The sequence below is a fragment of the Pseudomonas sp. PL-6 genome (assembly GCF_054110165.1).
Window position 1 is genome coordinate 4130175 of the sequence record NZ_CM134189.1, and the last position, 81829, is coordinate 4212003.

The 81829-nt window shown below is 66.8% G+C and carries 67 protein-coding genes, 2 tRNA genes and 3 rRNA genes (2 of these 72 only partly in view); 32 read left to right on the forward strand and 40 right to left on the reverse strand.

Going from position 1 to position 81829, the window contains the following annotated elements:
• From ACW9UL_RS17875 to rlmF, 8 genes are all read left to right on the forward strand, one after another.
• A protein-coding gene (locus ACW9UL_RS17875; protein ID WP_457787832.1) for a DNA polymerase III subunit chi crosses the window boundary here: on the forward strand, positions 1–169 show its final stretch. It extends 248 nt beyond the left edge of the window; 169 of the gene's 417 nt are visible here — the last part of the coding sequence; the start codon falls outside the window, past its left edge; its stop codon occupies positions 167–169.
• Positions 170–182: 13 nt separating this feature from the next.
• Positions 183–599 (forward strand): DNA polymerase III subunit chi, encoded by a 417-nt coding sequence (locus ACW9UL_RS17880; RefSeq protein WP_457787833.1) that lies wholly within the window; start codon positions 183–185, stop codon positions 597–599.
• Positions 600–726: 127 nt separating this feature from the next.
• Entirely contained in the window at positions 727–3558 is a 2832-nt protein-coding gene (locus tag ACW9UL_RS17885; RefSeq protein ID WP_457787834.1) for a valine--tRNA ligase, read from the forward strand.
• Positions 3559–3661: 103 nt separating this feature from the next.
• Entirely contained in the window at positions 3662–5092 is a 1431-nt protein-coding gene (nhaC, locus tag ACW9UL_RS17890; protein WP_457787835.1) for a Na+/H+ antiporter NhaC, read from the forward strand.
• A 194-nt stretch (positions 5093–5286) separates the two neighbouring features.
• Positions 5287–6663: a sodium:proton antiporter NhaD gene (nhaD, locus tag ACW9UL_RS17895; protein WP_021443322.1), complete on the forward strand. Its 1377-nt coding sequence runs from the start codon at positions 5287–5289 to the stop codon at positions 6661–6663.
• Positions 6664–6678: 15 nt separating this feature from the next.
• Positions 6679–6975 (forward strand): winged helix-turn-helix domain-containing protein, encoded by a 297-nt coding sequence (locus ACW9UL_RS17900; protein ID WP_021443321.1) that lies wholly within the window; start codon positions 6679–6681, stop codon positions 6973–6975.
• A 170-nt stretch (positions 6976–7145) separates the two neighbouring features.
• Positions 7146–8975, forward strand: a complete 1830-nt coding sequence (locus ACW9UL_RS17905; RefSeq protein WP_457787836.1) for an SLC13 family permease — start codon at positions 7146–7148, stop codon at positions 8973–8975.
• Between the two features lie 172 nt (positions 8976–9147).
• Entirely contained in the window at positions 9148–10149 is a 1002-nt protein-coding gene (gene rlmF / locus ACW9UL_RS17910) for a 23S rRNA (adenine(1618)-N(6))-methyltransferase RlmF (protein WP_457787837.1), read from the forward strand.
• A 67-nt stretch (positions 10150–10216) separates the two neighbouring features.
• Here the strand turns inward: rlmF and ACW9UL_RS17915 are convergent, their stop codons facing one another.
• From ACW9UL_RS17915 to ACW9UL_RS17945, 7 genes are all read right to left on the reverse strand, one after another.
• Positions 10217–11461 (reverse strand): SLC13 family permease, encoded by a 1245-nt coding sequence (locus ACW9UL_RS17915; RefSeq protein WP_457787838.1) that lies wholly within the window; start codon positions 11459–11461, stop codon positions 10217–10219.
• A gap of 87 nt (positions 11462–11548) precedes the next feature.
• The gene (locus ACW9UL_RS17920) at positions 11549–12262 is read right to left on the reverse strand and encodes a type 1 glutamine amidotransferase domain-containing protein (protein ID WP_457787839.1); all 714 of its coding nucleotides are present in this window, start codon (positions 12260–12262) and stop codon (positions 11549–11551) included.
• A gap of 300 nt (positions 12263–12562) precedes the next feature.
• A complete protein-coding gene (locus tag ACW9UL_RS17925) occupies positions 12563–13105 on the reverse strand; it encodes an isochorismatase family protein (RefSeq protein WP_457787840.1) in 543 nt (180 codons plus the stop codon).
• 2 nt (positions 13106–13107) lie between these two features.
• A complete protein-coding gene (locus ACW9UL_RS17930) occupies positions 13108–16542 on the reverse strand; it encodes an AAA family ATPase (RefSeq protein ID WP_457787841.1) in 3435 nt (1144 codons plus the stop codon).
• Between the two features lie 167 nt (positions 16543–16709).
• The gene (locus ACW9UL_RS17935) at positions 16710–17069 is read right to left on the reverse strand and encodes a hypothetical protein (RefSeq protein WP_457787842.1); all 360 of its coding nucleotides are present in this window, start codon (positions 17067–17069) and stop codon (positions 16710–16712) included.
• A 162-nt stretch (positions 17070–17231) separates the two neighbouring features.
• Complete coding sequence (gene sbcD / locus ACW9UL_RS17940; protein ID WP_457790991.1) at positions 17232–18446, reverse strand: exonuclease subunit SbcD; 1215 nt, start codon at positions 18444–18446, stop codon at positions 17232–17234.
• A gap of 2 nt (positions 18447–18448) precedes the next feature.
• Positions 18449–18868 carry an Lrp/AsnC family transcriptional regulator gene (locus ACW9UL_RS17945; protein ID WP_457787843.1) on the reverse strand — a complete coding sequence of 140 codons (420 nt, stop codon included), beginning with the start codon at positions 18866–18868 and terminating at the stop codon, positions 18449–18451.
• 265 nt (positions 18869–19133) lie between these two features.
• On the opposite strand from ACW9UL_RS17945, the gene yjeH reads away from it, so the two are divergent.
• Both yjeH and ACW9UL_RS17955 read left to right on the forward strand, forming a co-directional pair.
• Positions 19134–20387, forward strand: coding sequence for an L-methionine/branched-chain amino acid transporter (yjeH, locus tag ACW9UL_RS17950; RefSeq protein ID WP_457787844.1), 1254 nt, complete (start codon positions 19134–19136; stop codon positions 20385–20387).
• A 204-nt stretch (positions 20388–20591) separates the two neighbouring features.
• Entirely contained in the window at positions 20592–21965 is a 1374-nt protein-coding gene (locus tag ACW9UL_RS17955; RefSeq protein WP_457787845.1) for a TAXI family TRAP transporter solute-binding subunit, read from the forward strand.
• An 85-nt stretch (positions 21966–22050) separates the two neighbouring features.
• Here ACW9UL_RS17955 and ACW9UL_RS17960 read toward each other — a convergent pair whose 3' ends face one another.
• Positions 22051–23661: a M28 family metallopeptidase gene (locus ACW9UL_RS17960; RefSeq protein WP_457787846.1), complete on the reverse strand. Its 1611-nt coding sequence runs from the start codon at positions 23659–23661 to the stop codon at positions 22051–22053.
• A gap of 350 nt (positions 23662–24011) precedes the next feature.
• Between ACW9UL_RS17960 and yejK the strand changes: the two genes are divergently transcribed.
• The 4 genes from yejK to ACW9UL_RS17980 are packed head-to-tail and all read left to right on the forward strand — an operon-like array spanning position 24012 to position 27132.
• Positions 24012–25019: a nucleoid-associated protein YejK gene (yejK, locus tag ACW9UL_RS17965; RefSeq protein WP_021445742.1), complete on the forward strand. Its 1008-nt coding sequence runs from the start codon at positions 24012–24014 to the stop codon at positions 25017–25019.
• A gap of 50 nt (positions 25020–25069) precedes the next feature.
• A complete protein-coding gene (locus tag ACW9UL_RS17970) occupies positions 25070–25957 on the forward strand; it encodes a DUF4344 domain-containing metallopeptidase (RefSeq protein ID WP_021445743.1) in 888 nt (295 codons plus the stop codon).
• Positions 25958–25969: 12 nt separating this feature from the next.
• Positions 25970–26815 carry a polyphosphate kinase 2 family protein gene (locus ACW9UL_RS17975; RefSeq protein WP_457787847.1) on the forward strand — a complete coding sequence of 282 codons (846 nt, stop codon included), beginning with the start codon at positions 25970–25972 and terminating at the stop codon, positions 26813–26815.
• Entirely contained in the window at positions 26812–27132 is a 321-nt protein-coding gene (locus tag ACW9UL_RS17980) for a glutaredoxin family protein (RefSeq protein ID WP_397498577.1), read from the forward strand. The genes ACW9UL_RS17975 and ACW9UL_RS17980 overlap by 4 nt, the downstream gene beginning before the upstream one ends.
• Positions 27133–27172: 40 nt before the next feature.
• Here ACW9UL_RS17980 and ACW9UL_RS17985 read toward each other — a convergent pair whose 3' ends face one another.
• The 8 genes from ACW9UL_RS17985 to ACW9UL_RS18020 all read right to left on the reverse strand — a co-directional run bounded on the left by ACW9UL_RS17985 (position 27173) and on the right by ACW9UL_RS18020 (position 34105).
• Entirely contained in the window at positions 27173–28108 is a 936-nt protein-coding gene (locus ACW9UL_RS17985) for a glutathione S-transferase family protein (protein ID WP_457787848.1), read from the reverse strand.
• A gap of 64 nt (positions 28109–28172) precedes the next feature.
• Positions 28173–28454: a GIY-YIG nuclease family protein gene (locus tag ACW9UL_RS17990; protein ID WP_031303765.1), complete on the reverse strand. Its 282-nt coding sequence runs from the start codon at positions 28452–28454 to the stop codon at positions 28173–28175.
• Positions 28451–29170 carry a phosphatidylcholine synthase gene (gene pcsA / locus ACW9UL_RS17995; protein WP_397498579.1) on the reverse strand — a complete coding sequence of 240 codons (720 nt, stop codon included), beginning with the start codon at positions 29168–29170 and terminating at the stop codon, positions 28451–28453. Before pcsA ends, ACW9UL_RS17990 begins: the two co-directional genes overlap by 4 nt.
• Before the next feature lie 102 nt (positions 29171–29272).
• Positions 29273–29758 carry a nuclear transport factor 2 family protein gene (locus tag ACW9UL_RS18000; RefSeq protein WP_457787849.1) on the reverse strand — a complete coding sequence of 162 codons (486 nt, stop codon included), beginning with the start codon at positions 29756–29758 and terminating at the stop codon, positions 29273–29275.
• A 154-nt stretch (positions 29759–29912) separates the two neighbouring features.
• Entirely contained in the window at positions 29913–30677 is a 765-nt protein-coding gene (locus ACW9UL_RS18005; protein ID WP_021445750.1) for an amino acid ABC transporter ATP-binding protein, read from the reverse strand.
• Between the two features lie 9 nt (positions 30678–30686).
• The gene (locus ACW9UL_RS18010) at positions 30687–31784 is read right to left on the reverse strand and encodes an amino acid ABC transporter permease (RefSeq protein WP_457787850.1); all 1098 of its coding nucleotides are present in this window, start codon (positions 31782–31784) and stop codon (positions 30687–30689) included.
• 9 nt (positions 31785–31793) lie between these two features.
• Complete coding sequence (locus tag ACW9UL_RS18015) at positions 31794–32978, reverse strand: amino acid ABC transporter permease (protein ID WP_031303767.1); 1185 nt, start codon at positions 32976–32978, stop codon at positions 31794–31796.
• 98 nt (positions 32979–33076) lie between these two features.
• Positions 33077–34105: an amino acid ABC transporter substrate-binding protein gene (locus ACW9UL_RS18020; protein ID WP_021445753.1), complete on the reverse strand. Its 1029-nt coding sequence runs from the start codon at positions 34103–34105 to the stop codon at positions 33077–33079.
• A gap of 476 nt (positions 34106–34581) precedes the next feature.
• On the opposite strand from ACW9UL_RS18020, the gene ACW9UL_RS18025 reads away from it, so the two are divergent.
• The 8 genes from ACW9UL_RS18025 to ACW9UL_RS18060 all read left to right on the forward strand — a co-directional run bounded on the left by ACW9UL_RS18025 (position 34582) and on the right by ACW9UL_RS18060 (position 44273).
• On the forward strand, positions 34582–35241 hold the full coding sequence (locus ACW9UL_RS18025; protein ID WP_021445754.1) for an alpha/beta hydrolase: 660 nt from the start codon (positions 34582–34584) through the stop codon (positions 35239–35241).
• 121 nt (positions 35242–35362) lie between these two features.
• Positions 35363–37264 (forward strand): acyl-CoA synthetase, encoded by a 1902-nt coding sequence (locus ACW9UL_RS18030; protein WP_457787851.1) that lies wholly within the window; start codon positions 35363–35365, stop codon positions 37262–37264.
• Between the two features lie 189 nt (positions 37265–37453).
• Positions 37454–38392 carry a GGDEF domain-containing protein gene (locus ACW9UL_RS18035; protein WP_397498586.1) on the forward strand — a complete coding sequence of 313 codons (939 nt, stop codon included), beginning with the start codon at positions 37454–37456 and terminating at the stop codon, positions 38390–38392.
• 100 nt (positions 38393–38492) lie between these two features.
• Positions 38493–39653, forward strand: coding sequence for a dipeptidase (locus ACW9UL_RS18040; RefSeq protein WP_457787852.1), 1161 nt, complete (start codon positions 38493–38495; stop codon positions 39651–39653).
• A gap of 110 nt (positions 39654–39763) precedes the next feature.
• On the forward strand, positions 39764–41221 hold the full coding sequence (gene rhlB, locus ACW9UL_RS18045; protein WP_122108866.1) for an ATP-dependent RNA helicase RhlB: 1458 nt from the start codon (positions 39764–39766) through the stop codon (positions 41219–41221).
• Between the two features lie 250 nt (positions 41222–41471).
• Positions 41472–42431, forward strand: a complete 960-nt coding sequence (locus tag ACW9UL_RS18050; RefSeq protein ID WP_457787853.1) for an ornithine cyclodeaminase family protein — start codon at positions 41472–41474, stop codon at positions 42429–42431.
• Positions 42432–42433: 2 nt separating this feature from the next.
• Positions 42434–43561 carry an NAD(P)/FAD-dependent oxidoreductase gene (locus ACW9UL_RS18055; protein ID WP_457787854.1) on the forward strand — a complete coding sequence of 376 codons (1128 nt, stop codon included), beginning with the start codon at positions 42434–42436 and terminating at the stop codon, positions 43559–43561.
• 82 nt (positions 43562–43643) lie between these two features.
• Complete coding sequence (locus tag ACW9UL_RS18060; protein ID WP_021442469.1) at positions 43644–44273, forward strand: helix-turn-helix transcriptional regulator; 630 nt, start codon at positions 43644–43646, stop codon at positions 44271–44273.
• A 38-nt stretch (positions 44274–44311) separates the two neighbouring features.
• On the opposite strand, the gene ycaC is transcribed toward ACW9UL_RS18060, so the two are convergent.
• Positions 44312–44926 (reverse strand): isochorismate family cysteine hydrolase YcaC, encoded by a 615-nt coding sequence (ycaC, locus tag ACW9UL_RS18065; RefSeq protein ID WP_021442468.1) that lies wholly within the window; start codon positions 44924–44926, stop codon positions 44312–44314.
• Positions 44927–45105: 179 nt separating this feature from the next.
• Here ycaC and ACW9UL_RS18070 point away from each other — a divergent pair, with 179 nt between their 5' ends.
• Positions 45106–46029: a LysR family transcriptional regulator gene (locus ACW9UL_RS18070; protein ID WP_457787855.1), complete on the forward strand. Its 924-nt coding sequence runs from the start codon at positions 45106–45108 to the stop codon at positions 46027–46029.
• Between the two features lie 2 nt (positions 46030–46031).
• On the opposite strand, the gene ACW9UL_RS18075 is transcribed toward ACW9UL_RS18070, so the two are convergent.
• From ACW9UL_RS18075 to ACW9UL_RS18085, 3 genes are all read right to left on the reverse strand, one after another.
• The gene (locus ACW9UL_RS18075) at positions 46032–46334 is read right to left on the reverse strand and encodes a hypothetical protein (RefSeq protein WP_457787856.1); all 303 of its coding nucleotides are present in this window, start codon (positions 46332–46334) and stop codon (positions 46032–46034) included.
• Positions 46335–46386: 52 nt separating this feature from the next.
• A complete protein-coding gene (locus tag ACW9UL_RS18080; RefSeq protein ID WP_397498593.1) occupies positions 46387–47391 on the reverse strand; it encodes a TerC family protein in 1005 nt (334 codons plus the stop codon).
• Positions 47392–47664: 273 nt separating this feature from the next.
• The gene (locus ACW9UL_RS18085; RefSeq protein WP_457787857.1) at positions 47665–50028 is read right to left on the reverse strand and encodes a DNA polymerase II; all 2364 of its coding nucleotides are present in this window, start codon (positions 50026–50028) and stop codon (positions 47665–47667) included.
• Positions 50029–50240: 212 nt separating this feature from the next.
• Between ACW9UL_RS18085 and ACW9UL_RS18090 the strand changes: the two genes are divergently transcribed.
• From ACW9UL_RS18090 to ACW9UL_RS18100, 3 genes are read left to right on the forward strand one after another with little or no spacing between them, the layout of a single operon-like run.
• A complete protein-coding gene (locus tag ACW9UL_RS18090; RefSeq protein WP_457787858.1) occupies positions 50241–50675 on the forward strand; it encodes a group II truncated hemoglobin in 435 nt (144 codons plus the stop codon).
• Complete coding sequence (locus ACW9UL_RS18095) at positions 50672–51010, forward strand: FKBP-type peptidyl-prolyl cis-trans isomerase (RefSeq protein WP_122108874.1); 339 nt, start codon at positions 50672–50674, stop codon at positions 51008–51010. Before ACW9UL_RS18090 ends, ACW9UL_RS18095 begins: the two co-directional genes overlap by 4 nt.
• The gene (locus ACW9UL_RS18100) at positions 51003–51929 is read left to right on the forward strand and encodes a class I SAM-dependent methyltransferase (protein WP_457787859.1); all 927 of its coding nucleotides are present in this window, start codon (positions 51003–51005) and stop codon (positions 51927–51929) included. Before ACW9UL_RS18095 ends, ACW9UL_RS18100 begins: the two co-directional genes overlap by 8 nt.
• Positions 51930–51991: 62 nt before the next feature.
• On the opposite strand, the gene aotJ is transcribed toward ACW9UL_RS18100, so the two are convergent.
• Both aotJ and norR read right to left on the reverse strand, forming a co-directional pair.
• Positions 51992–52768 carry an L-arginine-binding protein AotJ gene (aotJ, locus tag ACW9UL_RS18105; RefSeq protein WP_021442460.1) on the reverse strand — a complete coding sequence of 259 codons (777 nt, stop codon included), beginning with the start codon at positions 52766–52768 and terminating at the stop codon, positions 51992–51994.
• A 219-nt stretch (positions 52769–52987) separates the two neighbouring features.
• Entirely contained in the window at positions 52988–54535 is a 1548-nt protein-coding gene (norR, locus tag ACW9UL_RS18110; protein WP_457787860.1) for a nitric oxide reductase transcriptional regulator NorR, read from the reverse strand.
• Positions 54536–54726: 191 nt separating this feature from the next.
• Between norR and hmpA the strand changes: the two genes are divergently transcribed.
• Genes hmpA through ACW9UL_RS18125 form a run of 3 tightly spaced genes read left to right on the forward strand, consistent with a single transcriptional unit; the run spans position 54727 to position 57337 of the window.
• On the forward strand, positions 54727–55908 hold the full coding sequence (gene hmpA, locus ACW9UL_RS18115; protein ID WP_457787861.1) for an NO-inducible flavohemoprotein: 1182 nt from the start codon (positions 54727–54729) through the stop codon (positions 55906–55908).
• Positions 55909–55926: 18 nt separating this feature from the next.
• A complete protein-coding gene (locus ACW9UL_RS18120) occupies positions 55927–56172 on the forward strand; it encodes a transmembrane sensor/regulator PpyR (RefSeq protein ID WP_457787862.1) in 246 nt (81 codons plus the stop codon).
• The gene (locus ACW9UL_RS18125) at positions 56159–57337 is read left to right on the forward strand and encodes an NnrS family protein (protein WP_457787863.1); all 1179 of its coding nucleotides are present in this window, start codon (positions 56159–56161) and stop codon (positions 57335–57337) included. The genes ACW9UL_RS18120 and ACW9UL_RS18125 overlap by 14 nt, the downstream gene beginning before the upstream one ends.
• A 135-nt stretch (positions 57338–57472) precedes the next feature.
• Here the strand turns inward: ACW9UL_RS18125 and rimI are convergent, their stop codons facing one another.
• The 10 genes from rimI to ACW9UL_RS18175 form a co-directional block, all read right to left on the reverse strand.
• A complete protein-coding gene (gene rimI / locus ACW9UL_RS18130; protein ID WP_021445354.1) occupies positions 57473–57925 on the reverse strand; it encodes a ribosomal protein S18-alanine N-acetyltransferase in 453 nt (150 codons plus the stop codon).
• A 27-nt stretch (positions 57926–57952) separates the two neighbouring features.
• On the reverse strand, positions 57953–58747 hold the full coding sequence (locus ACW9UL_RS18135; protein ID WP_457787864.1) for an energy transducer TonB: 795 nt from the start codon (positions 58745–58747) through the stop codon (positions 57953–57955).
• Positions 58744–60291: a 2-isopropylmalate synthase gene (locus tag ACW9UL_RS18140; RefSeq protein ID WP_457787865.1), complete on the reverse strand. Its 1548-nt coding sequence runs from the start codon at positions 60289–60291 to the stop codon at positions 58744–58746. The genes ACW9UL_RS18135 and ACW9UL_RS18140 overlap by 4 nt, the downstream gene beginning before the upstream one ends.
• Positions 60292–60513: 222 nt before the next feature.
• Positions 60514–61758 carry a saccharopine dehydrogenase family protein gene (locus tag ACW9UL_RS18145; protein WP_457787866.1) on the reverse strand — a complete coding sequence of 415 codons (1245 nt, stop codon included), beginning with the start codon at positions 61756–61758 and terminating at the stop codon, positions 60514–60516.
• A 134-nt stretch (positions 61759–61892) separates the two neighbouring features.
• Positions 61893–62990, reverse strand: a complete 1098-nt coding sequence (locus ACW9UL_RS18150) for a carboxynorspermidine decarboxylase (RefSeq protein WP_021443895.1) — start codon at positions 62988–62990, stop codon at positions 61893–61895.
• Between the two features lie 245 nt (positions 62991–63235).
• Positions 63236–65563, reverse strand: a complete 2328-nt coding sequence (locus ACW9UL_RS18155) for a DUF6160 family protein (RefSeq protein ID WP_457787867.1) — start codon at positions 65561–65563, stop codon at positions 63236–63238.
• 11 nt (positions 65564–65574) lie between these two features.
• Entirely contained in the window at positions 65575–66165 is a 591-nt protein-coding gene (locus ACW9UL_RS18160) for a DUF6160 family protein (RefSeq protein WP_457787868.1), read from the reverse strand.
• Positions 66152–67210, reverse strand: a complete 1059-nt coding sequence (locus ACW9UL_RS18165) for a hypothetical protein (protein ID WP_457787869.1) — start codon at positions 67208–67210, stop codon at positions 66152–66154. Before ACW9UL_RS18165 ends, ACW9UL_RS18160 begins: the two co-directional genes overlap by 14 nt.
• Before the next feature lie 2 nt (positions 67211–67212).
• Positions 67213–68226, reverse strand: coding sequence for a DUF6160 family protein (locus tag ACW9UL_RS18170; protein WP_457787870.1), 1014 nt, complete (start codon positions 68224–68226; stop codon positions 67213–67215).
• Between the two features lie 185 nt (positions 68227–68411).
• Positions 68412–69014 (reverse strand): hypothetical protein, encoded by a 603-nt coding sequence (locus ACW9UL_RS18175; RefSeq protein ID WP_021446240.1) that lies wholly within the window; start codon positions 69012–69014, stop codon positions 68412–68414.
• Between the two features lie 225 nt (positions 69015–69239).
• Here ACW9UL_RS18175 and mksB point away from each other — a divergent pair, with 225 nt between their 5' ends.
• The 3 genes from mksB (at position 69240) to mksF (ending at position 74091) form a co-directional block, all read left to right on the forward strand.
• Positions 69240–70481: an Mks condensin complex protein MksB gene (gene mksB / locus ACW9UL_RS18180; RefSeq protein WP_021446239.1), complete on the forward strand. Its 1242-nt coding sequence runs from the start codon at positions 69240–69242 to the stop codon at positions 70479–70481.
• Between the two features lie 89 nt (positions 70482–70570).
• Entirely contained in the window at positions 70571–71263 is a 693-nt protein-coding gene (gene mksE, locus ACW9UL_RS18185) for an Mks condensin complex protein MksE (protein WP_457787871.1), read from the forward strand.
• Entirely contained in the window at positions 71260–74091 is a 2832-nt protein-coding gene (gene mksF, locus ACW9UL_RS18190; protein WP_457787872.1) for an Mks condensin complex protein MksF, read from the forward strand. Before mksE ends, mksF begins: the two co-directional genes overlap by 4 nt.
• Before the next feature lie 114 nt (positions 74092–74205).
• Here mksF and ACW9UL_RS18195 read toward each other — a convergent pair whose 3' ends face one another.
• The 8 genes from ACW9UL_RS18195 to ACW9UL_RS18230 all read right to left on the reverse strand — a co-directional run.
• Positions 74206–76509: a PqiB family protein gene (locus tag ACW9UL_RS18195; RefSeq protein WP_457787873.1), complete on the reverse strand. Its 2304-nt coding sequence runs from the start codon at positions 76507–76509 to the stop codon at positions 74206–74208.
• Complete coding sequence (locus ACW9UL_RS18200; RefSeq protein ID WP_031304153.1) at positions 76502–77119, reverse strand: paraquat-inducible protein A; 618 nt, start codon at positions 77117–77119, stop codon at positions 76502–76504. The genes ACW9UL_RS18195 and ACW9UL_RS18200 overlap by 8 nt, the downstream gene beginning before the upstream one ends.
• Positions 77106–77765, reverse strand: a complete 660-nt coding sequence (locus ACW9UL_RS18205; RefSeq protein WP_457787874.1) for a paraquat-inducible protein A — start codon at positions 77763–77765, stop codon at positions 77106–77108. The genes ACW9UL_RS18200 and ACW9UL_RS18205 overlap by 14 nt, the downstream gene beginning before the upstream one ends.
• A gap of 157 nt (positions 77766–77922) precedes the next feature.
• Positions 77923–78038, reverse strand: a 5S ribosomal RNA gene (gene rrf / locus ACW9UL_RS18210).
• 159 nt (positions 78039–78197) lie between these two features.
• Positions 78198–81089, reverse strand: a 23S ribosomal RNA gene (locus ACW9UL_RS18215).
• A 258-nt stretch (positions 81090–81347) separates the two neighbouring features.
• A tRNA-Ala gene (locus tag ACW9UL_RS18220) sits at positions 81348–81423 on the reverse strand.
• Positions 81424–81445: 22 nt separating this feature from the next.
• Positions 81446–81522, reverse strand: a tRNA-Ile gene (locus ACW9UL_RS18225).
• Positions 81523–81607: 85 nt separating this feature from the next.
• Positions 81608–81829: ribosomal RNA gene (locus ACW9UL_RS18230) — 16S ribosomal RNA — on the reverse strand; it runs 1315 nt beyond the window's last position.
• The 16S, 23S and 5S rRNA genes sit together here with 2 tRNA genes alongside, the layout of an rRNA operon.

The following is an 81829-nucleotide window of genomic DNA, read 5'->3' on the forward strand; positions in this document are numbered from 1 at the left end:
CGAGCAGGGCGTGCTGATCAACCTCGGCAGCAGCCTGTCGCCGCATGTCGAACGCTTCGCGCGGATCATCGAGATCGTCAACCAACAGCCGGATCTACTCGACGCCTGTCGCGAGAATTTCCGTACCTATCGCCAGCGCGGGTATGATCCCAAGCGCGTAGAACTGTAAAGCGCGTCGCCCCATGGACAAGCCCCCGCACAAGCCGACCCAACTGCTCAACGACCTCGAGTCGATCCGCGAACTGCTGGGCGACGAAAGCCTCGAGCCGCCGCTGCTGATCGATTCGCTCGACCCGGACAGCATCCCGGTGCTCTCGGATATCGTCAGCGCGCCGCCCGGCCCGCCGCCACCCTTCAATATCGCCGCGCCGCCCAGCGGCCCGTCGGCCGCTGCCAGCAGCGCCACGCTGCGCGCCAGCCTGGAGCCGCGCCTGCAAGACAGCGCCCGCGACCTGCAGCGCCTGGACGGCGAACTGCGCGCCGCCGCGCAACTGATCCTGCAGGACGTGATCGACGATTTCGTGCCGCAGATCGAGGCCGAACTCAAGCGCCGCCTGGAAGCCCGCCTGCCGCGCCTGCTGCCGCCGCGCAAACCCTGACCTGCCCCTAACGCCTCTGGCGCGGCCCCCGCTACCGCTCGCTGACGCGCTGCCCTTACGCCGCAAGGCCCATCCCCGTTATACTTGCCGGCTTTTCCGATCAGCCGTCACAAGGGTCCCGCCGCGCATGGACAAGACCTACCAGCCGCACGCCATCGAATCCAACTGGTACCAGACCTGGGAGCAGAACAACTACTTCGCCCCACAGGGTAGCGGTGAGCCGTACTGCATCATGATCCCGCCGCCGAACGTCACCGGCAGCCTGCACATGGGCCACGGCTTCAACAACTCGATCATGGACTGCCTGATCCGCTTCCGCCGCATGCAGGGCCGCAACACCCTGTGGCAGCCGGGCACCGACCACGCGGGCATCGCCACCCAGATGGTGGTGGAGCGCCAGCTGGCCGCCGAGGGCATCGGCCGCCACGACCTGGGCCGCGAGAAATTCCTGGAGAAGGTCTGGGAGTGGAAGGAACAGTCCGGCGGCACCATCACCCGGCAGATCCGCCGCCTGGGCAGCTCGGTGGACTGGTCGCGCGAGCGCTTCACCATGGACGAGGGCCTGTCCGAAGCCGTTAAAGAGGCCTTCGTGCGCCTGCACCAGGATGGCCTGATCTACCGCGGCAAGCGTCTGGTCAACTGGGACACCAAGTTCCACACCGCCATTTCCGACCTCGAAGTGGAAAACCACGACGAGAAGGGCCACCTGTGGAACCTGCGCTACCCGCTGGCCGACGGCAAGAAGACCGCCGACGGCAAGGATCATCTGATCGTCGCCACCACCCGCCCGGAAACCATGCTCGGCGACGCCGCCGTGGCCGTGCACCCGGAGGACGAGCGCTACAAGGCGCTGATCGGCAGCTTCGTCGAACTGCCGCTGGTGGGCCGGCGCATCCCGATCATCGCCGACGACTACTGCGACCCCGAGTTCGGTACAGGCTGCGTGAAGATCACTCCGGCGCACGACTTCAACGACTACGAAGTGGGCAAGCGCCACGACCTGCCGCTGATCAATATCTTCGATGCCGACGCCGCCGTACTGGCGCGCGCCCAGGTATTCAATATCGACGGCAGCGTCAACACCGGGGTCGATGGCAGCCTGCCGGCCGAATACGCCGGCCTGGACCGCTTCGAGGCGCGCAAGCGCATCGTCGCCGCCTTCGAAGCCGCAGGCCTCTTGGAGAAGATCGAAGACCACGCCCTGAAAGTGCCAAAGGGCGACCGCTCCGGCACCGTGATCGAGCCCTGGCTGACCGACCAGTGGTACGTCTCCACCAAGCCGCTGGCGGAGAAAGCCATCGCCGTGGTCGAGAGCGGCGAGATCCAGTTCGTGCCCAAGCAGTACGAGAACATGTACTTCAGCTGGATGCGCGACATCCAGGACTGGTGCATCAGCCGGCAGCTGTGGTGGGGCCACCGCATCCCGGCCTGGTACGACGAGGCCGGCAACGTCTACGTCGGCCGCGACGAGGCGGAGGTGCGCGCCAAGCACAACCTCGGCGATGCCGCCCTGCGCCAGGACGAGGACGTGCTGGACACCTGGTTCAGCTCCGGCCTGTGGACCTTCTCCACCCTCGGCTGGCCCGAGCAGACCGATTTCCTCAAGACCTTCCACCCCACGGACGTGCTGGTCACCGGCTTCGATATCATCTTCTTCTGGGTCGCGCGGATGATCATGCTGTCGACCCACCTGACCGGGCAGATCCCGTTCAAGACCGTGTACGTGCACGGCCTGGTGCGCGACGGCCAGGGGCAGAAGATGTCCAAGTCCAAGGGCAACGTGCTCGACCCGCTGGACATAGTCGACGGCATCAGCCTGGACGAGCTGCTGGAAAAACGCACCAGCGGCATGATGCAGCCCAAGCTGGCCGAGAAGATCGCCAAGCAGACCCGCGCCGAGTTCCCCGACGGCATCGCCGCCTACGGCACCGACGCCCTGCGCTTCACCAACCTGGCGCTGGCCTCCACCGGTCGTGACATCAAGTTCGACATGGGCCGCGTCGAGGGCTACCGCAACTTCTGCAACAAGCTGTGGAACGCCGCCAACTTCGTCATCGAGAACACCGATGGCCAGGACACCGGCGTCAATGGCGAGCCTGTGGATCTGTCGCCGGTCGACCGCTGGATCATTTCCGCGCTGCAGCGCTGCGAGCAGGACGTGACCCGCCACCTCGACGCCTTCCGCTTCGACATGGCGGCACAAGCCTTGTATGAGTTCATCTGGGACGAGTACTGCGCCTGGTACCTGGAACTGGTCAAGCCGGTGCTGTGGGACGAGAACGCCCCGATCGAGCGCCAGCGTGGCACCCGCCGCACCCTGGTGCGCGTGCTGGAAGTGATCCTGCGCCTGGCCCATCCGTTCATGCCCTTCATCACCGAAGAAATCTGGCAGCGCATCAAGGCCCTGGCCGGCAAGGACGGCGCCACCCTGATGCTGCAGCCCTGGCCGGTCGCCGCCGAGGAGCGCATCGACGCCGCCGCCGAGGCCGATATCGAGTGGGTCAAGCAGCTGATGCTCGGCGTGCGCCAGATCCGTGGCGAGATGAAGATCTCCATGGCCAAGCGCATCGACATCATCGTGCAAAACGCCGCGGCCTCCGACCTGCGCCGCCTGGCCGACTTCGAGCCGCTGCTGAACAAGCTGGCCAAGCTGGAATCGGTGCGTGTACTGGCCGCCGGTGAAGAGGCGCCGATGTCCGCCACCGCCCTGGTCGGCGAGATGCAGGTGCTGGTGCCGATGGCCGGGCTGATCGACAAGGACGCCGAGCTGGCGCGCCTGGACAAGGAAATCGCCCGCCTGCAGGGCGAGGTGCAGCGCGTCGGCGGCAAACTCGCCAACGAGGGCTTCGTCGCCAAGGCGCCGGCCGAAGTGCTGGACAAGGAACGCGCCAAGCTGGCCGAGGCCGAGCAGGCGCTGAGCAAGCTGGTGGAGCAGCGCGGCAAGATCGCCGCGCTCTGATCCCAGCGCAATCCCCACAGGCCCGCGCCCTAACCGGCGCGGGTTTTGTTTTTTCTGCAGAGGCCCGACTCGGCCTCCGTTTCATCGATTGACCGGTACACCCATGACTGCCCGCTCCCCTTCCCTACTCGACGCGCTGCTGCCGATCGGCGTGCTGGTGCTGCTGCTCGGCCTTTCCGTCTACCTGTTCGGCGACGGCTCCTCCAGCGGGCCGAACCAGATCGCCCTGATGAGCGCCGCCTTCGTCGCCGGCCTGGTCGGCCTGAAGAACGGCCTGCGCTGGACCGAGATCGAGGAAGGCATACTCGCCGGCATCCATATGGCGATGAAGGCCAACCTGATCCTGCTGGCGGTCGGTGCGCTGATCGGCACCTGGATTCTCGCCGGCACCGTGCCGACCATGATCTGGCTCGGCCTCAAGCTAATCAGCGCCGAGTACTTCTACCTCACCAGTTGCCTGATCTGCGCGCTCACCGCGCTGTCGATCGGCAGCTCCTGGACGGTGGCCGGCACCCTCGGCATCGGCCTGATGGGCGTGGCCGCGGGTCTGGGTCTGGATCCGGCGATCACCGCGGGGGCGATCATTTCCGGCGCCTACTTCGGCGACAAGCTGTCGCCGCTGTCGGACACCACCAACCTGGCCCCGGCCGCCGCCGGCGCCGAGCTGTTCGCGCATATCCGCAACATGCTGCGCACCACGCTACCGGCGCTGCTGATCGCCCTGGCGATCTTCTTCGTGCTCGGCCAGCAGGCCGGCGCCAGCCACGACACCGGGCGCATCGCCGAGGTGCTGGCGGCGCTGGAAACGCAGTTCAGTCTGGGCTGGCACCTGCTGCTGCCGGTGGCCTTTCTGCTGCTGCTCGCGGTGCGCCAGTGGGCGGCCTTCCCCGCGGTGTTTCTCGCCGCCCTGCTCGGCGCGCTGTTCGCCGTGCTGTTCCAACCCGAAGTGATGAGCCGCCTGGCCGATCCGGCGGCCGGCGCCCTGGCGCCGCTGAAGACGGTATGGAGCGCGCTGTTCGCCGGCTATCAGTCGGCCAGCGGCAACGCCGAGCTGGACGGCCTGCTGTCCAAGGGCGGTATGGCCAGCATGCTCACCACCGTGTGGCTGATCATCTGCGCCATGTGCTTCGGCGGTGTGCTGGAGCGCCTCGGCCTGCTCCAGCGCCTGCTGCACAGCGCGCTGCGCCTGGTACGCAGCGACAGCGGTCTGGTCGCCAGCACCATCACCACCAGCATCGGCACCAACGTCATCACCGCCGACCAGTACATCGCCCTGGTGCTGCCGGGGCGCATGTACCGCGCCGAGTACGAGAAGCGCGGCCTGCCGCCGACCAGCCTGTCGCGCGCCCTGGAAGACGGCGGCACCCTGACCTCGGTGCTGGTGCCCTGGAACACCTGCGGCGCCTACATGGCCGCCACCCTCGGCGTGGCCACCCTGAGCTACCTGCCCTACTGCTTCTTCAACCTGATCATGCCGCTGCTGGCCATCGCCCTGGCCTATATCGCGCCACCCAAGCCGCAAGCGCTCGGCTAGGCATCCGCGCTAGCCACCGGGGCGAGCGCCGTGCCGTCCCGGGACGCCTCATCAGGTCGCAAAACGCTGCTGCTGTTTGCCCCTTTTCGCCATAAAAGCCTTCCCTTTTTCCAATTGTTTCAGGCATCTTCAGCCGCCTGGCTACAGCCTCCGGCACTTCCCGACCAATAAAAATCAGAACGGAACCCCCGAACATGTATGCGTTGATGGCACTCGTCTTTGTCCTCGGCTACCTGTGCATCGCACTGGAGCACCCGTTAAAGATCGACAAGGCGGCCTCCGCGCTGCTCACCGCCGTGGTCGCCTGGACCATCCTGGTACTGGGCGCCGACAGCATCCTGCCGCTGCTGGGTACCGGTACCGCCGGCGCCAGCACCAACACCCATCACGTGGTCGAGGAACTGCGCCACCACCTGGGCGAGATCTCCGAGATCCTGTTCTTCCTCATGGGCGCCATGACCATAGTCGAGCTGATCGACGCCCACGAAGGCTTCAAGGTGATCACCGACCGCATCCGCACCACCAAGCGCGTGCACCTGCTGTGGCTGGTGGGGCTGATCACCTTCTTCCTCTCCGCCGCGCTGGACAACCTGGCCACCACCATCGTGATGATCTCGCTGCTGCGCAAGCTGATCGCCGACCAGCACGAGCGCTGGTTCTACGCCGGCATCGTGGTGATCGCCGCCAACTCCGGCGGCGCCTGGTCGCCCATCGGCGACGTCACCACCACCATGCTGTGGATCGGCGAGCAGGTCACCGCCACCGGCATCATCGCCAAGCTGTTCCTGCCCAGCCTGGTCTGCCTGCTGGTGCCGCTGATCCTCATGAGCTTCGTGCTCAAGGGCGAGGTCACCCCGCCGCGGCTCAAGGAAAGCGCCGAAAGCCGTCGCGACCCGACCACCCCGTTCGAGCGCAACCTGGTGTTCTGCTTAGGGCTAGGCGCGCTGATCTTCGTCCCGGTGTTCAAGACCATCACCCACCTGCCGCCGTACATGGGCATCCTCTTCGGCCTCGGCCTGCTGTGGGTGACCACCGAAATCATCCACCGCAGCAAGAACAGCGAGGACAAGGACCCGCTGTCGGTGGTCGGCGTACTGCGCCGCATCGACATCACCAGCGTGCTGTTCTTCCTCGGCATCCTGCTGGCGGTGTCGGCGCTGTCCAGCGCCGGGCACCTGATCCAGGTCGCCACCTACCTCAAGGACAGCCTGGGCAACGTCTACAGCATCGCCATCTCCATCGGCATGCTGTCGGCGGTGGTGGACAACGTGCCGATGGTCGCCGGTGCGATGAAGATGTACCCGCTGGTCAGCCCGGAAACCCTGGCCACCGCCGCCGCCAGCGAACTGCCCTGGCTGCGCAACTTCGTGGTCAACGGCAACTTCTGGGAAATGCTCGCCTACTGCGCCGGCACCGGCGGCAGCTGCCTGATCATCGGCTCGGCGGCCGGGGTGGCGGCCATGGGCATGGAAAAGATCAACTTCATCTGGTATCTGAAGAAGATCACCGGCCTGGCCTTTATCGGCTACCTGGCCGGCGCCGCCACCTATATCGCCATCGCCAGCCTGTAACAGGGAGCGCCGCACATGGACGTGAGCAAGACCCGCACCAGCTTCTACCGCCGCCTCTACGTCGCCTGGCTGATCGACAGCGGCCAGGCCACCAGCGTGCCGGCGCTGATGGCCGCCACCGGCATGCCGCGGCGCACCGCCCAGGACACCCTGGCGGCGCTCGCCGAACTGGATATCGACTGCCAGTTCGAGCAGAACGCGGGCGAGCGCAACAACGCCGGACACTACCTGATCCGCGACTGGGGCCCCTTCGACAAGCGCTGGATCGCCGCTAACCTGCAACAGATCAAGACCACCCTCGGTTATCCCTGAAATACTCGCCAGCATTTAGAGCCTGCTCACAGCCTAGCGAGCTAGGTTCCTGCAAGGCGAAAACAGGAGAGGAGGCGCAGTTTACTTGTGGTAAATGAGCACTCCGAGCCTGTTTTCAACGCAGCAGGGCCGACGCGCAGCAGGTTGTGAGCAGGCGTTAGGGAGTTGCGATGAATCCGGATCTTCTGTGGGTGCTGGGCCTGCTGGCCGGCGCCGTCACCCTCTTCGTCATCGGCAAGCCGCGCATGGACGTGGTCGCCCTGCTGGTGCTGGTCGCCCTGCCGCTGAGCGGCGTGCTCGACCTGCAACAGAGCCTGGCCGGCTTCAGCGACGCCAACGTGATCCTGATCGCCGCGCTGTTCGTCATCGGCGACGGCCTGGTGCGCACCGGCATCGCCTACCGCCTCGGCGACTGGCTGGTGGCCAGGGCCGGCAGCAGCGAGACGCGCCTGTTGATCCTGCTGATGCTGACGGTGGCCGGCCTCGGCTCGGTGATGAGCTCCACCGGCGTGGTGGCGATCTTCATTCCGGTGGTGCTCGGCGTCGCCGCACGCCTGCGCATCGCCCCGGCGCGGCTGATGATGCCGCTGGCCTTCGCCGGGCTGATCAGCGGCATGCTCACCCTGGTGGCCACCCCACCCAACCTGGTGGTGCACGCCGAACTGCGCCGCGCCGGCCTGGACGGTTTTTCCTTCTTCGACTTCACCCCCATCGGCCTGGCCGTGCTGCTGCTCGGTATCGGCTACATGCTGCTGGCGCGGCGCTGGCTGGCGCGCAGCGCGGCCGGCAAGGGCGATGAGCCGCCACGCCTGACCCTCGCCGACCTGGCCGAACGCTACCGCCTGAACGGCCGCGAGCGGCGCCTGCAACTGCGCTCCGACTCGCCGCTGGCCAACCAGGTGCTCAACGAGCTGGCACTGCGCCGCGACTACGGCATCAACGTGATCGCCGTCGAGCGTCGCCGACGCCTGCGCACCCTGCTGCTGGTGGCCAGCGGCAACACCCAGCTGGAGCCCGGCGACGTGCTGCTGGTGGACATCGCCAGCCCCGCCATCGGCCTGCTCGGCAGCTACCAGGCACTCGGCCTGGAACCCATGCCGCTGCCGCACTCCTACTTCAGCCTGCACGCCCACCAGCTGGGCCTGGCCGAGGTGGCGCTGCCGCCGGAGTCGCAGCTGCCGGGCAAGACCATCCAGGAACTGGGCTTTCGCTCGCGGCACAAGCTCAACGTGGTCGGCCTGCGCCGCCAGGGCCGGGCCCTAGAAGGCCTGCTGGTGGACGAGAAGCTCAAGGCCTCGGACTGCCTGCTGGTGGCCGGCGAGTGGAAGGACATCCACCGCCTGCAGGCACAGAGCCGCGATTTCCTGGTGCTCAGCCTGCCGGCGGAAGTGGCCGAGGTGGCGCCGGCCGCGCGCAAGGCACCCTACGCCCTGCTCAGCCTGGCGGTGATGGTGGCGCTGATGGTTTCCGGCCTGGTGCCCAACGTGCTGGCCGCACTGATCGCCTGCCTGCTGCTGGGCGCGTTTCGCTGCATCGATCTGGACAGCGCCTACCGCGCCATCCACTGGCCGACGCTGATCCTGATCGTCGGCATGCTGCCCTTCGCCCAGGCCCTGCAGCAGACCGGCGGCATCGAGCTGGCGGTCCAGCTGCTGGTCGGCGGCCTGGGCGGCGCCGGGCCCTACCTGATCCTCACCAGCCTGTTCACCCTGACCGCGCTGATCGGCCTGTTCATCTCCAACACCGCCACCGCGGTGCTGATGGCGCCGGTGGCCATCGCCACCGCGCAGGCGCTGGACGCCTCGCCGCTGCCCTTCGCCATGACCGTGGCGCTGGCCGCCTCGGCGGCGTTCATGACGCCGATCTCCTCGCCGGTCAACACCCTGGTGCTCGGCCCCGGCCAGTACCGCTTCGGCGACTTCGTGCGCATCGGCGTGCCCTTCACCCTGCTGGTGATGGTCGTCAGCGTGCTGCTGGTACCGCTGATCTTTCCGCTCTGAACTTCTGCGGTGCGCACGGCCTGGGCGGCCCCGCGACACCCTGCAGGGGCATGCGGTACACCGTACGCGCCCGTAGAAGCGGCTTCAGCCGCGCAGAGGCGCGAGACGCCGCGGCTGCGCGCCAGGCCTGGCTGTGGGAAAATCCCGCGCCCCGACCCGCCAGATGCCCGCCATGCCCCAGCCGCCGAAACGCCCGCGCAAGCCCGCCCCGCCCGCCGTCAAGACCGCTCCGGCCAAGGGCCAGCTGCACCCGCGCAACCGCCACCAGGGCCATTACGACTTTCCCGCGCTGATCCAGCTCAGCCCCGATCTGGGCCGCTTCGTCATCGCCAACCCCTACGGCAAGCCGAGCATCGACTTCGCCGATCCGGCCGCCGTGAAAGTATTCAACCGCGCCCTGCTCAAGCAGTTCTACGGCATCGAGCACTGGGACATTCCCGACGGCTACCTGTGCCCGCCGATCCCCGGGCGCGCCGACTACCTGCACAACCTCGCCGATCTGCTGGCCAGCGAAAATGCCGGGCAGATCCCGCGTGGCGGCGCCATCCGCGCCCTGGATATCGGCGTCGGCGCCAACTGCATCTACCCGCTGATCGGCCACTGCGAATACGGCTGGCACTTCACCGGCGCCGATATCGCCGCCGAGGCGCTGGCCTCGGCGTGCGCCATAGTCGCCGCCAACCCGCAGCTGAGCGGCGCCGTCGAGCTGCGCCAGCAGGCCAATGCCGAACACATCTTCCAGGGCCTGCTGCAGCCCGGCGAGCGTTTCGACCTGAGCCTGTGCAACCCGCCCTTCCACGCCAGCGCCGACGACGCCAGCCGCGGCAGCACGCGCAAGTGGCGCAACCTCGGCAAGCTCGACCCCAAGCGCAAGCTGCCGGTGCTCAACTTCGGCGGCCAGGCCGCCGAGCTGTGGTGCCCGGGCGGCGAGGCGGCCTTCCTCAAGCGCATGGCCAGCGAGAGCGCGCAGGTGGCCGAACAGCTGCTGTGGTTCAGCAGCCTGGTGTCCAAGGGCGGCAACGTCGAACTGCTGCAAGGCTGGCTGGCCAAGGCTGGCGCCTGTGAGGTGCGGGTGCTGGGCATGGCCCAGGGCCAGAAGCAGAGCCGCCTGGTGGCCTGGACCTTCAAGGATGCCGAGCAGCGCAGCGCCTGGCGGCAAACCCGTTGGCGGTGAGAGCTGCTGGTGCGCCCGGCGCCCCCTACGCGCTATCCCCTAGCGGGCTCCGGGCGCATCAAGCCACCTACCAGGGCAACCAGCCGCCCAGGCCCAGCCACAAGCCGGCCGCGGCCATGCTCAGCAGGGTCACCGGCACGCCGCTGCGGGCATAGTCGACGAAGCCGATGCGCACGCCCTGGCGCTTCGCGCCCTCGGCGACGATCAGGTTGACCACGCTGCCGATCAGCAGCAGGTTGCCGGCCAGGGTCGACATCAGCGCCAGGCCCACCAGCACCGGCTCCGACAGTTCCGGCAGCAGGCCCAGCAGCAGCACCACGAAGGGCACGTTGCCGATCAGGTTGCTGGCCAGCAGCGAAGCCGAGGCCAGCGCCCACACACCCTGCGGCAACAACCCCTGTTCGGCGAGCCAGTGGCCGGCGCCGGCCAGCTCCGGCAACTCCAGCGCCGCGCCGCTGACCAGAAACAGCCCGGCGAACAGCAGCAGCAGGTTCCAGTCCACCTTGTGCACGTAGTCGCGGCTGTCCACCCGCCGCGACACCATCACCAGCGCCGCCACCAGCAACGCCGACAGCTCGCGCGGCAGCGCCGTGGCGAACAGCGCCAGCAGCGCCAGGCTGGCCGCCAGCGGCTTGAGGTAGCTGTGCGCGCCGTAGATGCGCGCCGCCGGGGTTTCCTCCGCCGGCAGCGGCTGCGGCGTGCCCCAGCGCCCCCGCCACTGCAGCCAGAGCACGGCGTAGACGATGGCCATGGCCAGCAGCGCCACCGGTGCGGCCAGGGCCAGGTAGCCCCAGAAATCCAGGCCGCCGGCCTGGCCGATGAGGATGTTCTGCGGGTTGCCGATCAGGCTGGCGGCCGAGCCGGCGTTGCACGACAGCGCCAGGGCCAGGAGAAACGGCCGCGGGTCGAGGCCGCGCAGCTGCAGGCTGTGGCACAGCAGCGGGGTCAGGGCGAAGGCGACGATATCGTTGACCAGCAGCGCCGAGAGCAGCCCGCCGAGCAGCACCACCCCGGCCAGCAGCAGCGCCGGGCGCCGGGCATGGTGGGTCAGGTACTGGTTGAGCCAGGCGTACACCCCGGAGAAGTCGAACTGCGCGGAAATCAGCATCAGCGCCAGCAGCAGCAGCAACGCCCCGGCATCCAGGTGCCGCGCCGCCTCGTCCATGCTCAGCGCGCCGCTGACCAGCAACAGCACCGCGGCACAGCCGGCGATCCAGCTGCGGTCGATGCGCAGCCCGCGCACGCCGCCGGCGGCCATGCCCAGGTAGGTGAAAAAGAACAGGCCGATAACCAGCCAGGAAGTGATCGTCATGCCCGCTCCGCCCAGTGCGCCGCCCTGCCTGTGTGGCAGTAGCGGCGCACTCTAGCGCCAGCGGCGGGACAAGGGAATGGGGGCGCCTCAGGCCCCGACCATGCCCTCGGGCGCCGCCCCCTGCTGCAGCTCGGCCAGCACCAGATCGGCCACCGGCCCGCCGGAGGCCGGGTTCTGCCCGGTGATCAGGCGCTGGTCGGCGATGGCGAACGGCAGCCAGGGCTCCGGCGCCTTCTCGTAGTGGGCGCCACGCCGGACCAGCTCGGTCTCGGTGAGAAAGGGCACGTGCTGATCCAGCTGGGCGAGCTTTTCCTCGGTATTGGAGAAGCCGGTGACGCGCTTGCCAGCCACCAGCAGCGCGCCGTCGGACAGCTTGATATTGAGCAGGCCCACCGCGCCGTGGCAGACCGAGGACACCACCCCGCCGGCCTCGTAGATATCACGCGCCAGCGCCTGCAGCGCGGCGTTGTCGGGGAAGTCCCAGATCACCCCGTGGCCGCCGGCGTAGTAGATCGCGGCGTAGTCCTCGGCCTTGACCTGATCCGGGCGCAGGGTGGTGCCGAGGCGGTTCATAAAGGCCTTGTCCTGATACCACTGCCAGTCCACCGGCTCGGCCATGGCCAGGCTGTGCGGGTCGATGGGCGTATAGCCGCCCAACGGGCTGACGTAGTCCACCGTGTGACCGTCCGCCTGCAGTTTCTTGACGAAATGCACCGCCTCGCCCAGCCACAGGCCGGTGGCCCGGTCGAGGTTGGGATACTTGGCCACGCTGGTCAGCACCACCAGGATCTTCTTGCCCATCGCTTCTGCTCCTGTAGCGAGTGAAGGGCGCCGCCCGCGCGGCGCATACCCCACCACAGTAGAACAGTTGCCGGCCCTTTCCCCGCCAGCGGACGGACGGCCCTGACCCTGGCGTGGATGTCGCTTTTCACATCCGCCAGAACCCTGCATCGGCGAAGCGTGATCCATCCTCCGCACGGCCACGGAAAGCGACAGATCATTCGTATCGCGACACGAGCGGATCCCCGCCTTCGCGGGGATGACGGGAGTTGGATTGGTCATTCCCGCGCAGGCGGGAACCCAGCAAGCCGCGTGATAACGCTAGCGGATAAACTCGCGGCTGACCTGGCGGAACAGCTCGCTGCCGGCCTGCTCCAGCCACTCGAAGGCGACCATCTCGCGCGAGACGATCGACGCCCCGGCGCGCTGCATCCGCGCCAGGCCCAGGGCCTTGTCGCGCGGCGTGCGCGAACCCACCGCCTCGTCCACCACGAACACCTCGCGCCCGGCGGCCAGCAGGCCGAGCACCGTCTGCAGTACGCAGACGTGGGTTTCCGCGCCCATCACCACGAACTGCCGACGCGCGCCGCCGGGCAGGTCGAACAGCCCGGCGCCGGCCGTGGCGGCAAAGTGGATCTTCTCGCGCACCACGCCCGCCGGCAGCAGTTCGCGCAGCGGCGCCAGGGTCGGCCCCAGGCCCTTGGGGTACTGCTCGGTGGCGATCACCGGCACCTGCAGGCGCTGCGCCAGACGCAGCAGCCAGGCGGCCTGCTCGGCCAGCTCGGCGGCGCCGTCGATGGCCGGCAGCAGGCGCTCCTGCAGGTCGATCAGCAACAGGGTGGACTCATTGGCTTGCATCAACATCGCTATGCTCCTTCCTTCACCGCAAAACGCGCGTCGAGCCGGCTGTAGCCGAGGCCGACGCCCTTGTATACGCGCAGCTGCACCGGGATGCGCTCCTTCATCGCCTCGACGTGGCTGATCACGCCGATGGTCTTGCCGCTGGCGTTGAGGTTGTCCAGCGCGTCCAGCGCCACCTCCAGGGTCTCGCCGTCCAGGGTGCCGAAGCCCTCGTCGAGAAACAGCGAATCGATGCTGGTCTTGTGGCTGACCAGATCCGACAGCGCCAGGGCCAGCGCCAGGCTGACCAGGAAACTCTCGCCGCCGGACAGGGTGCGGCAGTCGCGCGCCACGTCGGCCTGCCAGGTGTCGAGCACCTCCAGCTCCAGCTCGCCGCTGCCCTTGCGCGCCAGCTGGTAGCGGCCGTGCAGGCGCGCCAACTGGCGGTTGGCCAGGTGGATCAGGTGATCGAGGGTCAGGCCCTGGGCGAACTTGCGGAACTTGGCGCCGTCGGCCGAACCGATCAGGCCGTTGAGCTGCTGCCACAGGGCGTGCTCGCTCTGCTGCGCTTCAATCTCGGCGAACAGCGCCTGCTGGCTGCTGCGCCGCGCATCGTCGGCCTGCAGTTGCGCGCGCAGTTCGCCCTGGCGCTGGCTCAGCGCGCGCACTTCGTGCTGCAGCGCCTGCAGCTGCGCGTCCAGCTCGGCCAGCGCCAGTTCGGTCTGCGGCGCAGCGCGCAACTGCTGCAGCTGCGCCTCGGCGGCGGCCAGCAGGGTCGCGGCCTCGGTCAGGGCGCGCTGCAGTCGCGCCTGCAAGGCGGCGAGACGTTCGCGTTCGTCCTCGGCCAGCAGCGCGGCGAGAAACGCCGGCAGGTCGGCGAAGGGGCTGGCCGCCAGCGCCTGCTGCCAACGCTGCTCGGCGTCGTTCAGGCGCGCCTGCAGTTGCTGCAGCAGCGCCTGCTGGCTTTGCTCCCGGCCACGCAGGGCATCGCCCTCGCGCTGGGCGCTGGCCAGGCTGGCGGCCGCATCGTGCAGGGCCTGCTCGGCTTGCGCCGCAGGCTCGGGCTCGGCCAATGCCGAAGCGCCGGCGGCCTGCCAGCGCTGCCGCCACTGAGCGGCCTGCGCCTCGGCTTCGGCGAGCAGGCGCTGCGCCTCGCGCTGCAGCTCCTGCAGCTGCTGATCCTGCGCCTGGGCCTGCTGCCAGTCGTGCCAGGCGCCTTGCTGTTCGGCCAGCCAGGCGGCGCCATCGGCCGGCAACTGGTTGGCGAAGCCGTCCAGGCTGGCCAGCAGGGTCTGGCCCTGGCGCTGCAGCTCCCGCTCCAGCTGCTGCAGACGCCCCTGCTGCTCGGCCCGGCGCGCCTGCAGGTTGTCCAGATCGCGCGCCAGCAGCGCCTGGCGTTGCTGCGTATCGGCCAGGGCCCGCTCGGCGACCTCGCGGGCGCCGCGCGCCTGCGCCAGTTCGGCCTGCCGGCTCTCGACCTGGGCCAGCCGGCTCTGCACTTGCGCCAGGCTCTGTTCATGGCTGCGCTGCAGCTCGGCCAGGGCCGCGCCATCGGCCAGCGACAACGCCTGCTCGGCCAGTTGCTGCTGCCACTGCGCATCCAGCTGGGCGGCCTGTTCGCGGGCCTGTTCCAGCAGCTGCTGCAGCTGGGCGATCTGCGTGGCCAGGCGGGTCAGCTCGTCGCGCAGGGTGGCGCCCTGGTTTTCCAGCTGCGCCAGGTCGTTGCGGCCCTGCTCCAGCGCCTGGCGCGTGGCCGAGACGTCGAGCGCCTGGTACTGGCTGACCGCCGGGTGCTCGTGCGAGCCGCACAGCGGGCAGGCCTCGCCGGGCTGCAAGCGGGCGCGATAGGCCTCCAGATCCTGAATGCGCTGTTCCTGCTCCAGCAGCTTTTCCTTGTCGGCCAGCTGCTGCTTGAGCAGCTTGTAGCGCTCGCGCAGGCCGCCGATTTCGTCCTGCTTGCCGGCATGCTGGTGCTGCAGCTGCGCCAGCCGTGGGCTCAGCTCGGCGAGCTGCCCGGCCAGGCGTTCGCGCGTCTGCGCCAGCTGCTCCAGACGATCCAGCGCCCTGCCCTGCACCTGCAGCTGCTGCCAGCGCTCGCGCAGCCCGGCTTCGCCGCCGTCGCCGAGCAAGGCCTGCAGCTCGCCCTGCTGCCGGGCTTCGCTGGCGCGCGCCTGCTCCAGGCGCGCGGCGGCTTGCTCATGCTGCGCCGAGAACTCCTCACCTTGACGCTGCAGGGCGACGAGTTGCTCGGCCTCCTGCGCCAGGCGCGTCTGCAGCGCCTGCTGCTCCCTGAGCAGCTGCCCGCGCTGGTCGAACTGCGCGCGCCAGCCGCCAAGCAACTCACCCAGCCGCGCCTGCTGCGGGGCAGCGTTCAGGCGCGCCTGCAGGCTTTGCCGTTGTTCGAGCAGCGCCTGCAATTCGCCCTGGCGCAGACTCAAGACTTGCTCGGCATAGCGGCTGGCCAGCCAGAGTTGCTGGCGCTCGCGCTCGGCACTGCCGCGCTGCTGCCGTTGCAGCTCGTCCAGCCCCTCGTGCGCCTGCTGCCTGTCCTGCTGCGCCTGCTGCCAGCCCTGGTACAGCGGCTGCAGCCGCGCCGCCGGCTCGCTGGCGGCCAGCCGCTGCAGCTCGCCAGCCGCCTGCGCCTGAGCCTGCTGCGCCTGCTCCAGCCCCAGCTGCGCCTGCTGGCACTGCTGCTCGGCCTGTTGCAGGGCCTCGCGCCAGCGGCGCTGGGCCTGCAGGCTTTGTTGCCGGGCCAGCAGCGGCGCTTCCTCCTGGCTCAGGCGCTGGTGCTCGGCCTGCAATTCGCCGCGCTGCGCCTCGTCGAGCAGTTCCATGCCCTGGGCGCGGCTTTGCAGCAGGTTCAGCGCCTGCTCGGCGGCCTTGGTGCGCTCGTAGACCTGCTGCGAAATCCGCCCGTACACCTCGGTGCCGGTCAGCTCCTCAAGCAACTCGGCACGCTGGTTGGCGCCCGCCTCGAGAAAGGCGGCGAAACCGCCCTGGGCCAGCAGCATGGACTTGGTGAAGCGCTCGAAGTCCAGGCCGGTGAGCTCGGCGGTCAGGCTCTCCTTCTCGCGAATCTTGTCGGTGAGGATCTCGCCGCCGGCGATACGCGCCAGCTCCACCTTGGGCGCCTGCAGCGCGCCGTCGACCTTGTCGCGCGCGCGGCGCTGGCTCCAGAAGGCGCGATAGCCCTGCCCCTTGACCTCGAACTCGACCTCGGCCAGGCAGTCGGCGGTGTGCCGGGTCATCAGCTCGTTGCCGCTGGCCGACAAGGTGCCCATGCGCGGCGTGCGGTGATACAGGGCCAGGCAGATGGCGTCGAGCAGCGTGGTCTTGCCCGCCCCGGTGGGCCCGGTGATGGCGAACAGGCCGCTGTCGGCGAAGGGCGCGGCGGAAAAATCGATCTTCCACTCGCCCTTGAGCGAGTTGAGGTTCTTCAGGCGCAGGCTGAGGATTTTCATGCGGGAATGGCTAGCCGGGAATCAGGCGGGCATTCTGGCATTGTTGGCAGGGTTGTGCAGGCGCGGTGGACTGGACAGATGGCGCTATTGCCCAACGATAACCACAGAGTCAAATACCGCGACACGTTTCACCCTGTGGCTATCGCAACGGTGCGCCGAGATTATCCTTATTGGGCCGACCATATATGGTGATCGCCAAGGCTGGCATGCAGTGCGGCCCTGACATCGCCGGCGGATGCGCTAGCAGCAGCTATGCAGACGGCAACGGTGTTCTTCGAGCCCTTCTTTCGTTGCACCTCGATCTTGTAGGGATAGGTCCTGTTACCAATCGGCACCGCATCGACGTGCAATTTGTCGCTCTCGTACTGCGAGTTCCTCGTCCGATTTCTAAAGATCTTGGAAGTGTCGTCAATCGAGTCGATAAGCCCCTGCGCCTCTTGAAACAAGCGCGGCTCGATACTGATGTCCTCGAGACCACGCCCACCGGTAGGCGCCCCCTCATCGTTGATGTTTGGATTTAAAGCCATGCTTCGCTCCTTGAATAACCTGGTCATGGTGAGTTGGCGGCGAGCAGCATCCCTGAGCCAAACTGCATGGACCAAATTCTGCGGATCGCTGGCGAGCCCCCGAGCCTTGCAGGGTAGTCGTACTTGGACCGTCATGCCCGACGACGCTTGGAGCGGCCGGCTTCAATCCCCCGTCAACTCGTCCAGCACCCGGCGATAAAGCCCCTGCAAGCGCTGCGTCTCTTCCTCGCCCAGTTGCTCCTGCTGCAGGCGTCTGTCGAAAACCTCGGCGGCGGACAGTTCGTCCAGCGTCTCGCGCGCCTCGCTGGCCAGGCTGGCGGCGGCATTGCCGCGTTCGCGGCGGATGCGCAGCACTTCCACCGGCAGCCCTTCGCACAGCGCGGCGATGCGGCTCTGCAGGTCGCTCAGGTAGTCGTCGCCGCGCACCTGCACCTCCAGCCATACCGGCCGTTCGGCGCTGCCCTGGGCGGCCTGTTCGGCGATGGCATCCGCTAGTTCCGCGAGCGAGCCGCGCAGGCTGGCCAGGGGCTGGAAGCAGGGTACGGGCAGCGGCGTGACCGCCTGCAAAGCGCCGGCGCCGAACTCGACCAGCAGCACTTCCTTCTGCTGCCTGGCCTCGTCGAAGGACAGCGCAATCGGCGAGCCGCAGTAGCGGATCTGCTCCAGGCCGGCGACCTTCTGCGGCCGGTGGATATGGCCCAGGGCGATATAGTCGGCCGGCGGGAAGGCGCTGGTGGGAAAGGCCTCCAGGCTGCCGACGTAGATTTCGCGCACCGACTCGCTGGCGCTGGCGCCGACCGTGGTGAGGTGGCCGCTGGCAATGATCGGCAGGGCCAGGCCCAGTTCGGCGCGGCGGGCCTCGGCCAGGGCGAACAGCGTCTGGTAGTGCTCGGCGATGGCCTGCTGCAGCGACTGCTGCTTGTCCTGCGCGCTCTGCCCGGCCTGGCTGGCCAGCACCTCGCGCGGGCGGATAAAGGGAATGGCGCAGAGGATGGCGCCCGGCGCGCCGACGCGGTCGTGCAGCACCAGCACCTGTTCGGCGGGATCGAGGCCGACGCCGGGGACCACCCGCGCGCCGAGCTGGGCCAGCAGGGTTCTGCTCTCGCCGAGCATGGCCGGCGAGTCGTGGTTGCCGCCGAGCACGATCAGCGCGCAGCCGGCGTCGCGCAACTCGACCACCAGGCGGTTGTACTGCTCGCGCGCATAGCTGGGCGGCGCGCCGGTGTCGAACACGTCGCCGGCGATCAGCAGCACGTCCACCGCGTGCGCCCGCACCTGTTCCAGCAGCCAGGCGCAGAATGCCTGGTGCTCGGCCTGGCGGGTCTTGCCCATGAAGTGCTGGCCCAGGTGCCAGTCGGAGCTGTGCAGCAGGCGCAGGCTCACAGCGGCCACTCCTGCACCACCATATGGGTCTTGACCCGCTGCATCTGCGGGAAGGCCTCGAGGGCGTCGCGGATCTCGCTCAGGCGCGTCATGCTGGCCGCCTCGACGTACACCAGCATGTCGGTCTCGCCGCTGATGCCACAGCAGCGGCGAATTTCCGGGTACAGGCGCATGCGCTCGACGTAGTCCTGGCAGCGGCCGTCCTTGTAGAACAGCTCGAAGAAGGCCTTGACCGCGTCCGCCCCCGGCTCGGCGACCTGGGCGTGGTAGCCGCGGATCACCCCGCCGCCTTCCAGCTGGCGGATGCGCTCGCTGACCGCCGAACGCGAGAGACTCACCTCGCGGGCGATCTGGCTGACGGGGGTGCGCGCATCGCGGCGCAGCAGGGCGAGGATCTGGCGGTCGAACTTGTCCACGGGGAGTCTCAGGCAACAAGCGGATTTAGAACCTCTCCACGATCTGCTGCGCGTCGGCCCTGCTGCGTTAAAAACAGGCTCGGACTGCTCATTTACAGCTCGTAAACTCCGCGTCCTCGCCTGTTTTTGCCTTGCATGGCTCTAGCTCGCGAGATCGTGAAAAGGTTCGGGACAGAACCGCCGTTTCGACGGCAAAAGCCGACGCCCTGCACGGGAGCGCCGGCTTACCATGGCGGGATTCTGCGCAAGGACACGAGCATACCCCATGAGTCGACTGAACAAGGAACTGGGCCTGCTGCAGGGCATCGCCCTGCTCAGCACCTCGCTGCTCGGCACCGGCATCTTCGTGGTGCCGGCGCTGGCCGCCACCGCCGCCGGGCAGGCCTCGCTGTGGGCCTGGCTGGTGCTGATCGCCCTGGTGCTGCCGGTGGCCTTCACCTTCGCCCAGCTGGGCAAGCGCTTCCCCCATGCCGGCGGCGCGCCGCACCTGATCGGCCGCGCCTTCGGCCAGCGCCTGGAAGGGGTCAGCGCGCTGCTGTTTCTCGCCGTGCTGCCGGTCGGCCTGCCCGCCGCACTGCATATCGCCAGCGGTTTCTGGCTGGCCCTGTTCGACCTCTCCAGCGCCGGGCTGCTGGCGATCCAGCTGGCCACCCTCGGCGCCATCCTGCTGCTCGGCCAGCGCCCGGCCAAGGCCTCGGGCGTGCTGCAGGGGCTGATCGCGGTGGCGATTGTCGCCAGCGTGGCGCTGATCTGGTGGGTCGGCGACCTGCCGCGCGCCAGCCAGCCGCTGCTGCCGCCGCTGAGCGGCCAGTGGCAGCTGCTGCCGGCGGCGCTGGGGGTGATGTTCTGGTGCTTCGTCGGCATCGAGGCCTTCACCCACCTGGGCGAGGAGTTCAAGCGCCCCGAGCGCGACTTCCCCCTGGCCCTGCTGCTCGGCGTGCTGCTCGCCGGCCTGGTGTACTGGGCCTGTTCGGTGGCGGTGCTGAGCTTCGCCACCCATGGCGACGTGCACAGCGACACCACCGCCCTGCCGCGGCTGTTCGAGCTGCTGCTGGGCGAGCGTGCCCGCGTGCTGGTGGCGCTGGTCGGCTACCTGGCCTGCTTCGCCTCGATGAACGTGTATATCCAGGGTTTCGCCCGGCTGATCTGGAGCCTGGCCGACGAGGGCAAGCTGCCGGCGCCGCTGGCCCGGCGCAACGGCCGGGGCGTGCCGGCTCGCGCGCTGCTGCTGGTGGTCGCCAGTTGCGCCCTGTGCGCGCTGCTGGCCGCCGTGCTCGAGCTGTCGGTGGACGACCTGATCCGCTACGCCAACGGCAACTTCGTGCTGATCTACCTGTTCAGCATGGCCGCCGGCGCGGTGCTGCTGCGCGGGGTGTGGCGCTGGCTGGCCGGGCTGGCCACGCTGCTGTGCGCCGCGGTACTGGCGATGCTCGGCGGCGACGCGCTGTACGCCCTGGTCCTGCTCGGCCTGTTGCTGCTGCTCGATCAATTGCGTGCGACGCGCAGGTCCCTGGCGTAGGGGGCGCCATGGGCACAGGGGGTCGATAGGCGATGTTTGCGTTGCGTACACCGCGACACCCTATGGCGTGACCACAGGGCGCTTGGGGTTCTATCCTTGCAGCGAACCCGCCTGCCCTTATCCGGCGCTGCGCGCCAGCTTCTCCTGCGGGAGAAGGACACCAGGAAGGCGTCGCTTCGCGACTTTCACCCCCAAGGATGCCCCATGCGCCGCGTGCTGAACGACCTGAAGATCATGATCCTGGCCAACCTGTGGATAGTGCCGGTGGTGGCCGCACTGGTCTGGGCGCTGTTCCAGTTCGTCGCCCCGCCGCCGCCGATGAGCGCCAGCATGGCCACCGGCACCCAGGGCGGTGCCTACCAGCAGTTCGCCGAGCGGCTCAAGGAGGAACTGGCCAAGGAAGGCTTCGAGCTGCACCTGGTGCCCACCTCCGGCTCGCGCGACAACCTGCAGCAGTTGCTGGCCGACGCCCCCCAGGTGCAGATCGCCCTGGTGCAGAGCGGCCTGGAACGCCAGCTCGCGCCGGCCGAGCAGCAACGGCTGGAGAGCCTGGGGGCGATCTACCAGGAACCGCTGTGGCTGTTCTATCGGCGCGAGGCCAGCCTCGACCGCATCGCCGACCTGCTGCCGCTGCGCCTCGGCCTCGGCGGCGAAGGCAGCGGCACCCGCGCCGCCAGCGACGCCATTCTCGGCGCCAACGCCATCGCCCCAGAGCAATACCCCGCAACCTGGCACAGCCTCGGCGGCGGCAAGGCGGCCCGCGCGCTGCTGGCCGGCGAGCTGGACGCGGCGTTCTTCGTCGGCCCGGCGGAGAACGCCCTGGTGCAGCAGCTGGCGGCCAGCCCCGACATCGCCCTGGCGCACTTTCGCCGCGCCGCCGCCTACGAGGCGCGCCTGCCCTTCTTCAACCGCGTCACGGTCGGCGAGGGCCTGCTCGACCTGGCCAGCAACGCGCCGGATCGCGACATCGTCACCCTCGCCCCGGTGGCCACCCTGGTGGTCAACGAGGAGTTCAACCCCGGCCTGGTGCCGCTGTTTCTCGCCGCCAGCCGCGAGGTGATGAAGAACGGCACCCTGCTCGACGCCGCCGGCGCCTTCCCCAGCGCCGAGCCGCGCACCTTCGAGCTGCACCAGGATGCCGAGCACTACTACGCCAAGGGCCTGCCGATCCTGCAGCGCTACCTGCCGTTTCGCATCGCCTCGCTGGCCGACCGCTACATCATCCTGCTGATTCCGCTGATCGTGGTGATGATCCCGCTGGTCAAGGCGGTGGGGCCGATCTACCAGTGGCGCATCCGCGCGCGCATCTACCGCTGGTACAAGCACCTGCGCGAGATCGACCGCAAGCTGCACGCCGGCTCCTTGCCGGCCGAGCTGGACAGCGAGATCGAACGCCTGGAACAGCTGGAGGACGAACTGGCGGCGGTCGAGGTGCCGCTGTCCTACTCCAACGAGCTGTACGAGCTGCATATGCACCTGCGCTACGTGATCGAGCGCTTGCGAGCGCTGCAGCAACGCCGGCGAGACGCCCCGCAACATGCCCCCTCGTCCCTGGTGCCGTCTGCGGATCGAGACTAGCGCAGGGCAACGAAAAAGCCCGCGAATCGACCGCGGGCTTTTTCTTGTACGCCGTAGGGTGCGCCGTGCGCACCGGCGAACGACGCTACTTGACCCAGTGCTTGCCCCAATGGGTGATGTCGTAGGCTTGCGCGCTGCGCATCAGCCCGCGCTCGGCCCGGCTGGCCTCGATCTCGTCGTCCACCACCTTGGTCGACAGCGCCAGCCAGCTGGCGACGAAGGCCATGGCATCGCCGTTGACCTCCAGGGCGCGCCGGTCGAGGTTGTTCAGGTCGTCGCAGACGTCGTGGTAGCAGGGATCGAAGGCGATGCCGGCGGTACCACCGTAGCGACTGGCCTGCTCTTCGGACTTGACCACCTCGGCCCCGGTGAACAGCCCGCCGAAGGCGATGCCGTCGAGGAAGAACTGCGCGTAGTCGGAGCGGAAGCTGATCTCGTCGCCTTCGAACGGCAGACCGCGCAGGCGGTAGTACTCGCCGAACAGCCGCTCGATCGCGGCCGAGCCGGGCGGCCCCTGCAGGCCGAAGTCGGAGCCGTCGCCGTCGTAGATGAAGTAGGCGAAGTTCGGCGAGGCGATCATGTCGAAGTTCAGGTAGGCCTTGATCTTCGCCTTCTCCTCGTCGGCCAGCTGGTTGACGTAGTAGGTCGACCCCACCAGCCCCGACTCCTCGGCGCCCCACCAGGCGAAACGCAGCTTGTTCTGCGGCTTGGCCTTGGCCATCTGCACGGCCAGCTCCAGCAGCGCGGCGCTGCCCGAACCGTTGTCGTTGATCCCGGCGCCCTCGAACACCGAGTCCAGGTGCGCGCCGGCCATCACCACGTTGTCCGGATTGCCGCGTTTGCTCTCGGCGATCAGGTTGTGGGTCTCGGTGCGCTCGCGTACCACGTCGGCGACCATGCGCAGCCGCAGCTCGGCGGTCTGCGCCAGGCTCACGCCCAGGTCGTAGGTGGTGAACAGCACCGGAATGCCGCCGGCATAGCCGTCGCCCAGGGTGGCGTTGAGCAGCCCCTTGCGATCCTCGCTGTCGCCCTGGTTGAAGATGACCACCCCAACCGCACCGGCGTCGGCGGCGTGCTCGGCCTTGATCTGGAAGTTGCAGGCCCCGCGCTGCAGCAGGGCGATGGCGCCGGCGGGGAACGCGGCGAAGTCCTCGGCCTCGCAGCCGCTGGTGGACAGGTTGCCCTCGCCCAGGGCGATATCCACCGCCACCACCGGCGCGGCGACGTCGCCGGCCTCGGTCTGCGACAGGTAGGTGAAGTCCACCTCCCATTCGTACTGCGCCGGCGTCGGCGCCAGACTCTGCAGCACGCCAGGGCCTTGCGGGTAGAAGGCGCTGAACGGGAAGGCCTGGCGGCTGACGGCATAGCCGGCGCTCTCCAGGGTGGCCTGCACGTAATCGAGCGAGCCCTGATAACCGGGCAGCCCCGCCGCACGGTTGCCGCCGTTGGCCTGGGCGATATCGTTGAGCATCTGCATGTGGATCAGGCTGTTGGCCGCCTGCATGCAGCGCGGCAGCAGCAGCGGCGTGGCGCTCAGCACCCCGGAGCGGCACTCGGCCGGGCCGAGCCGCGTCGGGCTCCAGAACTGATCGAACAACTCGGTGAGATCCGGCGCCTTGGCCGCCACGGCCTGCCCGGAAAGTGCCGCCAGCAAGGCGGCGCCCAGTACACGGCGATTGTTGATCTTGTTGCGCATGTGTTCCTCCAATCCATATTTGGAGATCGAGAAAGGTGGCGACGCTTGTGGCGCCGCCGCGGTGCGTCCCTTTACTGCGTCGTGTGGACGTCACAGACGCTAGACCGGGAAGCGCCATCGCGCGAATCGGAAATCGCATTTTTTTCCAGAAAATAGAGCACTATCACTGCAGATAGCGGCAAATAGCCAGCAATCTCCCTTCGCACCCTGTGTCCAGCGGCATCCCGGGCATGGAGTCGGCAGCGATGTCGGGTAGACTCTGCGCATGCCGCAACGCTGCCGATGCGCGAGCCCTTCTTGCTCCCCTGCGGCGTTACTCCCATCGCGAACCCGCCAAAGACCGAACCGCCATGCCGATCCGCCACTGCATCGTCCACCTGATCGACAAGAAACCCGATGGCAGCCCTGCCGTGCTGCACGCCCGCGACAGCGAGCTGAGCGCCTCGCCGGCCATGGAGAACCTGCTGGCCGACCTCAACGAGAGCTACAACGCCAAGCAGGGCAAGGCCTGGGGCCTGTTCCACGAGGAGTCCGGCGCCTACCCCTTCAGCGGCTGGCTGAAGAGCTATCTGGATGGCGAGCAGGATTTCACTGCCTTCAGCCGCCAGGCCGTGGAACAGCTGCAGAAGCTGATGGAGGAATCCAACCTGTCCACCGGCGGCCACGTGCTGCTGGCGCACTACCAGCAGGGCATGACCGACTACCTGGCCATCGCCCTGCTGCACCACAGCGAAGGCGTGGCGGTGACCGAGGCGCTGGACGTGACCCCGGCCAAGCACCTGGACCTGGGCCAGTTGCACCTGGCCGCGCGCATCAACATCAGCGAGTGGCAGAACAACAAGCAGTCCAAGCAGTACATCTCCTTTATCAAGGGCAAGAACGGCAAGAAGGTCTCCGACTACTTCCGCGACTTCATCGGCTGCCAGGAAGGCGTCGACGGCCCGGGCGAGACCCGTACCCTGCTCAAGGCCTTCAGCGACTTCGTGGAAAGCGAGGATCTGCCGGAGGAGCAGGCGCGCGAGAAGACCAAGACCCTGGTCGGCTACGCCACCAGCCAGGCCAAGATGGGCGAGCCGATCACCCTCGACGAGCTCTCCGGACTGATCGACGAAGAGCGCCCACGCGCCTTCTACGAGCATATCCGCAACAAGGATTACGGCATGGCCCCGGAATTTCCGGCGGACAAGCGCACCTTGAGCCAGTTCCAGCGCTTCACCGGCCGCGCCGAGGGCCTGTCGATCAGCTTCGAGGCGCACCTGCTGGGCTCGAAGGTCGAGTACGACGAGGGCCGCGACATGCTGATCATCCGCCAGTTGCCAACCCAGCTGAAGGATCAGCTCAAGCGCCGCCAGGACTGACGCGCGCCCCGACTGGGCTAGACTGCAAGAACACGCCGCGAGGTGCGCCTATGCCCTCGTCCCCTGCCTTGCGCCGCCACTGCGCCGCCGCCCTGCTGGGCCTCGTCCTGCTGGCGGCCGACGCCTCCGAGGAGCCGCCGATCGAGGCGCTGCTCAGCGACGAAGAGCGCTTCATCAGTGCCAACGCCGAGTTCACCCTGCTCCACGAGATGGGCCACCTGCTGATCGCCGAGCTGGATCTGCCGGTACTCGGGCGCGAGGAGGACGCCGCCGACCAGCTGGGCTTCCTCAGCCTGTTCCTCAGCGCCGACCGGCAGCGCGACGCCGGCTTCTATGCCCGCCTGCTGGACATCGCCGACTACTGGCGCCTGGAATGGCAACGCCCCAAGCCCGACTACGAGGAGGTGCACGCCTGGGCCAGTCACGGCCTGGACGCGCAGCGCTTCTACAACCTGGCCTGCCTGATCTACGGCAGCGACCCGGATCGCCTGGAGTGGGTACCCAAGGTCACCGGCCTGCCGATGGAGCGGGCGCTCTATTGCGACCAGGAATACCAGCAGGTCAGCCGGGCCCTGGCCTGGGTCAAGCGCCAGCACGGGCGCAGGCCGGGCGAGCCGCACGGCCATCGCATCCGGGTGATCTTCGATGCGCCCGCACAGCGCATCGCCAACGGCGCACGCCTGCTCGCGCTGCTGCAGGACAGCGGCGAGGTGGAGGCCATCGCCGCCCGCGCCAGCGCCGTTTATCGCCTGCCGCGCGACCTGATCCTGCGCGTGGTCAATTGCGGCGCCGCGGATGCCTGGTACAGTCGAGACGCCGGCGAGTTGGTGCTGTGCTACGAACGCCTGGCACATTTCCAGCTGCTCGCCGCCCAGTTGCCGCGCCTGCGCCTGAACGGCGCGGCCATGCTGTGCCCGGCCTGCCGGCCACCCCGCTGAAGGAACCCGCCCATGAGCCAGCGCCTGCCCAACGCCCTGCTCGACGCCTGCCTGTGCGACGTGCGGGCGCCGCTGGCGGGCGATCCGGCGCGCACCTTCGGCCTCGACAAGGCCGAGGCCAAGGCCCGCCTGGAACGGCTCAAGCCCTGGCTGCAGGAGCAGCAGACGCGCCTCTGGGCCAACCGCCGCCAGGCCCTGCTGCTGGTGCTGCAAGGCCCGGACTGCAGCGGCAAGGACGGCGTGATCCGCCGCGTGCTCAGCGCCTGCAACCCGCAGGGCCTGGCCGTGCACAGCTTCCAGGCGCCGAACGCGGCCGAGCGCGGCCAGCACTTCCTGCAACGCTACCGCCAGCGCCTGCCAGCCCCCGGCCTGCTCGGCGTATTCAACCGCAGTCATTACGAGGCGCTGATCTGCGACCCGCTGGACGGCCTGTGCGGCGACGACGAGCTGCCGGCGCGCCTGGCCGCGGCGCTGGAATTCGAGCAGGGCCTGGCGGCGCAGGGCATCGTGGTGCTCAAGTGCTACCTGCAGATCAACCAGGCCGAACAGTACCGCCGCCTGGTCGAGCGCCTGGAGCAGCCGGCGAAACGCTGGAAGCTCAAGCTCAGCGACCTGCAGTCGCACCAGCAGTTCGGCGAACGCCAGCGGCGCTGGAGCGCGCTGCTCGCCGCCAGCCACAGCGGCGCCGCACCCTGGTACCTGATCCCGGCGCACAAGCGCTGGCTGCGCGACCTGCTGGTGGCCAGCCTGCTGGCCCGCGAGCTGGAAAGATTGCAGCTGCAGTGGCCGGATCGCCCGGCGCCCTTTACCCTGGAACAACTGCAAGCCGCCACCACGCACAAGGACGCGCACCAATGAAGAAAATCCTGCTGATCCTCGCCGCCCTGGCCCTGTGGCAGAACTGGGACAGGCTCGAACGCTGGCTCAAGCCGCCGCAGGCCGGCAACGCCAGCGGCGAGGTCGTGCTCTATGCCACCAGCTGGTGCGGCTATTGCGCCAAGACCCGCGAACTGTTCGCCGCGGACGGCATCGCCTACCGCGAGGTGGATATCGAGAAGGACAGCGCCGGCCGCGCGCGCCACCAGGCCCTGGGCGGCCGCGGCGTGCCGCTGATCGATATGCGCGGACGGATCATCCACGGCTACGACCAGCGCGCCATCCGCGCCGCCTACTGAGCGGCCGGCTGAATCGCCCCGCGCTGCCGAAAGCAGGCGCTCAGCGCGCCTCGATGCGAAAGCCCAGCCGCGGGAAGTGCACGTGCAGCACGCCGGCCCGCGCGTCCTCGCGGCGCAGGATCAGCTCCTCGCGCCCGGCGAACAGCAGCTCGCCCGCCACCGGATCGACGCCGTAATCCACCGCGGCGACGCTCACCTGCTGGCCGCGGACAAAGCCGTTGGGCTCGACGAAGTCCTCCTCCGGCAGCGCCGCCGGGATCGCCTCGCGCGCCACGGCGATGGCCTGTTCGGCGCTCATCTCGCTCAGCGAACCGTGGCCGAAACCCAGCACACGGCTGAGCCAGGCAGCGACGTCCGGGTAGTCGTCGACCAGCGGCGCGGTCACCGGAGTGGCGCGCAGGAACCACAGGCAGTGGGCCACAGCGAAGTCGGCCAGCGACGGCTCGCCGAACAGGAAGTCACCCGGCTCGCGCTGCAACTGCTGCTGCAGGCGCCCCATCAGCACCGGCCACTGGTGCTTGGCCTGCTCCAGCGGCAGGCGGCTGGCACTGCCGCCGGAGAACAGCGCGCTGCGGTCGGCGACGAAGGCCTTGACGAACTCCGGCGGCAGCTTGGCGAAGCGCAGGGCGATGGATTCGGGCTGGAACACCAGCGCCACGGCGTGCTGGAACAGCACCGAGTCGGCCCATTGCGCCAGCAGGCTGACGTTGAACTCCTGGCCTTCGGGCAGCAGCGCCGGGGTGGCCTTCTCCGCCTCCAGGCGGCGGGCGATCAGTGCAGTGTCGCAGTAGATATCGGCCCCCACCTGCAGCACCGGGGTCTTGCGGTAGCCGCCGGTCAGCGCGGTCAGATCCGGCTTGGGCATCAGTGGCGGAATCGTCACCGAACGCCAGGACAGTTGCTTGAAGCCCAGCATCAGGCGGGCCTTCTCGGCAAAGAGCGAGGTCGGGTAATGGTGCAGGATCAACTCGTGCATGGCGCACTCCGCGTCGGGGTCGAAAGGCCCAGCTTAACCGCCCGGTCCGACCGCGCCCACCGCCTCAGGCGAATGAGGGGGCATCACCGGCGGCAATCAGCGCTTCCTTGGCGCGCTTGGGCAGGCGCTTGATCGCCCGCTCGCGGCGCAGCGCCTCGCCCTTGCCGGCGCAGGCCTCGACGTAGGCCAGCGCCTGCGCCGGGCTGGTATGGAAGAAGCGCGCGCCCTTGCCCGCCTGGTGCTGGGCGAAACGTCGTTGCGGGTCGTCGCTGATGCCGCAGTACAGCGCGCCGTTGGCGGCGCGTACCAGGTAGACGAACCAGGCTTTGTCGAGCGCTGCGTTCATCCGCGCCGAGGCCACCATTCCCGCGCGCTGCGCCACAGGCAGACGCCGACGAAATAGGCGCTCGCCAGCAGCCAGATGGCCAGCAGCCAGGGCTGGTTGAGCGGGTACTGCAGGATCAGCAGCGCGCTAGCCAGCATCCACAGGCTGGTGACGGCGATGTTCAGCGGCATGAACTGGCGCACCCGAAACGGATGCAGGAACTTCATCTTGGTCAGCGTCAGGCCGGCCAGCAGGACGATGGTGCCGAGCGCCAGCCAGGGGTGGAAGTCGAGGAGGTAGAAGTACAACACCACCACGTTCCACGCCGCCGGGAAGCCGACGAAGTAGTTGTCCTGGCTCTTCATGTTGAGGTTGCAGAAGCAGAACAGCGAGGACACCAGGATCAGGCCCACGGCGAACAGCGCGGTGAAATCGGGCAGCGGGATAAAGCGGTAGAGGAAGATCGCCGGGATGAACACGTAGGTGAGGTAGTCGATCACCAGGTCCAGGGTCGAGCCGTCGAAGTGCGGCAGCACACCCTTGACGTCGTAGCGCCGCGCCAGCGAGCCGTCCAGGCCATCGACCAGCAGCGCCAGGCCGAGCCACAGCAGGCACTGCTTGGGCTGGCTGTCGAGCACGGCGAGCAGGGCCAGCAAGGCGAGTATCACCCCGCTGGCGGTGACGGCATGGACGCCCCAGGCCTTGGCCTGTTTCACGGCTACGAGCAATTCGGTCACGGCAGGATCTCGGCTGAGGGTGGCTGGGTGCGGCAACAGGCGCCTGCATCCCTAATTGAAGGCTATGACCGGCAAGCCTACCACTGCGTTCAGCCGCGCGCCTCAGCCGGCCGCCTCCTGGCGCCCCTGACGAAACTGCGCCAGGCCCTTGGCCGCCTGCCGGCGGATGGCCCCCTGCACCGGTGGCGCCCAGCCCAGCAGCAGGCCCTTGGCGCCGAGCGCCTGGCCGGCCCAGCGCCACAGGTCGAACTGGTCGCGGTGCTCGACTATCAGTCCGCCCTCGAAGCGAAACTGCGCCTGGATGCGGTTGACCACCTGGCGCCCGGTGGCGCTGAAGCGGTAGCTGGCGACCCAGTGGGCGCTGCCCTGGCGGTCGTCGGCCTGCACCGCATCGAAGGTCAGCGAAAAGCCTTCGGCGCGGCTGCACAGCATGCGCCACATATCGCCGGCCGCGGCGCCACGCAGGTCGGTGAACACCGGGTCGGAGAAATGAATGTCCGCGGCATAGCAGGCCGCCATGGCCTCGGCATCCAGGCGCTGGAAGGCCGTATAGAAACGCTGGATCAGTTCGGCATTGGGGTGGTTCATAAGCGCTCCAGGGCTACAGGCCTGTAGGGTGTCGCGGGGCCGTCTAGGCCATGCGCACAGCGAACGGAGGGTTTGGGCCTGCGGTGCGCGCGGCGCCCCTAGACCCCATGAAAAAGGGAGCCCGAAGACTCCCCCTGTTCACAGCGCAACCGCCTCAGTGCAGGATCTGGCTGAGGAACAGCTTGGTGCGCTCGTTCTGCGGGTTGGTGAAGAAGGTGTTGGGCTCGGCCTCTTCGACGATCTCGCCCTTGTCCATGAAGATCACCCGGTTCGCCACGGTGCGGGCGAAGCCCATTTCGTGGGTCACGCAGAGCATGGTCATGCCGTCCTCGGCCAGGCCGATCATGGTGTCGAGCACTTCCTTGACCATCTCCGGGTCGAGCGCCGAGGTCGGCTCGTCGAACAGCATGATCTTCGGCTTCATGCACAGCGCGCGGGCGATCGCCACGCGCTGCTGCTGGCCGCCGGAGAGCTGACCCGGGTACTTGTGTGCCTGTTCGGGGATACGCACGCGCTCGAGAAAGTGCATGGCGACTTCCTCGGCCTGGCGCTTGGGCATCTTGCGTACCCACATCGGCGCCAGGGTGCAGTTCTGCAGCACGGTCAGGTGCGGGAACAGGTTGAAGTGCTGGAACACCATGCCCACTTCGCGGCGGATCGCCTCGATGTGCTTGAGGTCGCTGGTCAGCTCGGTGCCGTCGACCACGATGCGCCCCTGCTGGTGTTCCTCCAGGCGGTTGAGGCAACGGATGGTGGTGGACTTGCCCGAGCCGGACGGGCCGCAGAGGACGATGCGCTCGCCCTGCTGCACGCTGAGGTTGATGTCCTTGAGCACGTGGAACTGGCCGTACCACTTGTGCACCGCCTGCATGAGGATCATCGGCTCGGCGCTGGACGACTTCTTGATGGCTTCACTCATAACTCACTCCTAACGCTTGTGGCCGGTATCCAGCTTTCTCTCCAGATGCTGGGAGTAGCGGGACATGCCGAAACAGAAAATCCAGAAGATCAGCGCGGCGAACACATAGCCCTCGGTGGCCATGCCCAGCCAGGCCGGGTCGGTGGTCGCCTGCTTGATGCTGTTGAGCAGGTCGAACAGGCCGATGATGATCACCAGGCTGGTGTCCTTGAACAGCGCGATAAAGGTGTTGACGATGCCGGGGATCACCAGCTTCAGCGCCTGCGGCAGGATCACCAGGCCCATCATCCGCCAGTAGCCCAGGCCCATGGCCGCGGCCGCCTCGTACTGGCCCTTGGGAATGGCCTGCAGGCCGCCGCGTACCACCTCGGCGATATAGGCGGACTGGAACAGGATCACCCCGATCAGCGCGCGCATCAGCTTGTCGAAGTGCATGCCTTCGGGCAGGAACAGCGGCAGCATCACCGAGGACATGAACAGCACGGTGATCAGCGGCACGCCGCGCCAGAACTCGATGAAAGTCACGCAGATGACGCGGATCGCCGGCATGTCCGAACGCCGTCCCAGCGCCAGCAGGATGCCCAGCGGCAGCGCGCCGGTGATGCCGACCGCGGCGATCACCAGGGTCAGCATCAGGCCGCCCCACTGGCTCGTGGAGACCAGGCTGAGGCCGAACACGCCGCCGTGCAGCAGGCACCAGGCGATGATCGGGTAGATCACCAGGAAGGCCAGGCCGTACAGCGCCTTGCGTGGCATCTGCGGCACGAACAGCGGCGCCGCGCCGATGATCGCCAGCCACAGGGTGGTATCCACCCGCCAACGCAGTTCGCTCGGGTAGAAGCCGTACATGAACTGGCCGAAGCGCTGCTGGATGAACACCCAGCAGGCGCCGCCGCCGGTGCAGTCGGCCCGGGTGGTGCCGCTCCAGGTGGCGTCGATGAAGGCCCACTGCAGCAGCGGCGGCACGATCAGCCAGATCAGATAGAGGGCGAACAGGGTCAACAGGCTGTTGAACCAGTTGGAGAACAGGTTGGCCTTGAGCCAACCCAGTGCGCCGACGCTCAGGCGCGGCGGCGGCAGGTCCGGTTTGAAGGTATGAGTCTGCATGGCTGCTCCTTACCGCTCGATCAGCGCAATGCGCTTGTTGTACCAGTTCATCAGCAGGGAAATGCTGATGCTGATCGCCAGGTACACGCTCATGGTGATGGCGATCACCTCGATCGCCTGGCCGGTCTGGTTGAGCACCGTGCCGGCGAACAGCGAGACCATGTCCGGGTAGCCGATGCCGGCCGCCAGCGAGGAGTTCTTCGCCAGGTTGAGGTACTGGCTGGTCAGCGGCGGGATGATCACGCGCAGGGCCTGCGGGATGATCACCAGGCGCAGGGTGACCGCCGGGCGTAGGCCCAGCGAGCGCGCCGCCTCGGTCTGGCCATGGCTCACCGCCATGATCCCGGAGCGCACGTTCTCGGCGATGAAGGCCGCGGTGTAGATGGTCAGCGCCAGGGTCAGGGCCATCAGCTCGGGAATCATCACCCAGCCGCCGCGGAAGTTGAAACCGGTCAGTTCCGGCACGCTCCACTGCAGCGGGTTGCCGCCGATCAGCACGGCCAGGCCGGGGATCACCACGATCATCGCCAGCGACGCCCAGAAGGCGTGAAACACCTTGCCGGTGGCCTCGCGGCGCGCCTTGGCCCAGCGCCCCATCACCACGATGGCGACGATGGTCGCCAGCAGCACGCCGACGAACAGGCCGAAGCTCTCCGACGGGCTCGGCGCCGGCAGGTACAGGCCGCGGCTGTTGAGGAAGAAGGTCTCGCCGATCTCCAGGCTCTGCCGGGGCCCCGGCAGGGTGAGGAACACCGCGAAGTACCAGAAGAGAATCTGCAGCAGCGGCGGGATGTTGCGGAAGATCTCGATATAGACGGTGGCCAGCTTGCTGATCAGCCAGTTCGGCGACAGCCGCGCCACCCCGAGGATGAAGCCGAGGATGGTGGCCAGGACGATGCCGATCACCGACACCAGCAAGGTGTTGAGCAGGCCGATGACGAACACCCGTCCGTAGGTATCGCTCTCGCTGTAGTCGATCAGGTGTTGGGCAATGCCGAATCCGGCACTGTTACCCAGGAAACTGAAGCCGGAAATGATCCCGCGCTTCTCGAGGTTGGCCTGGGTGTTCTGGAACAGGAACCAGCCGAGCGCCACGACGGCGACCACGGCGATGATCTGGAATAGCCACGCGCGCACCTGGGGGTCGGTCCAGACCGATCCTCGCGGGCGCGGGACATTAGCAGTAGTTTGCATAACAGCCCTCTTGGAAGCCCCATGCCCGCGGGCGCGGGCATGGGGTTCACGTCATCAGGAACAACCGGCGCGCCGAGCTGGCGCACCGGTACAGACGATCAACGCACCGGCGGTGCGTACTGCAGACCACCTTTGTTCCACAGGGCATTGAGGCCACGCTCGATCTTCAGCTCGCTGCCGGCACCGACGTTGCGGTCGAAGCTCTCGCCGTAGTTACCCACTTGCTTGACGATCTGCACCGCCCAGTCCTTCGGCAGCTTCAGATCCTTGCCGAACTCGCCTTCGGCGCCGAGCAGACGGGCGACGTCGGGGTTCTTGGTGGACTTGGCCATTTCTTCGACGTTGGCCGAAGTCACGCCCAGTTCCTCGGCGTTGAGCATGGCGAACAGGCTCCAGCGCACGATGTCGAACCACTCCTCGTCACCCTGGCGTACCACCGGGCCCAGCGGTTCCTTGGAGATGACTTCCGGCAGCACCACGTAGTCGTCCGGGTTGGCCAGCTTGATGCGCTGCGCGTACAGCTGCGACTGGTCGGAGGTCAGCACGTCGCAACGGCCGGCTTCGACCGACTTGGCGCTCTCGTCGGAGGTATCGTAGGTGATGGGGGTGTACTTCATGCCGTTGGCACGGAAGTAGTCGGAGAGGTTCAGCTCGGTGGTGGTACCGGCCTGGATGCACACGGTGGCGCCGTCCAGTTCCTTGGCGCTGGATACGCCCAGCTTCTTGTTAACCAGGAAGCCCTGACCGTCGTAGTAGTTGGTGCCGGTGAAGTTCAGGCCCAGGGCCGCGTCGCGCGAGCTGGTCCAGGTGGTGTTGCGCGAGAGGATGTCGACTTCGCCGGACTGCAGCGCGGTGAAGCGCTCCTTGGCGGTCAGCGGACTGTACTTGACCTTGGTCGCATCGCCGAACACCGCAGCCGCTACGGCGCGGCAGACGTCGACGTCCAGGCCCAGGTAATTGCCTTTCTCGTCGGCGTAGGAGAAGCCCGGCAGACCATCGCTGATCCCGCACTGCACGAAGCCCTTCTTCTGTACCGCATCCAGGGTAGCGCCCGCCTGCGCGAAGCCGCTGACACCGAGTACGGCTGCGGTGGTCAGCACAGCCAGGGTGGATTTCACCATCTTCATTAAAACCTCCAGTTGCTCTTGTTGTGTTGGAGTCTCGGTCCTGCTTCCCCACCCTTATGAGGCACGCGATCCGCTGGCAGCAACGGTATCGACGGGAAGATCGGACCTCAGGCGTGAGTCTAGTCGGCATTACCCTCTGCTGGCCAACTGCCCTCGCCCTGCCCATTGGTCGAACGGGCCAGAGACGGATCGTCATCCGCCGGCGCGAAGGTTCGCGCCGACGAACTGGTAAGGAACCCCACACAGCAGATTCCTGCCTGTTGAGCGTGCGGCGATGGCACAGTGTTACCGTTACCACACGCGTCGTCAGTCCGGGTCAGCTATAGCAAGCCCCGTACCAGCGCCTTGCAAAAAGCAGCATACGGACTGGTCAAGAGCAAAAGTTGCACCCGTGCGACAACTTATTCACAGATTAGCCAAGCCTCGAAAAGGGCGCCGCCCCAATTTGAAGCACACGCACCACACCGGAGCTACCAATGACCGCACCCATGATCCTGCAGCCCCCACAACCTGCCGATGCCAGCGTGATCTGGCTGCACGGCCTGGGCGCCGATCGCTACGACTTCCTCCCGGTAGCCGAAACCCTGCAGGAACAGTTGCCCAGCACCCGCTTCGTCCTGCCGCAGGCGCCGACCCGCCCCGTCACCATCAACGGCGGCTGGAGCATGCCGAGCTGGTACGACATCCTCGCCATGAGCCCGGCGCGCGCCATCGACCAGGCGCAGCTGGAGCAGTCGGCGCAGCAGGTGATCGAGTTGATCGAGGCCGAGCGCGCCAGCGGCATCGAACCGGCGCGCATCGTCCTCGCCGGTTTCTCCCAGGGCGGCGCGGTGGTGCTGCATACCGCCTTTCTGCGTTACCCGCACACCCTGGGCGGGGTATTGGCACTCTCGACCTACGCGCCGACCTTCAGCGACGACATGCCGCTGACGGATACAAAAAGACAACTGCCGGTGCTGTGTTTGCATGGCAGATTCGACGACGTGGTGACGCCCGACATGGGCCGCGCCGCGTTCGACCGTCTGCACGCCTGCGGGGTGCCGGTGCAATGGCGCGACTACCCGATGGCGCACGAGGTGCTGCCGGAGGAGATTCGCGATATCGCCGCCTGGCTGAGCCAACGGCTCGCCGACTGACCGGCAGGGGTGCGCCGCGCGCACCAGCGGTTCTCGGCGTCGCCGCGGTTCGCTGGCACGGCCCCCGGCTTCTCCCTGAACCGGCTGCAGATACCCGCCGCCCCCACTGAGAGATGCATCAATGACGACAGCGCCGCTGATCCGCACCCTGCAGGATATCGAGCAGATCGAGAAAACCCCGCTCAGTGCTCGCGACCTGCCCGCCAGCACCTACGAGCTGATCCGCCGCACGGCCGTCGCCCAGCCGGACGCCCCGGCGCTGTCGTTCATCCTCCAGGGCGAGGGCGAGGAACAGCCGCTGCGCCTGAGCTACGTCGAGCTGCTGGGCAAGATCACCCAGACCGCCAACGCCTTCCACCGCCTCGGCCTGCGCCCGGGCAAGGCGGTGTCCTTCCTGCTGCCCAACCTGCCGCAGACCCACTTCACCATCTGGGGCGGCGAGGCGGCCGGCATCGTCAACGCGATCAACCCGCTGCTCGAGCCCGAGCATATCGCCGAGCTGATCCACGCCTCGGACTCCGAGCTGCTGGTCACCCTGGCGCCCTTCCCCGGCACCGACCTGTGGGCCAAGGTCGAGGCCCTGCGCGGCCAGTTGCCGGCGCTCAAGGCGGTGCTCTGCGTGGATCTCGCCAACCTGCTGCCGGAGCCCCAGCGCAGCGCGCTCAAGGCCCAGCGCGGGGCGCTGCCGGACGGCGTGCTGGACTTCGACGAGACCATCGCCGCCTGCCCGAGCGACCACCTGGAGAGCGGCCGGATCATCCAGGCCGAGGACGTCTCCAGCTACTTCCACACCGGCGGCACCACCGGCACGCCCAAGCTGGCGCCGCACAGCCACGGCAACGAGGTGGCCATGGCCTACAGCATGAACCTGGTGACCCGCTTCGCCCCCGGCGACGTGACCCTCTGCGGCCTGCCGCTGTTTCACGTCAACGGCGTGATCGTCACCGGCCTGACCGCCTTCATCGGCGGCGCCGAGGTGCTGCTGGCCACCGCGCAGGGCTATCGCAACCCCAAGCTGATCGGCAATTTCTGGAAGATCATCGAGCGCCACAAGGTCAGCTTCTTCAGCGGCGTGCCGACCATCTACGCCGGCCTGCTGCAGGTGCCCAGCGCGGGGCATGACCTGAGCTCGCTGAAATACGCCCTGTGCGGCGCCGCGCCGATGCCGGTGGCGCTGATCCGCCAGTTCGAGGCCAAGACCGGACTGTGCCTGATCGAAGGCTACGGCCTGACCGAAGGCACCTGCGGCAGCTGCGCCAATCCGCCGGCCGGCGAACGCCGCCCCGGCTCCATCGGCCTGCGCATGCCCTACTGCGAGGTGCGCATCAAGCTGCTCGACGAGCAGGGACAGTACCTGCGCGAGGCCGCGCCCAACGAGATCGGCAACCTGTGCATCCGCGGCGCCACGGTGTTCAAGGGCTACCTGCAGGCGAGCAAGAACGCCGGCATCTGGGTCGACGGCGACTGGTTCAATACCGGCGACCTCGGCCGCATGGACGAAGACGGCTACATCTGGCTGACCGGGCGCAGCAAGGACCTGATCATCCGCGGCGGCCACAATATCGACCCGCAGCTGATCGAGGAGGCGCTGCACAAGCACCCGGCCGTGGCCCTGGCCGCCGCCGTCGGCAAGCCGGACGAGAAGGCCGGCGAACTGCCGGTGGTCTACGTCCAGCTCAAGCCCGGCGCCCAGGCCGGCGAGGCCGAGCTGCTCGAACATGCCGCCGCGCATATTCCCGAGCGCGCCGCGGTGCCCAGGGACGTCTGGATAGTCGAGGCCATCCCGCTGACCGCGGTGGGCAAGACCTTCAAGCCGGCGCTACGCTTCGATGCCATCGCCCGCGTCTACCAGGCGGCGCTGGCCGAGCTGGAGCCGGCGATCCGTGTCGAGGTGCTCGGCGACGACCAGGCCGGCCAGCTCGCCCATATCCACCTGCCGCGCCGCGACCCGGCGCTGGCCGCGGCCGTGCGCGAACGCCTAGCCGGCTTCGCCGTCGGCCACCGCCTCCACCTACCCGACTGAGGACGCCGCGCAGGGACGCGCGCCAGTCGACAGCCTGGCACCAACGTACAACCGCTGGTCGGCCGAACTTTGGCCGAGCATTGCCAGGGGCCCGACCCGGGAATAATGTCGAGACGCTGTTGCACCACGACAAGGAGCGTTTGCGATGCCATCTGGCCTCGACGCCCCGCCAGGCCCGGCAACATCGCGATGAAACCGGCGCACTGGCAGGCAGACCTGCAGCAAATCCAACGACTGCGACTGTTCCACAAGGTCGCCGCCAGCAGCCTCGACCAGTTGCTGCGGGAATTCCGCGCCTGCGAACTGGAGGCCGGCGAAGTCCTGCTCTCCCCGTTCAACCGCAACCAGCACCTCTACCTGCTGATCGAGGGCCAGCTGCGCGTCTACCTCGGCTCGCTGGACAACCAGCCGGTCGGCACCCTGGAAGTCGGCGACTGCGCCGGTGAGATCAGCTTCATCGACAACGAGCATCCCAGCGCCTACGTGGTCGCCGAGCGGCCCTCCACCGTGCTGCGCCTGCACCGCGAGTCGCTGATCGCGCTGTTCCAGCAATCGCCGCAACTGATGCAGAACCTCCTGGAGCTGCTTTGCGAACGGGTGCGCCGGGGCAACCGGCTGATCCTCGACAGCGAGCAGAACGCCAATATCGACACCCTCACCGGCAGCTTCAACCGGCGCTGGCTGGAGCACGTGTTCGAGCGCGAAAGCACCCGCTGCGCCTTCAACGACGAGCCGCTGTCGCTGCTGATGCTGGATGTCGACCACTTCAAGGCCTACAACGACCAGCACGGCCACCTGGCCGGCGACTACGCCCTGTGCCTGGTCGCCCATACCCTGCGCAACCAGCTGCGGCCGAAGGACAGCCTGGTGCGCTTCGGCGGCGAGGAGTTCGTCATCCTCCTGCCGGAGATCGCCGACCAGGGCGCGCGCGGCATCGGCGAGCGCCTGCGCCAGAGCCTGGAACGCATCGGCTCCTTCTATTCGCCGGTCGGCGTGCTGCCGGGGGTGACCATCTCCATCGGCCTGGCGCAGATGCGCCACCAGGACAGCCTGCAGAGCCTGATCGCCCGCGCCGACGCCGCGCTATACCAGGCCAAGCAGCAGGGGCGCAACTGCCTCTGCGGTTAAGCCCTGCTCACCATGGTGCGCAGGGCGCACCCTACTCCAGGGTGCACCGCTTCCCTGCTAGAGTGGCCGGCATAACAACACGCCTGGATGGCCACCCTTTATGCGCAAACTGCTGATCGCCCTGCTGCTGGTTCCCCTCTCCGCCCTGGCCGTGCTGGGCCTGCCTCAAGTCATCGACGCACAGATGAACAGCGTCGCCTCGCCGCCGCCCTACCCCGCCAGCGCCAGCGCGCAGCAGCTGCACCAGGGCCTGTTCGTCGCCGACCTGCACGACGACGCCCTGCTCTGGGAACGCGACCTGCTCAAACGCTACGACTATGGCCACTCCGACCTGCCGCGCATGCTCGAAGGGCGCCTCGGCCTGCAGGTGTTCTCCACCGTGACCAAGACCCCGCGCGGGCTGAACATGGAAAGCAATGCCGGCGACAGCGACAACATCACCCTGCTGGCCATGGCCCAGCGCTGGCCGCGCGCGACCTGGGACAGCCTGCTGCAGCGCGCGCTGTACCAGGCCGAGAAACTGCGCGAGGCCGCAGACGCCAGCGACGAGCGCCTGGTGCTGATCCGCAACCGCGCCGAGCTGACCCGCTTCGTCGAGGCCTGGCGGCAGGATCCGCAGCGAGTCGCCGCGCTGCTCGCCACCGAGGGCCTGCAGCCCATCGAGGGCAAACTGGAGAACGTCGACGCGCTGTACGACGCCGGTTTCCGCATCGCCGGCCTGACCCACTTCTTCGACAATGAAGTCGGCGGCTCGGCCCATGGCCTGGAGAAAGGCGGCCTGACCCCGTTGGGTCGCCAGGTGATCGAACGCCTGGAAGAGAAAGCCATGCTGGTCGACCTGGCCCACGCCTCGCGGCCGCTGATCGACGACGTGCTGGCCATGGCCACGCGCCCGGTGCTGGTGTCACACACCGGCGTCGAGGGCACCTGCCCCGGCACGCGCAACCTCAGCGACAAGCACCTGCAGGCCATCGCCGCCACCGGCGGGGTGATCGGCATCGGCTACTGGAGCACCGCGGTGTGCGACACCTCGGTCGCCGCCATCGTCCGCGCCATCCGTTATACGGCGGACAAGGTCGGCGTCGCGCACGTGGCCCTGGGCTCGGACTTCAACGGCACCGTGCACACGCCGTTCGACGTCACCGGCCTGGCCCAGCTCACCGAAGGCCTGCAGGGCGCCGGCTTCTCCCCCGAGCAGATCGCCGCGATCATGGGCGGCAACGTGCAGCGCCTGCTGCTGGCCAGCCTGCCGGCGAAATAAGCCGCCCAGCGCGTTCGCCCCTTGACAGGGGCGAGCGAGGCACTTCGCCGCGCCCGCGTCTTGCATTACACTGGCGGCCGTTCATTCCTTAACCAATCGATGAGAAGCCCGTGCTCAAAGCACTCAAGAAAATGTTCGGCAAAGCTGAAGGCGAACTGCCCCAACCGGCCACCGCGCCCGTAGCGCCCGCCCAGGCCCAGGCCGGCGGTCAGGAAAAACCCAGCCGCATGCCCAAGCCTGCGCGCCAGCCCGAGACCGCTGCCGCCAGCGCGGCAACCAGCGCGGAACGCCCCGCCCGTCCGGCCAAGGCCGACAAGCCGCGCCGCGAGCGCCCGGCCAAGCCGGTGGACACCTGGAAGCTGGAAGACTTCGTGGTCGAGCCGGTCGAAGGCAAGACCCGCTTCCACGACTTCAAGCTGGCCCCCGAGCTGATGCACGCCATCCACGACCTCGGCTTCCCCTACTGCACGCCGATCCAGGCCGGCGTGCTGGGCTACACCCTCAAGGGCCAGGACGCCATCGGCCGGGCCCAGACCGGCACCGGCAAGACCGCCGCCTTCCTCATTTCGATCATCACCCAGCTGCTGCAGACGCCGCCGCCGAAAGAGCGCTACATGGGCGAGCCGCGCGCGCTGATCATCGCGCCGACCCGCGAGCTGGTGGTGCAGATCGCCAAGGACGCCGCCGCGCTGACCAAGTACACCGGCCTCAACGTCATGCAGTTCGTCGGTGGCATGGACTTCGACAAGCAGCTCAAGCAGCTCGAATCGCGCTTCTGCGACATCCTGGTGGCCACCCCGGGCCGCCTGCTGGACTTCAACCAGCGCGGCGAGGTGCACCTGGACATGGTCGAGGTGATGGTGCTCGACGAAGCCGACCGCATGCTCGACATGGGCTTCATCCCCCAGGTGCGCCAGATCATCCGCCAGACCCCGATGAAGGGCGAGCGCCAGACCCTGCTGTTCTCCGCCACCTTCACCGACGACGTGATGAACCTGGCCAAGCAGTGGACAGTCAACCCGGCCATCGTCGAGATCGAGCCGGAGAACGTCGCCAGCGACAGCGTCGAGCAGCACGTCTACGCCGTGGCCAGCAGCGACAAGTACAAGCTGCTGTACAACCTCATCACGCAGAACGACTGGACGCGGGTGATGGTCTTCGCCAACCGCAAGGACGAGGTGCGCCGCATCGAGGAACGCCTGACCCGCGACGGCGTCAGCGCCGTGCAGATGTCCGGTGACGTGCCGCAGCACAAGCGCATCCGCGCCCTGGAGGGCTTCCGCGAGGGCAAGATCCGCGTCATGGTCGCCACCGACGTGGCCGGCCGCGGCATCCACGTCGACGCCATCAGCCACGTGATCAACTTCACCCTGCCGGAAGACCCGGACGACTACGTGCACCGCATCGGCCGTACCGGCCGCGCCGGCAGCAGCGGCACCTCGATCAGCTTCGCCGGCGAGGACGACGCCTTCGCCCTGCCGCCGATCGAGGCGCTGATCGGGCGCAAGATCCAGTGCGAGATGCCGCCGGACGAACTGCTCAAGCCGGTGCCGCGCAAGCACCACTGAGCCGCGCCGCCGCTCCAGCAGAAGGCGAAGCCCCAGGGCTTCGCCTTTTTTGTTGGCGATGTCAGCGCGGGTCGTTGCATAGCCTGCAGGAGCGGATTTATCCGCGAAATACGCCCGGGCGCCATCGCGCCTCTGCCGACAGCAGCTTCGTCCATGCGTCATCCTCGGACAGCCGGCGGCCATGCCCCTTGTCGAGAAGATACCAATAAGTCCAGAATGGACAAATAAGTTCATTCCGGATACCGCCGCCATGCCCAGCACCCCGCCCTATCTGATCCATCGGGCCGAAGCCGCCCAACTCCTCGCCCGCGTCGATGTCGTGCAGGCCATGCGCGAGCTGTTCCGCAGCCTGGCGCGCGGCCAGGCGGTGCAGCCAGCGCAGCAGCTGGTGGAGTTTCCCGGCGGCGGCGACTTCATCAACTACCTCGGCGTGCTGGCCGAGCAGCGCGTCTACGGGGTCAAGACCTCGCCCTACATCCCCGGCGAGCGCGGCGCCATCGTCACCGCCTGGACCCTGCTGATGTCGATGGACGACGGCCAGCCGCTGCTGCTGTGCGATGCCGGCGAACTCACCACCGCCCGCACCGCGGCTACCACCGCCGTGGCGGTGGACGCCCTGGCGCCGGCCGCGGCCAACCGCCTGGCGGTGATCGGCAGCGGCCCGGTGGCGCGCGCCCATGTGCGTTACGCGCAGGGCCTGCGCGACTGGCAGAGCATTCGCCTGTACTCGCCGAGCCTGGCCGGCAAACCCGCCACCGCGCAGCAGGAGCTGCTGCAGCTCGACCCGCGCCTGCAGCTGTGCGCCAGCCAGGCCGAGGCCTGCGCCGATGCCGAGGTGATCATGCTGTGCACCTCCTCGGCCGGCCCGGTGCTCGACCCCGCCACGCTCGAGCAGCCCGCGCTGATCACCTCGATCAGCACCAACGCGCCGCGCGCCCACGAGGTGCCGCCGGCCAGCCTGGCGCAGATGGACGTCTACTGCGACTACCGCGCCACCACCCCGGCCAGCGCCGGCGAGATGCGCCTGGCCAGCGAGCAGCACCTGTGGGACCGCGCGCTGATCCGCGGCGACCTGGCCGAGCTGCTCGACGGCTCGGCGCCCCTGCCCGACTACCGCCGTCCGGCATTCTTCCGCTCCATCGGCCTGGGTCTGGAAGACGTCGCCCTGGCCCAGGCGCTCCACCAACTCAAGCAGGCCGCGGAGGGCTGAGCATGCAACACGCCGACTACCTGATCGTCGGCGCCGGTATCGCCGGCGCCTCCACCGGCTACTTCCTCGCCGGCCAGGGCAAGACCATCGTCCTCGAACGCGAGAGCCAGCCCGGCTACCACAGCACCGGCCGTTCGGCGGCGCTGTACACCGTGGCCTACGGCACGCCGCAGGTGCGCGCGCTGACCGCCGCCAGCCGCGCCTTCTACGACGCGCCGCCGCCCGGCTTCGCCGAGCACCCGCTGCTCAGCCCGCGCGGCGAACTTGTGGTGGACTTCAGCGGCGATGCCGCCGAGCTGCAGCGCCAGTTCGACGACGCCCGCGCCCAGGTGCCCGAGGCCCGCCTGCTCGATGCCGACCAGGCCTGCGCGCTGGTGCCGGTGCTGCGCCGCGACAAGGTCCAGGGCGCCCTGTTCGACCCCAGCGCCGCCGACATCGACACCGATGCCCTGCACCAGGGCTACCTGCGCGGCATTCGCCAGCAGGGCGGGGAAATCCACAACGATCGCGAGGTGCAGGCCATCGCCCGCGACGGCGACGCCTGGCTGGTCGACTGCGGCGCCGAGCAGTACCGCGCGCCGGTGCTGGTCAACGCCGCCGGCGCCTGGTGCGACGAGCTCGCCGGGCTGGCCGGGGTCGCCCCCATCGGCCTGGTGCCCAAGCGCCGCGCCGCCTTCACCTTCCACGGCCCGGAGGGCGTCGACTGTCACGCCTGGCCCTGCGTGGTGGATCTGCACGAAGCCTTCTACTTCAAGCCCGACGCCGGCCAGCTGCTCGGCTCGCCGGCCAACGCCGACCCGGTGGCGCCGCACGACGTGCAGCCGGAGGAGCTGGACATCGCCATGGGCATCTACCAGATCGAGGAGCACACCAGCCTGAGCATCCGCCGCCCGGCGCACACCTGGGCCGGGCTGCGCAGCTTCGTCGCCGACGGCGACCTGGTGGCCGGCTACGACGGCCAGGCCGAGGGCTTCTTCTGGGTCGCCGCCCAGGGCGGCTACGGCATCCAGACCAGCGCGGCGATGGGTCAGGCCAGCGCCGCGCTGATCCGCCGCCAGCCGCTGCCCGAGGCGCTGACCCGCTTCGGCCTCGACGAAGCCATGCTCAGCCCGGCGCGGCTGCGCCAGTAGCCCAGATGCAGTCCGGGGGTGCCTTGATGACGCCCCCGGCGCTTTGCGGCACACTCGTCGCGCCGACCCAGGAGCCCACCGCATGACGCCCCGCCCCGCCGCCGATCTCGACAACTACCGCGCCATCGCCGACGCCATCGCCACCCTGTTCTTCCCCCACGCCGAGGTGGTGCTGCACGACCTGCGGACGCAGAAGATCGACCATATCGCCAACAACATCTCCAAGCGCGCGGTGGGCGATGACGCCGCCCTGGAGGACATGCTCGACGACGCCGGCGACGCACGCAGCATCGGCCCCTACGAGAAGCTCAACTGGGACGGGCAGAAGATCCGCTCGGTCAGCAGCGTGCTGCGCGACGCCGGCGGCAAGCCGGTCGCGGTGCTGTGCATCAACCTCAATATCTCGCTGTTCGAGAGCGCCCGTCAGGCACTCGACCTGTTCCTCTCGGCGAACAAGCTGATCCCCCAGCCCGACGCGCTGTTTCGCGACGACTGGCAGGAACGTATCAACACCTTCCTCCACGCCTGGCTGCGCCAGCGCCAGCTAGGCCTCAACCTGCTGACCCGCGAGCACAAGCGCGAACTGGTCGAGGCGCTGCACGCCGAAGGCGCGTTCAAGGGCAAGAGCGCCGCCAACTACGTGGCCAACGTGCTGAACATGGGCCGGGCGACGGTGTACAAGCACCTCAAGGAAATCAAGGGCGAAAGCTGAGAGCCAGCCCGCCGGCAAGCGCCGGCGGGCCCGCCGCGTCACTTCTGGCTGTAGCTCTGGATCAGGTTGGCGTAGGCCGGCAGGTGGCCGCCGAGGATGCCGCCGAAGCCTTCGATGTCGTTGCGCCAGTCGCGGTGCAGTTCGCAACCGACGCTGAACCAGTTGAGCATCTGCGCCCCGGCGTGGGCCATGCGCATCAGCGCGGCGTCGCGCACGCTGGTGTTGAAGGTGCCCGAGGCGTCGGTGACGACGAACACCTCATAGCCGGCCTGCAGCGCCGACAGGGTCGGGAAGGCCACGCAGACGTCGGTGACCACCCCGGCGATGATCAGCTGCTTGCGCCCGGTGGCCTCGATGGCCTTGACGAAATCGGCGTTGTCCCAGGCGTTGATCTGCCCCGGCCGGGCGATATAGGGCGCATCGGGGAACATGGCCTTGAGCTCGGGCACGATCGGCCCGTTGGGGCCATTCTCGAAGCTGGTGGTGAGGATGGTCGGCAGGTTGAAGAACTTGGCGATGTCGGCCAGCGCCAGCACGTTGTTCTTGAACTCGTCCGGCGTGTAGTCGCGCACCAGCGAGAGCAGGCCGGCCTGGTGGTCGACCAGCAACACGACGGCATCGTCCTTGTTCAGGCGGTTATAGGTGAAAGACATGGCGCAGCCTCCTGTAGCGGTGAGGGAGCCCGGTTGCGGGCGTGAACCCAAAGCCTAGCCCGACTCGGTGGCCTCGACCTCCCGCCGCTCGACGAAATGGTTTTTCGCTCAAACCGAACAATCCAACTCCCGGCGAGGCGTTATGCTGAACGGCACACTGGCTCAACGCGTACACCGCCATGAAACTGGATATTGCGGAAATCGAGACCTTTCTGCGCGTCGCCGAACTGGGCAGCGTCAGCCTGGCCGCCCAGCAGCTGGGGGTGGCCAAGTCGGTGGTGAGCAAACGCCTCAGCGACCTGGAACGCCACCTCGGCGCCCGCCTGCTGTTCCGCTCGACGCGCAAGGTCGCCCCGACCGACAGCGGCCAGCGCTTCTACCGCCAGGCCAGGGCCGCGCTCGAAGAACTGCGGGCCGCTGCCGAGGCCGTCGCCAGCGAGGACGGCAGCCTGGCCGGCAGCCTGCGCATCCTCGCACCGATGAGCTTCGGCACGCTGTGGCTGGCGCCGCAACTGACGAGCTTCATGCGCCTGCATCCGCAACTGGAAGTGGCGCTGCAACTGGACGACCGGGTCAGCGACTTCGAGCGCGAGGGCTACGACCTGTGCCTGCGCATCTCGCGCCTGCACGACCGCGCGCTGATCGCCCGCCGCCTGGGCAGCAGCCCGCGGGTGGTGTGCTGCAGCCCGGACTACATCCGCGCCCACGGCGCCCCCGAGCGCCTCGAGCAGCTGCTCGAACACCCCTGCATCGGTTACTGCAACCTGAGCGCCGAACAGCTCTGGTCGTTCGACGACCCCGCCGCGCCACAGCGCCCGCTGACCCTGGCGCCCGGCGGGCGCTTCACCAGCAACAACGGCGAGGCCATGCGCGATGCGGCGCTGGCCGGACTGGGCCTGGCGGTGCTGCCGCGCTTTATCGTCCAGCCCGACCTGCAGGCCGGCCGCCTGCTGCAGGTACTGCCCGACGCGCGGCCCACGGCCGATGAGATCCACGCCCTCTACCCGCGTTCGCACCGCGCCTCGGTCAAGATCCAGGCGCTGTGCGACTTCCTCCAGCAGGCGCTGCACGCGGCTGCCTGGACGACCGACGGCGCGCGCTGAGCTCAGGTTTCCACGCCTGGCTCGAAGCCTTCGCCCGCGGCATCCGGCTCGGCCTCGGGCTGCTCGGCCGGCTCTTCCTGCGCAGGCTTGCCGAGCGCCTGGTTGGCCGACTCCTGCAGCCTGTCGACCTGCTTGTTCAGCTGCTCCACCGCCTCGCCGACGGCGTCGTCGAGCAGGGCCTGGGCCTGCTGCTCGGTTTCCTCGACGAGCTTCTGGGCGGACTGCTCGGCCGCCTCGCATCCGGCCAGAACGACCAGCGCCAGGCCGAGCGCGGAAAGGGAAAGGCTGCGTAACGGGCTATGCATACAACGTCCTCTTGGGCGACGCCTGCGCGTCGGTCGATGGGGGATGGGGCGCTCAGTCCGCGAGCGATTTCGGCGCGCTCGCCGGCGGCTGGCCACGGGTCTTGTACAGCGACAGCAGCACGCCACCGATCAGCAGGCCGAGGGTCACGCTCAGCGACACCGCCGCCGGAATCTTGCCGATGATACCGACCAGGAAGATCTTCGCGCCGATGAACACCAGCACCAGGGCCAGCGCGTACTTGAGGTAGGCGAAGCGGTGGATCAGCGCCGCCAGGGCGAAGTACAGGGCACGCAGGCCGAGGATGGCGAAGATGTTCGAGGTGTAGACGATGAACGGATCCTGGGTGATGGCGAAGATCGCCGGCACGCTGTCGATGGCGAACATCAGGTCGGCGCACTCGATCAGAATCAGCGCCAGGAACAGCGGTGTCACCCACAGCACGCTGCGGCCGTTGCCGTCGTCCTGACGCACGAAGAAGCGCTCGCCATGCAGCTCATCGGTCACGCGCAGGTGCTTGCGCAGGAACTTCACCAGCAGGTTGTTTTCCAGATCGGGCGCATCGTCGAGCTTGGCGAACAGCATCTTCACCCCGGTGAAGAACAGGAAGGCGCCGAACACGTAGAGGATCCAGGCGAACTCGTGGATCAGCGCGGCGCCCAGGCCGATCATGATGGCGCGCAGCACCAGCACGCCCATGATCCCCCAGAACAGCACCTTGTGCTGGTACTGCCGCGGGATCGCCAGGAAGCTGAAGATCATCGCCATGAGGAACACGTTGTCCATCGACAGCGATTTTTCGATCAGAAAGCCGGTGAGGTAATCCATGCTGGCGTCGCCGCCTTTCTGGAAGAACACCCAGACGCCGAACAGCAGACCCGCGGTGATGTAGCCAGCGGACAGCAGCAGGCTCTCGCGCACGCCGATTTCGCGGTTGTCGCGATGCAGCACGCCCAGGTCGAAGGCCAGCAGGGAGATGACGACGGCGATGAAGACCAGCCACAGCCAGGTGGCGGTACCGAGGAACTCGGCGAAGAGAAACGGTTCTAGGGCAGTCATGGAGCCCCTCCTACAGTCAGATTGAACAGACTGTGATTCCGACATCGCGGTGTTAACCGCCAGAGGGGCCCGGCATCACGGCGCAAAGATACTCAGGCGACGAACACCGCTCAACCGCGCAGAGTTTGCAAAGTATTTCCCGTTTTCCGCCGCCCCAAGGGACCGCAGCCGCCTTGATGCGCCCGCTTGCCGGCGATCGGCCCTACGGCGCCAGGATCGCCCGCAAGCGGGCTCCTGTGGGGTTCGCTGTCGCACTGAACCTTGGCGAAGGTTTCAGAACAACCCCAGCTGCCCGTCCACCAGGCGCTCGAAATCGCCGCCGACGAAGGGCAGGATGGCATCGGCCACCGGCTTCAGCTGGCGACTGAGGTAGTGCTCGTAGTCGATGGGCGACAGCAGGCACTCCAGCGGCTGCGGCCCGGCGGTGGTGATCAGGTAGCCGATCCAGCCGCCGCGCTGGTACTGCAGCGGCCGGCCGAGGCGCTGGTTGTGCTCGTCGGCGCTGCGCGCGGCGCGCACGTGCGGCGGCACGTTGCGCTGGTAGTCGTCGAGGCGCCGACGCAGGCGTTTGCGATAGACCAGCAGCTCGTCCAGCTCGCCGGCCAGGGTGCGTTTGACGTAGTCGCGCACGTAGTCCTCATAGGGCTGGCCGGCGAACACCAGGCGGTACAGCTCCTGCTGGAAGCGCTGGGCCAGCGGCGACCAGTCGCTGCGCACCGTCTCCAGGCCCTTGAACACCATGCGTTCGCTGCCATCCGCCGCACGCACCAGGCCGGCGTAGCGCTTCTTGCTGCCCTCCTCGGTGCCGCGAATAGTGGGCATCAGAAAGCGCCGGTAATGGGTCTCGAACTGCAGCTCCAGGGCGCTGCTCAGGCCGTATTCGTTGTGCAGGTGCTCGCGCCACCAGGCATTGACCCTTGATACCAGGGTGCGGCCGATCTGCGCCGCCTCGGCCTCGTCGTGGGCGCGGCCGAGCCAGACGAAGGTCGAATCGGTGTCGCCGTAGATCACCGCATAACCCTCGGCTTCGATCAGCTCGCGGGTGCGCTTCATGATCTGGTGCCCGCGCAGGGTGATGGACGAAGCCAGGCGCGGGTCGAAGAAGCGGCAGCCACTGGAGCCGAGCACCCCGTAGAAGGCGTTCATGATGATCTTCAGCGCCTGCGACAAGGCAGCGTTGCCGTCGCGCTTGGCCGCCTCGCGCCCCTGCCAGACCCGCTCGACTATGGCCGGCAGGCAGTGCCGGGTGCGCGAGAAGCGCGCGCCGCGAAAACCTTCCACCGAATGCGCGTCGTCCGGCTGCTGCAACCCTTCCACCAGGCCCAGCGGGTCGATCAGGAAGCTGCGGATGATCGAGGGATACAGGCTCTTGTAATCCAGCACCAGCACCGAGTCGTACAGACCGGGGCGCGAATCCATGACGAAACCGCCAGGGCTGTTCTCGCCGCGAATGTCGCCGAGGTTCGGCGCGACGAAGCCCAGGCGGTGCATCGGCGGCAGGTACAGGTGAGTGAAGGCCGCCACCGAACCGCCGCTGCGGTCGGCGGCCAGGCCGGTGACGCTGGAGCGCTCGAGGAGGAAGGCGAGCAGGTCGGTGTGGGCGAAGATGCGCGTGACCAGCTCGCAGTCCTTGAGGTTGTAGTGCGCCAGCGCCGGCTTGTCCTCGTCGAACATGCGCTGGATCTCGTCCATCCGCGCGTAGGGGGTGTCGATGGCCTTGCCTTCGCCGAGCAGGGTCTGCGCCACCGACTCCAGACTGAACGAGGGGAAGCTCCAGGTCGCCGAGCGCAGCGCCTCGATGCCGTCGATGATCAGCCGCCCGGCGGCCTCGGCGAAGTAGTGCTGGCTGCTGTTGTGCTGGCGCCAGCCCATCACGTCGCCACCGCGGCCCAGGCGCAGCGGCACCTTGAGCTGCTCGGCGTGCTCGCGCAGTACGCGCAGGTCGAACTGCACCAGGTTCCAGCCGATGATGGCGTCGGGATCAAAGCGCGCCAGCCAGCCATTCAGCCGTTCGAGCAGGGCCTTGCGGCTGTCGCAGTACTCCAGCTCGAAATCCACGCCGCCGGCATCGCCATTGGCCGGCCCGAGCATATACACCTGGCGCTGGCCGCAGCCCTCCAGAGCGATGGAATACAGCTCGCCGCGGGCGCTGGTCTCGATATCCAGCGACACCAGGCGCAGCGTCGGGCGGTAATCGGCGGCGGGCTTGAGCGACGTGCACAGCAGGCTGCCGTCTTCCTGGGCAGTGCCATGAAAGCTGACGGAGGCGGTGATAAAGCGCTCCATCAGGTAGCGCTCCGGTGGGCGGATATCGGCCTCGTAGACGTCCACGCCGACCTGGCGCAGCTTCTTCTCCAGCTGCAGCAACTGGCGGTACTGGCGGCAGTACAGGCCCAGTACCGGGCGGCGCTTGAAGTCGCGCAGGGCCAGCTCGCGCAGCTCGACGCCCTTTTCATCGCGCAGCAGCGGCTCGGCCCAGGCGCGCTGCTCGGCCGGGATAAAGGCCACCGACTCCTGCCGCGGCAGGCGCACCTGGCGCGGGCCGCCATCGGTGGCCAGCCAGAAGGCCACTTCGGTGCCTTCCGGCGTGTCGCGCCAATGGCGGCTGAGCACGAAGCCTTGCTGGGGTTGCGTCATGGGGATTGGGTCACTGGTTCCACGGCAGGTCACGGGCAAACTGTAGGAGCGGCTTTCGGCTCTGGCATCCGGCTTCGCCCTACCTCCTGCATCCATGCAGTCGTAGCCGCGATAGTCGCCGCTAAAGCGCCTCCCACAGGGGCGTGTGCTTCAAACTGGCCGAGCATTCTACGCCAGCGGTTACAATGGCGCCTTTTCCGCGGAGCGCTTCGATGAGCAGCCATCCTCCCTACGGCACGGGCGACGCCTCCTACCAGGCGGCCGGCGGCAGCGACGGCCTGCGCCGCCTGGTCGACGACTTCTACCGGCTGATGGACGAGCGCGCCGAGGCCGTCGCCCTGCGCGCCCTGCACCCGGCCGACCTGAGCGCCTCGCGCGACAAGCTGGCCCGTTTCCTCAGCGGCTGGCTGGGCGGCCCGCGGCTGTTCGCCGAGAAATACGGCAGCATCAGCATCCCCAGCTTCCATGCCCAATGGCCGATCGACGCGGCCCTCGCCGAGAGCTGGCTGGACTGCATGGCCCGCGCCATCGCCCTGCAGCCCTATGAACCGGCCTTCGCCGACTACCTGCTGGCCCAGTTGCGCGTGCCCGCGCAGCGCATCGTCCAGGCCAGCCACAACCGACACCAGAGTGGAAAACCGACATGAGCCTCGAGCTGATCATCGAAGACCTGCAACCGGGCGACGGCAAGGCCGTGGTCAAGGGCGCCCTGATCACCACCCAGTACCGCGGCTGGCTGGAGGACGGCAGCGAGTTCGACTCCTCCTACTCGCGCGGCAAGCCCTTCCAGTGCGTGATCGGCACCGGCCGGGTGATCAAGGGCTGGGACCAGGGCCTGATGGGCATGCAGGTGGGCGGCAAGCGCAAGCTGCTGGTGCCCGCGCACCTGGGCTATGGCGAGCGCACCATGGGTTCGATACCGCCAAACGCCAACCTGATCTTCGAAATCGAGCTGCTGGAAGTGTTGACCCGCGATGACTGACGCCGCCCTCGTCACCCTGCGCGAGCATTTGTTGAATGCGCTGGCGCACCATCCGGGCGCCGAAACCCGCCGTCTGTTCCACGGTCGTGGCCGCTGCTGGCCGGGGCTGGAGCAGATCACCGTCGACTGGCTGTCCGGAATCGTCCTGGTGATGCTGTTTCGCGAGCCTTCGCCGGCGTTAAAGCCGCTGCTTATCGAGCTGCTGCAGACGCCGCAGTGGCAGGCCAGCGGCGCCCGCGGCCTGCTGCTGCAGCACCGCTACGTGCAGGGTAGCGAGAGCGAATGGCTGGCCGGCGAGCCCCAGGCGCAATGGCCGATTCTCGAAGACGGCCTGCGCTACCTGCTCGACCTGGGCAGCAAGCAGAACAGCGGGCTGTTTCTCGACATGCGCCTGGGCCGCCAGTGGGTGCGTGAGCAGGCCGCCGGCAAGCGCGTGCTCAACCTGTTCGCCTACACCTGCAGCTTCTCGGTGGCGGCCATCGCCGGCGACGCCGAGCGGGTGGTCAACCTGGACATGGCGCGCGCGGCGCTGTCGCGCGGGCGCGACAACCATCGCCTGAACGAGCATGACCTCGCCCGGGTGGAGTTTCTCGGCCACGAGCTGTTCAAGTCCTGGGGCAAGGTGCGCAAGAGCGGGCCCTATGACCTGGTGATCATCGACCCGCCGAGCTTCCAGAAAGGCAGCTTCGCCCTCACCCAGGACTACCGCAAGATCCTCCGCCGCCTGCCCGAACTGCTCGGCGAGCGCGGCACCGTGCTGGCCTGCGTCAACGACCCGGATCTCGGCCCGGGCTTTCTCATCGACGGCATGGCCGAGGAGGCGCCGCAGCTGCGTTTTGTGCGGCGCCTGGACAACCCGCCGGAGTTTCCCGACATCTCGGCCGAAAGCGGCCTGAAGGCGCTGGTGTTCCAGCTGTAGCCCGATTGCAATACGGGTTGCGCCGTGCGCACCGGCCAGGATCCCGGCGCGGTGCGCCTCGTTCAGTCGCCGTAGATGTCGAAGCTGAAGTAGCGCTGCTGGATCTGCTGATACTTGCCGTTGGCGCGGATCGCGGCGATGGCGGCGTTGAGCTTGCCGAGCAGCTCGCTGTCGCCCTTGCGCACGGCGATGCCGGCGCCCTCGCCGAAGTAGGCCGGATCGGTGAAGGACGGCCCGACGAAGGCGAAGCCCTTGCCGTTGTCGGTCTTGAGGAAGCCCTCCTCCACCGGAATGGCGTCGGCCAGGGTGCCGTCCAGGCGCCCGGAGATCAGGTCCAGGTAGATTTCGTTCTGCGAGCTGTAGCGCACCACCTGCACGCCCTGGGCGGCCATCACCTCGCTGGCGAAGCGGTCGGTGGTGGTGGCGCGCTGCACGCCGATGCGCTTGCCCTTGAGGTTGGCGAAGTCGGCGTCGACCGTGCTGCCTTCCTTCATCACCAGGCGCGCCGGGCTGTAGTAGTACTTGCCGGTGAAGTCCACCGACTTGCGCCGCTCGTCGGTGATGGTCATGGACGAGAGGATGGCGTCGACCTTCTTCACCTTGAGCGAGGGAATCAGGCCGTCGAACTCCTGCTCGACCCACTGGCACTGCACCTTCATCTCGGCGCACAGGGCGTTGCCGATGTCCACGTCGAAGCCGGCGATCTCGCCGCTGGCCTCCTTGTAGGCGAACGGCGGGTAGGCCGCCTCGATACCCAGGCGCAGTGGCTTGTCGGCGGCGAACGGGCTGGAAGCCATCAGGCTCAGGGCGATGGCGCCCAGCCAGGCGAGTTTCTTCATGGACGTGTCTCCTGCTGCGGAATGAACGAGCCCGCCGCGCGCGACAAGGCGACGGAACCCGGTGGGAAGGCGAAGGGGCAGAAGCAAGGCGCGCCGGCCCACGACGAATCGAGGGGCACGCGGCGCGCGGAGGGAAATGGGGAGGACTGCATGGGTCGCTCTCGCTTATACATTAAAGTCCACTCTGGACTTTAATGTACAAATCGTCAACCCCTGCGCTCAGCGCAACCCGAGGCGTTTCGCCAACCGACTCAGATTGGCCCGATCGATCCCCAGCTCGCGCGCGGCATCGGCCCACTTGCCCTGGTGGCGCGCCAGGCATTGCTCGATCAGCCGGCGCTGGTAGGCATCCAGCGCGCTGCGCAGGTCCTGCCCCGCCGGCAGCGCGCCGGGCGCACTCTCGCCCGGCGCCTCTGCGGCCGCCACGCTCGCGGGCAGGTCCAAGTCCTGCAGCTCCAAGCTGAGAATCCGCGGCCGTTCGTCGTGGCGCGCCAGCGCCTTGAGCGCCGCGCGGCCGATCAGGTGCTCCAGCTCGCGCACGTTGCCCGGCCAGTCGTGCGCCAGCAGCGCCTTCTGCGCCTCACTACTCAGGCGCAGGCTGCGCAGGCCCAGGCGCGCGCGGTTGTCTTCGAGGAAGTAGCCGGCCAGCAGCAGCACGTCGCGGCCACGCTCGCGCAGCGGCGGCACCGGCAGCGGGTAGACGCTGAGGCGGTGATAGAGGTCGGCGCGAAAGCGCCCGGCGCGCACCTCGGCCGCCAGGTCGCGGTTGGTGGCGGCGATCACCCGCACGTCGACGCGGTGCTCGCGGTCCGAGCCGAGCCGCTGCAGCTGGCCGCTCTGCAGCACGCGCAGCAGCTTGGCCTGCACCGCCAGCGGCAGCTCGCCCACCTCGTCGAGAAACAGGCTGCCGCCGTCGGCCAGCTCGAACTTGCCGCTGCGCTCGCTGAGCGCGCCGGAGAAGGCGCCGCGCACGTGGCCGAACAGCTCGCTCTCCACCAGCGCCTCGGGCAACGCCGCGCAGTTGAGGCTGACCAGCGGCCGCTGCGCGCGCGGCGAGGCGCCGTGGATGGCTTCGGCCACCAGCTCCTTGCCGACCCCGGTTTCGCCGGTGATCAGCACGGTCAGCGGGCTGTCGCCGACCAGACGGATCTCGCCCTGCAGCTTGCGCAGCGCGGCGCTCTGGCCGATCAGCTCGCGCGGCTGCTGGCGCGCCTGCTTGTACAGCTCGGTGAGCTGGCGCTCGGTCTCCACCCGCCGGGCCAGGCCGCTGATCCGCTCGCTGGCCTTGACCGTGGCCGCCGCCAGGCTGGCGAAGGCGTCCAGGTTGTCCAGGTCGGCGCGGCCGAAGCTGGCGGGGTCCAGCGCATCCAGGGTCAGCAGGCCCCACAGCTGATCGTCCAGGTACAGCGGGCAGCCCAGGCAGTCGTGCACCTCCAGATGGCCGTGCAGCCCCTCGACCAGGCCGTCGTAGGGGTCGGGCAGGCCGCAATCGGCGGCGAAACGGGTCGGCCCGCGGTGCTCGATCAGCGCTGCCAGGCGCGGATGCTCGCTGACCTTGAAGCGCCGCCCCAGGGTGTCGGCGCTCAGGCCCTCCACCGCCAGCGGCACCAGTTGCTCGCCCTCGAGCTTGAGCAGCGCCACCGCATCGCAGGGGAACAGCTGGCGCAGGGCGGCCAGCAGGCGGCGGTAGCGCTCGCCGTCGTCCAGCTCGCGGGACAGGTCGGCAACCAGCGGGATCAGCGTCTGCAGCAGCGGGTTAGCGGTCATTTCGACAACCTAAAGTCTTTATGACTCGTATTGACCACGAGTCATTTTCACAACAATAAAAATAAGTCATTGAATTTAAAGAATAAATTAAATGGCACGATTCATGAGAGGCATACAGCGCTAACGCTAGCACGCCAGATGCGGCCAGACGAGCCGGGCCGGCGCCTTTTCATGCCTTGCAGGAGTTACCCATGCTGTCCAACGCCCAACGCGATCTGATCAAAGCCACCGTGCCGCTCCTGGAAAGCGGCGGCGAGGCGCTGACCACCCACTTCTACCGGATGATGCTGAGCGAGTTTCCCGAGGTGCGCCCGCTGTTCAACCAGGCGCACCAGGCCAGCGGCGACCAGCCGCGCGCCCTGGCAAACGGCGTGTTGATGTACGCCAAGCATATCGACCGTCTCGAGGCGCTCGGCCCGCTGGTGGCGCAGATCGTCAACAAGCACGTGTCGCTGCAGATCCTCCCCGAGCACTACCCCATAGTCGGCGGCTGCCTGCTGCGCGCGATTGGCGAGGTGCTCGGCGCCGAGATCGCCACCGACGCGGTGATCGAAGCCTGGGCCATCGCCTACCGACAACTGGCCGATATCCTCATCGGCGCCGAGGAGAGCCAGTACGCGCACAATGCCGCCGCCCCCGGCGGCTGGCGTGGCGCTCGCGCCTTCCGCGTGGCGCGCAAGGTGGCCGAGAGCACCGAGATCACCTCCTTCTACCTGGTGCCGGCGGACGGCGGCGCCCTGCTCGACTTCCAGCCCGGCCAGTACATCGGCCTGCGCCTGCTGCTGGACGGCGAGGAGGTGCGGCGCAACTACTCGCTGTCGGCGCCGGCCAACGGCCGCGAGTACCGCATCAGCGTCAAGCGCGAGGCCGGCGGCCGGGTGTCCAACCACCTGCACGACAAGGTCCAGGTCGGAGACCAGCTGGAGCTGTTCCCGCCGGCCGGCGAGTTCGTCCTGCGCGACTCGGCCAAGCCGCTGGCGCTGATCAGCGCCGGCGTCGGCATCACCCCGGCGCTGAGCATGCTCGACGCCGCGCGCCATAGCGGCCGGCCGATCCACTTTATCCACTGCGCCCGCCACGCCGAGGTGCACGCCTTCCGCGACTGGGTCGAGGCCCGCGCCGCCGCGCATCCGCAGATCCGTCACTACGTCTGCTACAGCGAGCCGCGCGCGGGCGATCAGGCCGATGCCGAGGGTTTTCTCAGCCGCGAACTGCTGGCGCAGTGGCTGCCCGCCGAGCGCGATCTGGACGCCTACTTCCTCGGCCCGAAAGCCTTTATGGCCCAGGTCAAGCGCCACCTGCAGGAACTGGGCGTGCCGCCCGAGCAGAGCCACCATGAGTTCTTCGGCCCGGCCGCGGCGCTGGATAGCTGATCAATCAGGAGGTGCATCATGTTCCCGCTCGCCCCGCAGCAGCTGCTGCGTCTGTCCAGCCAACTGCTGCTGGCCGGTCTCGGCCTGCTGCTGCTCGGTCTGCTGGCGGCCTATGGCCTGGAGTCCAGGTTGAACCTGGCCAGCCTGGTGCTGGCGCATAGCCTGACCATCATCGGCCCCGGCCTCCTCAAGCTCGGCTATGTGCTGCGTCTGGCGGCGCAGCACGGCCTGCGGCGAGGGGAACAGCAGCATGCAACTGCTTGATCGCAACCGCGCACTGGCGATTGCTCCGCTGTGGCGCCTGGGCTTTCGCCCGTTCTTTCTCGCCGGCGCGCTGCTGGCCCTGCTCGCCGTCGCCCTCTGGACCGCGGTGTTGCAGGGGCTGCTCAGCGCGCCGCAGGTGCCCGGCGGCCTGCTCGCGTGGCACCGCCACGAGATGCCGTTCGGCTTCGCCCTGGCGATCATCGCCGGCTTCCTGCTCACCGCGGTGCAGAACTGGACCGGCCGCCCGGGCTTGAGTGGGCGGCCACTGATCGCGCTGTTCGCCCTGTGGCTGGCGGCACGGCTGGTCTGGTTCCTACCGCTGGCGCTGGGGGTGCTGATCGCCGCCCAGCTGGCCTTTGTCGCCCTGCTGCTCGCGCAGCTGGCGCGCCAGCTGATCGCCGCCCGCCAGCGCAACAACTACCCCATCCTGCTGGTGCTGAGCCTGCTCGGCCTGTGCCAGGGCCTGACCCTCGCCGGCCTGGCCCTGGGCGACGACGCGCTGCAACGGCGCGGCGCCCTGGCGGCGCTGTGGTTGATCGCAGTGCTGCTGAGCCTGATCGGCGGACGGGTGATTCCCTTCTTCACCCAGCGCGGCCTGGGCCGGGTCGAGGCCTTCGCCGCCCAGCCGTGGCGGGATCGGCTGCTGCTGGCTGGCGGTCTGCTGGTCGCCGCGCTGTTCGCCAGCGGCCACAACCTGCAGGCGCAGCCCTGGCTGGCGCTGCCCTTCGCCCTGCTGGCGGCGCTGCACGGCCTGCGCCTGTGGCGCTGGCACCTGCCGGGCATCTGGCGCGTGCCGTTGCTGTGGTCGCTGCACCTGGCCTACGCCTGGCTGCTGGTCGCCACCCTCGGCATGGCCGCCTGGCACCTGGGTTGGCTGGCGCAGCCCAGCCCGGCCAGCCATGCGCTGGCGGTCGGCGCCCTGGGCGGGCTGGTTCTGGCGATGATGGCGCGGGTCAGCCTCGGCCATACTGGGCGGCCGCTGCAGCCGCCCCAGGCCATGGCCTGGGCCTTTGCCTTGCTCAACCTGGGCGCCTTGATCCGGGTGGCGGCGGGCGGCAGCTGGCTGTGGCTGGCGGCCGTTTGCTGGGGGCTGGCCTTCGCCCTGTTCGTCGTCCACTACGCGCCGATGCTGTGCCGGGCGCGGGTCGATGGCCATCCGGGGTGACCAGCGGACCAACAACCATTGGCGCACCGATCCATACGCCGATGTAGGGCAAATCAGCGCGTAGGGTGGATGTCGCTTTTCACATCCACCACAGCGGTGGATCGGTAAAGCGTGATCCACCCTACGCCAACAACCTCAATCGACCAGGGTGCAGGCCATCACCAGCGCATCTTCGCGACCGCCCACCGCCGGGTAGTAGTCGCGGCGCCGGCCGACTTCGTTGAAGCCATAGCGCTCGTAGAGGCGGTAGGCGCTCTGGTTGCTGGCGCGCACTTCGAGGAAGCACTCGCGACCGCCCAGCTCATGGGCCTCTTTCATCAAATGTTCGAGCAGGCGCAGACCGAGGCCACGGCCCTGGCTTTCCGGCTTGACGGTGATATTGAGCAGGTGCGCTTCGTCGAGGATCAGGTTGATCACGCCGTGGCCGACCTGCTGGCCGCCCTCGAACATCAGCCAGCAGTGATAGGACTTGAGGCTGTCGGTGAAGATGCCGCGGGTCCAGGGGTGGCTGAAGGCGGCGTATTCGATCTTCAGCACGGCATCGAGATCCGCCTCGGTCATGGGGCGGAAGGAAATCGCATCGGTCATTCGCTAGAACTCGGCGGCAGGTGGCACTCAGGCGTCGGTACTTTTCAGCCAGCGCTGGCGCACCCGCTGCATGGCTTGCCACAACTCGCGCTTGCGCGCCGGCTCTTCCATCAGCAGCTCCAGGCCCGGCAGCGCCCAGCAGGTGCCGAGGCCCTCGATCTGCAGCTCGCGGTTGTAGCTCTGTGCGTCGCCCTCACCGGCGAAGCGAATGGCCGGCAGGCCGACCAGCCACAGGCAGGTGCTGGGCTGCTCCTCCAGGCGCGCGGCGACGAAGCTCTGCACGAACTCCAGCGCCGCCTGCGGGCCCTGGTCCAGGTTGCCACGCACCAGCAGCGGCCAGCGCACCGGCTCGCCGAGCAGTTGCGGGCTGTCCGGCAGGCCGGCGGCGCGCAGCAGGTCCTTGAGCAGGATGTAGGCCGGGTCGCGGCTCTGGAACGGCTCGCCGGTGGGCAGTTCCACCAGCAGCGCGCAGTCGCCGGCGCGCAGCAGCTGCAGGGCGAATCGCGGTGGCGGCGCGGCAACGCGGGCCGGCTTTTCCTCCACCGGGGCAGCCTCCTCGACCACCGCGGCGGCCTGGCGCGGCTGGGCAGCGGGGCGCGGCACCTCGATCTTCGGCCGCTCGGCAGCGGGCGCCGGCGCAGTGTCGCGGGCTACCGCGGGGGCGGCGACCGGCTCGACCGGCGTGTCAGCCGCCACTTCCACCTGCGGCGGCTCCAGCAGTTCCGGCCGCGACGGCGCGGCGAAGGGCAATACGGTGCGCGGCAGCCAGCTGGCCACCTGCATGGCGCCCAGGTAGGCGCGCCGACGGAGTTCGGGGATCACACGCCCTCCACTTGCGGGTGCGCCTTCTGCCCGACCTGCATCAGGTTCAGCGCGTTGATATAGGCCTTGGCCGAGGCCACCAGGATATCGGTGTCGGCGCCGTTGCCGTTGACGATGCGCCCGCCCTTCTCCAGGCGCACGGTGACCTCGCCCTGCGAGTCGGTGCCCTGGGTGATGGCATTGACCGAATACAGCAGCAGCGTGGCCTCGGAGGCGGCGATGGCCTCGATGGCCTTGAAGGTGGCATCCACCGGGCCGGAGCCCTGGGCGCCGGCACGCCGTTCGTTGCCCTCGACGCTGACCACGATCTGCGCCTGCGGCACCTCGCCGGTCTTGCTCGCCACTTCCAGGGTGACCAGCTTGAAGTGCTCCGGCGCCTCCTCGGCCAGGGTGTCGGAGACCAGCGCCTGCAGGTCCTCGTCGAAGATCTCGTGCTTCTTGTCGGCCAGCTCCTTGAAGCGGGCGAAGGCGGCGTTCAGCTCGGCCTCGCCGGCCAGGACTATGCCCAGCTCGTCCAGGCGCGAGCGGAAGGCGGCGCGCCCGGAGTGCTTGCCCATCACCATCTTGTTGGTGTTCCAGCCCACCGACTGGGCGGACATGATCTCGTAGGTCTCGCGGTGCTTGAGCACGCCATCCTGGTGGATGCCGGACTCGTGGGCGAAGGCGTTGGCGCCGACTATGGCCTTGTTCGGCTGCACCGGGAAGCCGGTGATGCCGGAGACCATGCGCGAGGTGCTGAGGATATGCGGGGTGTCGATGTTGGTGTGCACGCCGAGCAGGTCCTGGCGGGTCTTGATCGCCATGACGATCTCTTCCAGCGCGGCGTTGCCGGCCCGCTCGCCGAGGCCGTTGATGGTGCACTCGACCTGGCGCGCGCCGGCCACCACGGCGGCTAGGGAGTTGGCCACGGCCAGGCCCAGGTCGTTGTGGCAGTGCACCGAGAAGATCGCCTTGTCGGCATTGGGCACGCGCTCGAGCAACTGGCGGATGGTGTCGGCGTACTGGTGCGGGATGGCGTAGCCGACGGTGTCGGGGATGTTGATGGTACGCGCGCCGGCGTCGATGGCCGCCTCGATGATGCGGCAGAGGAAATCGATCTCCGAACGGCCGGCGTCCTCGCAGGAGAACTCCACGTCGCTGCACAGGTTGCGCGCCTTCTTCACCGCGCGCACGGCCTGAGCCACCACGTCGTCCGGCTGCATGCGCAGCTTGTACTGCATATGGATCGGGCTGGTGGCGATGAAGGTGTGGATGCGCCCGCTGTTGGCGCCCTTGAGCGCTTCGGCGGCGCGCTCGATGTCGGCGTCTACCGCACGCGACAGGCTGCACACGGTGCTGTCCTTGATGTTGTCGGCGATCGCCTTGACTGCGGCGAAGTCGCCCGGGCTGGCGATGGCGAAACCGGCCTCGATCACGTCCACCCGTAGCCGCTCCAGGGCCTTGGCGATGCGCAGCTTCTCCTCGCCGGTCATCGAGGCGCCGGGGCTCTGCTCGCCGTCGCGCAGGGTGGTGTCGAAGATGATGACGCGATCGTTGCTGCTCATAGGGGATTCCTCACGGCTGCCGGGGCGCCCTTCGTGGGGGCGTCTGTAATCGGCCGATTGTCGCGTGAAATGGGCGGGCCGGGAAGGCACAGCTGCGGCTCGTAGGGTGGATGTCGCTTTTTACATCCACCATGGGGCAGTGCACGCCGATGGTAACGGTGGAAAACAAAACGCCCGCCAAGTGGCGGGCGTTTGCCGATCCTGTGCGCTAGGCGCAGCAAATCAGAGCGGCTGATCCCAGGGACGGTCGCCGTGCTCGTCCTTGATGCGGGTGGGCAGGCCCATCACGTCCAGCAGCTTGAGGAAGGGCTCGGCCGGCAGCTCCTCGACGTTGACCATGCGCTGTGCATCCCACTCGCCACGCGCCACCAGCAGGGCGGCGGCGACCGGCGGCACACCGGCGGTGTAGGAGATGCCCTGGCTGTCGGTCTCGGCGAAGGCTTCTTCGTGGTCGGCGACGTTGTAGATGAACAGCTCGCGCGGCTGGCCATCCTTGGTGCCCTTGACCAGGTCGCCGATGCAGGTCTTGCCGCTGTAGCCCGGCGCCAGCGAGGCGGGATCGGGCAGCACGGCCTTGACCACTTTCAGCGGTACCACTTCGAGACCTTCAGCGGTCTTGACCGGCTGCTCGGAGAGCAGGCCGAGGTTCTTCAGCACGGTGAACACGTTGATGTAGTGGTCGCCGAAGCTCATCCAGAAGCGCACGTTCGGTACGTCGAGGTGCTTGGACAGCGAGTGCACCTCGTCATGGCCGGTCAGGTACAGGTTCTGCTCGCCCACCACCGGCAGATCGTCGGTGCGTTTGACTTCGAACATGCGGTTGCTCACCCACTGGCTGTTCTGCCAGCTGTAGACCGTGCCGGTGAATTCGCGGAAATTGATTTCCGGGTCGAAATTGGTGGCGAAGTACTTGCCGTGCGAACCGGCGTTGACGTCGAGGATGTCGATCGACTCGATCTTGTCGAAGTACTGTTGTTGCGCCAGAGCGGCATAGGAGTTGACCACGCCCGGGTCGAAGCCGACGCCGAGGATGGCGGTCACGCCTTTCTCCTGGCATTCGGCCAGGTGCTTCCACTCGTAGTTGCCGTACCACGGCGGGGTTTCACAGATCTTGCTCGGATCTTCGTGGATGGCGGTGTCCAGGTAGGCGACGCCGGTGTCGATACAGGCGCGCAGCACGGACATGTTGAGGAACGCCGAACCGACGTTGATGACGATCTGCGATTCGGTTTCGCGGATCAGTGCCTTGGTCGCTTCCACGTCCAGGGCGTTCAGCGCATAGGCCTTGATCTCGCCGGGCTGCTTGAGACCGCCCTTGGCCTGCACGCTGTCGATGATGGCCTGGCATTTGGAGATGTTGCGCGACGCAATTGCAATGCGACCTAACTCGTCATTGTGTTGCGCGCACTTATGGGCCACCACCTTGGCAACACCTCCTGCACCAATGATCAGGACATTCTTCTTCAATTGTTCCACCTCCTAGTACTGCGTTATTGAAAGCGTTTGATGAATCGTAGGGTGGATGACGCTCTTTTCATCCACCATCGCTTGGCAAATGGTGGACGGATGAAGCGTCGTCCACCCTACGTGACTTGAACCTGTCAGCTGAGGCTCGACAGGTAGTCGTCGAACTCGAACTGGCGCACCACTTCGACGCTACCGTCGAGTTGTTTCACCACGATGGACGGCATCTTCAGGCCGTTGAACCAGTTCTTCTTGACCATGGTGTAACCCGCCGCGTCGATGAACGACAGGCGATCGCCGATCTGCAGCGGCTTGTCGAACTGGTATTCGCCGAAGATGTCGCCGGCCAGGCAGGATTTGCCGCAGACCATGTAGCTGTGTTCGCCGTCGTTCGGCGCCATCTTGGCGTTGAGGCGGTAGATCAAGAGGTCGAGCATGTGCGCTTCGATGGAGCTGTCGACCACCGCCAAGTGCTTGCCGTTGTACAGGGTGTCGAGCACGGTCACCTCCAGCGAGGCGCTGAGGGTGATCGCCGCTTCGCCCGGCTCCAGATACACCTGCACACCGTATTTTTCCGAGAAGGCTTTCAGCCGCGCGCAGAAGGCATCGATCGGGTAACCCTCGCCGGTGAAGTGGATGCCGCCGCCGAGGCTGACCCACTCGACCTGGGCGATCAGGTGGCCGAAGCGCTCCTCGATGCGGGTCAGCATCTGGTCGAACAGCTCGAAGCTGGCGTTCTCGCAGTTGTTATGGAACATGAAGCCGGAAATCTGCCCCATGACCTTGGCGATCTTTTCCGGGTCCCACTCACCGAGGCGGCTGAACGGGCGCGCCGGGTCGGCCAGCAGGTAGTCGGAGCTGCTCACCTGCGGATTGACCCGCAGGCCGCGGATGGTGCCTTCGGTGGCCGCGGCGAAGCGCTCGAGCTGGCCGATGGAGTTGAAGATGATCTTGTCGCAGTTGGCGACCATCTCTTCGATCTCGTCGTCGGCCCAGGCCACGCTGTAGGCGTGGGTCTCGCCGGCGAACTTCTGCCGGCCGAGCTTGAGCTCGTAGAGCGAGGACGAGGTGGTGCCGTCCATGTACTGCTGCATCAGGTCGAACACCGACCAGGTGGCGAAGCATTTCAGCGCCAGCAGCGCCTTGGCCCCGGAGTTCTCGCGCACATAGGCGATCTTCTCCAGGTTGACCAGAAGCTTCTGTTTGTCGATGAGGTAGTACGGCGTTTGGATCATCTCGTAGCCCCCGCAAGGTCGGCCGATGAAGGGCCTTGCGACCCCCCAGAAAAAAGTGGACGCGAATTGTGCCGATTACCGACAAATATCGAAAGGGCATTGGAGATTTTTTGTACAACGGGCGATTACCGGTTGCTTCGGCAGAAGCCAATGCAGGGGGCGCCGTGCGCGCCGGGGTGTACGAAGCCTCGGTGCGCATTGCACACCCTACGGGCCTGCCATGACAGGGGCGTGACCGCCGGCCTTCAGTTGATCGGCGTGGCGGTCAGGTTGGCGCGGATATCGGCGTTCTGCAGCTTCATGCCGTACATGGAGGTGACCGCGCCGCCGGTGGGGTGGACGTTCTGGATGCGGTCGATGTTGATCTCCTTGAAGTGCACCCGGCCGTTGACGGCGAAGCCCAGCGGGTCGGGCGTCACCGGCGGGCAGCCGCTGGCGCCCTTGTCGCAGACCTTGGTCGGTGCCACGTCGAGGTTGAGGTCGACGCGCACGCCGTAGCTGTTGGCATTGGCGTCGGCCGGATTAGCGTCGGAGGTGTGGAAGTTGTCCACCACCAGCTGCGCGCCGCTGCCGTTGACCCCGTTTACCCGATCGGTCTCGATGATCAGCTGATTGCGCTTCTCGCTGGTCGAGACGCTGCCCGCCGGGTTGCCCGAGGTGTCGCGGACGAAGACGTTCTTCAGCCCGGCGGTCAGGCCCTCGTTTCCGCGGTCCTCCCAGCGCCCGCCGCTGGCCGAGCAGGCCGAGGCATTGGCACCGCTGCCGCCGACGCACAGCGCGCCGGCGCCGCCGGAGCTGAGGCTGAGGGTGGAGCCCTGCTCGTAGCGGCGCAGCACGATGCGGCCGAGGCTGTGGCCGCTATGGCGGTCGCCCCAGCGCAGGTCGCCTACGTCCAGGGTCGACCAGTAGGTGCCCTTGTTCAGTTGCACGCCGTCCTGGGTCACGTCCAGCGAACCGTCGCGAAAGTGCATGTCGTAGCGCGTACCGGACAGCCACAGGCCCTTGCCGCTTTCGTCGACGGTGATCGCCGCGTTGGCGTCGCTGATCAGGAAGTCGGCGTTGTAGCGCAGGCCGTCGCCGCTGGCGCCGCCGGGGCGGATGGTCAGCTGGCCGTTGAGGGTGAAATCGTAGGCCGGGAAGATTTCCAGCAGCACCAGCAGTTCGGTGCCGCCCTGCAGCGGCGCATCGGCCGTGCCGACGCGCAGGCCGTCGAAGCTGTAGCTGCCGACCACATTCTTCAGGCCCAGGCGCAGGCCGTCGAAGTGGCCGTCGTAGCCGCCGCTGCCCGGCTGGGTATTGGCGCTGCCGGCGTAGCAGCCGGCGCTGACGCCGCCGGCGCAGCTCTTGGTCAGATCCAGGCTGAGCTGGCCGCTGCCATGGGTGCGCAGGCCGCTGAACCACAGGCTGTTGCCGTTATCGGTGAGCGAGACCGAGCTGCTGACCATGTTCCACGACAGATCGGCGCTGATGCCCTTGAGCCCGGAATTGGGATCGCCGCCAGGGCGCAGCCTGAACCAGTTCTGCCGTGCGCCCTGGTCCTGGAAATTGAGGTCCAGGGCCAGGCTGCCGATCTTCTGGTTGCTCGGGTTGCCGATGATCAGGCCGCCGAGGCTGGCGTTGAGCTTGAGGTCCTGAAAGGCCAGTTGCGCATAGCGGCCGCTGCCGTCCTCGCCCAGGTCGAGGGTGATGCCGTTCTGGCTGCTGAGCACGCCGGCGAAGTTCTCCGCGCGCAGCACGCCGTCGTCCCGGTACTGAAACAGGCTGTTGGCAATGGTGATCTGCGGGATCAGGCGCAGCCCCTCACCAGTGGCGCCGCCGCCGGCGATGCGGATGCTGCCGCCCAGGCGCAGGTCCATGTCCAGCTGGCCGAAGCTGCGCGCGTGCTCGGGGTGCCGCGTATCCGGCGCGCCCGGGGTGACCGCGACACCGGCCACGGGGTCGCCGTGGGCCAGGTCGAGGTTGATCGCGCCGATATGGCCGACGAAGCGCGAGTCGCCCAGGTCGAGGCGGATCGCCGAACCGTCGCCGCCGCCGACTATGTCCAGATAGGCGTTGTTCAAATAGGTGTCGAAGGACAGGTCGCGCACGATCAGGTCGAGGCCGTTGTCGCGGTAGTAGAAGGTCACCGCATCCAGGCTCAGGCGGCTGTCGTCGAGGCTGAAACCGGCAACCCCGCTGGCGCCGCCGCCACGCAGCTTGAGGCTGGCGCCCAGGGTATAGAACGCGCGGAAGGCGCCGAAGCTCTTGTCGCTGCCGGCGAAGCCAACATTGCTGATCGCCAGTTCGTTGGGCCGGCCCTGATGCTCGATCTGCAACCGCTCGCCGACCACGTCGAGCTGCGTGGTCGAGCTGCTGCCGGCTTGCTGCGGGCGACTGGAGACGCCTTCCAGGCGCAGGCTCTGGCCGTCGTCGCGGTACTCGACGCTGCCCGCCGACCAGCCGCCGCCGCTGGTTTCGATGCTGATGCCGCCCTGGCCGCTGACGCCAGCCAGGCTGTCGTCGTCCAGCGCCTGCATGGCCCAGACCGGCGAGCTGCCCAGCAGGAGCGCTGAAAGCCAAGCGTGACGCTGCATGATGCGGCTCCTCAATTGGTCGGGAAGATCAGCACGCTGCCCTGCATGCGGATGCTGCCGTCGATCTTGGCCGAGAAGATATTGGTCTGCTGATAGCTGGGGTCGCCGCCGTTGGCGGCACTCAGCGCCTTGTTCTTCCAGCCGCCCTGGCTGGCCACGCCAAAGGCGAAGTTGCCGTCCTTGAAGCGGATTTCGTTGGGCAGGCCGAGCGCCAGCACCTCCTGCTCGCCGCTCGCGCCGGTCAGGGTGCGGGTGTCGAGGGTCAGGCCCTCGAAGCTGAAGATGCCCTTGAGGTTGTCCAGCACGTACCAGCCGGCATTGGCGCCGGAACGAATCGCCAGGCGCAGGCCGCAGCTCTCCGGGCTGGCTGCGCCGGCCAGGGCGCAGCTGCGCTGGTTGGCCGTCCACAGCGCCGGGTCGTTGCTCGCCGGGGTATCCCAGAGCACGCCGCCGTCCTTGTTGATGCTGAACTCGCCGGACAGGTAGACCCCGCCCTGCCCGCTCATCTGGCGGAGGGCGCTGTCGTCCAGCGGCTGCAGTTCGGCCAGGGCCAGCGCCGGCAGCAGCGCCAGCAACGCCATGCTTCGACTAGCGCAGGTCATAGCTGCTCACCTTGAGGTAGTTGAAGCTCAGCCCGGAAATCTCGTTGCGCCCGAAGTTGTAGCCGCCGGTGGGAATCGCGGTGGGGCTGCTGCGCGTGCCGCCGACGGTCAGGTTCTCGAACACCAGATTGGTGCGCGGTGCGTTGGCGTAGAAATCGGTTGCCAGGGCCTGGCGTTGTGCCGCGCTGGTACCAGCGGCGGTAGGGTTCTGCAGTTCCAGCACGAACTGGCCGTCGGCGCTGGAGCGCAGGCGCAACGGCTGCGACTTGCCGTAGCCCAGGGCGATATTGGCGTAGCCGTTGGTGATATAGAGGGTGCGCGCGCCGCGCTGGGCGGCGGTCTCGCCGGCGGTATCGCAGTTGGCCTGGGCGCAGGACATGATCTCCAGGGTCTTGGCGAAGATATTCACCCGCGCCTCGCCGACCAGCTCGCCGTTGCCGTTCTGTCCGGGGTCGCCCCACAGGCGCAGGTAGGAGCCGTCCATCACCAGTTGGTGGAAGTCCAGGGCGAGCATCTCGGTGCGTCCGGCCGCCACCTGGAAGTCGAAGCGCATGCCCAGATCGGCGCGCCCGCTGGCACCGGTCGAGCAGTTGGAGCCGGCGCCGGCGTAACTGGCGATACAGGGGTTGCCGCCGGCGGTCAGCCGCTCGGGGAAGTTGAACGACAGCACGGCGACATTGCTGGGCGTGGTCTGCACCCACTGACCGTCGTCGCGCAGGGCGCGCAGCTCCTCGCCCTTGGCCAGTTCCAGCTCGAAGGGATGGTCGAGGCTGCCGATGGTCACCGGGTTGAGATTGCTGCCCTTGTTGCTGCCGGCGGCGCCCAGGTAGAGGTTCTTCAACGAAATGGGGACGTTCTGCCCCTGATCGTTGGTGATGTCGTTGATCACGATCTGCGCGCCGGAGCCATCCAGCAGCACCTGATCCAGCACGAAGCCCAGACCGGCGCCCTGCACGTCGGAGAGTTCCTGATCGCTCAGCGGTTCCATGGCGACGGCCAGCGACCAGCTCGACATGCAGGTGAGCAGCAACAGGCAGCGTTTCATCGTCAGCACCCCTTCATGGCACTACCCAGGCAGGTGTCCTGCCGCGGGATGCCGTTCAACGCCTGGTCGAAGTCGAACTTGATGCCCGCCACCAGGTTGCCGTTGGCGTCGCGGTACTTGGGAATATTGAGGAAGGCGCCGGCCACGGTATTGATCAGCTCGGAGGTGTCCATGTCGCGCCATTGCATGTCCTTGAGCTGCAGGGAAATGAACACCCCCTTGGCGGCCTGATCCATGCCCGGGGCATTGACGTTGCCGACGTTGAGCGACTGGAACTGGCTGAGGTTGAAGCAGGTGGTGATGCCGATGATCTGACAGCCCTGCGAGGGGAAGGCGTCGAGCAACCCGCCCAGAATGTTGCAATTGGCCACGCACTGCACCGACGAGCCGTTCTTCAGGCCGGCCTGATCGGTGCGGACGGAGTCGGGAACGCCGTTATTGACCAGCTCTGCCTCGGCCTTGACCGTGGAGTTTTCGTTCACCGTGGCGCTCAGCAGCAGCCACTGGAAGAAGTTGGCCTTGTCCAGCAGGGGTTTGGCCTTGCCCTCCAGGTCCACCGCGATCTTGCCGGTCAGGTGCGAGATATCCCCGGACAGCACGCCTTTGGCCTCGCCGAAGCCGATGCGCACGCCGACCACCTGATTGCCCTCGTAGGCCAGCTCCAGGTAGGGATCGACGATCTGGAACGGGTTGATCGTATCGTTGGGACCGACCGTACCCAAGGCGAAGTTGTTGATCAGGATGTCCGAGGCGCGGGTCTCGCCCGCGCGCGGATAGCCGCCCAATTCCAGCTTCTTGATATTGAGCTGGGTGTCCACCTTGAGGCCGAAGTTGACCCGGGTGTAGTTGACCTGCCCGGCGGTGTCGGTGGTGAGGTTGATAAACGCCTGCCCGGTGATGGCCGACAACTCGTCGTCCGCCAGCTCCTCCAGCTTGGCCTGAGCCACCGGCGCGACCAGCAGCGAGGCGCACAGCAACGCCAGAGCATGTTTGGCGAAACGGCAGGACTGGCGCATGGCGGAACCCCTTTTCTTATGGTGGCGGTCGAGCGCTCCGACTCGAACCCTTATGGCCACTATATGGACGCCTGCGCCAGGACGGCCCGACCCATAGTCGAGAAAAGGACGTCAAATAGCCGCCTGCCGCGGCGCGATCAGGGCGGCGGTGTTACCGCCGGCAACAGCGGCGTAACACCCGCCCGTCAGCCCTGCCGGAACAACGCCAGCAAGTGCTCGGCAATAGTGCCGCGGATGGCGTCGATGCTCAGCTGCGAGCAGTGCGCCAGCTTGTGCGGGTTGATTCGGTGCAGGTGCAGCGACGGCATGCGCGCCTCGTACTCGCGCAGATCGCCCTTCACCAGCACCGGCAGGAAATGCTCGCCGCGTGCGCGGTAACGCTCGATCAGCAGGCGCAGGCCGTCCTGGAACGGCAGCTCGCGCGAGGCCACCAGGCGAAACTCGCCCGGCACCTTGAGGTACAGCCCGGTCTCGCCCACCGCCTCGCCCGGCAGGATATGCACCCCGGTGGCTTCCACGGCGTCGGCCGGGATATCGTGGAAGGTGTCGTGCCAGGCCAGCTCGTCCGGCAGGATGGTGATGCTGCCCGCCTCCTGCGGCACCACGAAGCTGTAGTTGCTGTAGAGCTTTTCCACGTAGCTGGAATAGATGCACAGGCGGTTTTCGAAGCGCTTGAGAAAGGCGATGGCCTCGCTGCGGTCGGTGATGGCGTCCAGCTCCCAGTCCAGGTCGCGCTGGTGCTGCAACTCTTGCCAACAGGCGTCGATACTCAGAGCGGTGGCGGGCATGGGCGAACTCTGGCGGCAAGGCTACGCGCAGCTCTTTGCAGAAAGTGCGCCAGCCGCCAGACAGCGCTTTTTCCACCCATATCAAGGACTTGCCCGGCCCATCCGGGCCCACCGCGTCCCAATGTGCCGCAACGCGTCACCTGCCTCTGATCGCCTCGCGCTCAAACCCGGCACCCGCCTTGCAGTACAATCGCCTCTTTTCACTTGCCTGGACCCGGCGCCTCGATGATCGATCCCAAGCGCGTATTGCGCGCCCTCGCCGAACACTGGACGTTGCTCGAACCGCTCTGCGAGCGTTTCGACGCCGGCACCCTGAGCCTGGTGGAGCTGCGCGGCCAGCTCGCCGCGCAGTTGCCCGACGCCACGCCCAGCGACACCACCGCCCTGCTCGACACCTGGATTCGCCTGGACATCCTGGTGCCGGTGGCCAAGAGCCCCAACCGTTTCGAGCTCAACGCGCAGATCCACGATTTTCTCGCCTACCTGCGCCGCGAGCACCGCCTCGGCCTGTGCCTGGAGATCGAAGCCTACCTGCGCCACCTGGAGCGCCTGGCCGGCTATATCCAGGACGCCTTCGAAGTGCGCGATGCCAACGACCTGGCGCGTCAGTTGCGTCTGCTCGATATGCGCGTGCGCGACGTGCTGAAGAAGCTGGCCAACGACGAACAGGCGCTGGTCGGTGTGGCCGACCGGGCCAAGACCAGCGACCGGCAGATTCCCCTGCGCCAGCGCTACGCCGAGGTGCTGGCCACCTGGGACGAATACGTCGAGCCGATGATCCAGCTGGTCGCCGCCGACGGCGCCTTCGAACAGGGCGTGCGCCGGGTCGAGCAGGTGCTGCTGCGCCTGCTCGGCGACCAGCAGCGCCTCGGCCAACTGGTCGACGACGACCTGCTGCTGCGCACCCACGCGCGCATCCTGGAAATGCAGACCACCGCCCAGCTGACCCTGCGCAAGGCCCGCGAACTGCTGCTGCCGCTGCGCGAGGAAGCCCGCCGGCACAACGCCGTGACCCGTGGCGCGGCGCTGGCGCTGTCGGTGATCCGCAAGAAGGGCATAGACGCCGTGCCGCAGGCGGCCATGCCGCTGTTCACCCGGCCGCAGAGCAACTTCCTGGGTTCGGCCAGCCAGGTCGAAGCCTACGTCTACGCCCTGGCCCGCTTCGAAGCCAAGCCGGCGCATTTTCCCAAGGCCAGCGGCAGCCGCAAAGGCGGCGCGCCCAAGGCGCCGAAGACCGCGCGGGAAATGATCGAGCGCTGCGAACAGGCGCTGCCACTGCCGGACCTGATGGCCTGGCTGCTGGAACAGGAACCGGAAGGCGCCACCGACGAGCTGCTCTACTGGTTCTCGCGCCTGTCGCGCGAGTCGCGGTTCCAGCGCGAGCGTCTGGAACGCCGCCAGTACCTGACCCGCGAGCACGAGGTCAGCCTCAGCTCCTATGCCCTGGTAGGCCAGCCCAATGCCTGAGCTGCCCGTAGGGTGCGCTGTGCACACCATAACCGACGACCCGGTGCGCACAGCGCACCCTACTCGGCTCCACTAGCCAACGGATTGCCATGAACATCGATCTAAAAGAAATGACCCAGCTCGCGGCCGCCTTCCGCGACCTGTTCAAGGGCTACCACATCTCGCGCAGCGAGCCGGAGTGCTACGCCCAGCTGTCCAGCCTGCAGGACCAGTACCGCGCGCTGTTCCGCGCCCTCGGTTTCGAGTTGGTGTGCGACCCGCGCGGCTTCTACTACTTCGTCCCCGAGCAGGTCGCGCCGCAGGTGAACAAGACCGCCCAACGCCTGGCGCTGTTCACCTTTATCCTCGTGGAGCATCTCGCTGACCAGGGCCGCGACCCATTGAGCGTGCTCGACGGCGGCAGCATCGGCCGTGACGAGCTGCCGGCGCTGCTGGACAAGTACCGCGACCTGTTCCTGCAAGCCGAGGTGACCACCTTCGAGGAGCTGGAAGACAAGATCATCCGCCGCCTCATCCAGCTCGGCTTCGCCGAGGACAGCAACGGCGTGTATCGCTTCCTGCCGCCGATGCACCGCTTCCTCGACGTCTGCCTGTCGGTGCAGCACGACCGCGACCTGGCCGCCAGCCTGCACAGCAGCGACCTGCCGCTGCCGGCGCCGGTGTTGCTGGACGATGACGGCGATGCCGAGGTGGTTGATGCCATCGACGCCGAAGAATCCGAGGAAGACGCCCTGGCCCGCGCCATGGCCGACGTACGCGCCGCACAGGAGATGGACGCATGAGCCAGGAACGCTACGGCATCCGCCGCTTCGCCCTGCTGAACACCGCCGGCTACAGCCTCGGCCTGTTCCCGCTGGAAAACCCGCTGTCGGTCTACGGCGCCAACAACCTGGGCAAATCCGCCTCGATCAACGCCCTGCAGTTCCCCATCCTGGCGCGCATGTCGGACATGAGCTTCGGCAAGTACAGCCTGGAAGCCTCGCGCAAGTTCTACTTCGCCAGCGACACCAGCTACATCCTCGTCGAAGTCGCCCTGCCCCATGGCCCGCACGTGATCGGCGTGGCCGGTCGCGGCCCGGGTGGCGGCTTCGGCCACCAGTTCTTCGCCTACGCCGGCGAGCTGGACCTAGAGCACTACCAGCAGAACGGCACCTGCCTGCGCCAGCGCGAACTGTTCAAGAACCTTGGCCAGGCCGGCATCACCGCCTACGAACTCAAGCCCGACGAACTGCGTCGCCTGCTGGTCGGCGGTCACACCAGCATCCCGCTGGACCTGACCCTGATTCCGCTGCGCTCGACCAGCGAGCAGAGCTTGAAGACCTTCCGCGCGCTGTTTATCAACCTCCTGCATATGAGGGAGATCACAGCGGCGAAGCTCAAGCAGCTGTTCCTCGATGCCTTCGAGCACAGCCTGCGTTCGGGTAGCGTCGACTATATCGCCGCGACCGAAGAAGCCTTCCGCGACGTGCGCCGCATGGAGCAGGACTACCAGGCGCTGGTCACCGCCGGCCCCTTGATCGAAGCCCTGGCCTCGGGCGTGACCCAGCGCGAAGTGCTGCGCGGCAAGCTGCATCGCCTCTCGCCGCTGCTCGACAACCTGCTGGGCACCTGGCACGACTACGCCGATGCGCGCAAGGAAGAGCTGGTGATCCAGGCCGAGCACTACCGCAACGAGCAGGACGGCCTGCAGAACGAGCAGCGCGGCGGCACGACCGAGCTGATGCGCCTGGAGCGCGAGATCAGCGAAATCCAGCGCTGGCTGGGCGAGCTGGCGGTGCTGAAGAACCGCTTCGCCCTGGTGGAAAACGCCAAGGTGCTGGAGGAGCAGCTGCTCGCCGCCAAGGACGCCCACGACGAACTGGCCGGCGCCCTGGCGCAGTCGCGGCAGTTCTCCAGCGAAGACCTGGACGAGCGCCTGCGCGACCTGGAAAAACGCCTCAAGTCGGTCAAGCAGCAACTCGACCACGCCGACAACAACAGCTACTCGCGCCTGCGCGAGGAATTCAGCCAGCAGGACGTCGACCGCCTGATGCGCCTGTTCAACGGTCAGCTGTTCAGCTTGCCGCTGGGCGAGAAAGGCATCCAGGCCGACGGCGACGACTGGGTCAAGGCCGTCGAGGCCGTGCTGGGCCGCTTCAAGGGCGACACCTTCGCCGTGCCGGGCCTGTCCATCGACCTCAGCCATATCGAACCACCTGCGCTGCAGGCGCTGGCCGACCGCGCCGCCCTGCGCGATCAGAAGGATCGTCTGGAGCGCGAGCTCAAGCAGCTCAAGACCCAGCAGTCGGTAGCCGCCGACCGCGCCGCCAGCAAGGCCCAGACCGAGACGCTGTACCAGGCCGTGCTGGACGCACAGAAAGCGCTGGAAGACTTCCGCAAGAGCCAGACCCTGGCCGCCGAGGAGGCGCAGAAGCTGGAGCGCCTGGCCGAGCTGGAAGGCGCGCAGGACGAACTCAAGCGCGCCAGCGATGCCTTCGCCGAGCGTGTGCAGCAGCTGTCCGCCAAGCTGCAGCTGGTCGGCCGCCAACTGGCCGATCTGGAAGCCAAGGAGCGCACCCTGGAAGACACCCTGCGCCGTCGCCAGTTGCTGCCCGCCGACCTGCCGTTCGGCACGCCATTTATGGAGCCAGTGGACGACTCGCTGGACAACCTGCTGCCGCTGCTCAACGACTACCAGGACACCTGGCAGGCGCTGCAGCGCATCGACGGCCAGATCGAGGCGCTCTACGCCCAGGTGCGTCTGAAGGGCGTGGCCAAGTTCGACAGCGAAGACGATGTCGAGCGCCGTCTGCAACTGCTGGTCAACGCCTACGCCCACCGCCAGGACGAAGCCCTCACTCTGGCGAAGGCCAGACGTGCGGCGGTCACCGACATCGCCCGTACCCTGCGCAATATCCGCAGCGACTACGACAACCTGGAACACCAGCTGGCGCTGTTCAACCGCGAGATCAACAAGCGCCAGGTCTCCAACCTGCAGAGCTTCCGCATCGTCCTGGCGCCGAACAAGGAAGCCCTGCGCCATATCGACCAGATCATCCACAGCGCCGGCCAGTACGAGGAAGGCGAGACCCTGTCGGTATTCGACCTATCACAATCGACCGATCAGGACGCCAAGAACGAGGAGGCCAAGGACTACCTGTCGCGCCTGGTGGCGGCCAACGGCAACCAGCTCGGCCTGAAGGATCTGTTCGAACTGGCCTTCGAAATCACCAAGGTGCATGGTCAGCCAATCATCCACACCGACATCGATGGCGCAGCAAGCAACGGCACCACCATGACCATCAAGGCGCTGACCAACATGTACCTGTTGCTGCACCTGATGGATCGCGAGCAGGCCGGGCGCGTGCGCCTGCCCTACTACCTCGACGAGGCGGCGGACATCGACGAACGCAACCAGCAGGCGCTGATCGAGACCAGCCTGCAGCTCGGCTTCGTGCCGATCCTGGCCTCGGTCAAGCCGCAGGTCTCGGCCCACGTGGCCATCGACCTGGAAGGCGGCAGCGGCCCCAACGGCATCTATATCGACGAGGCGGACTGGAAGTTCATCAAGCCCCGCGAAAGTGCCAAGGTGCAGGCGCCGCAGCTGGAAGAAGCGGTCGAGCCGGCTTGAAGCTCAAGCCCCTCCCAAGGTTCACACGACCGTAGGAGCGGCTTCAGCCGCGAGCTTTCATAAGCCCAATGAAAAAGGCCGCTCGATGCGGCCTTTTTCATTTCTATGGTTTGCTCACTGCTCCAGCACGATCTTCGGCGCCCACTGCATCCAGCCGTCCTCGGGCTCATCGAACAGCGCAAAGGTCTGCCCCGGCTGCGCCGGCCCGCCCATTTCCGGGTTGTTCGGCGTGGCGAAGGCGATACCGCCCTCGATCAGCGCCTCCAGCGACTCGGTACGCACCTTGACGCCCTTGAACAGCCCGGCATCCACACCGATGCCGCTGGCATTCCAGAAGCGGCTGCCGCTGCGCACCAGCGGTGCATAACGCGGCTCGATCAGCACATGGATCAGCACCCGATCCGAGGTCGGCCCCAGTTCGAAGTTCACCACCTTGCCCACCGGGATCTCACGATAGCTGACCAGTACGCCGGGCTTGATCGAGCCGCGCCGCGCTGCGCTGAGCACCAGACGCAGGCCCTCTTCACGCGCAGTCTGACTGGGCGGGCTGCCCAATGCGGTGAACTCCAGCCGCCGCGCGCCCGGCTTGGCTGCCGGCTGCACTTCCAGATACTGACCGCTGACCAGGGTACCCAGGTTGGCGGCGCGGGTCAGACTCAGTTCCGGCTTGATCACCCAGAACTGCGTGCCCTCGCGGGCGATACGCTCGGCGGCCTCGGTGATGCGCACGCCCAGCACCACGGCCTGCAGGTCGTCGGTGAGGCTCATGCTCTCCACCTTGCCGACCTCCAGGCCCTTGTAGCGAATCGCCGTGCCGGGCTGCAGGCCGTCGCCATTGGCGACCCGGATGCTGATCGGTTGCCCAGGTTGCAGGGCGCTGTCGCGATCGGCGTATAGGTTGAAACGCTGCACCCGCCGGTCGCTCCTGGCCGCCTGCGGCTCGGGGGTCTCGAAGGCGATGCCGCCGGCCAGCAGGGTCTGCAGCGACTCGCTCTTCACCTCCACCCCCGACAGCCCGCCCTTGAGGGTGATACCGCTGGCATTCCAGAAGCGGGTCGAGGAGTTGACCAGATGGCTGTACTCCGGCTCGATGTGCACGCCCAGCACCACCTGGCGGTCGTCGCGCGACAACTGGAAGCTCTGCACCGAACCCACCTTGATCTGCCGGTAGAGGATCGGACTGCCCACCTCCATGGACCCCAGGTTGTCGCTGAACAGCACCAGGTGCAGCCCCGGCGCGCCCAGATCCAGCGGCGGCGCCTTGGGCCGCGCCACGAACTCGCGCAGCGGCGGATTGCCGCTTTCGCCGGGACGGATGGCGATGTAGTTGCCCTTGACCAGCGCCTCCAGACCGGTGATGCCGGCCAGCGAGATCGACGGTCGGACCACCCAGAAATCGGTGCCCTCGACCAGGTAGTCCTCGGTACGCGGGTCGAGCATCAGCTCCACCTGGGCGCCGCCCAGGTCGGCATCGACCTTGAAGGTCTTCATGTGGCCGACCTGGATGCCCTTGTACATCACCGGCGTGCGTCCCGGCTCCAGGCCTTCGAAGTCGTGTAGCTTCAGCGCGACGCGGATACCGGCCTGCGCCGCGTCGTAGTCCTCGTAGAGGCGGAAGGGAATGCTCGGATCGGTGGCCGGACTGTCCTTACGGTGCTCCGGCGTGGCGAAGGCGATACCACCGGCGACTATGCTGGCCAGCGACTCGGTACGCAGCTTGACCCCGGTCAGGCCGGCGTCGATGGACACACCGCTGGCGTTCCAGAAGCGCGTGTGCTTGCGTACCAGGCTGGCGTACTGCGGCTCGATGAACAGCTTCACCTCGACCGTGCTCTGATCCGCGCCCAACACGTAGCTCTTCACCCGACCGACCTGGATCTGCTTGTAGAACACCGGACTGTCCTTGCTCAAGGAGCCGAGGCGTTCGGCATGCAGGGTCAGGTGCAGACCGGGCACGTCGTCCGCCAGCGGCGGCGCCTCGGGCAGCGCGGTGTACTTGCGCGCCGGCTCGCCCTCCCCCGGGCTGACGGCGATGTAGTTGCCGGACACCAGGGTCTCCAGCCCGGTAATCCCGGCCAGGGTGACGCTGGGCTTGACCAGCCAGAAGCGCGTGCCGCTGAGCAGATGGGGCTCGGTGTCCTTGTCCATCTCCAGCGTGGCGATCACCCCGCGCCGCTCGCCGCTGCGATCGAGCGCCAGTTCGGTGACCTTGCCGATGGCGATGCCCTTGTAGATCACCTCGGTCTTGCCGACCTGGATACCGGAGCCGTTCTCGAACAGCACCTGAATCTCGATGCCGGCTTGCGAATAGGCGCGCCAGGCCAACCAGGCCCCTATCGCCAGGGCGAGCAGGGGCAACACCCAAATGGCAGACCAGTTGGAAGCCGGTCGAGTCTTGGCCGTTGGCAGATCAGTCATGGTCAGGTTCCGTGTTGTCCCAGATCAGGCGGGGGTCGAATGTCAGGGCGGCGAGCATGGTCAGAATCACCACGCTGGCGAAGGCGGCGGCACCGGCATTCGGCTCGATGCTGGCCAGGCTGCCGAAGTTCACCAGCGCGACCAGGATGGCGATGACGAAGATATCCAGCATCGACCAGCGGCCGATCCACTCGATGAAGCGATACATGAGAATGCGCTGGCGCGCCGACATCGGCTGATGACGTTGCACCGAGTACAGCAGCAAGGCGATGCCGACCAGCTTGAAGGTCGGCACCAGGATACTGGCGACGAACACCACCGCAGCAATCGGCAGCATGTCGTACTGGATCAGCTCGATCACCCCGCCCATGATGGTCGACGGTGCCCCCTTGCCCAGGCTGTTGACTGTCATGATCGGCAGCAGGTTGGCCGGGATATAGAGAATCGCCGCGGTCAGCAGCAACGCCCAGGTGCGTGCCAGACTGTCGGGCCTGCGCGCATGCACCTGCGCACCGCAGCGACTGCAGTACTGGTGCTTGACGTCTGGGTCGACGGGGTTGAGCTGATGGCACTCATGGCAAATCAGCAATCCCGCATCAATCGCCCGCATGAATGTCCTCCCCGGACAAGGCTTCCCAGATCTGATGTGGCGACATGGTCACCTCCAGCCACACCTGCACCAGCAGCAGCGCGACGAAACAGAACAATCCCAAACCGAGGCTCAGGTCGGCCAGATCCATCAGCTTGACTATCGCCACCAGGATGCCCATCAGATAGACCTCGAGCATGCCCCATTCGCGCATATGGTGATAAATGCGATAGAGCAGCAAACCATAGCTGCGTCCGAAATCCAGGCGAATGCTCAGCAGCACCAACAGCTGGCACAGCAGCTTGAGCAGCGGCACCGCCATGCTGCAGAGAAAGACCACCAGGGCGATGCCCTGCATGCCGCTGTCGTAGAGCCCTGCAACGCCACTCCAGACTGTATCCTCGGTGGTCTGCCCCAACAGGTTGAGCTGCATGATCGGCAGAAAATTGGCCGGCACATAGAGCAGCAGGGCCGCGATCACCAGTGCCAGACTGCGCCTGACCACGCGGTGCCGGTGGCGGAACAGTTCATAGCCACAGCGCGGGCATGCCGCGCTTTCGCCATCGCTCAAGCTCGGCTTGTGCATCAGCAGATCGCACTCATGGCAAGCGACCAACGCCTCCAGCGGAAACGTCATTAGCCGCTGCTCGGTAGCCGAATCAGACATGAAGCCCCCCAGGTAATATCGACCTATTCTAGACGAGCCACGGCAACGGACATACACAGGCGAACGGCGTCTCTTACGGCACAAGGTGTGCCACGATTTTCCGACGCACAAAGAAGAAACCCCAGACCGCGTTGGCGATCTGGGGTTTCGTATAGGAGCTTGACGATGACCTACTCTCACATGGGGAAGCCCCACACTACCATCGGCGATGCGTCGTTTCACTGCTGAGTTCGGGATGGGATCAGGTGGTTCCAACGCTCTATGGTCGTCAAGCAATTTGTTGCTGTCGCGGGGTTAGCCGTTACAGCGAATTGGGTATGTGACAGTCGTTTGGCTTGGCCTTTGGGCCTGTAGCTCTCGTGCAAATCTTCGGCTGTTGTCGACTTCACCATCGACACCCTCTGCTCTCAGAGCAGATTGTTTGGGTGTTATATGGTCAAGCCTCACGGGCAATTAGTATGGGTTAGCTCAACGCCTCACAGCGCTTACACACCCCACCTATCAACGTCGTAGTCTTCGACGGCCCTTCAGGGAGCTCAAGGCTCCAGTGAGATCTCATCTTGAGGCAAGTTTCCCGCTTAGATGCTTTCAGCGGTTATCTTTTCCGAACATAGCTACCCGGCAATGCCACTGGCGTGACAACCGGAACACCAGAGGTTCGTCCAACCCGGTCCTCTCGTACTAAGGTCAGCCCCTCTCAAATCTCAAACGTCCACGGCAGATAGGGACCGAACTGTCTCACGACGTTCTAAACCCAGCTCGCGTACCACTTTAAATGGCGAACAGCCATACCCTTGGGACCGGCTTCAGCCCCAGGATGTGATGAGCCGACATCGAGGTGCCAAACACCGCCGTCGATATGAACTCTTGGGCGGTATCAGCCTGTTATCCCCGGAGTACCTTTTATCCGTTGAGCGATGGCCCTTCCATACAGAACCACCGGATCACTAAGACCTACTTTCGTACCTGCTCGACGTGTCTGTCTCGCAGTCAAGCGCGCTTTTGCCTTTATACTCTACGACCGATTTCCGACCGGTCTGAGCGCACCTTCGTACTCCTCCGTTACTCTTTGGGAGGAGACCGCCCCAGTCAAACTACCCACCATACACTGTCCTCGATCCGGATAACGGACCAGAGTTAGAACCTCAAGGTTGCCAGGGTGGTATTTCAAGGATGGCTCCATGAGAACTGGCGTCCCCACTTCAAAGCCTCCCACCTATCCTACACAAGCAAGCTCAAAGTCCAGTGCAAAGCTATAGTAAAGGTTCACGGGGTCTTTCCGTCTAGCCGCGGATACACTGCATCTTCACAGCGATTTCAATTTCACTGAGTCTCGGGTGGAGACAGCGCCGCCATCGTTACGCCATTCGTGCAGGTCGGAACTTACCCGACAAGGAATTTCGCTACCTTAGGACCGTTATAGTTACGGCCGCCGTTTACCGGGGCTTCGATCAAGAGCTTCGCTTGCGCTAACCCCATCAATTAACCTTCCGGCACCGGGCAGGCGTCACACCCTATACGTCCACTTTCGTGTTTGCAGAGTGCTGTGTTTTTAATAAACAGTCGCAGCGGCCTGGTATCTTCGACCGGCATGGGCTTACGCAGTAAATGCTTCACCCTCACCGGCGCACCTTCTCCCGAAGTTACGGTGCCATTTTGCCTAGTTCCTTCACCCGAGTTCTCTCAAGCGCCTTGGTATTCTCTACCTAACCACCTGTGTCGGTTTGGGGTACGGTTCCTAGTTACCTGAAGCTTAGAAGCTTTTCCTGGAAGCATGGCATCAACCACTTCGCATTCTAAAAGAACGCTCGTCATCAGCTCTCGGCCTTGATCTCCCGGATTTACCTAAGAAACCAGCCTACCACCTTAAACACGGACAACCAACGCCGTGCTGGCCTAGCCTTCTCCGTCCCTCCATCGCAGTAACTAGAAGTACGGGAATATTAACCCGTTTCCCATCGACTACGCATTTCTGCCTCGCCTTAGGGGCCGACTAACCCTGCGTCGATTAACGTTGCGCAGGAAACCTTGGTCTTTCGGCGTGCGAGTTTTTCACTCGCATTGTCGTTACTCATGTCAGCATTCGCACTTCTGATACCTCCAGCAAGCTTCTCAACTCACCTTCACAGGCTTACAGAACGCTCCTCTACCGCTCATCCTAAGATGAACCCGTAGCTTCGGTGTATGGTTTGAGCCCCGTTACATCTTCCGCGCAGGCCGACTCGACTAGTGAGCTATTACGCTTTCTTTAAAGGGTGGCTGCTTCTAAGCCAACCTCCTAGCTGTCTAAGCCTTCCCACATCGTTTCCCACTTAACCATAACTTTGGGACCTTAGCTGACGGTCTGGGTTGTTTCCCTTTTCACGACGGACGTTAGCACCCGCCGTGTGTCTCCCGTGCTGACACTTGCCGGTATTCGGAGTTTGCATCGGTTTGGTAAGTCGGGATGACCCCCTAGCCGAAACAGTGCTCTACCCCCAGCAGTGATACACGAGGCGCTACCTAAATAGCTTTCGAGGAGAACCAGCTATCTCCGAGCTTGATTAGCCTTTCACTCCGATCCACAGGTCATCCGCTAACTTTTCAACGGTAGTCGGTTCGGTCCTCCAGTCAGTGTTACCTAACCTTCAACCTGCCCATGGATAGATCGCCCGGTTTCGGGTCTATACCCAGCGACTAAAGCGCCCTATTAAGACTCGCTTTCGCTACGCCTCCCCTATTCGGTTAAGCTCGCCACTGAATATAAGTCGCTGACCCATTATACAAAAGGTACGCAGTCACCCAACAAAGTGGGCTCCCACTGCTTGTACGCATACGGTTTCAGGTTCTATTTCACTCCCCTCTCCGGGGTTCTTTTCGCCTTTCCCTCACGGTACTGGTTCACTATCGGTCAGTCAGTAGTATTTAGCCTTGGAGGATGGTCCCCCCATATTCAGACAAGGTTTCTCGTGCCCCGTCCTACTCGATTTCATTGACAAGAGAGTTTCGCGTACAGGGCTATCACCCACTATGGCCGCACTTTCCAGAGCGTTCCGCTACTCTCAAATCAACTTAAGGGCTAGTCCCCGTTCGCTCGCCACTACTTAGGGAATCTCGGTTGATTTCTTTTCCTCAGGGTACTTAGATGTTTCAGTTCCCCTGGTTCGCCTCACACACCTATGTATTCAGTGTGTGATACCCAGCTTATGCTGGGTGGGTTCCCCCATTCAGAGATCTCCGGATCAAAGTCTGTTTGCCGACTCCCCGAAGCTTTTCGCAGGCTACCACGTCTTTCATCGCCTCTGACTGCCAAGGCATCCACCGTATGCGCTTCTTCACTTGACCATATAACCCCAAGCAATCTGGTTACGATCTCAATCGTGAAGACGACATTCGCCGAAAATTTGCGTCTTGAGAACTACAAATTTTACCTTGACCAGATCAATTGCCAGTGAAAGCAATTAATCAGTCACTTCTATCACATACCCAAATTTTTAAAGAACGATTTTCGTACCGGTCAAAAGACCAGAAATCAGCACTCACCAGGTCAACCCTGAAGCGCTCATTTCTGAACTCTTTCTCTGCTACCGCAACGCGCGAGAGTGGTGGAGCCAAGCGGGATCGAACCGCTGACCTCCTGCGTGCAAAGCAGGCGCTCTCCCAGCTGAGCTATGGCCCCGTAATCATCTGCACCAAGCAATTGGTAGGTCTGGGCAGATTTGAACTGCCGACCTCACCCTTATCAGGGGTGCGCTCTAACCAACTGAGCTACAGACCTATAACAGGGTCGCGTTACAGCATCGTCTTCGACTATGAATCAAGCAATTCGTGTGGGAGCTTATGAGAAAGCCGGTGTCTTCGATTAAGGAGGTGATCCAGCCGCAGGTTCCCCTACGGCTACCTTGTTACGACTTCACCCCAGTCATGAATCACTCCGTGGTAACCGTCCCCCCGAAGGTTAGACTAGCTACTTCTGGAGCAACCCACTCCCATGGTGTGACGGGCGGTGTGTACAAGGCCCGGGAACGTATTCACCGTGACATTCTGATTCACGATTACTAGCGATTCCGACTTCACGCAGTCGA

Coding starts and splice junctions, on each gene's coding strand:
- ACW9UL_RS17880 (WP_457787833.1), top strand. CDS start 183: ATGGACAAGCCCCCGCACAAGCCGACCCAACTGCTCAACGACCTCGAG.
- ACW9UL_RS17885 (WP_457787834.1), top strand. CDS start 727: ATGGACAAGACCTACCAGCCGCACGCCATCGAATCCAACTGGTACCAG.
- nhaC (WP_457787835.1), top strand. CDS start 3,662: ATGACTGCCCGCTCCCCTTCCCTACTCGACGCGCTGCTGCCGATCGGC.
- nhaD (WP_021443322.1), top strand. CDS start 5,287: ATGTATGCGTTGATGGCACTCGTCTTTGTCCTCGGCTACCTGTGCATC.
- ACW9UL_RS17900 (WP_021443321.1), top strand. CDS start 6,679: ATGGACGTGAGCAAGACCCGCACCAGCTTCTACCGCCGCCTCTACGTC.
- ACW9UL_RS17905 (WP_457787836.1), top strand. CDS start 7,146: ATGAATCCGGATCTTCTGTGGGTGCTGGGCCTGCTGGCCGGCGCCGTC.
- rlmF (WP_457787837.1), top strand. CDS start 9,148: ATGCCCCAGCCGCCGAAACGCCCGCGCAAGCCCGCCCCGCCCGCCGTC.
- ACW9UL_RS17915 (WP_457787838.1), bottom strand. CDS start 11,461: ATGACGATCACTTCCTGGCTGGTTATCGGCCTGTTCTTTTTCACCTAC.
- ACW9UL_RS17920 (WP_457787839.1), bottom strand. CDS start 12,262: ATGGGCAAGAAGATCCTGGTGGTGCTGACCAGCGTGGCCAAGTATCCC.
- ACW9UL_RS17925 (WP_457787840.1), bottom strand. CDS start 13,105: ATGTTGATGCAAGCCAATGAGTCCACCCTGTTGCTGATCGACCTGCAG.
- ACW9UL_RS17930 (WP_457787841.1), bottom strand. CDS start 16,542: ATGAAAATCCTCAGCCTGCGCCTGAAGAACCTCAACTCGCTCAAGGGC.
- ACW9UL_RS17935 (WP_457787842.1), bottom strand. CDS start 17,069: ATGGCTTTAAATCCAAACATCAACGATGAGGGGGCGCCTACCGGTGGG.
- yjeH (WP_457787844.1), top strand. CDS start 19,134: ATGAGTCGACTGAACAAGGAACTGGGCCTGCTGCAGGGCATCGCCCTG.
- ACW9UL_RS17955 (WP_457787845.1), top strand. CDS start 20,592: ATGCGCCGCGTGCTGAACGACCTGAAGATCATGATCCTGGCCAACCTG.
- ACW9UL_RS17960 (WP_457787846.1), bottom strand. CDS start 23,661: ATGCGCAACAAGATCAACAATCGCCGTGTACTGGGCGCCGCCTTGCTG.
- yejK (WP_021445742.1), top strand. CDS start 24,012: ATGCCGATCCGCCACTGCATCGTCCACCTGATCGACAAGAAACCCGAT.
- ACW9UL_RS17970 (WP_021445743.1), top strand. CDS start 25,070: ATGCCCTCGTCCCCTGCCTTGCGCCGCCACTGCGCCGCCGCCCTGCTG.
- ACW9UL_RS17975 (WP_457787847.1), top strand. CDS start 25,970: ATGAGCCAGCGCCTGCCCAACGCCCTGCTCGACGCCTGCCTGTGCGAC.
- ACW9UL_RS17980 (WP_397498577.1), top strand. CDS start 26,812: ATGAAGAAAATCCTGCTGATCCTCGCCGCCCTGGCCCTGTGGCAGAAC.
- ACW9UL_RS17985 (WP_457787848.1), bottom strand. CDS start 28,108: ATGCACGAGTTGATCCTGCACCATTACCCGACCTCGCTCTTTGCCGAG.
- ACW9UL_RS17990 (WP_031303765.1), bottom strand. CDS start 28,454: ATGAACGCAGCGCTCGACAAAGCCTGGTTCGTCTACCTGGTACGCGCC.
- ACW9UL_RS18000 (WP_457787849.1), bottom strand. CDS start 29,758: ATGAACCACCCCAATGCCGAACTGATCCAGCGTTTCTATACGGCCTTC.
- ACW9UL_RS18005 (WP_021445750.1), bottom strand. CDS start 30,677: ATGAGTGAAGCCATCAAGAAGTCGTCCAGCGCCGAGCCGATGATCCTC.
- ACW9UL_RS18010 (WP_457787850.1), bottom strand. CDS start 31,784: ATGCAGACTCATACCTTCAAACCGGACCTGCCGCCGCCGCGCCTGAGC.
- ACW9UL_RS18015 (WP_031303767.1), bottom strand. CDS start 32,978: ATGCAAACTACTGCTAATGTCCCGCGCCCGCGAGGATCGGTCTGGACC.
- ACW9UL_RS18020 (WP_021445753.1), bottom strand. CDS start 34,105: ATGAAGATGGTGAAATCCACCCTGGCTGTGCTGACCACCGCAGCCGTA.
- ACW9UL_RS18025 (WP_021445754.1), top strand. CDS start 34,582: ATGACCGCACCCATGATCCTGCAGCCCCCACAACCTGCCGATGCCAGC.
- ACW9UL_RS18030 (WP_457787851.1), top strand. CDS start 35,363: ATGACGACAGCGCCGCTGATCCGCACCCTGCAGGATATCGAGCAGATC.
- ACW9UL_RS18035 (WP_397498586.1), top strand. CDS start 37,454: ATGAAACCGGCGCACTGGCAGGCAGACCTGCAGCAAATCCAACGACTG.
- ACW9UL_RS18040 (WP_457787852.1), top strand. CDS start 38,493: ATGCGCAAACTGCTGATCGCCCTGCTGCTGGTTCCCCTCTCCGCCCTG.
- ACW9UL_RS18050 (WP_457787853.1), top strand. CDS start 41,472: ATGCCCAGCACCCCGCCCTATCTGATCCATCGGGCCGAAGCCGCCCAA.
- ACW9UL_RS18055 (WP_457787854.1), top strand. CDS start 42,434: ATGCAACACGCCGACTACCTGATCGTCGGCGCCGGTATCGCCGGCGCC.
- ACW9UL_RS18060 (WP_021442469.1), top strand. CDS start 43,644: ATGACGCCCCGCCCCGCCGCCGATCTCGACAACTACCGCGCCATCGCC.
- ycaC (WP_021442468.1), bottom strand. CDS start 44,926: ATGTCTTTCACCTATAACCGCCTGAACAAGGACGATGCCGTCGTGTTG.
- ACW9UL_RS18070 (WP_457787855.1), top strand. CDS start 45,106: ATGAAACTGGATATTGCGGAAATCGAGACCTTTCTGCGCGTCGCCGAA.
- ACW9UL_RS18075 (WP_457787856.1), bottom strand. CDS start 46,334: ATGCATAGCCCGTTACGCAGCCTTTCCCTTTCCGCGCTCGGCCTGGCG.
- ACW9UL_RS18080 (WP_397498593.1), bottom strand. CDS start 47,391: ATGACTGCCCTAGAACCGTTTCTCTTCGCCGAGTTCCTCGGTACCGCC.
- ACW9UL_RS18085 (WP_457787857.1), bottom strand. CDS start 50,028: ATGACGCAACCCCAGCAAGGCTTCGTGCTCAGCCGCCATTGGCGCGAC.
- ACW9UL_RS18090 (WP_457787858.1), top strand. CDS start 50,241: ATGAGCAGCCATCCTCCCTACGGCACGGGCGACGCCTCCTACCAGGCG.
- ACW9UL_RS18095 (WP_122108874.1), top strand. CDS start 50,672: ATGAGCCTCGAGCTGATCATCGAAGACCTGCAACCGGGCGACGGCAAG.
- ACW9UL_RS18100 (WP_457787859.1), top strand. CDS start 51,003: ATGACTGACGCCGCCCTCGTCACCCTGCGCGAGCATTTGTTGAATGCG.
- aotJ (WP_021442460.1), bottom strand. CDS start 52,768: ATGAAGAAACTCGCCTGGCTGGGCGCCATCGCCCTGAGCCTGATGGCT.
- norR (WP_457787860.1), bottom strand. CDS start 54,535: ATGACCGCTAACCCGCTGCTGCAGACGCTGATCCCGCTGGTTGCCGAC.
- hmpA (WP_457787861.1), top strand. CDS start 54,727: ATGCTGTCCAACGCCCAACGCGATCTGATCAAAGCCACCGTGCCGCTC.
- ACW9UL_RS18120 (WP_457787862.1), top strand. CDS start 55,927: ATGTTCCCGCTCGCCCCGCAGCAGCTGCTGCGTCTGTCCAGCCAACTG.
- ACW9UL_RS18125 (WP_457787863.1), top strand. CDS start 56,159: ATGCAACTGCTTGATCGCAACCGCGCACTGGCGATTGCTCCGCTGTGG.
- rimI (WP_021445354.1), bottom strand. CDS start 57,925: ATGACCGATGCGATTTCCTTCCGCCCCATGACCGAGGCGGATCTCGAT.
- ACW9UL_RS18140 (WP_457787865.1), bottom strand. CDS start 60,291: ATGAGCAGCAACGATCGCGTCATCATCTTCGACACCACCCTGCGCGAC.
- ACW9UL_RS18150 (WP_021443895.1), bottom strand. CDS start 62,990: ATGATCCAAACGCCGTACTACCTCATCGACAAACAGAAGCTTCTGGTC.
- ACW9UL_RS18155 (WP_457787867.1), bottom strand. CDS start 65,563: ATGCAGCGTCACGCTTGGCTTTCAGCGCTCCTGCTGGGCAGCTCGCCG.
- ACW9UL_RS18160 (WP_457787868.1), bottom strand. CDS start 66,165: ATGACCTGCGCTAGTCGAAGCATGGCGTTGCTGGCGCTGCTGCCGGCG.
- ACW9UL_RS18165 (WP_457787869.1), bottom strand. CDS start 67,210: ATGAAACGCTGCCTGTTGCTGCTCACCTGCATGTCGAGCTGGTCGCTG.
- ACW9UL_RS18170 (WP_457787870.1), bottom strand. CDS start 68,226: ATGCGCCAGTCCTGCCGTTTCGCCAAACATGCTCTGGCGTTGCTGTGC.
- ACW9UL_RS18175 (WP_021446240.1), bottom strand. CDS start 69,014: ATGCCCGCCACCGCTCTGAGTATCGACGCCTGTTGGCAAGAGTTGCAG.
- mksB (WP_021446239.1), top strand. CDS start 69,240: ATGATCGATCCCAAGCGCGTATTGCGCGCCCTCGCCGAACACTGGACG.
- mksE (WP_457787871.1), top strand. CDS start 70,571: ATGAACATCGATCTAAAAGAAATGACCCAGCTCGCGGCCGCCTTCCGC.
- mksF (WP_457787872.1), top strand. CDS start 71,260: ATGAGCCAGGAACGCTACGGCATCCGCCGCTTCGCCCTGCTGAACACC.
- ACW9UL_RS18195 (WP_457787873.1), bottom strand. CDS start 76,509: ATGACTGATCTGCCAACGGCCAAGACTCGACCGGCTTCCAACTGGTCT.
- ACW9UL_RS18200 (WP_031304153.1), bottom strand. CDS start 77,119: ATGCGGGCGATTGATGCGGGATTGCTGATTTGCCATGAGTGCCATCAG.
- ACW9UL_RS18205 (WP_457787874.1), bottom strand. CDS start 77,765: ATGTCTGATTCGGCTACCGAGCAGCGGCTAATGACGTTTCCGCTGGAG.